This is a genomic window from Halanaerobium sehlinense, from assembly GCF_055379485.1.
The window spans coordinates 1787814-1903156 of sequence record NZ_AP042442.1; the positions used below are offsets into that span (position 1 = coordinate 1787814).

The following is a 115343-nucleotide window of genomic DNA, read 5'->3' on the forward strand; positions in this document are numbered from 1 at the left end:
CTAACATAATAAGCTAAACTTCTTTTTTCTCTTATTTCTCTAAATAATTTAGAATGCGTTGAGCCTCCGATTAAGCTATTGAAAACTAAGAGTGAGTAGTAATCCTGATCTTTTCTGGTAATTCCAGTCCGAAACCCCATAGATAATCTTGCCTGATTGACTTTCATCTCTTGTTCATAAAAATCAACTTCTTTATCCTGGTAAATTACTTCAGTATTCTCATCAAAAATATCCGATCCAGCACCAAGTTTAGTTCTAGCCAATGCCTGCTCAACAAAAGCACTTTTGAAATTACCAATTAGAAACAGTGATCTTTTTGCCTGATTAATAATTTTTTGATAATGATTATAAAGTTCCTGATTTGTTATTTCTGCTAAAGCAGAAACTGAACCCATTTTATAAATTCTATATTTTTCATCTCTGCACATTTTCCGCAGGCAGTTTTCAACTGTAAAACTATACTTATCATTGATCAATGATAAAATATCCTGTTTTAAAATTTCTTTTTCCTGTTCAAAATAATTTTGTTTAAACTTCCCAGCTTCGAGCAGTGGATTAAAAATCACGTCATTTAAAAGCTCAAAAGCATTTTCAGTTAAATTGCTCTTATGAGTTAAAAACTTTTCGTTAACCATCTCTAAAGAAAATCTTAGAATTTGATTTTCTCCTCTTTTTAAAATATTAGAGCCCATATTGGATCCATATAAATTCTCCAGCTCAGTTTTTATTAGCCTATTGTCCTTATAATTTTGGGAACCTCTCTCTAAAATTGATGGAATCAAAGCATTCATGGCTGCCTCTTTTTCATTTTCAAGAGGCAGCATAAAATATATTTGAATGAGATTTGTTTTGAATTTATCTGTTGCTAAATGATGTGTATTGAATTTGTTTTCATATACTTTAAACTCTAAGTCATTCATAGACATTTACTCTCCTATTCTACTCAATTGATTTATTACTTCTCCTAAGTCTGTTATTATTTCACCGTAAGCTGCAAAATCACCATTTTGAAGAGCTTCTTCAGCCTGATCATAAAGGTTCTTTGCTTCACTAATCAATTCTTCTCTGCTGGCAGACATTAAATCTGCAGCTTCCTGATCAGCTTGCTGCTGTCCGTCGGTCTGTCCAGCTCTCTCCTGATCTGCAGCGTCAGGAGTTACACCTGTTTCTTCCTCCAGTTCTTCTACATCTTCTTCTGGAACTGCTAAACCGGCATCTTCTTCAAACATTGCCCTTAATGCTTCTTCCAGGTTTTCTCGCATTATTATTTGATTTTTATAAGCCACAATTACTCTTCTTAATTCTGGAATACCGCTTGTATCAGCCTGCAGGAATATTGGTTCAACATATAAAACGCTGTTATTGACAGGAATAACTAATAGGTTTCCTCTAATAACACTTGAACCCTGCTGACTCCAAAGAGTTAAGAGTTGTGAGATTTCTGATTCCTGATCAATTCTAGACTCAATTTGATTAGGTCCATATACCAGCTGATCTTTAGGGAACCTGTAGGCAAATAATTCTCCATAATGTTCTTCATCATTACGGGCAGCCATCCAGGCAATCATATTATTTCTATTAGATGGTGTAAATGGCGTCATTAAAATAAATTCGGCCTCTTCTTCACCAGGTAATTGATTCATTATATAATATGGCTCAACTGGAATTGTGGATCCTCGATAATTTTCCTGAGGAATAGACCAAACATCTTCTCGATTATAATAAACAACCGGATCCTGCATATGATAGGTGCTGTAAATTTGAGACTGAATTTTAAACAGATCCTGAGGATAGCGAATATGTCTTCTAATTGAATCTGGCATCTCTGATGCTGGTTTAAATAAATCATCAAAGATCTTAGAATAAGTTTGAGCAATTGGATCACTTTCATCAACAATATAGTAATCTAAAGTACCGTTATAAGCATCTACAACAACCTTAATTGAATTACGAACATAGTTATCACTATTATTATTAAACGGCTGTGAATATGGATAAAGATTTGTGGTTGTATAAGCATCATAAATCCAGAACAACCTTCCTTCTGCATTTACAATATAGGGATCACTATCGTATCTCAAAAATGGTGCTGCTTTTCTAACTCGCTGGTGAATGTTACGATCATACATAATTTGACTCTGATCATTAATATCACTGGATAATAAAATTTTCATTGTATTAAAACGAAGTGCATAGATTGACTTTCTAATCAGATTAGAAAGTTCTACCCCACCAGTTCCTTCATATTGGGTATAAACATTTTCGGATCCCATTGGATAGTGGAATTCAGTTTCATCAGTGTTAACAATTACATAATTATCTGTTTTTTCTCCATAATAAATTGAACTATTATCTAAATTTAAATTTTGATTAGTAGTTCTAGGAGGAATATCCTGAATTAAAAATTCAGGCTGACCATTTCCACTAACTTTACCCGCAGGACTCATTGTTACTCCCAGTCCATGAGTATACTTTAAAGTTTTATTTACCCAGGTTTGAGCCTGTGAAGCAAGAGCATTTTGGTCTAATTCTCTAGCACCAAGCATTACTTGAGTATAATCATCGCCAATTTGGTAACGGTCTATATCAATATCTTCAAAAGTATAGTACTGTCTTAAAGCCTGCAGCTGATTATAGGTGTCCTGAAGTGGTCTGTGATCCCAGAGTCTAATGTTATTAACCACTGTCTCATATTCCATCAGCTCATCATAGCTTAATTCATCATCTGAGAGTTCAAAGTCTTTAGTCTCAACATCATCTAAATCGTAAGCATTTAAAGTCATTTGAATATTGTTTGCTATATATTCTTCTTCCAAATTAATTTCATTAGGTTCTACTCTATACTGCTGAATAAAAGCAGGGTAAACTCCTGTAAAAATTATTGAAAGTACAACCCAGGCTCCAATTCCATAAACAAGTGGTTTATAATTATTTTTAAATAAACTGTAAAGTACAGCCAGAGCCACAAAAATAACTGTTACAAATAAAATTCTGTAACCTAGTAAGTCAGCATTCACATTTGTATAACCAGCTCCAAAGACTACTCCAGTGGGAGAAAATAAAATATCGTACATCTGAAGTCTGTAGTCCCAGGCTTTAAAAAGCAAAAAGACAAAAATTAAAACTGACATGTGTTTTTTTGCCCTGGAGCTCAACTTATTTGAAATTTCGCTAACTGAATGAATCCCTGTAAAAATAATATAGATAGCTCCAATCAAGATTAGAGAAATAATTACTACTACCGTTCCCATTTCACGTAAAAATGAATAAAAAGGAAGTGTAAAAACATAAAATGAAATATCATTATTGAAAATAGGATCAAAAGTATTGAAATCAGTTTTATTGAAAAACTTTAAAACCATCTTCCAGCTTTCACTGGAAATTGAAGAAAATAAAAATCCAAAGACCAAACTGGAAATCAAGTAGATTAAATTTAAGCGTTTTTTGTTTAACCATTTAAAAATTTGATTACGCTCTTCCCCAAAAAGATTTTCGACTCGGTCATTAGATTTGATATTTATAAATTTGTTTATAGGTTTTTTAGTAAAATGCAAGTTTAAATAAATTACAGATGCAAAAATTGCACCAACCAAAAGTCTTAAAATAAAGTTTGATAAAAACATAATTGTAAATGTTTTTTCAAAATTTAGTTCTTTAAACCAGAGCCAGTCCGTATAAATATTAGCTCCTGTCGATAGAAAAAAGATTAATACAACTGCTGTTATAACAAAAATGGAGAGAAAAAATCTAATTGTTTTACTCATAATTTTCTCCTTTCAAATTTTAAATTTAATTACACTATTTAACTAAAATTCTCTGCAATTTTCAAAGCTCTTTTTTCTGCCTCAAAATATATTCTTTCCTGATCAACTGTTTTGAGTTCTGAACTTTCCATTACTACTTTACCATTTATTATTACTGTGTCAACACTACGGCTGTCTGCTGCATAAAATAAATTCGATAAATTATTATGATGGGGATAGAAAAAACTATCCTTTTTAGTATCAATTAATAGTAAATCAGCTTTATAATTTTCTTCAATCAGCCCAAGTTTTTTAATACCCAGTGCCTCGGCTCCATTAATGGTTAAAAGCTTTAACATTGATTTTGTATCAAGAGCTGTTGGATCATGATACTTTAGCTTCTGAAGATAAGAAGCCATTTTTGCTTCTTTGAGCATGGCTAATGAATTATTACTAGAAACACCATCAGTACCTAAAGCAACATTAATTTTATTACTTAAATATTCTCTAACGGGAGCAATTCCATTTGCAAGTTTAGCATTACTCATTGGATTATGTGCTATATGAATATTATTTCCCTTTAAAATTTCTAAATCACCAGCTTCTAAATGAACACAGTGAGCTGCCAGTACATGATTATCATCAAAAAAACCTAAATCAAACAAATATTTAATCGGAGACTTTTGATACTGCTTTAGAAAATCATTTACTTCTTTTTTGCTCTCAGAAAGGTGAATATGCAGTCCCAAATTATTTTTTTGAGCCAGCTCTTTAATCTGCATCAGATAGTCCTGACCACAGGTATAAGGTGCATGTGGAGCCATCATCGTTTTAATCCTACCCTGAGCACCATCATTATATTTCAAAGCATAATCTAATGCTTTTTCTAAACCTGTCTGGCCATCATTAGCTTCAATCAAACCTTCAGCTAAAACGGCCCTCATTCCACTTTGATCGACAATTTCAGCAATTTTGTCAACTGCAAAATACATATCTGAAAAAGTAGTTGTTCCTGTTTTTATCATTTCAACAACTGCTAAGGCTGTTCCCCAATATATATCATCTGCTTTTATTTTGCTTTCAAAAGGCCAAATTTTATTTTGGAGCCACTGATCAAGAGGCATGTCATCAGCATAAGCCCTCATCAAAGTCATAGCAGCATGAGTGTGAGTGTTGATAAATCCAGGCAGAGCTATCATCCCACGAGCATCAATTATCCGATCACAAGCAGCTATTTCATCTACTTCATCCATTTTAGCTATTTTTTTAATTTTATTATTTTCAATTAAAATAAATTGTCCCTGTCTAACTTTAGTTTCAGGGCTGTATATTTCATCAATATTTTCTATTAAAATTCTCAAATTGTACATCCTTTCAAAATTAATCAAAATTTATTTAAAAATTCTTTTATAAGCTTTAATTGAATAATCTACAGCTGAAAAAATATTAATTGGTATTACAATATAAAATAACAGATTACCAAAATAATTTATATTTAATAATTTTAAAGCTATTGCCAGATATAAAAGAGCAATAGAAGATTTGCCAATAAAACTTGGATTAATAAAGTTAAGACCATAAATATAAGTTATGATTCCAGATAATAATATAAAAATTTCTCTTGCTAATATTATATAAGAAAGTACTCTTGGTATAATATTTAAATAAATTAAAACCAATAAAATACTAACAATTGTCAGCTTATCAGCCAATGGGTCTAACAGTCTTCCTACTTTTGACTCTTGATTATATTTGCGAGCAATAAAACCATCAATAAAGTCTGTAACTGCTGAAATGGCAAAAAAGAGAGCTGCCGCTGCTAAATTCCCCTGAATAAAATAATACAAATAAACTGGAATTAATACTATTCTGGCAAGGGTAATGTAGTTTGGTAGATTATGCAAGAGTATCACTCCAGGAATTAATTATTTTCAAATTCTTTTTTAGTTATAATCTTCCCCTGATCAACTTCCTGATGAATAATATTATAATGCTTGTCAAACTCTAAATGAAGATCAATTTTATTATAACAATTATCACAGACAACAACCTTTTTTACTTCATAAGCAGCTTCCCTATTATCTTCATAAACTTTTTGGATATCATAGCTTTTTCTGAAAATAAGCTTCATCTGCTTCCCACATTTATCATCTTCAATATAAATATCAATTAAATTAGATTGACCGCCTGCATTACCATTAAAAATAGATTTTATTTTATCAAATAAGCTCATTTAAAAACCTCCATCATAATTAATAGATAGAGATATGCCTTGTTTGATAGACATATCTCTATATTATTAATTGCTATATTTAAATATTAATTACTCTGCACTTCCTTCTGCAGTAGCTGCTTTCTTTCTTTCAGAAAGTTTATCATCCATCATAAATAATCCCTGTGTAGAATCTCCGACTAATTTTAGCTTATCTACAATTTCCCCCACAGAGTCTTCTTCTTCAACCTGTTCATCAACAAACCACTGTAAAAAAGAATGTGTTGCATAATCTTTTTCTTCAGCAGCTAAGGAAACTAAATCATTAATCAGAGCAGTAACTTTTTGTTCGTGGGCTAGAGAATCTTCAAAAACTTCTAGATTGGAATTCCACTCATTTTTAGGTTTTTCAATCCCATCTAAGATAACTCTGCCTCCTCTTTCATTTACAAAATCATAAATTTTTCGTGCATGAGCCATCTCTTCTTCAGCCTGTCGATCCATCCACTGCGCAAAACCAGCAAGACTTTTGTCTTCAAAATAAGCTGCCATAGACTGGTATAGATAAGCTGAATATAGTTCTGCATTTATCTGTTCGTTTAATGCTTTCTCAATTTTTTCTTTTAACATAAATAAAACCTCCTAGATTCTTTACACAAAATATACATCTTTACTATTATATTTATTCAACAATGACTACTAATATCCTGCTTTTAAGCAGTATTAAAATTTAATTAAGCTCTCTGTTTAAACATTTTCAAGTTCAAGCTTATTTATTTTTTTTAGATATTTTTCCATCTCAAATTTTCTTTCCAGACCATTTGCATTCATATATCTAACTTTACCAAATATGGATCTCTCCTGCCAGGCTCGATCATGTTTGCCAAATATCCAGGCTACTCCTGCATAGCTGTTTGGATCACGTCCATCAAGGGAATATTTATTATTTAATTTTAAGGCCCATTTATAAGCTGTTTCTGGATCTGAAGTCCATTCTAAAATTTTTTTACCCCAGTACATCCTCATGTAATTGTGCATTTTACCAGTTATCAGCATCTCTTTTTGAGCAGCGTTCCAGTATTTATCATGAGTCTCAGCCTGTTCAAGAACCTCAAAATCATACTCATATTCTCTAGGATCAGATTGATGTTCTTTTAATGTTTTATAGGCCCAATCACTTAAAACGTTTTTTAAAGTTCCGTCATAATTTTGATTATAATAGACAAAGTTAAAAGCAAGTTCTCGTCTAACAACTAACTCTTCTAAAAAATCATCTGAATCATGCTCGGATTTTAGAGCTCTAAGAGCAACTTCCTGGGCTGAAATCTGACCGAAATGTAAATATGGACTTAAATCAGACTGAAAGTTAAGATGTGGCACATTTCTTTTTTCAGCATAAGCTTTCATTTTATGCTGAATAAAGTCATCTAATTTAGCTCTAGCTTTTTCATAACCTCCAATAAAATATTTTTCATAACTAATTTTATTTTTAGATTTAATTTCCTCTAGAAAATGATCCAAGTTATTAATGATTTCCAATTTTGAATTCTCAAGTACAATATTTTTCTTATTTTTTAGTTCTTCTCTTTTATATTCAGTTAAATATTGATCTCTAATCTTATTGATCTTTTTCCGAATAGTATAAGCTGCATATTCTTCTTTTTCACTTACTTCTTCAATAGGACAGATCAAATTACTTTCAACTAAATAAAATGGAATTGAAAGCATCTCGGCTGCTTTTTCTTTCCATTTCTTTAGATGTTTTAAATATACTTTTTCAGTAACAAGTAGTGATGCAGACTCAGTTATCTGCTTTAGATCCTCAATTTGATTGTATTTTAAAACATAAAAGTTAATTTTCTCTGCTGCTGTCTTCTTTTTTAGTTCTTTTAATCCCTGCAGCATAAACTTAAAATGACCATATTCTGCCTCTGGAAACTCAACATTGATTAAGAAAAAAATCAAAAGAGGCTGATTTAGTTGATTTGCCTGCTCAACAGCATATCCCAGAGCCTGATTATATTCCAGGCGCTGAGATGACTGCATCCAATAAGCAACAAAATCTCCGTCTTTTAAATCAGCCTCATTGATTTTTTTTATTCTATTTTTCTTAACTAACAAATTTTTGTTCCTTCATCAAAATGAACATCAAGCTGAGGATAAGGTATACCAATACCTGCTTCATCAAAGGCGTCTTTAACATCTTCATGCATATCAAAGTATACGTCCCAGTAATCAGGTCCCTTGACCCAAACTTTACAGGCAATATTTACTGAACTACCGGCATGTTCTGTAACCCTAATGATTGGCTCAGGTTTATCTAATATAAGCTCGTGTTTGTCAGCCAGATCTTTTAATAATGCAATTGCTTCGTGAAAATCATCATCATAACCAATACCAAATGTTAAATCAACTCTTCTAGTATCCATGGCTGAATAATTTGTAATACTGTCAGTTGCTACCCCACCATTAGGAATGAAGATTTTCTTATTATCAAATGTGGTTAGGATTGTATAAAGAATTTGAATTTCCTGAACCTTGCCTTTATAACCTGAAACTTCAATAGTATCTCCAGCAGAAAAAGGTCTAAAAATTAAAAGCATAACCCCACCGGCAAAGTTAGATAAACTTCCCTGTAAAGCAAAACCTACAGCAAAAGAAGCTGCACCTAAAACCGCAACAAATGAAGCAACCTCAATTCCCATTGTAGAGGCAATAGAAATAAATAATAGGATAAAAAGTACTGCTCTGGTAATTGACATTAAAAAACTGGTCAGTGTCCTGTCAAATTTCCCCTGTACATTTTTTTCAACTAATTTTACTACAAATTTGATCACCCATAAACCTACTAATAATAAAACAATAGCTAACAAAAGTTTCATTCCATAATTAGCAATAATTGATTGTAAACCACCTGTGATTTCACCCATAAATTATTTACCTCCCTGTTTAATTTAATTAAATATTTTTTAAACTTATACTATTTACTAAGCTTATACTGCTTACTATATTAATTTCTAGTTAATTCTTTACATTCCTGCAAATCATTAAAAGTTTTTTTAGCTTTTATCTTTAGATAACAACTTATTTTAGATAAAAGTTGTTTTCTAAAGATAAAAAAAGAAGAACCGGATGTTCCGGTTCCCCAATAAGTAAAAAAATATTAAACGTCAACTGTTTCTTTAAAGGATTTACCACTTCTAAATACAGGCACCTTACGTGCTGGAATCTGAATTTCTTCTCCAGTTTGAGGGTTACGTCCTTTTCTAGCACTTCTATCTTTAACTTCAAAAGTACCAAAACCTATTAATTGAACATTATCACGCTTATCTTCAGCTTTTTTAGCTTCAGACTTCAAGTGATTCATGATTGTATCAATAGCTTCATTAACAACTTCCCCTGTATCCTTTTTTGTGACACCAGTTTTTTCTGCAACGGCATCAATAAGTTCGTTCTTAGTCATAAAATTCACCCCCTTTTATAACTTTAACTTTTACTGTCATTATTTATTATTCTCGCTATAACAGTGATTTCCTGCTTATTCATAGAAAAAATTTATAATTTTTCTAGATATTCCATAAAGAATTATCAACGACTGATTCCATTTCATGCTTTTTGCTTCTTAACATTAATTCTTCCACAGCCTGTTCGGGATCTTTATCCTCAAATAATACCTGGTAAACCTCTCTGGTTATAGGCATTTCTAGCTCTCTGTTTTTGAAATTAAGCCATTTATAAATTGCATTAGCAGTTTTAACTCCTTCTACAACCTGTTTCACTTTGTCTTTAGCTTCAGTTAGAGTTTTACCTTTACCAATTTCAATGCCAAAACGCCTATTTCTGCTGTGCATACTAGTACAGGTAACAACAAGGTCTCCCATTCCTGACAAACCTGACAAAGTCATTGTTTTAGCTCCATGATAATTTATAAAATGACTCATTTCATTTAAAGCCCTTGTTATTAAAGCAGCTCTTGTATTATCACCATAATTCAAGCCATCACAAATGCCGCTTGCTACAGCAATAACATTTTTCAAGGCACCTCCAAGTTCAACCCCTTTAACATCTGGATTCGTATAAACCCTAAAGTATTTAGACATAAATAAATCCTGCACTTTCTCTGCATTTTCTTTACTCTCTGCAGCAGAAACTATAGCAGTTGGTAATTTGTCCATAACTTCTTCAGCATGGGTTGGTCCTGATAAAACTACTACGTTTTTAAAACCTAATCCTCTGATCATTTCAGAATTAGTTTTAAAAGACTTTTCATCTATTCCTTTAGCTGTAGAAACAATAATTGTGTCTTCTTTAATTAAAGATCCTACTTCATTTAAAACTGATTTAAGAGCTGAGGTCGGTACTGAAATAACAATTACTTCAATGTTTTCCAAACAGCTTTTCAAATTATTTGAAGCCTCTAAATTCTTATTCAACTTATGTTCTGGAAAGTATTTGGAATTACAGTGCTGCTTGTTTATTGAATCAACAACTTCAGTATCTCTAGCATATATTTTAACCTGATTACCATTTTCAGCTAATAAATTTGCCAGAGCTGTACCCCAACTACCAGCTCCAATTACTGAAATTTTTGCTGCCATTACTTCTTACCACTCTTTCCTAAATTTTCTGGATCCATTCGATTTTCTTCGCCATTAAGCAGTCTCTGGATATTTGCTCGATGAGTGTACATCACAAATAATGATAATAAGGCGGCAAAAATCACATGCCTGGTAGCAAATGAAGTAAAATAGAGTGTTAAAGGTAATGACATTGAGCCAATGATTGATCCCAAAGAAACATATCGTGTTGTTAAAACAAGTGCCAACCAGATTAAAGCATAAATTAGAAAGGCTAAGGGATAAAGTCTTAAAATAACACCAAAAGTTGTGGCAACTCCTTTACCACCAGAAAAGCCTAAAAAGATAGACCAATCATGACCTGCAATAGCAGCAATAGCCACAAATAAAATAGCCGTACTTAAATTGTCACCCAATATTGCCTGACCAACCATAACACCAAGATAACCCTTCAAAATATCAAATGCGGCGACCAAAACACCTGATTTTAACCCCATTACTCTGGCCACATTAGTGGCTCCAATGTTTCCACTTCCATACTGTCTAACATCTTTTTTCATAACGTACTTGGTTAAAAGAAAACCAGATGGTATTGAACCGATCAAATAACTGATTAGAATAGCAATAAATATCTGCATAATAACCCCCTAATTGCGCTGTTTTAGTTTGAATTTCATAGGATTCCCAACATAACCAAAAGCTTCTCGAAGGACATTTTCTAAATACCTCTGATAAGCAAAGTGCATTAAGTTTGGATCGTTAACGAAAAAGACAAATGTTGGCGCTTTGATTCCTACCTGACTTGCATAATAGATCTTGAGTCTTTTACCTTTTCGACTAGGCGGCTCACGCAGCTGAACAGCTTCTGTGATTACCTCGTTTAAAATACCTGTTTTTATTCTAAGAGTACTTTGGTCAACGACAAATTCTAATAATGATAAAAGTTCATCAATTCTTTCTCCCGTTAACGCTGAAATATAGGTTACAGGAACATAATTTAAAAACTTAAGCTGATAGTATACTTCATCAGTGTATCTTTCCATTGTCTTTGAATCTTTCTCCATTAAATCCCATTTGTTAATGGCAATGACCATAGCCTTACCTTCATCATGAGCATAACCAGCTATTTTTTTATCCTGTTCTGTAACACCATGCTGGGCATCAATCATCATTAAAACAGCATCTGCTCTATCAACTGATCTTAAAGCTCTTAAGTTACTATAATATTCTACATCTTCTTTTACCTTAGACTTCCTTCTTAGACCAGCTGTATCAATAAAATTAAACTTAATGTCTTTCCACTCAATTAATGTATCAACTGCATCTCTAGTTGTACCTGGCATATCACTTACAATAACTCTTTCCTTACCCAATAAGTGATTAATCAAACTTGATTTACCGACATTAGGTTTACCGATTACTGCAATATTAATTTTATCATCGTTTTCCTCAGTTTCTTCCTCTGCCGGAAGTTTTGCTGTAACTTGGTCCAATAACTCTCCTGTGTTTTTACCATGTTCAGCTGAAATAAGAATTGGATCCCCAAAACCAAGTGAATAAAACTCCCAGCCTATTTCTTCCTGATTAGAAAAGTCTTCAACCTTATTTACTACTAAAATTACCTCTTTATTAGTTCGATACAGCAGCTGAGCAATATCCTGATCTACCCCAGTCATTCCAGTCCTTGAATCGACTACAAATAATATTATATCAGCTTCTTCCATTGCTACTTCAGCCTGATACTTTATTTGATTTTTAATCTTATCATTGTCATGAAGAACAATTCCTCCAGTATCAATAACATTGAATTTTCTGTTTAGCCATTCAGTTTCTCCATATATTCTATCTCTTGTTACATTTGGCTCACCTTCGACTATAGCTCTGCGGCCGCCAACCAGCCTATTAAAAAGTGTAGACTTACCTACATTTGGTCTTCCTACAATTGCAACAGTAGATTTAGCCATTTTCTATCACCTCCATTAGTTCTTTTAAATCACATACAAATTTTAGCTTATAATCAGATAAATCAGCAATAAATTCCTCTTTAGTTAGTTCATCTAGAAATTTATTCTGGTCATTTAAGACAATTTCTGGTATAAAAATATGATCATACTTTTTTGGATTTATTTCTTTGATACTCTTTTTCAAATCTTGAGCAGTCAAAAGACCTGTAACTGTAACAGTGTCACCAAAGAATTCATTTTCAACTACCTGGATATCAAGCTTAAGTTTATTAATCTTTTTTATTTTATCTACAAAATCATTTAATGATTTCTCTCCTAAAACTGAAGTCATAACAGCAACACTGTGTTCTTTATTTAAAGATTCAGGAAGCACAAGCTCTGCTAATTGTTGCTTCATTAAAGCTGTAAGTCCAATTCCATTTTCCAGCTGTGGAAAATCATTATACTCTAGATAATCAGGAAGTTTAGAGTCAGTATTTAAATAAAATTCATCAGCAGCATAAATAATATTTTCACCATACTTTTCTTCAGCTTTTTGCTGCCAGTACTTTATTTGTTCTAAAGATTTTTCCATCTCTGCTGGAGTTAAAGTCCTAAGATCTGCCAGTCCATCTCGATATTTAGTAAGTCCAACTGGAACTATACCAATTGACAACAGCTGAGGATAATATGCTAAAAGATCTTTTAAAGTTCTGTCTAGCTCTTTTTGATCATTATATTCCGGACAGAGTACAATTTGAGTATGAAATTGGATATTGTTTTTCTGAAAAAGCTTTAGTAGTCGATTAATGTCTGCTGCCTTGGGATTTTTCATCATTTCAACCCTAAGTTCAGGGTTAGTTGTATGCACAGAAATATTTATTGGACTTAAATTTTTATCAATAATTCTTTGAATTTCTTTGGTTTCAAGATTAGTTAAGGTAACAAAACTTCCCTGTAAAAAAGAAAAACGATAATCATCATCCATTTGATTTAAACTTGCTCTCATATTTTCGGGCTGCTGTTTAACAAAACAAAATATACAGTTATTTTTACACTGTTTAAGCCCATCAAAAACAATTTCTTTAAATTCTATGCCCAATTCTTCTCCAAGTTTTCTTTCTAACTCTATTGTTTTAATTTTATTATCTTTTGTTTTTAATTCTAAACTAATAATTGGTTCTGAAATTTGATATAAATAATCAATATAATCATTAATTTTCTGACCATTAATAGAAATTATTTTATCCTCTGAATTCAAACCAGCTTTTGCAGCGGTAGAATTTGGAATTACATTTTCAATTTTAACCATCTTCCATCTACCTCCTGTAAGCTTGATAATATCATATTTAATAAAACTAAGCAATAATCTCCATTAAGCATAAAAAAACCCGCCGCCCAGATTTTGGACAGCGGGTGCTTTTTTAATTATTCACCCTGGTCAAAAATATCTCCAACAATTTCTCTAATAGTAGCTCCTCCAGATGATGAACTATCATCACTGTCACTGCTGCTCTTAGATTTAGAGCTGCTGCTTTTACTTGAGCTTTTAGAACTAGAGCTGCTGGATTCCTGCTTAGGTTCAGGCTTCTCTTCTAACTCTTTTAAGCTTAAACCTACTCTTTCCTGATCAGCATCAATATTAATGATTTTAGCTTCTTTTACATCACCAACATTAACTACTTCATCAGCAGTTTTAACATGACGATGTGATAATTGAGAAATGTGAATTAGTCCCTCAATACCTTTTTCAACTTCCATAAAGGCACCAAAATCAACTAACTTTGTAATCTTACCTTCAATAACTTCACCTTCATAATGCTTGTCAGCAAATTCTTCCCAAGGATCAGGTAGAAGCTGCTTTAAGCCAAGAGAAATTCTTTCCTCTTCTTTATTAACCCCAAGAACCTTAACTTCGACTTTCTCACCTTCAGAAAGCACTTCAGAAGGGCTCTCAATTCTTCCCCATGACATTTCAGAAATATGAAGCAGGCCTTCAATGCCACCAAGGTCAATAAATGCACCAAAATCAACTAATTTAGTAACTGTACCTTCTACTGTTTGTCCTTCTTCTAAAGCTGCTAAAGTTTCTTCTTTTTTAGCTGCTCTTTCTTTTTCCAGGACTTTTTTAGCAGAAAGAACTACATTGTTGTTATCTCTTTCAACTTCGATAACTTTTAGACGAAGAGTTTCTCCAACATAGTCGCTTAAATTATCAACATAACCAATTGCTACATGAGAAGCAGGAATAAATCCTCTAACTCCTACATCTACAACAAGGCCACCTTTAACTTCTTTTGTAACTTCAGCTTCAAGAATTTCATCATTTTCATATGCTTCAACAATCTTTTCCCAGGCTTGCTCATAATCTGCCTGCTTTTTGGATAAAATCATATTACCTTCATCATCTTCTAAAGTTAAGATAACTACTTCAATTTCATCATCCATACTTACAATATCATGAGCATCCTCAACAGGACGATGACTTAAATGGCGAAGTGGAATAAATCCATCTGTTTTATAATTAACATCTACATAAACACCATTGTCATTAATTTCAACTACAGTACCAGTTACTTTCTGTCCTTTTCTTAAATCAGCAATGTCATTATCGCTATATTTAAATTCAGCTTCTTCTTCAGTTTCTTCAGCTTCTGCTGATTCTTCACTGTCATCAGCTTCTTTTTCCTCTGTAGTTTCTTCAGCAACTTCTTCTTCAGCTACCTCATCTACCTGCTCTTCTACCTCCTCTACTACCTGCTCTTCTTTTTCCTCATTGTTCTCTGTTGACTCAACATTTACTTCTTTGTTTTCTTCGTTCATTAACTGAACAACCTCCCTTATTAACCAGTCTGGAGTCGATGCTCCAGCTGTAATTCCAACTTTATTTTTTCCAGACAACCACTCTTTTTTTATTTCAGCGGCTGTTTCTATATGATAAGTAGGGGTGTTTGTGGCTGCACAAATTTCTGCGAGCCTTGTAGTATTAGCACTATTGTGACCCCCAATTACAAACATTATATCTACATCTTCTGCTAATTTTTTAGCTGAAGATTGACGTACATCTGTAGTATTACAAATAGTGTTAAAAACTTTTAGTTCTTTTACTTTAGTTGCTACTAAATTGATAATTTCCCGAAAAGACTCAGGAGATTTCGTTGTTTGAGCTACAAATCCAATTCTTGATTTTAACTCAACAGACTTTAAATCATCTCTGTCTCTAATTATAATTGCTTTTCTGTCACTTGCCCCATAAATACCCTGAACTTCAGGATGATCTTCATCACCATAAATAAATGTTTGATATCCTTCATCTACCAATTGTTTGGCATATTTTTGAGCATTTTTAACGAACGGACAGGTAGCATCTATAATTTTTAGATTCTTCTCTCTTGCTTCTGCTATAACTTCTGGTGCTACTCCATGAGAACGGATAATAACAATGCCAGAATCAATTTCTGCAAGTGAAGAGGCAACTTTAACATTTTTTTCTTCTAATTTTTCAACAACCTGTGGATTATGGATTAGCGGCCCCAGCGTATAAACTTCAAGATTTTCATTTTCACCAGCGGCTTCCAGAACCATTTCAATGGCCCTTTCAACACCAAAACAAAATCCAGCCTCTTCTGCTGTAATAACCTCCAGAACCTTCACCTCCTTCCAGCACGACACCAACAAGTTCAATCTACCCTAAATAAACCAGGGTACCTCTTAAACTTTTTTCTCTATCAATGTTAAAAATCCTGCTTGAAATCGAAAAAAATTTAAAAAAGATTGATAAATCAATACTATTAGTAACTATTATTTATAATAATAACTCTTTTTGAATTTTACCTTTGATAAATTTAGAGGCCTTTTTTCTTTCTTCTTTGGATAATCTTCTTTTAGAAAACTTCTCCATAGTAAAAGGTTCCCCAATATTAATAGTAATTATTCCATCTTTTTTAACATTTTTTATTCCAACTGGTACAATCGGAGCTCCACTTTTGATGGCCAGCATAACTGAACCTGATTTAGGAGTGCCTAATTTCCCTTCAGGCCTTCTTGTTCCTTCTGGAAAAATTCCTAATACCTCACCCTTTTTGATAACTGACAGGGCATTTTTAACTGCAGTTATATCATTTTTACTGCGGTCAACTGGAAAAGCATCTGCTAAATATAAAACAAATCTCATAATAGGATTTTCAAACAATTCTTTTTTAGCCATAAATCTCACCGGTCTAGAAAATATAGCTGCTAATAGTGGTGGATCATAAGCGCTAATATGATTTGACATCAAAACAACTCCACCTTCAGCAGGCAAATTTTCTTTACCCCGAACTTTGATTCCAAAAAATATTTTAAAAACAGCTAAAAGAAATAACCTAATACATTGATAGATAAATTTTTTCACTGGGATTCACCCTTAATAAGTGATATCATTTTTTTAAGAACCTCATCTATTGTAAGGTTAGTAGTATCAATTAAAACAGCATCTCCAGCCTGCTTTAAAGGAGAATATTCCCGCTCACTATCAAGTTTGTCTCTGCGGGCAATACTTGCTTTAACTTCCTCAAAATTGGCCTTTTTCCCTTTTGACTTCACTTCCTCATAACGCCTTTTTGCTCTCTCGTCTAAAGAAGCAGTTAAAAAGAATTTGTGGTCAGCCTCTGGTAAAACAACAGTTGTGATATCTCGCCCATCCATTACAACCTTATTAGCACGGGCTAACTGCTGCTGTTTTTCTACCAAAACTTCCCGAACACCTTTTACAGCTGCTGTTTGAGAAACATATTTATTAACTTCCTGGCTTCTTATTTCCTCACTAACATTTCTACCATTAAGATAGATTTCACCTTTTTCGTCAAAATCAATGCTGATATCTTCAGCAAGTTTAATTAGATCTTTTTCCTGACTAAAATTAAGATTTCTTTTCAAAGCAGCCAGAGTAACAGCTCTATACATCGCACCTGTATCAAGATGAAGATAATTTAATTTTTTGGCCAAAAGTTTTGCAATAGTACTTTTGCCAGCTCCACCCGGGCCATCAATTGCTACAACATTTTTCATCAACTTTGTCTCACCTTTTAATATATATTTATTCAACTTGTTTAGCTAAATCAGGTCTTAATTTCCTAGCTTTTTTCAAATATTGATGTTTTACATCTGGTTTAGCTTTAGTTCCTTCAACATACACTAATAATCTTATCATTTTTTCACTACTATTTTCAACCTTCATTTCCTGCATACATAAAATTGGAGTTAAATTATAGCCCAGCTCTCGAATAGCCTTACCAGGATAGACCTTATCCAAATCAGAGGTTGCAGTTGTTATAATACTTACTAAATCTTCTTCTATCAGTTTATTTTCCTGCATTAAAGATTTTGTTAATTCTTTCGTAGCCTCTACGATATATTTTTCTTCATTTGCTTTAACACTAATTGCGCCTCTAATTGCATACATTCTCTAAGCCTCCAATTTACTAATCTAATTTATTCAATTTATCTAAAGCAACTTTTGCTGCTTCCTGTTCAGCTTCCTTTTTGCTTGATCCCTGTCCAGAACCAAGACTATCTTTATTTAATTTCACAGCTACTACAAAGGTTTTATTATGATCCGGACCATCTTCGTCTACAACTTCATATTCTGGTCGATCACTACCATTTTCTTGAATTACTTCCTGCAGCATTGTCTTATAATCCTGAATATGATTACCTTCTGCTACATTTATAATATCTACTTTAAGTAAATCCAGAATGAAATCTGCCGCTGCTGTAAAACCCTGATCAAGATATAAAGCACCAAAAATTGCTTCCATCGTATCTGCCAGTATAGAATCTCTTTCTCTACCACCTGTCATTTCTTCTCCCTTACCTAAGAAAACATATTTTCCTAAGTTAATTCTTTTAGCAGCATCTGCTAAAATAGGTGCACTAACAATAACTGCTCTCATTTTTGCTAATTCACCTTCTGGAAAATCTGAAAACTTGTTGAAAATATAGGTGCTGACAGAAAGACTTAGGACAGAATCACCTAAAAACTCTAATCTTTCATTATCCTTTAAATTTAAGTTTCTGTTTTCATTTGGAAATGATTTGTGGGTCAGAGCTCTTTGAACTAAAATTTTATCATTAAAATTCAAGTCTAAAGCATCCTCAAATTCATTGATTATCCTTTGATTAAACAACTTATTCATTTTTTATATCACCATCCATAAAAATAATAAAAAGGGATGAAAACTCCACAGTGGGAGCCTCATCCGTCATTATTTATTAAAGAATATCTTCTAAATAACTTACAGCATCCTCAACTGTGCGAATGTCTTCAGCATCTTCATCAGGAATTTCTACATCAAATTCTTCTTCAAATGCCATAACTAATTCTACAACATCTAATGAATCTGCTCCAAGATCTTCTATAAATGAAGAGTCTTCAGTAACTTCATCTCTGTCAACTGCTAATTCTTCTGCTACAATATCAATAACTTTATCTAAGATATTATCCACTCCATTCACCTCCTTCCCAGGCATCGAGCCCGTCAAGCTGAGCTTTCCTTCATCTTATTAAGAATGGTCGGCTCTGCATTTGCCCTTCGAGGGCATCGCACTCTATATATTTTAAAACATTTATAAACAAAGGGATAGTTCAGCACCTAAAAATCAAATCAGTGCTTAGGCTCCCATACCACCATCAATTTTTATTACTTCTCCGTTTATGTAATTTGCATTATCAGAAGCTAAAAATGCTGTTAAATCAGCAACTTCTTCTGCCTGACCCAGTCGAGCTAATGGCACTTGAGAAATTATATCAGTTTTAACTTTATCACTTAGTTCTTCAGTCATATCAGTATCAATAAATCCTGGTGCAATTGCATTAGAACATACACCTTTAGAAGCAAGCTCTTTAGCCATTGTTTTAGTAAATCCAATTATACCAGCCTTAGCTGCCGAATAATTAGCCTGACCTGCATTACCATTAACACCAACTACAGATGATAAATTAATTAATTTCCCATTTTCAGCTTTAAGTAAATATCTAACTGCATTTTTGCTGCAGTTAAAAACTCCTTTTAAATTGATATCCAAAACTCTATCCCAGTCATCTTCCTTCATTCTCAAAAGAAGCTTATCTCTAGTGATTCCAGCATTGTTAACCAATACATTCAAACCACTCATTTTTTTATATGCAGTTTTTACAAGCTCAGCTGCCTGATCAAAATCACTTACATCAGCTTGAACTAAATGAGCTGTACCCCCTGCTGCTTCAATTTCTTTTTTAACTGCCTCAGCTCGTTCCTTAGAATGAGCATAATTTAAAGTTACTTCAGCACCTAAAGCAGCCATTTTTTTAGCTATTTCTGCTCCAATACCACGAGAACTTCCAGTTATTAAAACTTTCTTATTCTTAAGGTCTATCAAATTAGACACCTCTTTAGTTAATATTAAAATCCAATCTTTAAATCAAATATATAATTTGAAATATAATAATCAAAATCCAGATATTATAATTCTGATTTAAATTAATTTAGTAAATTATAATTGCTTTTAATTGTATTTTCTGTTTCTAATAATATTTCTTCGATTATTTTTTGGACAGATTTAATTTCAGAAATCATGCCCGAAATTTGTCCGGCCATTACACTGCCTTCCTTGACATCTCCATCAATTACAGCATCTCTTAGTTTACCAGATCCAATCTCTTCAATCTTTTTGGGATCTACTCCCTGCCTTTCTAATTTGTCCATTTCCTTAGTCAGTTTATTTTTTAAATTTCTAACTGGATGACCAGTGCTGCGGCCGGTAACGACTGCATCTCTGTCTCTTGAACCAACAATTGCCTTTTTAAATTCTAAAGAAGCAGTACATTCTTCAGAACAAACAAATCTAGTTCCAATCTGAACTCCACTGGCTCCTAAGGCTAAAACAGCTGCTAAACCTCTGCCATCACCAACACCTCCTGCTGCAATAACCGGAATATCCACAGCATCAACTACCTGTGGTACAAGAGCCATGGTTGTCAATTCTCCAATATGACCTCCAGCCTCAGTTCCTTCCGCAATCACTGCATCAACATCCAATCTTGCCATTCTTTTAGCAAGAGCAACTGAAGGAACAACAGGAATCACTTTGGATCCAATTTCCTGAAATCTTTTTACATATTTTCCCGGGTTACCTGCACCTGTAGTAATAACAGGAACCTTTTTTTCAACAGCTAAATCAATTATATCTTCTGCAAAGGGAGAAAGTAACATAATATTTAAACCAAATGGTTTATCAGTCAATTCCCTTACCTTTTCAATCTCTTTTTCAATTACATCAGCTGGTGCACTTCCAGCACCAATTACACCCAGGCCCCCTGCAGTAGATACTGCAGCTGCCAGTTCACCTGTAGCAACCCAGGCCATACCTCCTTGAATAATTGGCTTTTCAATCTCTAATAAATCACAAAGTTCTGTTTTCAATGCCATTTATTCCAACTCCTCATTCTTCTCTAACTCAGCTTTAATCAATTTTACTATATCTTCATTTACAGTCTTTTTAGCAGCCTTGACCGCATTATAAATAGCTGTGCTGTCAGAACTGCCGTGACTAATAATTACAACACCGTTTACTCCCAATAAAGGTGCTCCTCCATACTGTCTATAATCAATTTTTTTCAAAACTTTTTTTAAATATGGTTTTATTAAAAAAGCAGCAATTTTAGAACGTAAATTTGTTTTAAAACTCTCTTTAATTAAATCAAGAAAAAATGAAGCTGCTCCTTCTGTTGTTTTAAGAACTACATTTCCAACAAAGCCATCTGTTACAACAACATCAACTTTGTCACTAAAGATATCTCTACCTTCAACATTACCAATGAAATTTTTTATTCTTTGATCATCACTTAAAACTTGATAACTTTCTTTACTTAAGTTATTACCCTTTGTTTTCTCTTCTCCAATATTTAAAAGAGCTACCTTTGGGTTTTCTATTTTCATTACATTTTCTGCATAAAGCTGTCCCATTAAAGCAAATTGCTGTAAATTTTCAGGACTACAGTCTGTATTAGCACCATTATCTAAAACTAAAGTGCTTCCTTTAGCAGCAGGAAATTGGATTGCAATAGGTGGTCTGGAAACCCCTTTAATCCTTCCAACTCGTAATAAGCCAGCTGCCATTACTGAACCTGTATTACCTGGAGATATAAAAGCATCAACTTCTGCTTTTTTTAAAAGAGCTGACCCAACATTTACTGTGGCATTCTTTTTTTTGCGCAGAGCTTTAATTGGTGATTCGTCCATAGTAATAATCTGATCAGCATTTTCAATTTTAAGCCTTTTCGAATCATAGTCAGTTTTTGCTAACTCTTCGCTTATAATATCATATTCACCAATCAGGGTCAATTCTATTTCTTTATCTTCTTTAAAAGCCTTTAAAGCTCCCTTAATTAATTCGGATGGGGCTTTTTCTCCACTCATTACATCTACAGCTATTCTATACAATATTGCCGCCTCCCAGAGTCCAAAAAAACAAAAATTTATATCTTTATCATTTGCAAAACATTATATCTCAACCGTCGGTCAAATGCAAGTTTATGGCAAGAAAAAAACAGAGAATCTCCAGTTCAGAGATCTCTGTTTATCTAAAATGATTTAATTTCCGCTCACCTTTTTTCCATCATAATGTCCACATTCTGGACATACATGATGAGGTAAAATTTTCTCATGGCAGTTTGAACATTCTACAAGACTAGGAGCACTCAATTTTTTATGAGTACGTCTTTTTCGCTTACGTGTTTTAGAAGTCCGTTTCTTAGGTACAGCCATTCTATACACCTCCTTTAATTATTCTTCATCATTATAAAATTCTTTAAGTTTTGCCAGACGAGGATCTACTGTCTCTATCTCACAATCACATTCTCCCTGATTTAAATCCTGACCACATTGAGGACAAATGCCTTTACAATCTTCAGAACAGAGAGGTTTCATTGGTAAGGATAGAATTATATTATCCACAATTATATCGTCTAAATATAGTTCTTCCTCATCTTCCATTTCACTTTTTATTACATCTTCAGAAATATCCAATTTTATTGGAGAACTATACTTTTGCAAACAACGACTGCAGCTTAAAATTAGTTCAGCTTCTAAAGTTCCCTGAACAAGAAAAGAATCCTCGGTATTATAAATTTCAAGTTCAAGCTGAACCTTATCTTTTATTTCAATTTCACGATCGACAAATTCTAAATTGTGAAATTCAAGCTCCAGTGAGACATTTTTTCTGCCTCCGATTTCTTTTAAATCACTGAGGTTAATATACAATTTATTTGATCACCCCTGTAAATAGCCACGTTTTATTATATAAAAAGTAGCCTGAACTGTCAAGCAAAAATTTACTGATTTATTAATTCCATTGTATCTTTTGCAATTACTAATTCCTCATTTGTTGGAACAACCATCGCTTTAACTTTAGAATCAGCGGTAGAAATAAAGACTTCTTTTCCGCGGCAGTCATTAGCCTCCTGATCGAGCTCAACACCTAAGTATTCTAGCCCTTCTAAAATCCCTGCACGAGTATCGATTGAATTTTCTCCAATACCTGCAGTAAAGACAATTGCATCAACACCACCCATTGCAGCTGAATAAGCGCCGATGTATTTTTTAACTCTATAATTAAATAATTCTATTGCAATTTCTGCCTGATGGTTACCTGCAGCTGCTGCATCTTCTACATCACGTGAGTCACTGCTGACTCCAGAGACTCCCAGCAGACCACTTTTCTTATTTAAAATATCGTCCATCTCAGAAGCAGAAATGTTTTCTTTATCCATAATGAATGGAATAATCGCTGGATCAATATCTCCACAGCGGGTTCCCATAACTAATCCTTCAAGTGGAGTTAGGCCCATACTTGTGTCAACAGATTTTCCATTTTTAACTGCAGCTACACTGGCTCCATTACCAAGGTGACAGGTTATAATTTTTAGTTCAGATAAATCTCGCTCCATCATTTTGGCAGCTCTTTTAGCTACATAACCATGAGATGTTCCATGAAAACCATATCTTCTGACTCCATATTCCTCATAATATTCGTAAGGAAGAGCATAAATATATGCTTTTTCCGGCATACTCTGATGAAAAGCTGTATCAAAAACACCAACCTGTGGTTTGTCAGGCATCAATTCTTTGCAAACCTTAACTCCCATAATATTAGGTGGGTTATGCAGAGGTGCTAAGTCAGAAACAGCCTCCAATTTTTTTATTGTTTCTTCATCAATGATTGTTGATTCTGCAAAAGCTTCTCCACCATGAACAATTCGGTGTCCAATTGCTTCAACTTCGTCCATGTTTTCTAAAACTCCGTGATCTTCTGATAAAAGGGTTTCAATTAACAATTCGATTCCTACTTTATGGTTAGGAATATCTTTTTCAATTACAATTTCATCTCCACTACCATTTTCATATTCTAAATATGAATCAGCAATTCCAATTCTCTGAATAAGTCCTTTTGCCAACACACTTTCCGTTTCCATATTGAATAATTGATACTTTAGAGATGAACTGCCGCTATTAATTACAAGTATTTTCATTCTTTTCCTCCTAGAGTTTATAATATTACTTAATTATTCATTTTGAGCTTGAACTGCTGTAATTGCAGTTAAGTTAATAACATCTTCAACAGAACAACCTCGAGAAAGATCGTTAATCGGTGCTGCAAGGCCCTGCAAAATTGGTCCGACTGCATCTGCACCTGCCAGTCTCTGAACTAATTTATAGCCAATATTACCTGACTGTAAGTCTGGGAAAATTAATACATTTGCTTTACCTGCTATTTCACTACCAGGAGCTTTTCTGGCACCAACACTTTCAACCAGTGCTGCATCAGCCTGCATTTCCCCATCAATTTTCAAGTGGGGAGCATTTTCATGCGCAATTTTAACTGCATTTCGAACATTGTCTACATTCTCATGTTTGGCACTACCCATTGTTGAAAACGAAAGCATAGCCACTCTTGGTTCAAAATCTAACAGTCTTTTTGTTGTATCTGCTGTAGTAATTGCGATTTCTGCCAGCTGTTCTGAATTTGGAGTTGGGTTTACTGCACAATCTGATACAACTAAAACTCCATCTTCACCAAATGATTTATCCTTTAGAACCATTATTATAGCACTTGAAACTGTTGAAATACCTTCAGCAGTTTTAACAATTTGAAAAGCAGGTCTTAATACATTTCCAGTAGCATTGGCTGCTCCAGCAACCATTCCATCTGCTTTATTGGTATAAATCATCATGGTAGCGAAGTATAAAGGATCTTTTACTATATTTTCAGCCTCTTCTTTTGTAATTCCCTTATGTTTTCTTAATTCATAAAACTCATCTGTAAATTCTGCTATGTAATCAGATTTTTCGGGATCAATAATTTCAATCCCACTTAAATCAACTCCGTAATCTGAAGCCTGTTTTTGGATAGAATCCTGCTCAGCTAAAATTATTATTTTAGCAAATTTTTCTGATTCCACCTCGGCTGCAGCTCTAATTATTCTTTCATCATCACCTTCAGCAAAAACAATTGTCTGCAAATTAGAAGCAGCTTTTTCTTTGAAATCTTTTAATACGTCCATTTAAATTTCCTCCCCCGTGGTTTTAAAAATAAGTTATTTGTTCTTTTTTTATATATTTGCTATTATATATATAATACTATATTAAAGTTTCAAACCCTTTTTTATTAAAAGAAGTTCGAAAAGTAAAACTTTTGTCTAAATTTAAACAATACATTTAAAATATTAAATTAATAATTTGGAGTGTTTCTAATGAAAGCAACTGCCTTAATAGTTGAATATAATCCTTTCCATAATGGTCATCAATATCATCTTCAAAAAAGTAGAGAGATTACTCAAAATGATGATTTGATTGTTATCATGAGTGGTAATTTTTCACAGCGTGGCGATGCAGCAATTCTCGACAAATGGGCCAGAACTAAACAAGCTTTAAGCTGTGGTGCTGATCTAGTTTTAGAGTTGCCTTTTATTTATGATATCCGAAGCGCAGAATATTTTGCCCATTACTCTATTTTAAGCCTGGAAAAAACTAATCTTGTTGACTCAATCGTTTTTGGTAGTGAAGCTGGTGAAATTGATCTTCTCTCTGCTGTCGCAGAAGCCTTAACTAAAGAAAGTACTGCCTTCAAAAATTCACTACAATTTTTTTTAAAAAATGGTTTGGATTTTCCAACTGCCAGGGCCAGGGCATTACTTACCAATTATAAGGACTATAATAATCTATCAGAATTTAAAGCAAAAAAAATAAAAGAAGTTTTAGCAGCACCAAATAATATCCTAGCAATAGAATATTTAAAATCATTAATTAAATTAAAATCTAAGATAAGTGCATATACTATCAAAAGAATTGGAACTGATTATCACAGTCAAGAAATAAATAAAAATTATGCCAGTGCCTCTTTAATTAGAAATTTATTTAATAATCGCGAAAAAAAAGAAGCTCTAAAAGCAGTTAAAAAATTAATGCCAGATTCAGCCTGGGCTATCTTAAAAAATGAAGTTGAAATAGGGAGATATGTCAAAAATAATTCTAAAAAACAAATAATATTAAAAACTATAGATCAAATCAGACGTCTCCAGGCTTCAGATTTAAAAAAATACAAAGGTATCAGTAATGGCTTGGAAAACCGCTTTATCGATATAGCTGCAGTAGAATCTAACGCTGAGTCATTTCTAGAAGCTTTAAAATCTAAAAATCTAACAGAAAGCAAAATCAAAAGAAAAATTCTACAAATTTACTTTTCATTAGATGCTTCAAAAATTACAGCAGCAGAGAATAATGCTCCACATTACCTACGAGTTCTGGGTGTAAAAAAAGGTAAAGAATATCTGCTTTCTAAACTGCAGGCTGAAGCAAGGACTGAAGTTATCATCAATCCTGCCGAAAAAATAAATAGAATCAACCTGGGAGCTTCAGATCCTCTCGAGCTTTCATTAAGCTATGATCTAGTAGCAGGTGATCTTTATGCACTTTTATATGAAAATCAGGAACACAGTCAGGCACGCAGAGATTTTTACCAGCGGTTAATCAAAATATGATAAGGTTATAGTTTAAGATCCTCTTCTAAATAATTAATAATATCAGAAATTGTTTTCACCTTTAATAATTCTAAACCATCAGCATATTCAACAGCAGTATCATAGTTATCTTCCGGCACAATAAATAAATCGACACCAACTTCTTTGGCTGCCATAATTTTATATTTAACCCCATCAATTCTACCTATTTCACCATCTAAACTTATTGTTCCGGTTCCGGCTATTTTGCGGCCGCCTGTAATATCTTCTGGAATCAGCTGGTTATAAATTTCCATTGTAAAAACACTACCAGCTGAAGGACCGATTATATTATCTGTCTCAAAGCTAACTTCACCTGGTATATCATATTCTAAACCTCTGGAACTAATTAAAACTCCAATTGAAGGGTTGCCTTCATTACCTTCCAATTCTACAGTTTCTAAATTGAAGACCAACTCTTTCTCATCTCTGATAACTTTAATTTCAACTGTATCACCAATATTTCTATTTTTTATTATATTAACAGCATCTGCAGCCATTTCCACCTTTTTACCATCAACAGCAGTTATTAAATCGTCTTTTTTGAGGTTATTATATGCTGAGCCCTCTTTCATAACTTCTACTACTTCTGCCCCTTCTCCGGATACCTGAACCTCATAGCCAGCCTGCCTAAAAGCAACTGCTTGAGCCTGAAGCTTACTCTCTTCCATAAGTTCAGCCATTAAATTGATATATTCACTCATTTCCATATCTTCAGGCAGCTGATCAGCAATTGAAGTTAACTCTTTATCATCAGGTGAAAAAAGGCTTAGATAAAAATAATCCCAGGCCATTGCCCTTCTGCTGCTAACTGCCGTTAATAAAAACTCTCCCTGATTATCATAACCATCTTTAACTTTTATCATTGGTGATAATTCTGCTGCTATTCCGGGTTCCATAACCTGGTAAGGAACAGGAACAAAATTACTTATTACAAATAATATTAAAATTATTCCAATTAAGCGTGAATAAAACTTATTTATATATTTCTTTTTCATATCTATCTTCCTCTTTAGATAATTTTTTAATGTTAAATTTGCAAAAACCAGCACTACTATTATATATGATAAATACTTCTAAATGCAAAATTTTTTTGTAGATTCCTTGACATCGATTATTTGCTAAGTTATAATCGTTATAAATTGAATATCTGAGATTTGATTAGCAGTTTAACTAATCATAAAATACCTCATTTTTTGATGAGGTAGAGGTGCGGAAAAAATTATTAACTTTTATATTTATCCTGAACCAGGATCATAAATTAAAAGTGAAAGGTTTTTCTGCCGAAGTGGGTTTTTATGGTTCTAAAAATCTACTGGGTCTGTGTATAAGATATACAGAACTGTCATAATAATTTATTTATTATGTTGTGCTATCTCAAGTAACAATCAAGAAAATGAGGCGATTTTTGCTATTAACCCGGCATATCGCTGGGTATTTTTTATGCCTTTAAAATTAATTGCTAATTAAAACAAAAAACAAGGAGGATCTATTATGGAAAGTTATGGAATTATTTCTTTACTGCCGCCACTGCTGGCAATTATTTTAGCCTGGTGGAGTAAGCAGGTTGTATTATCATTATTTTTAGGAGTTTTTGCAGGTGCATTAATTACAAATGCATATAATCCACTTTTTGCTTTTATGCATACTTTGGATAATTATATTTTAGCATCTCTTGCAGATTCCTGGAATGCTGGAATCATATTATTTTTATTAGCTATGGGTGGAATGATTGGAATCATAAACAAATCAGGTGGAATTATTGCAATTGGTGAATACGTTGCTGAAAGAGCAAATTCAGTTGTTAAAACACAGTTTGCCGCCTGGGTAATGGGTGTACTTATCTTCTTTGATGACTATGCAAACACCTTGATTGTAGGAAATACAATGCGTCCAATTACAGATAAAATGAAAATTTCAAGAGAAAAATTAGCTTTTATAGTCGATTTAACTGCTGCTGCAGTTTCTAGTATTGTTCCAATTTCAACCTGGATTGCTTTTGAAGTTGGTGTTATTAGAGATGGCTTTGACTCTTTAGGATTAGAAATGAGTGCTTATGGAACTTTTGTGCAGACAATACCTTATCGCTTTTATAGTATTTTTGCCCTTGGTTTTGCTTTAATTATTATTTTTACAGCCAAAGACTTTGGCCCAATGTTAAAAGCTGAAAAAAGAGCCCGCTCTACAGGAGAAACTTTAAGACCTGGATCAACACCAATGGTTTCACAGGAAATGGAAGAAATCGAACAGCCTGAAGGTGAAAGTTTTACTTTTACAAATTCATTTTTACCTATTATTGGTGTTATTTTAGTTACCCTAATCGGTCTCTGGTATAATGGAGGCGGTTTAGAAGCTGGAACTTCAATCAGAGATGCTTTTGGAAATGCAGATGCCAGTATTGTTCTTTTATGGGCAGCAATTAGTGGTAGTTTTATTGCTGGAATTCTTGCTTTTGCAAAAGGTATTTTGACAATTAGTGAAACTGTTGATGGTTGGATTGATGGTGCAAAATCAATGTTTATTGCCTGTTTAATTCTTGTTTTAGCCTGGTCAATTGGAAGTATTACTGATGACTTAGGTACTGCAAATTTTTTAGTTTCTATTTTAGAAGGTAATATAATACCTGAAATTGTACCTGTAATGATTTTTGTTTTCTCTGCTTTTATTGCCTTTACAATTGGAAGTTCCTGGGGTACAGTTGCAATAGTAATGCCGCTGGCAATTCCTTTAGCTAACTCAATTGGAATTCCAATGCTGCCTACAATTGCAGCAGTTTTAACTGCAAGTGTTATGGGTGACCACTGCTCACCTATTTCAGACACAACTATCATGTCTTCTACTGCTTCTGCTGTAGATCATATGGACCATGTTACTACCCAGATGCCATATGCCTTAACAGTTGGTTTAGTTGCTGCCCTATTTGGTTTCTTACCAGCGGGTTTTGGGATTTCAGCCCTTTATTCATTACCAATAGGTTTAATCGCTTTATATGTTATAGTAAGTGTGATTGGTAAAAAAGCAGATGAACTAGTTTAGTAAGTAGAGATTACAAAACCGCTGTTAATTAACAGCGGTTTTTTTAATGCTATAATTTTTTTCAATTTCAGCTGCTGACATTGGCTTAGCAAAATAATAACCCTGCACATAGTCATTCTCCAATTTGTTAAGTTTATTAAGCTGGGATTCTGTTTCTACACCCTCTGCAATAGTTTTTAAATTAAGCAGATGAGCAATATTAACTATTGATTCCACGATATTCTGGCTGTCTTGGTTTGTGTTCATGTTTCTTATAAAAGAAATATCAATCTTTAAATAATCAATAGGGAATTTTTGCAAATAGCTAAAAGAAGAATAGCCCGTTCCAAAATCATCAATCGCAATTGAATGTCCATTTTCCTTCATCTCATTCATTACTTTTAAACTGTAGTCAACCTCACTCATTGCAATAGATTCGGTAATTTCAAAATTTATCAAAGCAGGATCAATATCAGCTGCATCAATAATTTTATAAATATCTTTAAGATGTTCACTATCTTCCAGCTGTTTAGCGGATAAATTAATTGATACTGGTACAGGATCATATCCCTTTTTTAACCATGCATTGATAGATTCAACAACCTTTGCAACCACAATTAAACCAACTTTTTTTATTAGTTTAGAACTTTCCAGAATTGGAATAAACTCTGATGGATAGATCATTCCCTCCTGTGGATCCTGCCATCTAAGCAGTGCTTCCATCCCAAATAAGCTTTTATCACTGCCCAGATAATAAGGTTGATAATATATTAAAAAATCATCATTTTTTAGAGCATGATCTAATCTTGCTTCCATTTTATTAAATTCTTTTATTTCATGATCCATCTCATGATTAAAAAAAGCATAATCGTTTTTTTCAATATTTACCAGAGCTATTTCTGAATTCGACAGCAGTTTTTTAGCATTTTTAGAGTCATCCGGATAAATCGAAACTCCAACTCGTGCATTTAACATTAAAGTTTCCTGGTTAAATTCAATTGTGTCGGTAAACAATTCCAAAATTTGCTTTACTATCTTATAGATTTGATTGCTGCTTTCAATATCATCGATAATTAAAGCAAAGTTATCTCCACCTAAATAAGCTAAATTATTATTTTGATCAATTTTTACACATCTTTTTTTATCATTGATCTGTTTATTTATTAGAGCTGCAACTAAATTAATTAAAGTCTTGTTATTTTCTGCTTTATTATAAATATCATTTAAATGTTTAATTTTATTAAACTTAATCACTAAAACTGCAATTTTTTGCTCAAGATTAAGATCTATTAAATCACTAATTTTATTTTCAATAAATCTTCTATTTGGGAGACCAAAAATCATATCATAATTAGATATATACTCTATTTGTTCCCTTAGTTTTTCATTTTGTGTAATATCTTTACCAACAGAAATGAAGTTAATTATTTCATCTTCATAATTTCTAATTGGAGTTATTGTTTGTTCAGAATAAAAATAATCACCATTCTTCTTCTTATTGATAATAACATCGTTAAATACTTTTCCGGCTTTAATCGTTTCCCATAAATTTTTATAGTATTTTTGGTCGTGTTTATTAGACTTAAACAAAGATGGGTTTTCTCCAATTACTTCTTCCCGGCTGTATCCAGTTATTTCTTTAACAGTTGTATTTACATACTCTACAATACCACTCTCATCAGTAATTACTACCCAGTTATCAGTTTCATTAATCGCTTTGATCAACTTAAAAATTTCAATCTCATCTTCAAAATTATTGGTTAACTTTTTAGCTATAGAAATGGTTTCTATTTCATCTTTTTCATTTTTAATTTCAATATTATTCCAGCTGCAGTTAATTATTCTTCCACTTTTTGTAATAACTCTGCTTCTAAAATTTTTAGGAAGTGAGTTTATTTCTCCTCGCTTCCACTTTAACCAGAGCTGCTGATCTGCTTCTGCAATCATGGTTGAAATAAACTGCTGATCAATTATTTCTTCCTTTTTCCAGCCTAAAATTTTAACTGCATATTGATTTAAGTCAGTAATTTTTCCGCTTTCATCCCAGGAAATATAAACCAGGGGTGAGTTTTGATATATTTTATTAATTTTTTCAGTACTGTAATTAAGTTTTTGAATTAAAGACTCATTAATATTTTTCACTTCCATTAGTAACACTATCCTTTTTGCCAGTATTTTTTCATTTTTTTAGTTAGGAGCTGATCATCTAACTTTGACGGCCATAGTTCTTTATTATTTTTTTCCCGCATTGCAGAAACTAAATTAGAGAACAGTAAATTATCCTCAAAATATTTTTGGAAATCTTCCCTAATCTCTGCTCTGACTGTAATGCCGTCATAAGGACAGGAACTTTTAGAAATTGAAATTCCTTTATTTCTCACTTCTTCTGCAATAACATCTTCACGTAGATATATCAGAGGTCGAATTATCTCAATTTTATTTTTACTTAAATATCTTTTAGCCTGAAGAGTTTTTAACTGACCGGAATAAAAAATACTCATCAAATATGTTTCTACAGCATCATCTAAATGATGTCCAAAGGCAAGTTTATTAAAATCATTATCTTTCAAATAATTGATCATAGCTCCTTTACGAAAGTGAGCACATTTAGAACAGGGATTATCAGCTTCTTCATTTTCTATGTAATCGGAAATATTGGTTTTTATAATTTCTATTTTAACGTCCAGACCAGCTGCCAATTTTTTCAATTTAAAAGCTGTTGAATCATCAAAACCTGGATCTACATGGACAGCCTCCAAAATAAAATTATTTTTAAAATGCTGATTAAATAGTTTTAGCATTAAAAGTAGAAACGTACTGTCCTTGCCTCCAGAAAGACCAACTGCAATCTTATCTCCATCATTAATCATTTCATATTCTGCTACTGCTTTAACCACTTTGGCAGTAATACTGCTTTCAAAAGATAGGTTCATAATTATTTTTAAATCTCCTTTAGCCAGCTATTTAATGCTTCTGATTGTGATTTTGCTATTTCAAAAGCTGAATCATAGATGCTTTCCAGCTGTTTAGAATCTTTGCTAAAACGGTCAATTTCAATTGACTCAGGTCTGAAAACAAAAAAATCACCGGCCTCTTCTTTTTGTTTAATATAAGCCAAAGTGTCATTATAAACCTGATACCTCTGTTTTAAATCATCAGCTAAATTTGGATATTTATGCAAAAATAAATCTAATAAAAATTTTGCTTTAACTGGTGATTTCTTATACCCTTCTTCCCTGGTTAAAATAACAACCGCCTTTGGCCAGCCATCCTTTACAGCCTTTTTAACTGGGATTGAATCTCTGATCCCACCATCTAAATACAATTTACCATCAATCTCAACTGGATTGGAAACAAGAGGCAGACTGCTTGAAGCCTTAAAAACTTTATCTATCCTGCTGATACTCTCGAATTCCTGCGGAGAAAAATATCTGATTTCTCCGCTTTGACATTCAGTTGCCGCAACCTTTAAAACAGTATTTGAACTTTTAAAGCTTTGATAATCAAATGGCAAAATTTCATGTGGCAGCTGATGAAAGAGAAAATCCATACCAAAATAATTGCCTTCTTTAAGCAGGTTTTTAAAACCCATATATCTATCATCTTCAACTAACTCAGTAAATATTTTTTTATTGCGAAACCTCTGGCGACTTGTGTAATTAGCCCCATTGTTGGCACCAGCTGAAACACCAATGACATATTCAAAATAAATTTCATTTTTTAATAAATAGTCAATGATTCCAGCTGTAAAAGCCCCTCTCATTCCTCCACCTTCAAGAACCAGTGCACATTTTTGAATCTGCAATTTACAAACACCTCTTAACTACATTTTTCTAATATCTTTACCAAAAGGCATTAATGATAAATAAGCAAGTTTTAAACTCTGCTTTGCAAAAGGGATTCCAATAATTGTAACAGCAAATATTAAAGCTGAAATTAAATTAGCTAGTGCTAATTCCCAACCAAAAACAATTATCCAAATAATGTTAGCTATTAAACCTAAAGATGAATTGTTTTTTTCAACTACCTCTTTGCCAAAGGGGGCTATCTGCATTTTAGCCATTTTAAAACACTGTTTACCTATTGGAATTCCAATAATAGTAATTGAAGATAAAATCCCGGCTGCAAACCAAAAGATAGCTTCAATTAAACCTCCAAAAATAAACCAGATAATATTACCGATTAGTGTCATAATAATCCTCCCCTTTATATTAGAATAGCTAAAATAAGAGTAAATGCTGTTGAATAATTAATAAGCATAAAGTTATTGACTGCTAAGATAAATGTATCTTTTTTTTTCTGTTTTCTTTCAAACTTATTAATATTTTGTTGAACTTTAAAAATTGATAATAATGCCAAAAGAGAAATCAATGGTAAAATATTAAAAACCACTGAAATTAAAATACCTATATAAGATAAGTAGTATAAATACTTAAAAAGTTTAAGGCTGTCATTACGGGATAAATAGATTGGAAGTGTATAGCGTTTATTTGCTAAATCATCTTCTATATCACAAATATTATTTGCCAGCATAATATTTGCAATTCCCAAAATTAGAGGGAGTGAGAAAATAAAAATCTTTAAAATTGCTAAATACTGAAATTTTAACAGTAAATTTTTACCCTCTAAAAAAACAGATATTAATTCACGATTATGAATGTAAACTGCTATAAATGTAATAAAAAAACCCATAGTGAATCCCGAAAAAATTTCTCCCAAAGGAGTTCTAGAGATTGGGACAGGACCTGAGGTATACAAAATACCAATAATAAATGATATGAAACCAACCATTAAAACTATAACATCAGTTTCTAGATAAAGCAGTAAACCAGTTACTACTGCTAATGAAAAAAGAATTAAAATAGTTTTCTTAACAGTTTTTTTGCTTAAATTATAATTTACCACTGCATTATGTTGTTCATAATTATAGCCCTCTTTTTTTTCAGCTTTTAAGTAATCCTGATAGTTATTAACTGCTGTAGTTCCCATATCAACTGAAAGTAGTGAAATGAACATTAAAATAAAATTAGTGATTTTAAAATTAGAATAATGATATAATAAATATAAATTCCCCATTAAAAAGGGAGTAAAACTTGCTATTTTAGTTTGAATCTCTACTAGCTTCAAAAAAGCATTTACCGTCAAAACAGTCACCTCTATTTTTTTGTTGAAAGTTTATCTTTTAGTTTATGGTAAACAAAATCAGGAACTAATTCACTAATATTACCATCAAAATAAGCAGCTTCTTTAATCACACTAGAACTTAAAAAAGCATATTTAGTATCTGTCATTAAAAAGATTGTTTCAATACTATCATCCAAATGTTTGTTCATGGAAGCCATTTGAAACTCACCTTCAAAATCAGATACAGCTCTTAATCCCCTTAAGATTGCCTCCCCCCCAATTGACTTAACATATTTAGTAGTTAAACCAGAAAAAGAGTCTACTTTTACATTATCTAAATCTTTAGCAGCTCTTTCTAACATCTCTACTCTTTCATTCATTGAAAAAACAGGTTCCTTATTTGGATTATGAAAAACTGAAACAATAACTTCATCAAAAATATTTGCTGCCCTCTTAACAATATCAAGATGTCCATTTGTAACTGGATCAAAACTTCCCGGATATACTATTTTTTTCGTCATTCTACCTTCCCCTTATTATTTATTTTAGTTGATAAATTGTAATTATCGAATTACCATATTTTTTGTTTTTTATGATATTTAATTCTGCAAATTCTTCAACCTCTTCTGCTTCAGATCTTTCGCTAATAATCAAAGCTTTTTCTTTTAACAGTTTATTTTCAATTATTAATTTAACCGCCTCAGCACTCATGTTTTTTTCATAAGGAGGATCCATAAAAATAATATCATATTTTTGCCTGCAGCTTTTTAAATATGAATAGACATCCCGCTTAAATAGTTCTGCTGATTCATAAAGCCTTGCTTTTTTTAAATTATCTTCAATAACTTTTAGATGTGCTTTGTTAACTTCCACAAAATCTGCTTTTTTTGCACCACGGCTGAGCGCTTCAATACCCAGACTACCAAAACCAGCAAATAGATCTAAAACTTCTGCTCCTGGTAAATCAAAAGCTATAATATTAAACATTGATTCTTTAACCCTATCTAAAGTAGGTCTTACATCTTTTCCTTTCAAACTTTTCAACTTTAAACCACCAGCTCTGCCGGCAATAATTCTCATTAATAAACTCCTCCAAACATGTTTAAATCTTCATTTCAATTTTTGAAATTATTTCAGCTAAATTTTTATATTTTTGCTGCCAATTTATATTTTTAACTATCATACCAGCTTCATCTCTTGCTTTAACTAAAAGTTTTTGATCATCAATTAAGCTGGCTACTTTTAAATCATCAATTCCGTGCTGTTTAGTACCAAAGAATTCTCCCGGCCCTCTCATTTTCAAATCTTCTTCAGCAATTAAAAAACCATTACCGCTTTTACACATTATTTCTAATCTATGAGCTGAATCATCTCCAGGTGGATCAGATATTAAAATACAATATGATTGATGTTTACCTCGACCAACTCGACCTCTTAATTGGTGGAGCTGAGCCAGTCCAAACCTTTCCGCATTTTCTATAATCATAATACTGGCATTACTGACATCCACTCCAACTTCAATTACTGTAGTTGCAATTAAAATATCTACTGCACCATCTCGAAATTTTTCCATTATTTCTTTTTTTTCATCAGCTGCAACAGAACTGTGCAGTAAAGCCAAATTGTAATCTGTAAAAAAACCTGAACTAAGATCTTCATATAATTCTTCAGCTGAAATTAATTTAGGCATTTCTTCAGATTTTTCAATGAGAGGACACACAATATAAGCCTGTCTTCCTGATTCAATTTTTTCTTTTAAAAATTGATAGATTTGTTTTCTCCGATTTTCTCTCCGCCAAAAAGTTGCAATTTTTTTTCTTCCCGGAGGCATTTCATCAATCACAGACAAATCTAAATCACCATAAATTAACATAGCCATTGACCTGGGAATTGGGGTTGCTGTCATGATCAGCAAGTCCGGGTTATCGCCTTTTTCCTTAAGACTGTGCCTTTGTTCAACTCCAAAACGATGCTGCTCATCAATCACTATTAATCCCGGTTTATTATAGCTTAAACTTTCCTGAAAAAGTGCATGAGTTCCAATTATTAAATCACTACTACCATTTTCAATTTTAGCTTCAATATCTTTACGTTCAGATTGTTTAACACTTCCTGTTAAAAGATCAATGCTGTAGTTAAATTCACTTAAAAGCTCGATAAAATTTAAATAATGCTGTTCTGCTAAAATTTCTGTGGGTGCCATAAAAATACCCTGGTAACCATTAGCCATTGTTTCCAGAAGAGCTAATGCTGCCACCACAGTTTTGCCAGATCCAACATCACCCTGTAATAATCTGGACATCGTCTGAGAAGATTCCATATCTTTTCTAATCTCTGACCAAACTCTACTTTGAGCTGAGGTTAAATTAAAATTAAGTTTGTTTAAAAACTTTTTATTTTTTGCTTCAATAAATTGATGTTTAATTCCTTTTAATTCATTATATTTTTTCTTTTCTTCAAGAGCATAGAGCTGCAGATAGAAAAATTCTTCAAAAGCTAAACGTCTTCGCGAATATTTTTGATGTTTTTCGTTTTTAGGAAAGTGCATACCAAGAATAGAGGTTTTTAAATTAGGAAAATCATATTTTTTGAGAATAGATTGAGGCAGCTGATCTTTGAGTAATGGTGCATGACTTTTAAGAGCATTAGCAATAATCCGACGCAGACGCCTCTGGGTTAAACCTTCAGTCAGTGAATAAACTGGAACTATTCGACCGCTATTTAGAACTGAAGCTTCAGAATCTAACTTTTCATAGACTGGATTATTAATTTCTTTTCTATTATATTTTCTCCAATTTTTCTCACTTATTTTACCACTGATTAAATACTTATCACCTTTATTAAATTGTTCACGAAGATATGATTGATTATACCAAATTCCATTTACAACATCACTACCATCTGAAAAAGTAACTCTTAACAGATCAAGATTATTTCGTATTCTCTGGTAATCTGTCTTTAAAACTTCAACTTTAAAATTTGCTTTTTCGCCGACAGAAGTATACTTAATTTGGCTTATCTGACTGCGGTCTTCATATTCACGAGGGAAATAGTATAAAAGGTCTTTTACAGTTTTTATCTCTAATTTGGAAAGGCGCTCGGCCCATCTGGGCCCAACACCTTTAATAAATTGAACTTCATCTGAAAGTTTTAATTTCATTCTCCCAATAATTCTCCTCTATAAATAACTATTCCATAAACAAGTGGTCCAGTATGCGAACTCAGTACAGTTCCAATTTTATTTTCTAAAATATTATATTTATATTGATTCTGCTGCTGAAGTTCAGCTTCAAATAATTTTTTTAACTGTTGGAAATTATCACTTTCTTTACCATAAATATAGGCAAAATTCACCTGTTCACAATTTTGGGCGGCCTCTAAAGCAAGCTCAATCATTTTTTGATTGGTTTTCTTATAGCCTCTAATTTTTTCTTTTGGTGTTATTTCACCTGTTTCAGCAGAAAGTTCTAGAATTGGATTAAAATTAAAAATACTGCCTAAAAAAGCTTGAGCTTTCCCAATTCTACCACCTTTCTCCAAATAAGTTAACTCATTTACTGTAAAATAGATTGTTAGCTTTTCTCTTTCAGCTTTTAGAGTTTCCTTAATTTCTTCAACGCTTTTTCCTGCCTCTATCATTTCTGCAGCAAGCAAAACTAAAAATCCAAGTCCACTGCTTGTAGATTTAGAATCTATTACTTCAACTTCAATGTCTTCTACCTGCTGAGCAGCCAACCTTGCTGACTCAAGAGTTCCACTTAAGGCAGAAGATATATGAATAGAAATAATCTGATCATATTCAGCAGCTAATTTTTGATATTTTTCTATAAAAAGGCCTACAGATGGCTGCGAAGTTGTAGGCAGCACATCAGCGCTCTCCATCATAGAAAAGAATTCATCACTATCAAGATCAACTTTATCGTAATAGGTGTCTTCTTTAAAATGAACAGTTAATGGTACGATCTCTATTTTATATTTCTCCATAAATTCTGCTGGTAAATCACAGGTGCTGTCAGTCACTAAGGCAACCATATTAACACATCCTATTCTAATGAAATTATAAAGGGATATAGGGGCTGTCCACCAGGGTAAATTTCAATTTCATCAAAATCAAAATTTTCCTCCATAATCTGCTTGATTTCCTCTGCTTCAGCCTCTGTTATTCCCTCACCATAATAGATCGTAACTAATTCTTCATCTTCTGCAACCTTTTCTAATAATTTTTTCACTGTTTCTTTTTTGTTATCTGCACTGACTAAAATATCTCCATCTTTTAAACCAATATAATTATCTTTTTGAATTTCCAAGCCATTAACTTTAGAATCTTTAACCGCTTGAGTAATTTCTAAAGTTTTTACATACTCAATTTCAGCTTCCATTTCATCCTTTAATTCAGCTGGTTCAAGCTGGTCATCAAAAACCATAAGAGCACTTATCGCCTGGGGAATTGATTTTGTTTCAATTATAGATATCTCTTTTTCACTCAGCTCTGATACCTGTTTAGCTGCAGAAATTATATTTTTATTATTCGGCAGTATAATAATTTTAGCTGTATCCATCCGTTCCACAATTTCTAGAAAATCATTAGTCGAAGGATTCATAGATTGTCCACCTTTAATCACATAATCAACACCTAATTCTTTTAGGATATTAATTACTCCTTCACCATTGGCAACTGAGATAATGCCAATATTTTTAGCAACATTAATCACTGAATCATCTGCAGAAGCCTCATTATTGTTGTTTGCCTCCTGCTGACTGTTGTCTTCTAAGTTTTTATTATCAACTTCAACCTCAGCTTCTGTTTCTAGGCTTTCAGCAGAAGAATCTTTATGGTTTGGATGGAACTTAGAATGATCAAAGTCATCCCCATTTTCGCGCTTAACTTTTTCTTCGTTCTGCTTCCGCATATTATCAATTTTAATATCAAAAACTTTTCCCTTTTTTAGTCCATATTCCAATAGTACTCCTGGATGATTGCTGTGAATATGAATTTTAATTACATCATCACTACCAACAACCATAATTGAATCACCGTAACTCTGCATATCTTTTCTAATTTTTTCAATTAGCCTATCGATATTAGATTTTCGAGTGTCAATTTCAATCAACATTTGGGTACAATAAGTGAATTTTATATCCTCTGCAACTTCAGATTTTTTAGCTGGCTTCTCTACAGCAGCTGCAGACTGATATTCTACTTCCTCACCTTTTAATCCTTTTAACATTCCTTCCAGAATAGTTAAATAACCCTGTCCACCTGCATCAACAACTTCTGCTTCTTTTAAGGCATCAAGCAGCTCAGGTGTCCTTTCTAAGGATTCTTCTGCTGCTTTAATTGTGATTTCTAATAATTCTAATATATCCTGGGTAGAGTCCACCTCTGCAGCAGCTTTTTCAGCTGCTTCGCGAGAAACAGTTAAAATAGTACCTTCAACAGGTTTTAAAACACCATGATATGCTACCTCAGAAGCTTTTGTTAAAGCATTAGCTAAATCCTTTGCTTTCATTTTTTTCTTGTTTTTTAATGCCTGAGCAAAGCCTCTAACTAACTGAGATAAAATAACACCCGAATTTCCTCTGGCTCCCATTAAAGCACCTTTAGAAAGCTCAGCAGACAAATCTGAGACACTATTAGATTTATTATCTTCAAGATTTGATACTGCTTCTTTAAAGGTTAAATACATATTCGTTCCCGTATCACCATCAGGTACCGGGAAAACATTTAATGAATCAATAAAAGATTTTTGTTCTTTTAACCAGTATAATGATGTAAACATCATTTTTTTAAATTCTTCTGCATTGACTGCAGTTATTTTCTGATTATTAATTGGCATCGCCAACCCTCACTCCCCTTACATTAACATCTATAGTAACAACTTCAATTCCAACTTTTTTTTCGAGGGTATAGCGAACTCTTTCCATAACATTATGAGCTACTTCATGAATATTAGTTCCGTATTCAACAATAATATTTAAATCAAGATGAACTTTATCCTCACTAATATCAACACCAACACCCTTACTAATATTGTCCCAACCTAAAAGATCTGCAAGACCATCCTGCACACTTCTAGAAGACATTCCAACAAGGCCATAACATTCCATAACAGCAATTCCCGCTGTTTTAGCTATCACCTCTTCGTCAATTACAATTCTACCTAGTTCATTTTTTAATTCTTTTTCCATTCTTTACACCTCTTTTCATACATAATTATTCTATCTTATATAAAGCCTCTATGCAAGAATAAAATTGTTATACATCTTAAAATTATTTACTCATTTATTTATTAATTCAAGATAAATTTATACTTTCCTGCAAATAAAAACTTATATTTTTCTCTAAACAGCACTAATAAACTTGCTAAAGGATGTTTATCTATGTTAAAATATAATCTGACAGAGATTTTATTTTTAGATAGGAGGTGTTTTTCTATGTCCAGAGTCTGCGAGATTTGTGGTAAAGGTGGAAATACAGCCAACAGCATACAAAGACGTGGTAAAGCTAAGAAAAAAGGAGGAGTTGGACGTAATGTTACTAGTTCTACAAAAAGAACTCAGCGTCCAAATCTGAAAAAAGTTAAAGCAATTGTTGATGGATCACCAAAAAGAATTAAGGTGTGTACTCAATGTCTTAAATCAGGTAAAGTTGAAAGAGCTTACTAATTTAGATTTAGATATAAAAAGGGAGCAGAACTTATTAGAAAATAAGTTCTGCTCCCTTTAGTACTTTTATCTTATCCTAATCTTTTATCAATTTTATCTCTAATTTCTTTTTCACTCATTTCCAGACCGGCTAAATTATTTTCAACAGCACTTTTAGCAACTGCAAAAGCAACTGCTGGAACTACTCGCTGATCAAAAGGGTCTGGGATAATATAATCTGATTTAAGTTTATCGCCAACTAAAGCTGCTATAGCTTCAGCGGCAGCAATTTTCATATCTTCACTTATTTCTACCGCTCTTAAATCAAGAGCTCCTCTAAAAATGCCGGGAAATGCCAGTACATTATTAATCTGATTTGGATAATCAGAACGGCCAGTCGCAATAACAGCTGCTCCAGCCTCTAATGCTAACTCTGGTTTAATTTCTGGAGTTGGATTTGCCATTGCAAAAATTAAAGGATCCGCTTTCATTTTCTTTACCATCTCAGCTTTTAAAATATTACCAACAGAAAGACCAATAAATAAATCAGCATCCTCAACAGCTTCAGCCAGACCCCCTGTTATATTTTCAGGATTTGTTCTTTTTATTAGTTCTTTTCTAACCGGATCATACTGGACAATATTTTTTTTGTTTAAAATTCCAATTTTATCATTAATAATTAAATTCTCAGCACCTGCGTCTAAAAGCAGTTTTGAAACAGCTGTAGCTGCAGCTCCCGCACCATTAACTACAATTTTTATTTCTTCTAATTTTTTGTCAACTAACTTCAGAGCATTAATTACTGCTGCCAAAACAACTACAGCAGTTCCGTGCTGATCATCATGAAATACAGCCATTTTGGTTTCTTCTTTTAACCTCTTTTCAATCTCAAAACATTTAGGAGCTGAAATATCTTCTAAATTAATTCCAGCAAAAGTAGGTTCTAATAATTTTGCAAATCTCACTATTTCATCTGTATCTTTGGTTCCAATGCAGAGTGGAAAAGCATCAACATTAGCAAATTCTTTAAATAAAACTGCCTTACCCTCCATAACAGGCAGAGCCGCCTCTGGTCCAATATCTCCCAAACCTAAAACTGCTGTACCGGAAGAAAGAACTGCTACCTGATTTCCTCGAGCGGTGTATTCATAAACCTTTTCTCTGTCTTTTTCTATTTCTCGACAGGGTTCTGCAACTCCTGGAGAATAAGCAAGACTTAACTCTTCTTTATTTCTAACCCGAACTTTAGACTTGACCTCAATTTTACCCTGGTTTTCTTTATGTAATTTTAAAGCTTTTTGATAAATATCCATTATAACCTCCAATTAATTACTGCTCTCTACTCTAAGTTTTCTAAAACATAAAACAATAAACCATTTTCTATAATAATTTCAGCCTGATCTTCTTCAATCAAATTACTGATACCCCTGCTCTCAGATCTTTTTATATCCTGATTTTCCAAATTATATTTACAGCCTTTAATAGTTAACCCTTCAACTTTTTGACTCTGAGGAATTAAAGAAAGTCGATAACCTTTTTTATTCTCAAATTGATGTTTGTTTTTAACTAGAGCAATTTCTATTTTTTCAGAAATTATTTTAGCTTCCAAGTTTATTTCATTGATATACTCTAAAAGATTTAAATTTGCCAGCTGTTGATCAATTCTTCCCCCAAGAGCAGCAAATAAATATATCTTATTTATTCCGTGTGTCAGGCAGTAGTCTACTGCAATTTCACTATCAGTCTGATCTTTTTCTACAGGATATTTTAATAAGTCAATATTCTTTTGGCAGTAATAGTCTATATTTTGCTCAGTTATTGAATCAAGATCTCCCAAAATCAGATCTGGCAAAACTTCTAATTTTCGAATATTATTAGCTCCACCATCGACTGCTATAATTTTATCTATCTGATATTCTTTTATTTTTTCTACAAATTCATCTTTGCCTAAATCCAATACACCATTTAAGATTAAAGCTGCTGTTTTATCAGACATCAGCTGCATTACTCCTCATTTCAGCCAGGGCAGCTGCAGGGTTTTCAGCACCAAAAATTGCTGAGCCAGCAACTATAATATCTGCTCCAGCTTTAACAATTTCTTTCAAATTAAAAGTCTTTATACCTCCATCAACTTCAATTTTACAGTCATAATTATTTTCTTCAATAATTTTATTTAATTTAGCAATTTTTTGAGTCATCTGGGGAATATATGATTGTCCACCAAAACCTGGATTAACAGACATAATTAATACCTGATCCAGTTCGGGTAAAAGATATTCCAGACTTTCAATAGGAGTTGCAGGATTAAGTGAAACTCCAGCTTTAATACCCTTAGCCTTTATCAGCTGAATAACACGATGGATATGATCTGTTGCTTCTAAATGAACTGTTAAAATATCGGAACCAGCATCAGCAAAATCTTTGATATATCTTTCCGGTTTAGTAATCATCAAATGAGTGTCAAATGGAAGCTCAGTGTGCTTTTTTATTGCCTTTATTAAACCTGGGCCAAAAGTGATATTAGGTACATAAACTCCGTCCATTACATCCAGGTGCAGGTAATCAGCATCTTTTATTAATTGAATCTGATCTTTTAACTGGCTGAAATCTGCTGCAAGCAGGGAAGGTGCAAATTGTGTTTTCATTAGTATCTTCTCTCCTTTTTTTCTAATTCATTATATATTTGTTTGTAACTTTCATACCTTCTCTCAGAAATATTTCCGTTTTTTACTTTTTCCTGAACTATACATCCAGGTTCATGCAGATGGCTGCATCGATTAAATTTGCAGTCATTATTATACTTTGCTATCTCAGGAAAATACCAGGATAAATCTTCTGGTTCAATCTCAAAATTCAACTTAGTCATTGAAGAGAATCCAGGAGTATCTGCAACCCAGCCCTGATTTGGCAGCGATAATAATTCTACCATTCTGGTTGTATGAACCCCTTTTTTTAATTTTCTACTTACTGCAGCAGTTCTCAAATCTGCATCCTCAATAACCTTATTTAAAAAAGAAGATTTACCAGCTCCAGAAGGTCCTGTTAAAACATTAATTTTATTATTTAATCGATCAAATAACTTATCTAAGTTTAAATTTTCTTTAACACTTATAAAATGCAGCTCATAACCAGCTGCTTTATATTCTTCAAAATCAGCTTCAAAACCGGATTCAGCCTGGTCAATTTTGTTAATTACAATTAACGGTTCAAAACCAGAACTTTCAACAAGCAGTAAAAATCGATCTAATAAAGATGGAGTGAATTCTGGATCCTTAATAGAATGCATTATTACTACCTGGTCAACATTAGCAACTTTTGGTCTTTTAAGCAGATTATTTCTCGGATAATAATCTTCGAGTATTTTATTTTTGGGGTCAATCTCTACATAATCACCTGGATATATTTTTTCCCTGATCTTACCTCTAATCCTACACTGATAAACTTCTTTAGAACGAGTGGCTACAAAGAAAAAACCTCCAATTGACTTAATTAAAATGCCCTTCATCTAAATTATCATCCCCCAAAACTTTCTGATTTAATTAATTGGTCATCAAAATAAATTCTTAGTTCTGTTTCTCCCTGGCTTTGAATGTCCCTGACAATATTATCTCCGGGCTCATGGACTGCTTGATAAACCTGTTCTTCACCATTATCATCTTCAATCACAATTCTTACCTCTCTCCGCTCAGAACCGGTAACATTAATAGAAATTCGATTTGTATGAAAATTTTCTGAAGAAGAATTTGCAGAGCCTTTACTAATTACAAAATCAACTGCAATTCCTCTCGGTAAATATTCTCCTGCTCTTACACTTTGAGATATAACCTGACCATCTGTAAATCGATTAGAATTTTCAACACTAATTTGACCAACATTTAATCCTTTTTCTCTAATTAAGTTAACAGCCTCTGTTTGTTTTAAACCAGTTAAATCAGGCATTCTAACAGAAATATCCCGTTCACCACGGCTGACAAATAATGTAACTTCGCTACCCTTTTCAACCTCAGCTCCAGCAGCAGGTATCTGATTAATTACAGTTCCCGGTTCTTCTGATAATCTAAAAATATATTGGATATCTCCACTATTTAATGAAAGGTTATCAAGTTCGAGTAAAGCTTCTCTTAAAGAACTACCAACAAAATCAGGAATTCCAATTAGTTGTGGACCTTTGCTTACTGTAATGTTTATAGGTCGACTTTGTTTTATTCTTTCCCCAGGTTGTGGCTGCTGACTGACAATATAATTTTTAGCTAATTCTTCACTAAATACTCGTTCTTCGTTTTCTAATAAGTTTAAACCAACTTCAGAAGCCATATTTCTGGCCTCATCTAAACTTTTCCCTTCAATATCTGGCACCTGAACAATTGGCACATTAGTATATTGGTTAAAGAAAAATAAAACTCCTCCAATTGAAATTAGAAAAAACAATAAAACTCCTGCAGTAATAAATAATGGTTTTTTTAATTTGTTCTTTTCTTTATTTTTTTTCTCTACTTTTTTTTCAGAACCTGATTTTTCAGAATAAGGATTGGGGTCTAACTTTTTATTGTTAGAATCCGAATTTTCTTCTGCTTTATTTTTTTCATTTTTATTTTTATTATTCTGCTGCAGATTATTATTTTTATTATTAGCTGCAGTTTGTTTATCAGTATTACTTTGCTTGTTTTTGGAGTTATTCAGAAAAGAAAAATCGGTTTTTTTCATTACTTTGGTTTCATCAGCATTAAATTTTTCTTTTTTTGCATTACCTTTACTTTTATTTTTAAGATTCTTCAGGCAGTATGTTATCTGCTGTCTCATTTCATAGGCATCCTGATAGCGATCTGGCGGGTCTTTAGCAATTGCTTTCATAATCAGCTTATTTACTTCTTCTGGTATATCACTGTTTATCTGTGAAGGCTCAACTGGTTTTTGTTGGATATGTTTTAAAGCAACTGAGATAGGACTTTCTCCATGAAAAGGCAGTTCACCTGTTGTCATTTCATATAATACTACCCCTAAAGAATAAACATCAGAATATGCTTTAATTTCTCCACCTTTAGCCTGTTCTGGTGAAAAATAATGGGCACTTCCGACTACAGTTTCTGTAACTCTAACAGTTGAGTTACTTACTGCTCTTGCAATCCCAAAATCAGTAACCTTAACTTCCATATCGTCATTTAAGATAATATTGTGTGGTTTAATATCACAATGAACAATTTGGTTACCATGAGCAACTGATAAAGCAGCTGCAATTTGTCTTGCAATCTCTAGTGATTCAGCAATAGAAAGCTTATTTCTTTCTTTTATAATATCTTTTAAGGTCTTTCCCTCAACAATTTCCATTACAAGATAAATTCTTTCATCATCTACTACAATATCATAAATACTGACCACATTAGGATGAGATAATCTTGCTACTGCACGTGCTTCCTGCCTGAATTTATCAATAAATTCAGCGTCTGATTTATATTCTGGACGCAGCATCTTTAGAGCAACTGTTCTTTCCAACAGAGTATCTCGGGCTGAATAGACAATTGCCATTCCACCACGGCCAATTTCTTTTATTATCTTATAACGGTTATTTAAAATCTTACCCTGCATAAATTCACCTCAATTATCATCAAAAAATATTTGTTATTCTTCACTGCAACCAACTACTATCAAAGTGATATTATCAAAGCCACCACTATTTAGAGATTCATTCAGCAGCTCATCAGCTATCGCTTCAGCTTTTCTATTTTCAAAAAAGATTTCTTCAATTTTATTTTTCTTAATCATATCTGACAAACCATCAGTACATAATAATAGGTAGTCATTTTTATTTACTGAAAACTCACCCAGATCTAAATCTAAATCATCATCTAATCCTAAGGCCTGGGTAACAATGTTTTTTTGAGGATGATTGAAAGCCTCAGCTTCCGTAATTTTGTTTTCTCTAAGCAGCCTGCCGACTAATGAATGATCTTTTGATATTTTTTTTAACTCATTACTATTTTGATTATAAAGATAAATTCTGCTATCTCCTAAGTTAACATAATAAACTTTATTATCACTAATTAACACAGCCGCAAAGGTTGTCCCCATCCCCATATACTCTGAATTTGAATTGCTTTTTTTTATAATCTCTTGGTTGATTTCAAAAGTTAAAGTACTTAAACTTTTCAGAGGATTAGATAGATCAAAGTCAAAATCAGCGGCAAAGCTTGCTGCAATCTGACTAGCTACTTCTCCAGCAGCATGTCCTCCCATACCATCAGCAACCATGAAAAAATTGATTTCTTCATTTATATAAAAATTATCTTCATTTGTACTGCGTTTATTTCCTTTATCAGTTAAAGCTTTAAACCGCATCTTTTTCCTCCTTTATATTATTCTTTAATTCTTATTTCTTTTTAATTGACCACAGGCTGCATCGATTTGTGTACCCATTTCTTTTCTTAATGTTACCTGTATTCCATTCCGATCCAAAGTTTCATAGAAACTATCTATTACTTTTTGTACAGGCCTCTTGATACCTAATTCTGGAACTGGGTTAGCAGGAATTAAATTAACATGACAATTTATTCCTCTCAAAAGTTCTGCCAGCTGTACAGATAATTCAGGACTATCATTCACACTATCCATTAAAACATATTCAAAAGTAACTCTTCTACCTGTCTTCTCAATGTATTCAATAACAGCTGTTAAAAGTTGATTTAAATTATATTTTTTGTTAATCGGCATAATCTTATTTCTTAAACGGTCATTAGGTGCATGTAAAGACACAGCAAGTCCTATTTGATCATTAACCTGTGCCAGCTTTTTAATTTCTGGTACCAATCCGGATGTTGAAATAGTCATTTTGCGCATTCCGATATTAAGTCCTTGATCAGCATTAATTATTTCTACTGCTTTCATCAGGTTATCAAAATTTGCAAGAGGTTCACCCATTCCCATAAAAACAACATTGCTTAATCTTGGCTCAGCAAAACTTGAGCCGCTGATATCTTTTTGAATCTTTATTACCTGGTCAACTATCTCACCAGCAGTTAGATTTCTCTGCAGTCCGTCAATTCCTGTTGCACAAAATGAGCATCCAAGCCCACAGCCAACCTGAGTTGAAATACAGGCACTGTGACGCCCTGATTCAGGAAATGGTAGATAAACACCCTCGATATTTTCACCGTCATTTAGTTCCCATAAATATTTAACAGTCCCATCAACTGCTGTACTCCTATTTATTTCTTTTAGATCACTTAACTTATAATTTTCATCTATAAATTTACGCATCTTTTTAGGAATGTTTTTCATTTCTTCTGTAGTAGAAACACCATTTTTATAAAGCCAGTTAAACACCTGTTCCCCTCTATATGAAGGGAATCCAGCCTTTTTAAATTCATCTATTAATTCACTTCGATTAAATTCTTTTAAATCCTTCATCTTAAAATTAATCACTCTCCACTTTTTTTAATAAAGCATAGAAAAAGCCTTCAGAGTCTACTTCTCCTGGTAAAAGCTCTAAATAGTTATTATTATTTTTTAAATCTAAATCACTAACTTTTTCTAATTTTTTATTGATATTTACTAATTCAAAATTATTATTTTCGGTTAAAATTCTATTAATTAAACCCTGATTTTCTTCCTGACTTAAAGTACATGTTGAATAAAGAAATTTACCACCTGGCTTCAGTTTAGATAAATTATTGCTGATAATATCATACTGTAGTGAAGCCATTTTTTTAATAATCAATTCGTTCTTCTCCCATTTAATCTCAGGTTTGGAGGCAATAAGTCCCAATCCTGAACAGGGTAGGTCTGCAAGTATTCTATCATATTTTTTGTTATCTTGATATTCAGCTGCATCTTTCTCTTTTAAAACTACATTTTTTACCCCTAATCGTTCTACATTTTCTCTGATTAAATTGAGCCTACTCTGACTGATATCTAAAGCTGTGATCTGACCTGTGTTCTTCATCAAAGCAGCTAAATGAGTTGTTTTACCTCCTGGAGCAGCAGCTAAATCGAGAACGTTCATTCCAGGTTTAGGATCTAATAACAAAGAAGCAAGGCCAGCAGAAGTCCCCTGAATATAAGCAGCTCCTTTTTTAAAAACCTCAGTTTCAGCCGGATTATCTACCTCTTTTAAGCGATAAAAAGAATCCAAAAAACTCTTTTCATATTTTATACCATCCTGGTTTAATGATTTTTCAAATTCATCTTTTTTCATTTTTAAATGATTAAAACGATATATTACCTCTGCTCTTTTATTTCCTGCTTTTAATATTTTTTCTGTTTTCTCAAAACCATATTGACTCAGAAAACGATTTATAATCCAGATTGGATAAGAGTATTTAACTGATAAATATTTTTTTCTAGACTCAGCTTTAGAGGGGAAAGTTAATTGATCACCTTTTCTATTAATATTTCTCAAAACTCCATTTGTAAATGAAACAGCCCCTTTATTACCAGCGGGAAGTAGTAATTTAACCGCTTCTACACTTTCATAAATTGCTGCTCTTGCTGGGACTCTATCAAGAAAAAAGAGCTGATAAACTCCGACTCTCAGCCCCATTAATACTTCCTTATCCATTTTATGCAGTGGAGTTTTAGAAAAGTTATCAATCACATAATCTAAATATAATTTATTCCTTATCACACCATAAAATATTTCGGTAAAAAGATTTTTGTCTCTATGATCATCAATTTTCTTTAGCTCAGAATCTAATAGAAGGTTAGAGTAACTCCCACCTTCAACACGCAGCAATGCTTTTAAAATTTCAGCCCGTAAATTTTTCAATTAATCATCACCCAAACCGGCTAAAAGCAATATCCTCAACATATTTGCCAGAGCAACAAGTGTTGTGGCAACATAAGTAAAAGCAGCAGCTTTTAAAACTTTTTTGGCACCTTTAATTTCTTGATCTGTTAACAGATTATTACTTTTAAGGTTACTTATTGCCCTATTGCTTGCATTAAATTCTACAGGTAAGGTTACCAAATGAAATAAAAACGCAGCAGAGAAAAGTACAAAACCTGTCATAATTAAGAAATCAGCTCTAATAAAAAAACCAAAAATAGCCAGTGGAAGACCAAAACTAGATCCAATGTTAGCTGCTGGAACAAGTGATGCTCTTAAAGAAAGCGGTCTATAATTTTCTTTATCCTGGATTGCATGTCCAACTTCATGAGCGGCAACCCCTACTGCTGAAATTGAGCTGTTATTATATACATCAGATGATAAATTGAGGGTTTTATTTTTTGGATCATAATGGTCACTCAATCTACCATCAGTTTTCTTAATTTCAACACTGTCTAGATTATTATTCAAAAGTATTTTTCTAGCAGCCTCTGCTCCACTTAAATTGTTATTAACCTGTATTTCATCATATTTATTAAAAGTATTTTTTACCTTGTATTGTGCATAAAAAGCAATCATTAAGGCAGGAATGATCACAATCATTGTTGGATCAAAGAAAAACGGATACATAAATATACCTCCTTAATAATTAATTAGTACCTAATTTCTCTTCAGCATTGAGCTGATGACCATTAAGAAAATCTTCAGCTTCAATTCTTTTTGCGCCTGGAAGCTGCAATTTTTCAATCGCTAATATGCCATCACCTGTTTGAACTAAAATACCATCTTTTATATTTGCTTTAACTATAGTTCCAGGTTCAAAATCTGTATTTTCTAAATCACTAACTTTACTTTTCCAGACCTTTAATCGTTTACTATTCAAAAAAGTATAAGCACCAGGCCAGGGATTAACACCTCTAATCAAATTATGAATATCCCAAGCACTCTGCTGCCAATCAATTTCTCCTAAACTTTTATCAATTTTATAGGCAAATGTTGCTTTAGAGTCATCCTGTTCAATGCGTGGTGCCTGACCTGCTTTTATATCTTTCAGCGTCTTAAGCAGAAGGTCAGCACCAGCTTCAGCTAGTTTATCATGCATCAGACCAACTGTATCCTCTTCGCTAATCTCTAACTCCTGCTGATAAATAATATCGCCGTCATCCCAACCTTCATCCATATACATAGTGGTGTTTCCAGTAACTTTTTTACCATCAATAATTGCTTTATGAATAGGACTAGAACCACGGTATTCAGGCAGTAAAGATGCATGAAGATTTATACATCCATACTTAGGTATTTCTAAAAGTTCTGGACTTAATTTCTGACCAAAAGCTACAACCACAATAAAATCAGGTTTAATTTTCCTTAGTCCATCCAAAAAATCTTTTTGATTAACATTTTTACTCTGCATAACTTCTAAATCGTTTTCTAAAGCTTTTTCTTTAATATCTGAATACTGCACTTTCTGGCCCCGTCCACTTTTTCGGTCAGGTTGAGTTACAACTGCCTTAATTTCAATTTCTTGATCATCATTTAATCTTTGTAATGAGGGTACTGCAAATTCTGGTGTTCCCATAAATACTATTTTCATCAAATCACTCCGCAAGTTTTACAATTTTATCAACAAATAATACTCCATCTAAATGATCCATTTCATGCTGAATTGCTCTGGCTTCAAAACCTTCAGCTTCAATTTCAATTTGATTGCCTTCTCTATTTAAACTTCTTACTTTAATTTTCTGTGATCGTATTACATCTCCAGTTTCTCCTGGAATACTCAAGCAGCCCTCTTCCATTATTGCTTTTCCTTCTTCTTCAATAATTTCCGGATTTATTAAAACTACTTTATTTCCTTCTCTAATGTCAACTACTGCAATTCGTTTTAAAATTCCTACCTGCGGTGCTGCCAGACCAACACCATCTTCTTCATACATGGTATCAAACATATTATCTATTAAATCATTTGTTTTTTTGGTTACTTCATCTATTTTTTTGGCCTTACTTCTTAATACCGGATCACCAATTTTTCTTACCTGTAACAAAGCCATAAATATCTACCTCCTAAATTATATTATAACATTCGATAGGGATCCACATCAATACGAATTTCCACTGAATCATCATTATTTGCATCTATAAATTTTTTTTCGATAAGTTGGATAATATATTCCCGATTCCGAGTCGAATTAAACTTTAAAATAATCTGCCTTCTATACTTTTTTCTAATCTTAGTTAAAGGAGCAGGTGATTCCCCAATTTTTTCTAAATATCTTTCCTGATAGCAATCTAGAAAATTGGATAATTTTTTGCTTTCAGAAGCCGCTTTGCTTTCACTTTTACTGGTGATTATTATATTTAATAGGCGACAAAAGGGAGGATAATTTCTTTTTTTCCTAATCTGACTTTCCTGTTGATAAAAAGATTTATCTGTTTGACTGAGAGCAGCTTTGATACTGTAATGTTCTGGTTGAAAACTCTGCACCAAAAACTTGCTCTGATGACTATTTTTTAGAAGCGATTTTAACTCTTTTAAAATAAAATAATTCATCTCAGCAGATCTAAAATTAGAACTATTAAGTGCTGTATCTGCAGAAATCACAGCGATTAGTTTTAATTCTTTGTAAAATTGTTTTTTCATTAAAATAGAAGTTCCAACTAAAATATCGATTTTATTATTTTTAAAGTCATTAAGCCGTTTTTTTACCTCATTTTCTTTTAGATCACCATCAACTCTGCTGATCCTAGCTTCAGAATATATTTTTTTTAGTTCCTCAATTATTTTTTCAGTTCCAACACCAGCCTGGGAAATAAAAGCACTTCCACATTCAGGACAGTTTTGGGGCATTGGCTTTTTTAAACCACAGTAATGGCAGCGCAGTTCCTGTTCCTGCTGATGGTAATTTAAGGAAATATCACAGTTTTCACATTTAAGAACATGTCCGCATTTTCTACAAATTACATAATTAGACATTCCCAAACGATTTAAAAATAACATAATTTTATTACCTGCAGTAAGCTGTTTATTAATTTCAGCTTTTAATTTATTACTTAAATCACCTAGATTACCCTTTTCAACTTCCTTTTTCATATCTATTATCTCGCTGTTGATTTTATTTTTCGCAGCAGTTAAATAAATTTGCTTATATTCACCTTTATCAGCTAAAATTTTGCTTTCTAAAGATGGGACAGGTGATTCTAAAAGCAAAAGTGATTTACTGTTTTTTAATCTTTTAACAGCAATTTGTCTGGCGTGGTATAAAGGATGCTCCTGTTCTTTGTAGTTTTCATTGTTTTCTTCCATTATGATCACAGCATCTAGGCGGGAAAACGGAGCAAAAATTGCTGATCTGGCCCCAACAGCAATCTGAACTCTACCGTTCCTAATCTGCTGCCACTGATCAAAACGCTCAGCTTGAGAAAGCTGACTGTGCAGAAAAGCAATTTGACCAGGGAAATAATGATCGAGCTGTTCTAAAAATATATAGTCTTTCTCTATTTCTGGAATCAACAAAATAACATTCTTCTGCTGGTCTATTAATTTTTCTAATGTCTTTAAAATAAAATTATATCTTTTTGGGCTGTTTTCTGTTGTTAAAAGATAACTATTTCTTTTAGAATTAAAATCTATAATTTTCTCCAATAATTCTGTATCAGTTTGAGAAATTATAATTTCTTTGTTAATCTTGCTTTCCAAATTGCTCTTAATCTCTATAATTCTATTTTCATAATTAGTATATAAAATTATCAAATCTTTGTCTATTAAACGGTAAACAGTTTGCCGAGAAGTTTCTGCAGCTTCTAAGACTGTTTTTAATTTGTTTTCTTGACTACTTTTTTCTAATAAATAATTTAAAATCAAATATTGTTTTGGTGCTCTTTTTTCTAATTTTTCTAATTCTAATTGGAAATCATTTATCTCCATATTCAATTTTAAATATTCAACTTTTTTCTTCTGGATTTTTTCATCTACTATGCCTGGTGGTAAGGCTGATTTAATAACCTGAGCCAGATAAGCATGATAATAAGCAGCAGTCCAATAAAAAACATCCAGCAGATTTTGATCAAAAAAACTTTCCTGATAAAGAATAGAATCAATTTCTTTGAGCTGTGAAATTTTCAGGTCAGACTTAACATCAATTTTAGTTACAAAGGCAGATATTTTCCTTCTGCCAAATGGAACTTTAACAATTTGACCTATTCTGATTAATTCTTTCATCTTATCTGGAAGCAGATAATCAAATTCTTTATTTAATTTTCTTAAAGGTAAATCTACAACTACTTTTACTATTTGCTGCATAAAAATCCCTTCCAAATAATTATTTCATTAACTTGAATTTCATTTAGTATATATCTAAATATCAAAAGCCGAAGGTAAAAACCTTCGGCAGCATATCAAATAATTATAAATATTATTTATTCTAAACCAGCTTCTTTTCTTAAGCTTTCTACTCTATCAGTTTTCTCCCAGGGGAGGTCTAAATCATGACGACCAAAATGACCATAAGCAGCTACCTGTTTATAAATAGGATTTCTTAAATTTAAATTTTTAATTATTTGAGCTGGCCTTAAATCAAATTCATTTTTAATAATCTTTTCTAACTCATTTTCATCAATAACTGAAGTACCAAAAGTATCAATCATAATAGATAAAGGTTTTGCAACTCCAATAGCATAAGCTATCTGAACCTCACATCTTGCTGCAAGGTCTGCTGCAACAATATTTTTTGCAATATAGCGGGCAGCATATGAAGCAGAACGGTCAACCTTTGTCGGATCTTTACCTGAAAAGGCCCCTCCGCCGTGATGTGCTGTTCCACCATAAGTGTCAACTATAATTTTCCTTCCCGTTAAACCTGTGTCTCCATTTGGCCCTCCAATCACAAAACGACCGGTTGGGTTGACTAAGATTTCAGTATCTTCTCTAAGTAACTCATTATCGATTATTTCCTTAATTACATGTTTAGTAATATCTTCTTTAATTTGTTTTTGAGTAACTTTTGGATGATGTTGAGAAGATATTAAAATTTTATCAACATAAACAGGTTTATCATCTTCATAAGCAATTGTAACTTGAGTTTTACCATCAGGACGAAGATATTTTAAAGGACCATTTTTTCTTACTTCAGCCAATCTTCGGGCCAGTTTATGTGATAACATAATTGGAAGCGGCATTAATTCTTCAGTTTCATTAGAAGCATAGCCAAACATTAAACCCTGATCACCAGCTCCCAAATCTGAACTAGATGCTCCCTCTTTTTCCTCTAAAGAATGATCTACTCCTAATGCAATATCTCCAGATTGTTCATCAATTGCTGTTAAAACAGCACAGGTTTCTCCATCAAAACCATATTTAGCTCTGGTATATCCTATTTCTTTGACTGTTTCTCTTGCAATCTTTTTTAAATCAACATAGCAGGAGGTTGTTATTTCTCCAGCAATTAAAATCAATCCAGTTGTCACCATAGTTTCACAGGCAACTCTCGCTTCCGGATCTTTTGCAAGAATTGCATCTAAAACAGCATCAGAAATTTGATCAGCAACTTTATCGGGATGTCCCTCTGTCACTGATTCCGAGCTAAATAAATATTTACGTGTCATAATATCACCTTTCATCTATCGACATCATCTTATTTTAAAATTAAACTTATTTATTAAACAACTTAATAAATTTAGTTTAGCACATTAAGCTTATACTGTCAATTTACTCTACTTTTTAAGATTACTGTATTTTTTAATATAATAAAGTAGTGCAAAACCAACAATTATCATCAGAACACTAATCAGTTTAGCCACCTGTATTTGACCAGCAATGAGTAAACTATCTGTCCTCTGTTCTTCAATGAAAAATCTAAAAATAGAGTAAAATATTAAATAAAAGGAAAAAATTTCTCCATCATTATTATTTTTAGACTTTAAATAAAATACCAGGATAATAAAAAGAATAAAATTAAGAACTGATTCATAGAGAAAAGTAGCTTCCCGGTAAGCACCATCAATCCACATTTGATTTTTTATAAAGTCAGGAAAAAAATTATAATAACTCTCACTTACAATTTGACCATAAGCTTCCTGATTAACAAAGTTACCCCATCTGCCCAAAGATTGAGCAAAAGCTGTGATCGGAGCTAAATAGTCAAGCGCTTTTAAGAATTTTTTCTCTCTTTTTTGGGTCAGAAAAAAAAGAACTGCAGTCCCCATCAGCAGTCCTCCATGGATTGCAAGTCCACCTTGATTAATAGCTAAAATTTTAAGAGGTTCATCTAAATAATAGTCTAAATTAAAAAGAACGTAATATAATCGGGCAGATATAATACCCAGGGGCAGAGCTAAAATAATAAAATCTAGAAAGAATTCAAAATCAAATTCTTCTTCATTCTTTAATAGATATTTCAATATGATCAAAGAAATAATAATTCCAGAAACTATAATAACACCATACCATCTTATAGTTAGGGAAAACACTTCTATGATTACTGGATCAATAATTTTAATCACCCTGCTTTAAACGTTCTTCATTTTTGGATCTAGAGCATCTCTTAAACCATCACCTAAAAGGTTAAATCCTAAAACACCAAATATTATTGCTAAACCAGGGAAAGTTGCTACCCATGGTGCCCTTTGAAGTGATGACCTTGCATCACTCAGCATTGCTCCCCATTCCGGAGAAGGTGGTTGAGCTCCAAGGCCTAAAAAGCTTAATGCTGCAGCTTCTAAAATAGCTGTAGCAATACTTAATGTAGTTTGAACAATTAATGGTGCCATAGCATTTGGTAATAAATGTTTGAAAATTATTCTAAAATCACCAGCACCTAAGGCCTTTGCTGCACTTATATACTCACTTTCTTTAATTGATAAGACTGAAGATCTTACGATTCTAGCAAATCTAGGTACATTAATAATACCAATTGCCAGCATGGCATTTTTTAGTTGTGGTCCTAAAATTGCAACAATCCCAATTGCAAGTAAGATACTTGGAAAAGCAAGCATAATATCCATAAAACGCATAATCAGCATATCAAGTTTCCCGCCATAAAAGCCAGCTAACAGACCAAAACTAACACCAAAAACTAAGGCAAAACCTACCGAAACTAAACCAACCTGAATCGAAATTCTAGAGCCATAAATAATTCTGCTTAAAATATCTCTTCCCATCTCATCTGTTCCTAGCAAATGCTCTGATGAAGGAGCTTTATATCTAGCTAAAATATTTTGTTCAAAAGGGTCATGTGGTGCCAATACTGGTGCCAGTACTGCTACCATTATTAAAAATATAATAATTCCCAAACCAGCCACACCAATTTTACTTTTTAATAATCTTCGCCAGGCTTCAAGCCAGGGATTAGTATTTTTTTTCATGTTTCTTTTATTTTTACTGTCTGACATCTGCTGCACTCCTCTCCTACTCATATTGAATCCTTGGATCTACTAAAGCATATGATAAATCAACAATTAAATTAACTATAACAAAAACTCCTGCAAAAAATAAAATTCCCCCCTGTACAATCGGAAAGTCTCTAGCATAAATTGCATCTACCAGATATTTCCCAAGACCTGGCCAGGAAAATATTGTTTCGGTCATAACTGCTCCACCTAATAAAACTCCAAACTGAAGTCCAACTACTGTGATAATAGGTACCATTGCATTTTTTAATGCATGTTTAAAGATCACGATTTTTCTTTTTAGACCCTTAGCATATGCTGTTCTAATATAATCTTTTTTCAAAACTTCCAGCATTGAAGAACGGGTCATTCTAGCTATAATTGCCATTGGTATTGTACCTAAAGCCACTGCCGGCAGTACTAAATGGTGTAAGACATCCTTTAAAGCAGCAAAGTTAAACTGCAGGATACTGTCAATAACATATAAATTGGTTATTGGACTAAAGTCTAAACCTACACCGATCCTTGATGAAGGTGGAAACCAGCCCAGTTCTACTGCAAAGAGCCAAATAAACATCAGGCCAAGCCAGAAAATAGGCATTGAAACCCCCATTAAAGCAATCAACATACTCAAATTATCAAACCATGAATTTTGATTTATTGAAGCAAATATTCCAGCTGGTACCCCAACAAAAACTGCAAACATTATTGCAAAAAAAGACAATTCTAAAGTTGCTGGAAATCGCTGAGCTAATTCTGTACTAACAGGATTGTTGCTCATAATTGATCTACCTAAATCTCCACGCAGCAGATCTTTTACATAACGCCAAAATTGCACTGGTAAAGGGTCATTTAGTCCCATTTGTTCTCTTAATCTTTCTAAAGCCTGATCAGTTGCTCTTTCTCCCAACATTGTTTGAGCAGGATCACCTGGTATCAAATGAACAATTAAAAATACAATGACAGCAACCCCAATCAAAATTGGGATTAAAGCCAGTAATCTTTTAATAATATAGTTAAACATTTCCTCATTACATCCTCCTATCCAAAGTTAATCTGCGGCCAAAATTGGCCGCAGATTAATATAATTATTATACTATAGTTACTTTATTCTGCTAACCAAACTCTGTGTAACTTTTCGGTTCCAGTTGGGTTAGGAATATAATTTTCTACATTTGACTTTAAGGCAATTGGTGGTGTTGAGTGAACTAAAGGTACCCATGGAGCATCTCTATGGATAATTTCCTGAGCTTCCATGTAAAGTTCAACTCTTCTATCCTGATCCATAGTCTTCTGTGCCTCAACTAATACTTCATGCAGCTCATCACTTTCATAAGCATTATTACTATTAGTTTTATCTAGAAGTACATATAAGAAGTTATCTGGATCACCATTATCACCAGTCCAACCTAACATATATGTTGGAGCTTCTTGATGTTCTGTTTTATCAAGATAGGTACTCCAGTCATAAGTTACCAGGTTAGCTGTTACACCAATTTCACTTAAATAACTTTGAATAGCCTGACCAATAAATTTACCCTGTGGAATATATGGTCTTGGTACAGGTAAATACCAGAGATCAAATTCAAAACCATCTTCATAACCAGCTTCTGCTAACAATTCTTTAGCTCTTTCTGGATTATATTCATAAGGCTCAATGTTATCATTATAACCCCAGATAGATGGTGGCATTGGGTTCTTGGCTGGTTCTGCTAATCCTGCATAGAAAGCATCAATAATAGCCTGCTTGTCAATTGCATGGTTAAATGCTCTTCTAACTCTAACATCATCAAAAGGCTCAAATTTAAAGTTCATAGCAAAGTAACCAACATTCATACTTGGTCTCAAAGAAAGCTTTAGCTGATCAGAACTTTCTACAGCTTCCACATCTTCAGGACTTACTCCATCCATCATATCAATTGTTCCAGACTGCAGTTCCATAAAACGAGCTGAGTTGTCTGGAATTGAACGGAAAACAATTTCGTCAAGATAAGCTCTTTCTCTCCAATAATTTTCATTTGCTTTTAAAATAACTCTGTCTCCCTGACGCCATTCTTCTAAAACATAAGCACCAGTTCCTACAGGATTTTTAAAGTAATCTTCTCCATGTTCTTTTACAGCCTCTGGACTTGCAATTCCAAAAGGAACCATAGCCAGGTTGTTTAAGAATGGAGCTTGTTTTTCAGAAAGAACGAATTCTACTGTATATTCGTCTACTACATTAACTTCCTGAATAATTCCGGGGAATCCCTGGAACATATAACCATAATAGGTGAATTCTCCACCAATATGATAAGGATGATCTTCTAAACGCCAGCGATCAAAGTTCCATTTTACTGCCTCAGCATTAAAAGGATTTCCATCATGAAATTCTACACCTTCACGTAAACTAAAGGTCCATGTTAGACCATCTTCAGATACTTCCCAGTCTGTTGCCAGAGCTGGTTCTACTTCTGTGGTGCCGGGTGTGTAATCAACAAGGGTATCATAAATCTGCTGAGTAACCTTAAATGATTCACCATCAGTAACTTGTATTGGATCTAAACCTACTGTATCTCCTCCACGGCCAAAAACTAAGGTTCCACCCTGCTCCTGTGCCATAACTCCTGTAACAAACACCGACATAATCACTGCTAAAATAATAAAAGTTGTTAAAGTTATTTTTCTCATACTATACTTCTTCCTCCTCTTTTTTTGTTTGGATTATTTAATTTTCTGTTTTTTTCTAAAATCACCTCCCACAAGTTGAATGAATATTATCAAAAATTTGATTAAACTTATTATAATTATAATTTATTTTTTGTACTAAGTCAATAAAAGTAAATTAATTTATATCAAAATTAGAAATTTTTTATAAATTACCCTTATTTTCTTTGACCACTTAGGATATAATTCAATATTTGATGGGCTAATTTTTCTTTTTCTGCAGTTGGTAATTTCACAGTACTTTCTTCACTTAAAATGCTGACCTGGTTCTTATCACTGGCAAAACCAATACTCTGATTACTAATATCATTAGCAATAATATAATCTGCCTGTTTTTTACTCAACTTCTCCTGAGCATTTTCTAATAAATTTTCAGTTTCAGCAGCAAAGCCAACTAAAAGCTGAGAGTCCTTCTTATTCTTACCAAGTTCAGCTAAAATATCAGTTGTTCTTTCTAATTTTAAGACAAACTCATCATCTGATTTTTTTATTTTTTCAGTCATAATTTCCTTTGGCCTGTAGTCTGAAACTGCAGCTGCCATTATAATAATATCTGCATTTTTATATTCTGCAAAAACCGCTTCTTTCATCTCTTCAGCTGTTTCAATATTGATCAGCTCCACCCCTAAAGGTAGATCTAAGTCACTGGGGCCAGAAATTAGTTTTACATCTGCCCCCCTATATGAAGCAGCTTTAGCCAGAGCATAACCCATTTTACCACTGGAATGATTTGATAAAAATCTTACTGGATCAATAGATTCTCTGGTAGGACCAGCTGTGATTAATACTCTTTTGTTTTTTAAATCTTTTTTTGAAAGCTTCCGCTTAACCTCTTCTACTAATCTATCTGGCTCAGGAAGTCTGCCTTTACCAGTATACCCACAGGCTAAGTAACCGGCATCTGGAGTAATAATATTAAAACCCAAATCATCTAAAGTCTTCATATTTCTCTGAACAATAGGATTTTCAAACATATGAACATTCATAGATGGTGCAATCATAATTGGAGCTTGAGTTGCCAGCAAAACTGTTGTTAAAAGGTCATCTGCAATACCGGCTGCTGCTTTAGCAATAAAATTAGCAGTTGCAGGAGCGATCAAAAACAAATCCGCTTTATCTGCTAACTCTATATGTTTAACCTCTTCGCTGCTGGAAGTGAAAAGATCACTTTCTACCGGTAAATGTGTAATAGAATGGAAGGTTAATGGACTGACAAATTCAGCCGCAGAGTCAGTCATGATAGTATAAACATTATGATTCAATTTAGTTAGATTGCTTGCGATTTGAACACTTTTGTAAGCCGCTATTCCACCTGTTACACCTAAAACAATATTTGCAGACATTTTATTAACCCCTTTATATAATTAGTTATTCCAAATTATGATTTAAATTTAATTTCACTTTGTAGTTTCTGCTCTTTTTTCGTAAGATATCTTATCTTTTTCAATCTCTTCTAAACTTCTAGAAACCAGCTTGTGGCTTCGGTAATTTTCTAATAGTTTGGGCCCATTTTCATTAAGATGTCTTGCCCTTTTTGAAGCCAAAATAATTACTGTAAACAAACTATCAGCCTTATCAACTAATTGTTCTGCAGAAGGTTCTGTAATCATTAAGAATCTCTCCTTTTCTGTTCTTTTATAATAATTTTTTTTATTTCTCTAACTGCATCAGCCAGACTATCATTGATCACTTCATAATCATAATTATGTACTTCTTTGAGTTCCTGTCTGGCATTTTTCAGTCTAATATTTTTGCTTTTACTGTTTTCAGATCCTCTTTTATCAAGTCTGTTTTCCAATTCTTCTAAAGATGGCGGCAGCAAGAAGATATAAACGGCTTCCGGATATTTTTTTCTAACCTGCTCTGCTCCCTGTGTATCAATTTCTAATATTATATCTTCTCCATCTTCTAATTTTTGGTCAACAAACTTTTTGGGGGTTCCATAGTGGTGGCCATGAACAACCGCACTCTCAATAAAGCCATCCTTTTCCTTTATTTGCTGAAATTCGGTTTCAGAAATAAAGAAATAATCCTCTCCCTCAACTTCTCCCGCTCTTTTTTCCCTGGTAGTTGCAGAAACAGAATATGAAACTCCATCAAAATTCTTAAATAGCTCATCCAGAACTGTGTTTTTGCCCACACCTGATGGTCCGGATAATACAAATAATAAACCCTTATTCATTATAAATTACCCCCAATTTTATTTATCATCTTCTAATCGGTGTGAAACAGTCTCTGGTTGAATCGCAGATAATACAACATGGTCACTATCTGTGATTATAACCGCTCTAGTACGACGTCCATAAGTAGCATCTATTAACATACCTCTTTCTCTCGCTTCCTGAATAATTCTCTTTATAGGTGCTGATTCTGGACTTACTACTGCAATCACCCTATTTGCTGCAATAATATTACCAAAACCAATATTAATTAAATTAACATCCATTATTTATACCTCCCAAAATCTTATTTATCTAAAACTAAGTTCGCTCCTTATCTTTATTAATGATACCACAGCAGCACTTTTTTGACAAGGGAAGTAAGCCTTCTTTATCTTAAACAATTATTTAATTAATTGACTCAAAGCCTCGTTTCTTTTATACTTAATTTAGATGAAAAATCCCACAAATAGAGAATGGAGTGATAATTATGGCCTTTGATGGAATAATGTTGGCCGCACTTAAAGATAATTTAAAAAATAAAATTTTGGGTGCCAGAATTGAAAAGGCTTATCAAATAGAAAAAAAACAATTAATAATTCGTTTAAGAAATAATAATCAAAATTTAGAACTTTTAATCTCAACTGACCCTCAGGGAGCTAGAATTAATTTGACAGAACTAGATTTTGAATTCCCTACTTTTCCACCTGATTTTTGTATGATGCTCAGAAAATATTTAAAAAACTCATACATTCAGGAAATAATCCAACCTGATTTTGAAAGAATGGTTAAGATTAATATTGAAAAACGCGGAAAAAAATATAGTCTAATTGCAGAATTAATGGGCAAATACAGTAATGTAATTCTTGTAGATGATAATGAAATTGTTTTAGATGCGATGAAAAGAATCACTGAAAAACAAAATTCTGAAAGGCAGCTATATCCTGGAATTAAATATCAAAAGCCACCGGGACAGGATAAATTAAATCCACTTGATCTTCAGAGTAAAGAAGAATTTAGACAGATTATAGATGAAGAATTTTCACAGGCAGCTTTTAGAGCCGTAATGTATAATTTTAGAGGAATTGGTCCCTATTCAGCTCGTGAAATTGTTTACCGAGCTGGAATTGATCCTGCTGAAAATTATAATAATCTGACTGATTCTGATAAAGACTCAATAGCTGAATCAATTCTTAAACTATTTTCTCAATTCAAAGCCGGAAATTATAGTCCTGTACTTGCGGTAGACAATGGAGAAGTTGATTATATTTCGGCCTTTATCTTAAACCACAGAAGTCCCGAAGATTTAAAAGAATTTTCTGATCTTGACCAAATGATGGATTATTATTTTAAAGAATTTCTGAAAGACAAAGAATTAAAGCGTTCTATTAGAGAATTAAATAAAGTTGTTAATACCTATTTAGATAAAAACATTAAAAAACAGGGGAAGTTAAAAAAACAGTTAGAAGAAAGTAAAGATGCAGATAAATATAAGAAAAAGGGTGAATTAATTACTGCAAACATTTATCAAATCAACCGTGGTGATAAAAAAGCTTTAGTAAGAGATTATTATAGTGATGATCAGCAGAATATTGAAATCAAACTTGATCCTTCAAAGTCACCATCAGAAAATGCCCAAAAATATTTCAAAAAATATAATAAATTGAAGAAAAGTGTAAAACATTTGAAAAGAGAAATTGCCAAGCTCAGACATGAAGAAAAATATTTAAAACAGGTTAGTATGAATATTGAACAGGCTGAAACACTTGCTGATTTAGAAGAAATAAAGGAAGAGTTAAAAGAAGAAAATTATATTAAGAAGCAAAAACAGAACAAGAGAAATAAAAACGGAAAAAAATTACCTCCACGTAAATTTATTTCAAGTGATGGTTATCAAATTTTGGTTGGAAGAAATAATAAACAAAACGATCGTTTAACCAAAAAAATAGCTAATGATGGTGATATCTGGCTGCATACTAAGGTAATAGCAGGTTCACATGTGATTATCAAAAGAGATACAGATGCTGAAATTCCTGAGCAAACTCTAATTGAAGCAGCTGCTGTTGCTGCTTATTTTAGCAAAGCCAGAGAATCAACAAATGTGCCAGTAGACTATACTCCTGTTGAAAATGTAAATAAACCTAAGGGAGCAAAGCCTGGTCTTGTCTACTACGACAAGTATCAAACAATCTATATTGATCCTGCCAAAAAAGAATTATTAAAAAAAATAGCAGCAGATTAATTTCTGCTGCTTAGTTCTTTTCTCAGCTTAATCATAATTTTTATAAAAACAATTATAACGAAGAAAATTAAAATTATATTTATTATTTTAGTTGGATTTTTTTGATAATAACTCTGTCCCTGGTAAAGATTTAAATTAAAGGACTTTAGGTCATTTTCTAATTTCTCTTTTACTATGATTTTACCCTGATAATCAACTGCAGCACTATAGCCTCCACTCACAGCCCTAATTAAGGCGGTGCTGCTCTCAGCTGCTCTATAGACTGCTGCTGCAAGAGTTAAATTATTATACACTTTAGAATCAATTTCCCCTTCTGCAGCTGCATTAATTATTAGGTTTGCATTATCTGGATAATTATTACTTCTGCTGACTGTTGGAATAAATATTTCTTCTTCAGTTAGATTCACAAATCTCAGCTCATCTACCTCAATAACTTTAGTACTTCCAGCTTTTGTAAGCATATCCTGGTTAAAATTTAAATAAGAAGCAAAGAAATCAACTATTTTTGCCTTGTTTTTTAAATTAACTCCAGCTAAATAATTGAGCTGCTGATTACTGCGATTAATTATTTCTAGATTCTCAGACAGTAAAAATAAAGAGTTCAAAATTTTGGAATTATAATTAGCAGAAGCTGCTGCTTTACTCCCCAGCTGTAAATATGAGCCATTAAGCTCAGACTCTATATTTGAAAAAAATTTTTCTCGATAGTAACTATTGCGAACTAAATCAAAATTTAAACTATCTTCAGCTGTAAAAATATATTTACTCTGTTTTTTAGATAATAAAGAGGTAAAATTTTCAATTTCATTTTCAATATTTTCAAAAACACTGCTTTTAACTTGAGTCTTATTAATTAATAAATCAAAACCAATTTGCTTAAATGCTATCTCTGACTGTGAAACAGTAACGAGAGGGGTAATAGTCAAAATAATCAAAATAATTGCTAAGGGTACTGCCTTTTTCCAGTTGGGTTCAAAAAATAATTTTACCAAATATGAAGCAATCAACACTGAAATAAAAGAAACCAGGAATATTCCTCCATAAGCAGCATAACGAGCAATAAAATTAAACGAACTCTGTGTATAGGCAAAATAATTAAATGGGTTTAAATTTAAAAACTCAAAACGCAGATATTCCAAAACACACCAACTTAAAGCAGCTATTAAAGGACTATATGACTCTTCAGGCTGCAGAAACTTATTTATAAGCACCCAAAGTCCTAAGGGAAAAGCTGAAAATAAAAAATAAAGAAATAAAATAAATATATTAAATGAAAATGGCATTTTAAGAGCAGAATTCAATGGATGATAGAGCCAGTAAAGTGAAAAAGTAGAATTTAAAAACCCAACTAAAACTGCAATTATAAATGAATGACTGTAATCATAATCTCTAATTAAATAGATTAAAGGTATAAAAGCAAACCAGCTCAAGAAAAATAAAGCTGGAAAATAAGTGGGTAATGTAAATAATAATGATGATAAAATTATAAAAATAAATTCCATATTCCTGCCTCCAGAATTTATTATATAATATAAACTGGAAAAAGGCCAGCTTTAGCTGGCCCTTTTACTTACTCAATCATCTTAACTTTGAGATTAATAATTTTAGCTTAAGCACTTTCATTATTAACTCTTTCTATTATTTTTTCGCTAATATCAGATGGGACTTTATCATAGTGTGAGAATTCCATATCAAATGAACCGTAACCACCTGTAATTGATTTCAGTTCAACAGCATAATTAAACATTTCTGCCTGTGGAACTTTAGCTTTAATTATTTGTTTTCCGTTTGTCGGATCCATACCTTCTATTCTTCCACGTCTGGAGTTAAAATCTCCCATGATATCCCCCATGAAATCTTGAGGAACTGTAACCTTAACAGACATAATTGGTTCAAGTAAAACAGATTTAGCCTGAGTTAAAGCCCTTCTAAAAGCTTTAGAAGCTGCAATTTTAAATGCCATTTCTGATGAATCAACATCATGATAAGATCCATCATAAAGAACAACTTTAAAATCAACAACAGGATAACCAGCAAGTGCGCCTGCTTCTTTTGCTTCAACTATTCCTTTCTCAACTGCAGGTATATACTGACCTGGAATTGCTCCACCAAAGATTTCTTCTTCAAATTCAAAACCTTTTCCTCTAGGAAGTGGTTCTACTTTCATCAGCACGTGACCATACTGACCTCGCCCTCCAGATTGTTTTTTATATTTTTCTTCAACATCTGTTTTCCGCTGAATTGTTTCTCTATAAGCAACTTTTGGTTCTTGAGTTGTAAAATCAACATCATACTTGCGCTGACATTCTTCTTTAATCATTATAAAGTGAATTGTACCCATTCCATCACAAATTAATTCCTTTGTCACCTTATTGTAGTTAACTTTAAATGTTGGATCTGAATCACTGTAGCGCTGTAAAGCTGATGCCATTTTTTCTTCATCGATGCCGTCAGCAGGATAGGCAGCTCTGCTGTACATTGGTTTTGGGAACTCCAATTCATGGTAATAAATATCTGTTTCTGGATCCCTCATAGTAAATGAGGTTTCTAACTCATCTAATTTTGCAACTGCTCCAATTTCGCCAGCTGTTAAATTATCAACATTTTTCTGATCTTTACCATTTAACTTATATAACTTTGTGACCTTTATTTCTTCTTCTATATTTGGAATATAAACTAAATCATCTCTTTCTAATTTACCGGAAAAAACTCTAAAAATAGATAATTTACCGATATAAGGGTCAACCATTGTTTTACAAACCTGAGCGCTAAATCTGCTTTCTGGTTCAGGTTTTAAAACGCCGCCTGACTCAACCAAATGATTAGAATGTACTTCTGCCGCAGAAGGAAAAATCTTAGTTAAGTCATCTAAAAACTTACCTACTCCACAGTTCTCTAAAGCTGAACCTGCAAAAACAGGCACTAATTCTTCTCCAGCAACCTCTTCTTCAAAAGCTTTTGTAAGCTCTTTGATAGTTATCTTTTCTCCATCAAGATATTTTATCATTAAATCTTCTTTTAATTCAACGATTTCTTCAGTCAGTTTTAATTCGTAATCTTCTACTCTTTCTTTTTCTGAGTCAGGAATAGGATATGCTTCCGGTTTTCCATCAGCAGATTTATAAAGCTTTTCATCAAGTAGATCGATAATTCCGACAAATTTACCATCTTCATAATAAGGAATAGTTACAATTGCAAAGCTATCATCATATGTAGCTCGAAGTTCATCTACAACTTTATCAAAATCAGCTTCTTCTTTATCAATTTTATTAATAAATACTGCCTTAGCCAGGTCATTTTTCTTTGCTAATTCCCAGACATAGCCAGTATTAACCTCTATACCAGCTGTTGCATCAACCAGCAGCACTGCACTTTCTACCATTCTTAATGCACTAATTACTTCACTGCGGAAATCTGCATAGCCAGGTGTATCAATAAAATGAAATAATTTATTATGCCATTCAAAGTTAAAATAACTATTGTGAACTGAATGTTTATGTTCTTTTTCTACAGCACTGAAATCAGACTGAGAATTTCCTTTATCAACACTGCCCGGTTGCTCTATAACACCTGCATTATAAAGCAGCATCTCAGTCAGTGTTGATTTACCCGCACCTCCATGTGATATAAAGCAAAAATTTCTAATGTCTTTACTAGTAATTTTACTCAATTTTTCCACCAGCCTTTCATTTTATTAATGTTTATTTTTTTATGTCAGCATAAATCAAATTACTGACATTATTCTTAAAATTTTCTGTATATTATTACTTCTACAATAGTTATTTAAATTCCTTTAATTTTTTGAATATTATTTAAAAAAATTAATCTACTCACTTTAACTTTCTAGTTAACTATTATAAATCAAGCAAAAGTGAGTAGATATTTTTATCAGCAAATAATTTATTATTAATTATTTACAATTTTCTTTAACCTGTTCCGCAACATTTTTTCCTAATTTATAACATTTCTCTAAAATATCGCCACCAGGAGCAAACTGTGATTCAATCTTTGGCTCAACAAGGCTGCAGCTAACTGTTTCACTAAATTCTTCTAATCTATCTAAAGCTCCGCCACTCCAGCTATAAGAACCAAAAATACCGAGTACTCTATCTCTTAAGTTTCTACTTTCTAAACTTTTTAATAAATATTCCATTGGTGGGAAAATCTCAGTATTATAAGTACAGCTTCCTAAAACAATTCCTTTATATTTCCAAATATCATTAATAATAAATGATATATCTTTACGAGAAACATCAAATAATTTAATCTGCTCAATTCCATTTTCAGATAAGGAACGAGCTACTGCTTCAGCCATAACCTTAGTGTTTCCATACATCGAACCATAAACAACAACTACACCCTCTTCTGTCTGCTGCTGGCTCCACTTATCATATTCCTGAACAATATGAGCTGGATCCTGACGCCAGACTAAACCATGAGTTGCTGCAATCATTTCTATTTCCTCAATCTGATCATTCAATTTAGAAATTGTACGGTGAACTACAGGTCCATACTTACCTATAATATTAGAAAAATACCTTCTTATTTCATCTTCAAAATGATCAATATTAACTTCATCATCAAATAGATAACCATTTAAAGAACCAAAACCACCGAAAGCATCTCCAGCAAATAATATCTTTTCTTTTTGATCAAAAGTCATCATAGTCTCTGGCCAGTGAACCATTGGGGTTAAATAAAATTTTAAAGTTCTAGAACCCAAATCCAGTTCATCTCCATCTTTGACAACTCTTGTTCCCTCAGTAATACCATAGAAACCTTCTAAAAAGTTCATAGTTTTTGCATTACCCACAATTTCCATTTCTGGAAAAGCCTCGCGCATTGATTTAATTGAACCAGAGTGATCAGGTTCCATATGATTAATAATTAAATAATCAACTTTTTTATTACCTATGACATCTTTTACTTTTTCTAAATATGTATCTGTATAATTGATTTTAACTGTATCAATCAGGGCAACTTTCTCATCATTAATGACATAAGAGTTGTAGGCTATTCCTTCCGGTAAAGGCCATAATGACTCAAATAAATCTGTTTCTTTATCATTTACTCCTACCCAATGAACATCTTCAGTTAATTTGATTGAATTATACAAAATAATCTCCTCCTAATAATTTTTTATTATTTTAGATTTTTTGTTCTCTGAGTTTATTTAAAATTTCTTTAAAATCATTTTTTAGTTCTGCTTCAAAGATCATTTTTTTTCCTGTGATCGGATGTTTAACAATTAGTTTCTTTGCATGTAAAAGCTGTCTTTGAGCATCCAGATAATTTTTAGATCCATATTTTTGATCTCCTACTACAGGATGACCTAAATAAGAAAAATGAACTCTAATTTGATGAGTCCTACCGGTTTCAATTTTAACTTGAACTAAGGTATGGTTTTTAAACTCTTCAATTATTTTAAACCGGCTAACAGCTCTTTTGCTTCTGCGCTTTCTAACTGCCATTTTCTTGCGGTTATTAGGATCTCTTCCAATTGGAGCATCTATTTTACCCTTTTCATAAGCTAGTTTCCCTTCAACTAAAGCATAATAATATTTTTCTACAGATCGATTTTTAAACTGCTGTGCCAGATTCTTATGGCTTTTATCATTTTTAGCAGCAATTAATAAGCCAGAAGTATCCTTGTCTAATCTGTGAACAATGCCTGGTCTTTTAACACCATTAATTGCAGACAAATTGTCAACATGAGACAGCAGTGCATTAACAATAGTATCATTTTGATGTCCCGGTGCTGGGTGAACAACTCGATCAGCTTCCTTATTAATCACAATTATATCCTGATCTTCATAAACAATATCTAAGTCCATTGCAACAGCTTTAATTTCACTTTCTCTTTCTTCAATAATAATTTTTATAAAATCATTCTCTGATATTTTATAACTCTTATCAACTATTTTGCTATTAACTGTAATTTTATTTTCCTCAATTAAAGTTTGGATAAAAGAACGGGATAAATCATGATATTCAGAAGCTAAAAATTTATCAATTCTAATTCCCTCATCTTTTGCTTTCACTTTAAGACTATGCTCTTCCATTTAAACACCTCTATCTGATAAAAAAAGTAATTGATAAATCAAAATCACAACACCAAAAAATATAAATATATCTGCAATGTTGATTACCGGCAATTTATAAAAATCTAGTAAATCAAAAGCAATAAAATCTGTAACATAATGAAATATTACCCTGTCAATAAGGTTTGCAATACTTCCTCCAAGTAAAAAAATTATTGAAATTTTTGTTCTGACAGTTTGAGGAAGTTCTTTTTGATAAAGATAAATTATAAAAATCAAAAAAATAATAGTAATAATAATGAAAAAACTGCGCTGGCCTTTTAAAATTCCAAATGCAGCACCCCTATTTTTAACAAAACTTAAGTACAAGTAATCACCAAAGATTGATATCTTTTCAAATTGAGCTAAACTGTTTCTAATTAAATATTTACTCAGCTGATCAATTAAAATAATTATTATTGTAAATAAAGCTATATACATTGTCTCAACTCCATATATAATTCTAACATATTGAAATAACTTAGACAATTAATAATTGAGCTTTTATATTATTTTATTTTATGCTAATATAGGAAGAGATGATTAATTAAATTGTCTTTCAAATCCCAATATAAAGATAAAGGATGAAAATTATGGAATTAGAATTAACTAAAAATACTTACCAAAGAACAAAAAATATTTTTCTGCTTGCTCTACCAGCAATGCTCGAAATGTCATTAAATACATTAGTTGGAATGGCCGATACTATTATGATCAGCCGCTTTATTGGAAAAGAAGCGCTGGCTGCAGTAGGTTTTGCCAATCAGATAATATTCACCTTAATTTTTGTATTCTCGGCTTTTAATGCTGGTGCCACCGCTATGGTATCCAGAAGTTATGGTGAGGGTAATAAAAAGAGAATGAATAAAATAATGAATGAAAATCTAACTTTAAACTTTATTTTAGGAATAATAATTACTCTTTTTACTTTCTTTTTTGCAGATAAGGTACTAAATGTTTATGATATTACAGCAGTTGTCAGAAATTATGGAACTACTTACTTAAAATATATTGCTGTTGGTCAGCTTTTCATGTTTATTTCCTTTGCCTCTGCTGCTTCACTTAGAGGAGCTGGTGATACTAAAACTCCAATGTACATTACAGGGCTGGCAAATATCTTAAATATAATCGGAAACTATGTCTTAATAACCGGCTTCTGGTTTTTTCCAGAGTTGGGAATTGCCGGTGCTGCAATTTCAACAGCCTTTGCTCGTTTTATTGCCGCTGCTTTATATTTAAGTCTTTTTATCAGCCGCCGAGGTATGCTTAGATTAGATCCAAGCTGGTTAAAGATAACATCTAAAATCTTTAACCCCCTTATAAAATTAAGCTATGCTGCTGGCTTAGAACAATTTTTTATGCAGCTTGCCTTTTTTGTCAATGGTATCTTTATTTCACAGCTAGATACGACAGCAGAAGCTTCTTTTAGAATTCTACTGAATATAGAATCGCTTTCTTTTATGCCTGCAATAGGAATTGCTATTGCTGCCACAACTTTAGTTGGCAAACATTTAGGAGAAGATAATGCAGAAGAATCCCTCAAAAGTGGACTAACAGCTGCAGTAATGGGAACATTAATTGGTGTTCTTTTATCTTTGTTATACTTTTTCTTCCCTGTTTTTGCCTTAAGAATATTTACAAATGAAACACAGGTAATTAATTATTCTGTTTCTATTTTAAAAATTGTTGCTTTAAATCAGGCGTTTTTAGCTTTTGTCGTAATTATGACAGGTGCCTTAAGAGGAGCAGGAGACACTAAAGGAGCATTGTACATCACTATCATCAGGCTCTGGCTGCTTTTTGTACCGTTATCTTACTACTTTATTGTAGTTTCTAATTATGGTGTTACTGGTGTTTGGATGGCTGAAATCACGTCATTGTTTGTAGTTGCCTTAATTACTACCAGAAGATTCTTGAAAATGAAGTGGGCAGAAATTGAGTTTTTTTAAAATATCTTTTGTTAAACAACTAATATTAATAATCTTATGACCAAAAAAGGCAGCCAATTATTGGCTGCCTTTTTTATATTAAATCAATTTTATTTTTCGGATTCTATTACATCTGCACAGCGTTCACAAATATCTTCATGTGCATCAATTTCACCAACTGTTTCATCATACTTCCAACAGCGGTCACATTTATCTCCTTTAGCTTCTCTAACTCTAACTAAAACAGAACTTTCTTCACCCTGGTGAACATTCTTTGGATTTAAGTCACTGTTTAATTCAGCTTGAGAAACAATAAATAAGTCAGCTAACTGTGCTATTTCAGATTCTAATAACTGCTGCTGATCAGCATCAGCACCTTTTAGCTCGACCATTGCCTCTAAAGAATTACCGATTTTTTTATCCGCTCTTGCTAATTCCAGTGCTTTAGAAACATCTTTTCTAACAGCCAGCAGTTTATCCCACTTAGCTGTTAATTCCTGGTCATAATAATTTTCTTTTACCTCAGGCCAGTCTGTTAGGAAAACACTCTCTTCAGCTTTCATTTTTTCTGGTAAGAACTGCCATACTTCTTCAGAAGTGTGTGGAGTTATAGGAGCCAGAGTTACTACTAAAGCCATCATAATATCATATAAAGTACTTTGAGCTGCTCGGCGGCTTAAAGAATCTGTTCCATCTGTATATAAACGATCTTTAGTTATATCCATATATAAGGAACTCATCTCAACAGTACAGAAATTATGAACATCATGATAAACACGGTGATATTCATATTTTTCAAAAGCAGAAGTCACTTTTTCAATCAATTCCTGGAGTCTAATCATAATCCAGCGATCTAATTCTTTGCGGTCCTGATATTCAACATAATTTTCTTCACTATCAAAGTCACTAATATTACCCAAGATGAAGCGATAAGTATTTCTAATTCTTCTATATGCTTCCGAGCTCTGCTTGAGAATATCGTCTGAGACTCTAACATCATTTTTAAAGTCAGAAGAAGCAACCCACAATCTTAAAATATCAGCTCCATACTGATCTATTACTTTATGAGGAGAGACTACATTACCTTTTGACTTAGACATCTTATTCCCTTTTTTATCAACAGTAAAGCCATTTGTAATGACTTCTTTATAAGGAGCTCTGCCTTCAGTTGCAACTGCAGTTAAAAGAGAAGAATTAAACCAACCGCGGTACTGGTCTGTACCCTCAAGATAAACCTGAGCTGGCCAGCTTAGATAGTCACGTGCTTCTAAAACAGCTTTATGACTTGAACCAGAATCAAACCAAACATCCATTATATCCTCTTCTTTTGTAAAGTGTTTTCCACCACAGTGAGGACAGCTGTAATTTTCTGGCAACAATTCTTCCGCAGATTTCTCATACCAGGAAGCCGATCCTTCTTCTGCAAAAATAGTCTTGACTGAATCTAAGGTATCATCATTGATAACTGCTTCTCCACAATCATCACAGAAGAAAATAGGAATTGGAACCCCCCATTTTTTCTGACGAGAAATACACCAGTCTGAACGTTCAGAAATCATGTTGCTCATTCTTTCTTCTCCCCAGGCTGGGTACCAATCCACATCTGCAATTGCAGCTAGAGTTTCTTCTTTAATTGCGTCAATAGAGGCAAACCACTGATCAGTAGCTCTAAAAATAAGGTTGCTTTTACAGCGCCAGCAGTGAGGATAACGGTGATCAATAAAGCTTAGATCCATCAGCAGATTTTTTTCCTTTAATTTATCAGTAACCATAATATTTGCTTCGTCATAATGTTTCCCTGCAAAGTCGCCAGCTTCTTCAGTAAAGTAACCTTTGTTATCCATTGGAGCGTACACTTCTAAATCATATTCCTGGCCAACAACAAAGTCATCATGACCATGACCTGGTGCAGTGTGAACACAACCAGACCCCTGATCTAAAGTTGCATGATCTCCAAGTATTAAAAGGGATTCTCTATCAAAAAATGGATGTTGTGCCCGTTTATTTTCAAGTTCTTTTGCACTAAACTCTTCACTAATAATCTCATAATGTTCAATCCCAGTCTGATCCATTACTGAATCAACTAGTTCCGCAGCCATTACCAATTTTTCTCCTTCTACCTCTACAACAACATAGGGGTGATCCGGGTGAAAGGTTATAGCCATATTTGAAGGAATAGTCCAGGGGGTTGTTGTCCAAATAACTATAAAGCTGTCTTCACTGCTTAGAGTAACTCCTCCAACTTCAACTTCATCCAGCATTGGAAATTTAACAAAAATAGATGGAGCACGGTCATCAGCATACTCTACTTCTGCTTCTGCTAGTGCAGTTTCGCAGTGCGGACACCAATGAACTGGTTTTTTACCTCTATAAAATAAATCTTTTTTAGCCATTTCACCAAATACTTCAATCTGCTTTACTTCATAATTGGTGTTTAAAGTTAAATAAGGGTTATCCCATTCTCCCCAAACTCCAAGTCTCTTAAATTGATCACGCTGACGATCAATATATTTTAAAGCATAATTAGTACATTTTTCTCTTAACTCACTAACTGTAAGTTCAGCTCTTTCTTCATCACTCATCTGACTTGTAACCTGATGTTCGATTGGTAAACCATGTGTATCCCAACCTGGTACATAAGGGGAATAATAACCTTTAAGTGTTGAAAAACGAGTAATAAAATCTTTTAAAACTTTATTTAGTGCATGACCAATATGAATATCACCATTAGCATATGGTGGTCCATCATGCAAAATAAATGCTTCATTTCCTTCTCTATTTTCAACTGCTTTTTCATAGATTTCATTTTCTTCCCAAAATTTTTCAAAATCAACTTCTCTTTCACTTAAATTTGCCCTCATTGGAAAATCTGTATTAGGCAAATTGATTGTCTCTTTATAGCTCATTTACTTTTATAACCTCCTAAAAATATATTAAAAATAAAAAAAGCCTCCTGTCCTGAAAGGGACGAGAGACCGCGGTACCACCCTAATTAAAATTAGCAAAATAAAACTAATCTTATCTTAGCATCTTTAACGCAGAAATACGGGTATACTAATTAATTCATATACCAACTCCAGGGTGATTTTTTCAATTTCTTGTTTGCCGGCTTCCACCAGACCCGGTTCGCTATAAACTATTAAAAATTGATACTGTCCCCTTCAACATCATTTTTTCATATAACATTTTTCTCAATTATAAACCATCATTTAATATAAGTCAAGTTTTATCCTGACCTACTAAACTATATCCATTTTGACTTTAATTATTTTTGATCATCTTCATTTTTTTTAGAAAATTCACTTTCAAATTCATAATCACCTTCTGTTTTCTCATTTAAATCAAAATCAGAAGTATCATTAAAATCATCTAAATCAGTATCTAAATACTGCTGCTCATTTTCTTTTAACATTTCTAAGTGGCTTTCTAAAAGAGTTTGAAAACGAATTTTGAAGAAGTTTCTTTGTTCTCTCAGCTGTTCTACTTTCCTTTTTTCTGAAAGAACTTCATCCTGAGCATTCTTTTTTATTTTTTCCGCTTTCATTCTTGCTTCTTTAACAATCATTCTTGCTTCATTTTCAGCCTGATCAACTCTATCAGATATAGTATTCTGCATCGAATTCAAAGTGTTCTGCAGTTGATCTTCCATTGCTTCAAAATCATCAATTTTTTCTTTTAAGGCTCTATTTTCCTCCTGCAGGTTATTTAGGTCTTTAAGCAGTCTTTCATAAGCAACACCAACATCATCTAGGAATTCGTCTACCTGAGTTGTATTATAACCAAAAGTAGATTTTTTGAACTCTTTATTATAAATATCTAATGGGTTTAATTTCAAAGTATCCCTCCTTTTAGCTTAGGTTAATCTCTTTAGGGTTAACTTGATCCTACCTTTATTTGAAATACCTCGCTGTGATTCAACTTTGACTCGGCCTCGACCTCTAACAGAAATTAAATCACCAATTTCTATTTCTGCTGCAGGATTAGATTCTATTTTCCAGTTTAACTTAACTTTTTCACTCTCAATATCTCTTGTCATTTTACTGCGAGAATCACCAAAACCAGAACTTGCTACTGAATCCAATCTCATCGATGCCACAGTTGTTAATATTTCTTTTTCATGCTGAACAGGTTTTACCAAATCAGATTCCTCAATTTCTTTAACTTCAACTGGAACCTGATGTACCTGGTCCAGCTTTAATTCAATAATATCCTTAATTTCAGCTGCTGTAATTATTTGAGCAAAATCTGAGTGAACAATAATGTCACCAATCATTTTCCTCTGCAGACCTAGTCCCATTAAAGCCCCCAAAAAATCTCTGTGGGTTAATTTCTGAAAAGCAAAGTTACCATCGAGCTGATAGATTTTAATTTGCTTTTCTACCAAATCAGGAAAAAGATATTCTGGAAAAATGACCAATCTTTTTCTTTCTGCTCCTGGATAACCACCTTCTTTTTTAAAATTGATTTCTGCAATTTGTTTAATCAAAGGAACAGCAATTTCAATCTGGTAGGGATTTAAAAAATCTGTAGCTTGAGTTTTATGATATTTTAATACCTGTTCACATTTATCTAAAACATGTGAACCCAGGATCCTATCCTCTTCTCGATGCAAATGGTTTAATAATTTTTCTTCATCAAACATAAATTCCCACCTTAAATTACAATATTAATTAAAAAGTTTCTAATAATTGATAAAGCAAACAGGGCAATTAACGGTGAAAGATCCAATCCCAAAATTCCACCACTTGGTAAAAGCTCTCTGATTGGCCCTAAAATTGGTTCTGTTACATCATATATAAACTTTATTACCTTCCGCCAACGCATATCTCCCGGATTAGGTCTAACCCATGAAATTATAACTCTGGCAATGATTAATAAATTTAAAATTTCAAAAATAGCGCTAATCGTTCTTGCTAAAATAAACATTAAATTTCCTCCAAATAATTAGTATTCTCTCTCTCCAAAAATTGCTGTTCCAACCCGTACAATAGTTGCACCTTCTTCTACAGCTATTTGATAGTCATTTGTCATTCCCATAGAAAGCTCATTTAACGAAATCACTGTCGTTGAAATTTTATCATACAATTTTTTCATATCTTTGAAATAAGAACGAAGTTTTTCTGAATCATCTAAATATGGCAAGATTGTCATTAATCCTTCTATCTGTAGAAAATCCAGGTTAATAATTTTCTTAATAAATTCTTCGGCTTTAGCTGGTTTTATACCAAATTTATTTTCATCTCCTGAAATATTAATTTCCACTAAAATTGGTATTTTTCTATTATTCTTTTTTGCTCTTTTATTAACTTCCTTTGCCAACCTTAAACTATCAATAGACTGGATCATCCGACAATTTTCCATTCTCATTAAATATTTTACTTTATTTCTCTGTAAATGTCCAATAAAATGCCAGTCAAGCTCTATCCCTTCGGAAAGTAATTTTTCATTCTTATCTTCCAGTTCTTGAACTCGATTTTCCCCAAAAAATTTAACACCAGCTTGATTAAGAATTTTTATTTCATCAATGCTATGTTTTTTACTAACAGCAAGTAGTTTTACCTTTTGGTAATCTCTATCTGCTTTTGCTGCAGCCTCTTTTATGTTCTTTTGTACTTCTTTTAAATTAGAAATAAGTTTTTCTTTTTGCATTAAAACTATGCCTCCCTGCCATAATCAAAGTCTTCTGGGTTTGTAATAATTTCTTCACCAATTTCTAAACCACTGACTATTACATAATCTTCATTCCCATTTAAAATTAAAACTTCTTGAAATTCATACTTATTATATCCAGTTACCTTAAGCACTCCCTGACCTGAAAGCTGATTAAATACTGCTTTACGAGGGATTTTAATTCCACGATAAATATTTTTTATAATATTTAATTCAATTCTTCTTCTGTTAATCCACTGAGGAATAAACTGTTCAACCTCTATTTGAAAAAATGTTTTCACTAAATTATGTCTAATATTTGTAATTCTTGCTTCATATAATTTTTCTGTATTCTTTTCCTCTAAAAATATCAGCTCACCAATATTAAATCTATCAGATTGAGAATTTGGAACTTCTACCATCAAATATAACTTAAAATTATTAATAATTCGGTATAAAGCATCCCCTTTTTTTATTCTATCACCAGAAAGAAGGTGTCTATAATCACCCTGCAGCTCAGAAAAATTATTTAAATTAATTTGATCTAAGTTATTAGGATTAAGCTTAGATTCTAAACCATCAACAGCAAAGCTTACTATTCCTGCCTTTTTATTATATATTTTTTGTTCTTGAGCAGCAGATTTGATTACTGCTAATTTTTTACCTGAAGCAAGTCGGTCACCTTCACCTGCTAATAATTCAACCCTTCCCTTTAAGGGAGATCTTATCACCGTTTCATCTCTAATAATCAATACATCTGACCAAAACCCATCTACCACTTCTCCTTGAGCAGCCAAAATGCTTTCAAACCTCGCCGCTCCAAAAATCTGAATTCCTATAATCAGAGCAATCAAAAAAATAAAAATTATTACAAAAGGCTTAAAACTGATGTTTTTCTTTTTTGACATTCAAATCACCTTCAAAAGAAAAGGATAATTTAAATCCTGATGTAATTACATCAGGATTTAATTATTATTATCCTTTTTTATTTCTTAAAAAAGCTGGTATATCAAGATCATCACCAGAAAAACTTTCCATTTCAAATTCTTCTTCCGGCATTTCATTTTCTGTATTTTTAGCTGCAGCTTTCTTCTTCGGGGTAGAATCAAAACCTGTAGCTATAACTGTAACTTTAACTTCCTTCTCTAAACTCTCATCAATTACAGCACCAAGGATAATATTTGCATCCGGATCAGCAACTTCTTGAATTACTCGAGCAGCTTCATTTGCTTCATGAATTCCCAAATCCATTCCACCGGTAATATTTAATAAAACACCCCGAGCACCATCAATAGAAGCTTCTAACAATGGTGAGGCAATTGCAAATTTAGCAGCTTCAGTTGCTCTATTTTCACCATCAGCAGTACCGATTCCCATTAAAGCTGAACCTGCATCGGTCATAATAGTTTTAACATCAGCAAAGTCAAGATTAATAATACCAGTTATAGTAATTAAATCAGATATCCCCTGTACTCCCTGCCTTAAAACATTATCTGCAATTTTAAAAGCATCCATTAAGCTAGTCTGCTTTTCAGCAACCTCTAATAAACGATCATTTGGAATTACAATTAGGGTATCCACTTTATTTTTTAACTCTTCAATACCATTTATGGCATTGTTCATTCTTTTCTTACCTTCCACCGTTAAGGGTTTAGTTACAACTCCAACGGTTAAAGCACCCTGCTTTTTTGCCGCTTCCGCTACTACTGGAGCTGCACCAGTTCCAGTGCCTCCACCCATTCCAGCGGTAATAAACACCATATCAGCACCATCAATTGCCTGAGCAATTTCTTCTTTATTCTCATCTGCTGCCTGATAACCAATTTCTGGATCAGAACCAGCACCAAGACCTCTGGTTATTTTTTCACCAATTCTAATTGTTACTCCAGCATTTGAAGCCATTAAAGCCTGAGCATCAGTATTAATAGCAACAAACTCAACTCCATCAAGGCCTTCCTCAATCATTCTATTGACGGCGTTATTACCACCACCACCAACACCAACTACTTTTATATTTGCAAATTGTTCAATTTCTGTTCCAATATCAAACACTAATTTTCCCTCCCCGTTAAGGATATTATGTAAGCATCAATTTTTTAGAAAAATTCACTAAACCAATTCTTTAATTTATTAAAAAATCCACTTACAATTTCTTTACTATTATTACTGCTGTTACTACTAACATTACTATTTTTGGCATCTCCATTTTCTATAGCAAATTCGATTAAACCAACTGCTGTAGAAAAGATTGCCCTTGGTATAGTATCACCCTTTTTTATATATACGGGATTATCTATAACATTTGACAGTCCACTGACATAATCCGGTTCTCCAATTCTTACTGGTAATTCAGTTATATCAGAAGCAAGTTTTTCTGACCCCTCTAACAATGAGGCTCCACCAGTTAATATTAAACCAGCAGGAGTTAAATCCAATGAGCCAGTACTATCAAGTTCTTTTTTAACGAGATTAAACATTTCATTCATTCTTGGTTCAATTACCTGACATAACATTTTACGAGAGAGCTTTTTTCTTTCTTTCCCACTCGCAGCTAATACCTCAATCTTTTCAGATTCATCAATTTCAGCCGGAAGAACAGAACCATGCATGATTTTAATTTTTTCAGCTTCAGAAACAGGTGTTCTTAAACCTACAGCAATATCATTACTTACATGATTACCTCCAACAGGTAAAACTGAAGTATGAGCTATACTTCCCTCATGAAAAACTATTACATCTGTTGTTCCTCCACCAATATCAACTAAAACAGCTCCTAGCTCTTTTTCATCCTCAGATAAAACTGCCTGACTGGAAGCAAGTGGCTCCAAAACAACCTCATCTACACTTAAACCAGCTCTCAATACACTCTTAACTAAATTTTGAATTGATGTTGATGCACCTTTAATTATATGAGTTTCAACTTCAAGCCTAACTCCTGACATACCAAGTGGATCTTGAATTCCTGGACTACCGTCAACAATAAATTCTCTTGGAAGAACATGTAAAATATCCTCCTCAGCTGATACAGGAATAATTCTTGCTGCATCAATAACTCTTTTTATATCACTTTCCTTAATTTCCTTCTCATCTCCAGTAACTGCAACAACTCCATGACTGTTGATAGACTTAATATGCGATCCAGCAATACCAACATAAGCAGAATCAACCTTTTGGCCGGCCATTCTTTCTGCTTTTTGAATAGCGCTTTTTATTGCATGACTGGTTTTATCTATATCAACAACAATACCTTTGCGGAGGCCGTTAGATGGGGCTAAACCAATACCAATAATTTCAATATTGTTTTCTCCACCTATCTCTGCTATTAAAGCGCAAATCTTGGTAGTACCAATATCAAGTCCAGTAACTATCTTTCTTTTTTTCACAACAGTCTACCTCCTTTCTAATCAAATATTTATTAATTTCATTTAAATAATCAATACTTTAGGCTTACATAAATTAATTCAATATAAATACTTATTTCCCTTCATCTCTGTGAAAATAATTTTATTTAAACTTAACTACAGGATGTTTTACAACCTGCAGATTAATATAGTCAATTTCTGTATCCTGATTATTATCTAAAATTGAATTCAAAATAGCAAATTTATCTGCCAGCTGCTCATTTCTGCCAAAATTCACTCCAATACCTGATTTTAAATATAATTTATAAATATTATTTTGAAATAATATTTTATTGATTTCAGCTAGAAATTCAGCTTCCAAATTATTTAAAACCTTTAACATTTCATCACTCACTGCTGGCAAAACAATTTTATCCTGGTTGAAATAATATGGAAAACCTTCAATTTGTGGTGATTTAAGCTCAGTCTCTAAACTTTTTTCGTTTAAAATAATTCCATCAGCTGAAAAAATAAGTTTTTGATTATTATTTTTTAGCCAGGCTACCGCTCTTCTTTCCTCAATAACTACATGAACCGTTGAAGGAAAAGCTTTTTCAATTTTAACTGAAGATATTAGATTGTGTTCTAACAAATTGTTCCTTAAATCATCTTCATTTAAAAACAACAAATTATCTCCATAAAATTGATTAATATTTTTTCTTAGCTCATTCTTGTTAATTTCATTTCTAGAATGAAAAACAAAGTCTCTAATGTGAAAAAAAGGAGAAAAGAGGAATGATAAAAAAGTTAAAAATATAAAAAACAAAATCATTAATACAATTTGATATTTTTTCTCCATTAATTATCCCTCACATATCTGAGCTTGTAAATAATCACCTGGGCTCTAATAAAAGTTTAGAAAACTCAGTAATATTTCCAGCACCTACAGTTAAGATTATATCCCCTGCTTCTACCTCAGATAATAATTTTTCTGCTATTTTATTGAAATCTGAAATATAATCACATTTCACTGCAGAATTTTTTGCAATCTTTTCTGCAAAATTGCTAACAGAAATATTATAATTATTTTTTTCAGAAGCAGAAAAGATATCTGTTAAATAAACTTGATCTGCGTTAACAAAAGAATAACTAAAGTCTTCTAAAAATGTTTTAGTTCTACTGTATCTATGTGGCTGAAATACAACTCTGATTTTATTATAATCCATATTTTTTACAGTTTTTAAGAGTTCTTTAATCTCAGTTGGATGATGAGCATAGTCATCAACAATATCTACTTTTGAATTTAAAATTTTACCTTTAAAATCAAATCTGCGTCCAACTCCACTAAATTTTTTTAAAGCGGTTTTAATATATTTTGTTTCAATATTTAATTTATAGGCCGCTGCAGAAGCAGCTAATGCATTGTATAAATTATATTCTCCTGGAACAGAAAGTTTAATTTGAGCCTCAGATTTTTCCTGATGATAAAAATCAAAACTACTTTCAAAATTGTTATATTTTATGTTTCTAGCTGTATACTCTCCCTTATTTAGAGAAAATATACTAGTTTTAACCCTGTTTTCAAACAAAGAATTTAGGTTCACATTGTCTTTATTATATAATAGAATAGCTTCTTTGTCATTCTTATCTGCAAATCTTTTAAAAATATTCATAAATTCATTCAAATCCTGGTAAAAATCAGGATGATCTAACTCTAAATTGTTTAATAAAAGTAAATAAGGATCAAAATATAAAAAAGAGCCATCACTTTCATCTGCTTCAGTTATGAAATATTCACCAGCTCCATCTGCTATATTTCCGTTCAATTCTTTTAAATACCCACCAACCATAACTGCAGGATCTTTTTTAGCTTCTTTAAATATTGCTGCTAACATAGCTGTTACTGTTGTTTTGCCATGAGTTCCTGCAACAGCAATAGTTTTTTTATCTCTCATTAAATATGAAAGCATTTCTGCTCTTTTTAAAATTTTAATATTTTTTTGTCTGGCTGCTTTAAGCTCTGGATTATCATCAGGAATAGCACTGGTCTTAACTACTATATCAGCCCCACTAATATTATCAGCATCATGACCAATAAAAACTTTTATCTTATATTTTTTTAATAAATCAAGATACTTACTTTTATTTAAGTCAGAACCACTTACTTTGTATCCTCTTTCAGCAAGTATTTCTGCTATCCCACTCATTGAAACTCCACCAATACCAATTAAGTGTATATGAGAATTTTTCTTTAACAATCTGATCACCCTAAATTTTTAATATTTATCACATAATTTAATTATTTTTTATTTAATCTTTCCACAACTTCAATAATGTTTTTAAGAGCATTTTTTTGTGACATTGACTCTGCCGCTGCGGCCATTGACTTCAATTTTTGCTCATCCTCAATAATATCTATAACTCTTTTTAACAAAAGACCTGCATTTAGTTCTGATTCTTTAATTACCACTGCTGCTCCTCTTTTAGCAAGTGTTTCAGCATTTACTGCCTGATGGTTTTCAGCAGCCGCAGCAAAAGGAATTAAAATAGAAGGTTTGGCACAGGTAGTTATTTCAGCTAAAGCAGTTGCTCCTGCCCTGGAAATTATTAAATCAGCTGCAGCAAGCGCGAATTCCATTTCATCTAAATAATCAATTACTTTAATTAATGGATCTTCTAGATTCAAATTATTACTTTTCAAATTATTTTTCAATTCTTTATAATTTTTTCTACCAGTTAAATGTAGAATCTGAACTTTATTTTTTAAGGCATATTTATAAAGCTCTAATATATTCTGATTTATTACTTCGGCTCCTAAACTTCCCCCTGTAATTAATATTGTTTTTAATTTGGGATTTAGATCAAGATTTTGATAAGCTTTTTGACGATTTGTATTGATAATTTTAGGCCGTACTGGATTACCAGTTATTTCAATTTTTTGATTATCAACTTTTAAATAACCAGCAGATTCAGCAAAATTTAAACAAATTTTATCAACAAAACGAGACAGCAATTTATTGGTTATTCCGGGATATGCATTTTGCTCATGAATTAATGTTTTCTTTCCCAGAACTACTCCAGCTAAAACAACAGGGCCAGCAACAAAGCCTCCTGTCCCAATAACAAAGTCAGCCTTAAACTCCTTTATTATTCTCAATGAATTCAAAAAAGATTTTAGATTATAAAATAAAGAAGTAATTAATTTAAAAGAAATGCTGCGAGGTAAGGGTCTAACAGAAAGCCCCTTAAAATCAAAGCCTGTTTTAGGTACAATATCAGCTTCCATTCGCTGTTTAGATCCTAAATATAAAATTTCCCAACCTCTTTTTTTTAATTCTTCTGCTATGGCTAAAGCTGGATAAATATGTCCTCCAGTTCCTCCACCTGTAATTACTGCTCTCATAAATTTATCATCCTTCAACATAACAAGAAATATTAAGTAATAAAGCTAATGCTGTTAAATTAATAACCAAGGAAGATCCTCCATAACTAATTAACGGTAAAGTGATTCCTGTTACTGGCATTAATGAAGTAACTACAGCCATATTAATTAAAGCCTGGATAACAATCATTGAAGTTATTCCAACTGCCAGCATTGAAGCAAATGGATCATCAACTCGAGCTGCAATTCGCAACCCCCTCCAACTGAGCAAGAAATAAAGACTAATTATAAAAAGAGTACCAATCAGCCCAAACTCTTCTCCCAGGACAGCAAAGATAAAGTCTGTACCTGGTTCTGGTAAATACAAAAATTTCTGATGACTGTTTCCAGCTCCAACTCCAAAAAGCCCTCCCGAACCAAGTGCAAGTAGTGATTGAATAATATGGTAACCGCTATCTAAAGGGTCCTGCCATGGATTTAAAAAAGTTAATAACCGCTCCCGACGATATGGTTCAGAAATTATTGCTCCAAAAGACAGCAGAATAGCTGCAGAACCTAAAACAAAGAATAATGATATCTTAATCCCTCCAACAAAAATCATAGCTGCTGCAACTGTAGATAAAGTAACAGCTGTCCCTAAATCAGGTTCCATTAAAATTAAAAATGCCATTAGTCCAATCACAGTTATTGGAGGTAAGATTCCTTCTTTGAATTTTTTCATTTTTTCTTTATTTCTATCAATATATGCAGCCAGATAAATAACCAGAGTGAATTTGGCCAGCTCAGACGGTTGAAAACTAACCGGCCCCAGAGGAAGCCACCTCCTTGATCCACCAGCCATTCTTCCAATCCCAGGTATTAAAACTAAGATTAAAAAGCCTAGAGCAATTAAGAGAAAATACGGTGCCAAAATTTTTAGCTTTTCATATTTAAGTTTGTAGATAACTAATGAAATAACAACAGCAACAACTAAATATTTAAGCTGATTATTAAAAAAATAATAGCTGTTAGAAAAGAGCTGTTCCGCTTTAATAGAACTGGCAGATAAAATCATAATTAAGCCGCTCAAAACTAAAGCTAATATTGTAAATAACAAGATAAAATCAGGCCGCTTTTTGCGCATAATTACTCCTTAATCAATATATTTTAAAACTGTTTTTCTGAAAATTTCTCCACGTTCCTTGTAACTACTGAACATATCCCAGCTAGGACAGGCTGGAGACAATAACAATGCTCTATCCTGCTCTAATTTGTTAGATCCTAACTCAGCAGCAGCTTCCATACTTTCTACTTTAAATATTTCTAGATCACTGTTTTTAAACAAAGAAGCAATTTTGTCAGCTGTTTCACCAAGCAAAATTAGAATTTTTACCTTTTTGTTAATAATATCTTTCAATTTAGTAAAATCAGCATTTCTATCCTGGCCACCTGCAATCAGGATAATATCTTTATCAATACTGGCCAGTGCTTTCAAAGTTGAATCTGGATTGGTGGCTTTAGAATCATCAATAATTAAATAATTATAGCTGTTATTTATAATTTCCATTCGATGTGACTGAAGCTCATAATTCTCAGCTGCCTGCTGAATTTTTTGAACACTTTGTCCCAAAAGGTAAGCAGCAAGTGCAGCAAAAGCAGCATTTTTTTGATTATGTTCTCCTGGTAAGCTAATTTTATCAAAATCTAGTAAATTTATTTTATCTTTTTTATAATAAGCCTGATTATTTTTAATAATTAAATCTGCATCCTGATGTTTAAAACTCAGTCCGATGACATTTGCCTGCAGCTGCCCTTTTAATTGCTTAAGATAAGTATCATCAAAATTCAGTAGAGCATAATCAGTTGTGTTTTGGTTGCTAAAAATCTTTCTTTTAGCTTTTTTATAATTCAACTCAGTCTGATGCCGATCCAGATGATCTGGACTGTAATTTAAATAAATTGCAATTTTTGCTTTAAATTCTCTAACTGCTTCTAATTGAAATGAACTTAGTTCAAGAATAACTTTTTCGCCCTCTTTTAAATCTTTGATGATAGATATAAAAGGCAAACCAATATTCCCAGCAGCCTTAATTTTTTTGCCATTTAAGTCAGATAACATAGCTGCCAGCAGTTCAGTTGTTGTTGTTTTTCCATTTGTTCCAGTTACTGCAATTATTTCTGCCTTAGATTGTCTGAAAGCAAATTCAATTTCACTAATAGTTTCGATGCCCTGCTGCCTTGCTTTTTTTAGAATATCTAAGTCATAAGGAACTCCTGGACTCAGAATTATTAGCTCACTATCCAAAATTTTGCTGCCTTTTGAACCGAGATCATATATAATATTTTCATCATCCAATTGAGCTATTAAATTTTCTAACTCCGCTTTAGGCTTTGCATCAGAAACTATAATATTTAAGTCAAAGTTTAGCAAATATTTTACAACTTCTAAACCAGTTCTTGGGCTAAAACCCAAAACTGCTATCGTTTTATAATCTAAAGTCAATTAAATCTAACTCCTTTAATTTAGTTGTTAATATACAGAACAGTTAGACAAGAGAAATTAAGGCAAATAAAGATAACAAAATAGTTATTATTGAAAATCTAAATACAATTTTGTTTTCTGCCAGACCACTCAATTCAAAATGATGATGAATTGGAGTCATCTTAAAAACTCTTTTACCTCCTGTAATTTTATAATAAGGAACCTGTATCATAACCGATAAAGTTTCTAAAACATATATTCCTCCAATGATCAATAAATAAATTTCAGTAGCAGTTAAAACTGATGCTGCTCCCAGAAAAGCTCCTATTGCAAGTGAACCAACATCACCCATGAAAACTGAAGCTGGATTTGCATTAAACCACAAAAAAGCAGTGCTGCTGCCTGCCATAATTAGCATCAGTAGGGAGTATTCTGGAACTGAAAGCAGATAAAATAGAGCTGCAAATGCCAGGGTAACAACAGCAGTTATTCCAGCAGCTAAACCATCTAAACCATCAGTTAGATTAACAGCATTAGAACTTCCAATTACAACAATAAAAGCTAAAATGAATTTAGCTATAAATCCTATTTGATATTCTCCCCAAAACGGAATTATTAAACTCTGCTGTTCTAAAATATAAACCGCAATTACAGCAGTAACTCCAGCTGCAGCTATCTGCATAACAATTTTCTGCCAGGCTTTTAAACCTAATGATCTTTTTAATTTAATCTTTAAATAATCATCTAAAAAACCGGTTAACGCCATTATTATTGTGGTAAATAAAATTGTAATAATTTCAATCTCTAATGGCAGCATTATTAAAGATACAATTATAAAAACTGAAATTATCAATAAACCACCCATAGTTGGGATACCAGCTTTTTCTAGATGACTTTCTGGTCCATAATCTCTAACCTGCTGGCCAAAATTTAACCTTTTTATGTAATTAATGAAATAATTTCCACTTAAAATAATAATTATTAAAGGGAAAGTATAAGCCATAATATACTGCATTATAATGCTCCTCAATTATTCTCCACCTTTAGTTCAGCAGCTATTTCTTCTAATCTATTTGCACGCGAACCTTTTATCAGTATTAAATCTCCTTTTTTCATTTCCTGTCTCAAAAATCTTATGCATTCAGTATTATCATCAAAACCAAAAATTTTATTACTGTCCATGATAGTTTCCGCTCCAGCAGAAATTGCTGCTGCTTTTTGCCCAATTGTTATTAAAATATCCAAACCTTTTGCTGCAGCATACTCACCAATCTCACGATGTTTTTCTACACTACTTGAACCTAACTCCAGCATTGAAGATAAAACAGCTATTTTTCTTTCTGCCCTTTTTTCAATTAGAACATCAACTGCTGCTCTAACCGCTAAAGGATTTGCATTATAGCTATCATTAATTATTTCCACACCATTATCAAGTTTTATAAATTCCATCCTTAATGATGAAATTTCAGCTTTTAATAAGCCTGCTTGTATTTCAGAGATTTTAAGACCTAAATTAAAAGCAATTAAAATAGCAGCCATGGCATTATAAACATTATGCTTACCTGCTTTATTTAATTTAAAATTATATTTATTTTTTTGATAAGTTAAACTAAAACTTGTTACTTCAGAATCCTCATCATAAGAATATGATAATGCCTGCAGATCAGAACCTCTTTCAAAGCCAAAATAAAGTTGTTCTGCCAAACTCTCTTTTCCCATTTTTCGGGTATATAAATTATCATAATTTAAAATCGCTGTATCAGATTCAGTTAGGTTATCTATTAATTCTTTTTTGGCCTCTGCAATATTTTCCAAACTACCCAACTGTTTTAAATGAGCAGCAGCAACATTTGTTACAACTCCAAAATCAGGTGCTGCAATCTTACTCAATAAATCAATTTCACCAAAGCCACTCATTCCCATCTCTACAACCGCAATTTCTTCAGAATCAGTTAATCTCAATAAAGTAAGTGGCAGACCAATATGATTATTATAGTTACCCTCAGTTTTTAAACAGTTATATTTTTGTGATAAAACAGAATAAATTAAATCTTTAGTAGTAGTTTTACCAGCACTACCAGTAACTGCTATTAACTTCAGATCTTTAAAACTCATTCGATAATTATGAGCGATAAGCTGCAGTGCTTCTGTAGTATCTTTTACTTTTAAGACAGCAGCATTGCTTTTAGCAATAAAATTATTTTTTAGCTCACGATCTACTATTAAAGCTGATGCTCCATTTTTAACAGCATCCTCAAGATATTGATGGCCATCCTGATTTTCACCAATTATTGCAATAAATAAGTAATTATCTTTTACCTTTCTACTGTCAATTACTATTTCTTCGATAATTAAATTTTCACTCCCCTGAACAATTTCAGCTTCTGAAAAGTTAATTATCTCTTTTAATTTTAAATTTTGCATTTATTTTCCCTTCATTTTTTCAGCTGCTTGAAAAGCAACCTTTCTATCATCAAGTTCAATTTTTCCATCTTTTAAAACCTGATACTTTTCATGTCCTCTTCCAAGCAGCATAACCAGGTCATCTTTTTCAGCAATCTGAACAGCCTTTTCAATAGCTTTTTTGCGATCAGCTATAATTTCATAATCACTAAAACTTTCAGAAAAACCTTTCTTTATTTCAGAAAATATTTGTTCTGGATCCTCACTTCTGGGGTTATCATTACTCACAATTGTATAATCCGCATATTTTTCAGCCAGTTCAGCCATTGCAGGTCTCTTGCTGCGGTCTCTATCTCCACCACAACCAAATAAAACAATTAACTTATTTTTTTCCATAGCTGCAGCAGTTTCCAAAACATTTTTCATTCCATCTGGTGTATGTGCATAATCAACTACTATTTGGAAATCCTGACCAGCATTAATGATCTCAAACCTTCCAGGTACAGAATTAATTTTAGTTAATGCTTTTTTGATAACTTTTTCGTTAATACCTAATAGATTAGCTGTTAAAATAGCTGCGAGTGAATTATAGATATTAAAAATACCACCTAAATTCAGCTCAAATTTAGATTTTAGTTTGCCACCAGTCCTATATTCCATTCCTTGCGAATGAAGTTTAAATTGGGTTGTATAAAGATCTGCTGTTTCGGAGTCCAGACTATAGGTATAATTATCCCCTTGAGATTTAGATTTTATATAATCACTGTTTTGATCATCATTATTTATGACAGCATAATTATTACTTTTTAACTGTGAGAATAATTTTGATTTTACTTCTCTATAATTTTCTAGATTTTTATGATAATCGAGATGCTCTGGGCTAATATTAGTAAAAACTGCAGCTTTAAAATTCATACCATAAACACGATATAGATCTAAAGCATGAGAAGAAACTTCCATTACCCCATATTTAATGTTTTGCTCTCTCATTTGAGCAAAATATCTATAAAGATCAACCGACTCAGATGTAGTCCTTTTTGAACTCAGCTCCTGCTCTCCTATTATATTTTTAATAGTCCCAAATAAAGCCGCCTTATTTTTATATTCTTTTAAAATATTATATAAAAGATAGGAAGTTGTTGTTTTACCATTAGTCCCGGTAATTCCAATCAAATTTATATCTTTAAGTGGATCACTAAAAAAATTTTTAGCAGCTTCAGCCATTATTTTGCGGCTGTTTTTCACTTTTATATAAGTTACACCATCTTTATATTTTGCTATTTCTTTGTCAAAAATTACTGCTGATGCACCTTTTGCTGCAGCCTGAGATATATATTGATGTCCATCAGTTTCAAAACCACTAATTGCTATAAATAAATTACCTTTTTCAATCTCTCTCGAATCATACTTTATTTCTGTAATGTTTTTAGCTAAATTTCCTGACTTCAGTTCATAATTTATATTATTTAATATTTTATTTAACTTCACTTTTAATTAACCTCCAGCATCTTAAAAAATGATTAATTTTAATAATTTAACGAAGTTTTAAATTGATTTTCTTAGAACTTCTTATTCTTTTTCCAGGGTAAACAGATTGTCCAATAACCTTACCGGATCCATCTAAAATTAAGTCCAGACCTTTTTGTTTGGCTAATTTTAAAGCCTCTGCAGCTTCCATCCCTCTAAAGTCTGGAACTACTAACAATAATTCTTCTTTATAATTCTCATCACTAAATAACCAAACTGTTGAATTATAGTTTGTTACTGTTCCAGAGTCTGGAAGTTGTGCTTCAATTAATTCTCCGTCTCCAATTAGTTTAACATTAAATCCCTGATCTCTCAAATTACTTTCAGCCTCTAAAAAATTTTTCCCAATTAAATTTGGGACTACAGCCTCATTCTCATTTGTATTATAACCTTTTTCTAAACTAGTATCTGGTTTAACATTTAAATAATTTAAAATGTTCGAAGTTAAATTTCTAAAAACAGGTGCTGCAGTTTGACTTCCATAATAGGTTTCACCTTTGATATCATATAAAATTGTTAAAACTACTAAATTTCTCTCATCAGCTTCCACAATCCCAATAAATGAAGAATCATATATATCCTCATTGTAATGTTTTGCAGTCCCTGTTTTACCACCTATTTTATATCCCTCAATTGCTGCTTGTGTCCCTGTTCCTGTTTCAACAACCTGTTTTAATAATTCTTTTGTTTTATCTGCTGTACTTTTTGATATCACCTGTCTTACCATTTCTGGGTCATTAATGATATTCTCAGAGCTATTTCCGGTATCAACTTTTTTAACAAGCCTGGGGCGCATCAGTTTGCCACCATTAGCAACCGCAGAAATAGCAGTCGCCAACTGAATAGGAGTTACAGATAAACCATGACCAAAAGAAAAAGTTGCTAATTCAACTGGGCCAATTCGATCATATTCTGGAATAATCCCCCTGGCTTCAGCAGGTAACCTGATTCCCGTTTGTTCTCCAAAACCAAAGGCTTTAATATATGAATAAAAAGTTTCTTTACTCATTTTAAGTCCAACCTCAACAAAACCCGGATTACAGGAATTTTTTATAACCTCAGCAAAGCTCTGTTTACCGTGACCATACCTGCTCCAACAGTTTATTTCTTCTCCTGCTACATAGATATGAGCAGGATCAGTTAAAATATCATTTTCAGTAATAACCCCTTCTTCTAAAGCAGAAGCAGCAGTTATTATTTTAAAGGTAGAACCAGGCTCAAAAACATCATTAATTGCTCTATTTCTCCAATTTTGATCTGGATATTCTCCAAATTCATTTGGGTTAAATGTTGGAGTATTAGCCATCGCTAAAATATCGCCATTTGAAGAATCCATAACAATAATTGACCCACCAGAAAAATCAAATTCCTCTTCCGCATTTTCCAGCTCTTTTTCAGCCATATACTGGATAACTTCATCTATTGTTAAATGAACATTATATCCATCTCTCCCTGGTACAGTCTCTCTGATTCCGTTTGGAATTGTTTTGCCCTCTGCATCTCTTTCTACAATCATCTTACCTGACTTGCCGCTCAAATGATTATTGTATGAAAGTTCAAGACCATTTAAACCATTATTATCTATTCCAGTAAAACCAATGATATGAGAAGCTAGCTCTCCTTCTGGATAATATCTTTTACTTTCTTCTGTAAAGGTAATTCCTTTTAAATTCTTTGCCTCAATTTTTTGATACAATTCATCTTCAATTTTACGCTGCAGGAATATTGCAGCAGCATCAGAGGTTATCCTGCGATAAATTGTATTATAACTAATACTTAATAAAGGAGCCAGTTCAGATGCTGTTTTTTGGGGATTAATAACATTATCCGGCAGAGCAACTACAGTCTTAGCCGGTAAGCTGACTGCAAGTTTCCTGCCGGTATTGTCATAAATCATTCCTCTTTCTGAATCAATTACAAATTCTTTTACACGCTGGCTTAGTGCTTTATGTTCGTATTCTGCACTATTAATAACTTGAATCCAAACAAGTCTTAGTGCTAGTATTATAAATAAAAAAAATAAAACTGCAAAATAAAACATTACTCTATTTTTTACATGTTCATTAAAGTCCCGCAAATTTAATCCTCCTATTCAAGTGATTCCGCCTGAACAGTAACTACTTCTTTAATTATTTTATCATAAATTTGCGCTAAGAAAAACTTTTCTTTTGGAATATCCGCCATATATATTTCTTCTTTTCTAAATTGATTATTATAAACCAATGTTTCTTTTGATTTAGCTTCAATCATATTTAATTCTTCTTTTGCAATTTTTTCTATTTCTGCCAGAGAAGTTTTACTTGCCAACTTAACTTCCAATCTTTCATTTTTTGCCTGAATAGTCTCCAATTTTTTTTCTAAATTTAATAACTTTGCACTTTGTTTGTTAATATTTAAAACTTGAGAAACATATAATAAAATTGAAATACTAATAAAAACCAACATAAATATATATATAATGGTAAATGCCTGTTTTTTTACATTAGTAAAATTATAAGATGATTCATTTAAAAAATTACTTTGCGTATCTAGATTAGCATAATTTTGACTATGATGCATCTCTGTCCCCCCTTAAGAAATCAGATCTTCTCGGCTACTCTCATTTTGGCACTTTTAGATCGTGGATTAAATTTTTTTTCCGAATCAGAAGCCTGAATTGGACTTCTGGTTATTACTTTAACTTCTGCCTTTTTGTCACATACACAAATAGGAAAGTCAGGTGGGCAGGTACAATCTTTAGCTAAATCCCTAAATTTATGTTTTACAATCCGATCCTCTAATGAATGAAAAGTAATTATTACAAGTCTGCCACCTGGATTTAAAAAAGAAACTGCTTTATCTATTAAATTCTTTAACTGCTCTAATTCATTATTCGTTTCAATTCTCAACGCTTGAAAAGTTCGTCTAGCTGGATGACCACCACTTCTTCTGACAGCTTTTGGAATAGCTGCCTTAATAACTTCCACCAGTTCACCTGTTGTCTCAATTTCTTTTTCTTTTCTCATCTTCACAATAAATTCTGCAATTCGAGCTGACCAATTTTCCTCTCCATACTCACTAATAATTCTTTCCAGTTCAGCTTGAGAATAATTATTTACTATATCCTTTGCTGTTAATTTTTGTGCTGGATTCATTCTCATATCTAATGGACCATCATTTTGATAGCTAAAACCTCTTTCAGGATTATCCAATTGGGGCGAAGAAACCCCTAAATCAAAGAGCATTCCATCAACCTTTTCAATACCCAACTTTGCCAGAACCAGATCAATTTCCTGAAAATTTGCATGCTCTAAAATTAAAGACTCATTATCTGGGAATTTATTCCTCACTGCTTTTATTGCAGCAGTGTCACGATCAACTGCAATTAATTTGCCTGCAGCTGACAATTTATTTAAAATCTCTGAACTATGCCCTGCTCTACCTAAAGTACCATCTAAATATATGCCGTCTTCTTTAATGTTTAAATATTCTATTGCTTCTTTTAACAAAACTGATTGATGTTTGTATTCCATTATAATCCTTTCTAGATTCCTAATTCTTCCATTGCATCCGCAAAATCTTCATAGGAATCTTCTACATTATCCATGTAGGTGTCCCAATTTTCTTTGGCCCACAATTCAATTCTATTTGCTAGACCAATTATTACAATTTCATGTTCAAAATCTGCATAATCTCTCAAATTTATTGGTAAGGAAACTCTTCCCTGTTTATCTAATTCACATTCATTAGCACCTGAGAAAAAAAAGCGGACAAAATTACGGGCATTTTTACTTGTCATTGGTAAGGAAGTTAATTTTTTTTCTAACTCTTTCCACTCATCCATTGGATATAAAAACAAGCAGTTATCAAGACCTCGAGTAATCACAAACTCTTCGCTAAGTTCTTCTCGAAGCTTTGAAGGTATGATTAAACGGCCTTTTTTATCCATATTATGAGTATATTCTCCCATAAACATAATATCACTTCCCACTTTCCACCCTTTTTCTCCACTTTCCACCACTTAATAATTTTATTCTACATATAATGGAAAAGTCCTTTATATTTTAGAAAAAAATTATTATTTTTTAAAAATAAATTCTAAAGATCAAAAAAATAAAAGCCCACCTCTAAAGGTGGGCACAATTTCAATCATCATCTAAATATAATTTTCTAGCTCTTGAAATTTTATTAAATCCATATTTTCTTTTCAATTTGTCAATAGTTTGATCAAGTTGATCATCTGACTCTGCAAATAAGTTTAACTGCTCTTTCCCTTCTTGACAAAGATTAGAAACTCCAACTCCCAGCAAGCGTAGAGGCCTTTTTAATAAATTATCATCAGCTAAAAGTTTTTTTGCGATTTGATAAATTTCTTCACTGCTGTTAACTGCAGTTTTTAAAGATTTTTGCCTGCTGTAAGTACTAAAGTCTGCATAACGAACTTTAATAAAAATTGTCATCCCTTTTAAAGAATTGCTGTGAAGACGAAAAGAAACTTTTTCACTCATTTTAAATAGGTAAGCATATAATTTATCCTGATCACTAATATTATCAATAAAAGTTTCTTCGTGGCTTACGGATTTTATTTCATTCTGGCTTTTTACTTTCCGATTATCCATTCCACGAGAAAGAAAAAACAATTTCACTCCGGCCTTTCCAAACTTATCTTTAAGTTCTTCTAGAGAATAAGACCAGACATCTCCAGCTTTATAAACTCCTTCTTCTGCTAACTTAGCAGCAAAGACTTCTCCCACACCCCAGATTTTATTAATATCTAAGTTGTACATGAATGATTTAATTTTATCTTCCCTAATGACTGTTAAGCCATCTGGTTTTTCAAAGTCAGAAGCTAATTTAGCCAGAAATTTATTGACTGAAACTCCAACAGAGATTGTTAGTTTTGTTTTAATTTTAACTTCATTTTTTATTTGATTAGCAATTTCAACTGCATCTCCATATAATTTTTCACAACCATTGACATCTAAAAAAGCTTCATCAATTGACAATTTTTCTACCAAAGGTGTATATTTATTTAAGATCTTAAAAACTTCTTTTGAAGCTTCTTTATATAAATTATGTCTGGCAGGTAAATAAATACCCTTGGGACACAGTTTTTTCGCTTGAGCAATTGGCATTGCAGAGTGAACTCCAAATTTTCTTGCTTCATAAGAAGCAGTTGAAACAACACCTCTATTGCTCAGGCTAACCCCACCAACAATTACAGCTTTCCCCTTCAATTGAGGATTTTCCCGCTGTTCAACTGCTGAAAAAAAGGCATCCATATCTGCATGTAAAATATGAAGTTTAGCCATTATTAATTACACTCTGCTAAAGCAATTTCAACTAATTTATCCAGGAGTTCCATATAAGAAATCCCGACTTCTTTAAATAAAAGTGGATACATACTAAACTTTGTAAATCCCGGCATAGTATTAATTTCATTAATTAATATAATATTTTCTTTTTCATTAACAAAAAAATCTAACCTTGAAATACCAGCTGCTCCTATTGCTCTAAAAGCTCTGACCGATAAATCTCTGATTTTTTTTCTGCTTGCTTCAGAAATTTCTGCAGGAATTATTAACTCTGTATTCTGATCCTCATATTTGGCCTGGTAATCATAGAAGTCGTGGGTAGATATAATTTCGCCAGCTGCAGAAACCTCAATTTGATCTCCAGAGCCAAGAACTGCAGACTCAATTTCTCTAGCCTCAACATTGCTTTCGATAATTAACTTATTATCATATTTAAATGCCTCATCTAAAGCCTTTTTAAAAGAATTTAATTCTTTAACTTTACTGATTCCAATACTGGAACCCATATTAGCAGGCTTAATGAAAAAAGGAGTTTCTAAATCATCAGCTAATTTTTGAAAAAGATTTGGAAGCTCCTGCTTATATAAATCCTCTTTTTTTAATATTTTAAACTTGCTTTGAGGAATATTATTGTAAGCAAATATCTCTTTCATTAATGCTTTATCCATACCAACTGCAGAAGAAATTAGATCACAACCAATATATTTAATATTTAAGGTATCTAAAAAACCCTGTATTTTACCGTCTTCTCCGTAAGGACCATGTAAAACTGGAAAAACTAAATCTATTTTATTTTCTAGGATGTTTAATACTTCATGGTCTAAAATATTTTCTCTATTTACATCAGGAACTTTTTTCTGTTCTCCAAACAAAATAACTTCTGACTCTACAGGAGAAAGAAAAAATCCCTGTTTAGAAATTGCAATTGGATAAATTCTATATTTTTCTTTACTAAAAGCATTGTAGATAGAGCGTGCTGATAAGATAGACACCTCATGTTCTGCTGAACGACCACCAAAAAACAGGGCAATATTAATCTTTGAATTAGACAATAGAATCCCTCTTTCCAATCTTAATTATTAAAATAATTTATTTTCATTACTTTTCTAACTTTTTTCATTGTTTCTGCTGCTTCTTCTCTTGCCTTAGCAGTACCTTCCATTAATATTTGATCAACCAATTCTGGATTTTCAAGATATTTTTTTCTTCTCTCACGCATTGGATCTAAAAATGAATTTAATTTTTCGGTAAGACACTTTTTACAAGCAACACAGCCAATTGTACCCGCTCTACATTTTTCTGCAATCTCAGCTGACTCTTCTGAATTAAATGCTTTATGGTAATGAAATACCGTGCATACTTCAGGGTGACCCGGGTCATCTTTATGAATTCTGGCTGGATCAGTTTTTGCCTGCATTATCTTTTTAGCAACCTCATCTCTGCTGTCACTTAAATAAATAGCATTTTTTAAACTTTTACTCATCTTATTTTTACCATCAAGCCCCATTAACCTAGGGAAATCACTAATCAAGGCTTCTGGCTCTGGGAAAATCTCTCCGTACATATTATTGAATTTACGCACAATTTTTCTTGTCTGTTCTATATGTGGAATTTGATCTTCCCCAACTGGAACTAGATTTGCTCGACAAAAAGTAATATCCGCTGCCTGACTAACTGGATAACCAAGAAACCCATATGACATCTCTTTATATCCGTACTGTTCAGCCTCTGATTTAATAGTAGGGTTATGGCGCAGCTGATTAACTGTAACAATCATTGAATAGAAAATTGTTAATTCTGCTATTTCTGGTACAAGTGATTGCACAAAAATTGTAGTTTTTTCTGGATCTATACCAGCAGCAAGATAATCTCTGGCAACCTGTCTAACATCTTCACTTAGCTTTTCTGGTTTTTCAAAATTAGTTGTTAAAGCCTGAACATCAGCAATTATTAAAAAAGTATCATATTCATCCTGAAGTTCAACTCTGTTTTGTAAACTACCAACATAATGTCCAAGATGTAGTTTACCAGTTGGCCTATCACCTGTTAAAATTCTTTTTTCTTTTTTCTTTGACAAAATCATCACCCTTTTTCTTATATAATAGATTATACTTGAATATCTAAATAATTTCTGCTAAAATTAAATTAGAAACAATAATGATTATTAATTAGTTAGGAGGATTAAAATGGCTAAAAAGACTAGAATGACTAAACAGCGCAAGGCAATTTTAAGAGTTTTAAGGAGTACTAAATCTCATCCGACCGCTGATTGGATATATGAAAGAGTTAGAGAAGAAATACCAAATATTAGTCTTGGAACTGTTTACCGCAACTTAAATGTTTTAGCCGAACATGGTAAAATTAATGTTTTAGATTATGGAAGCAACCACAGCCGATATGATGGTGATCCAGATCATCATTACCATTTTCGCTGTGTAAAATGTGGTGGGGTTTTTGATTTAAATATTGACTTAACCGCAGATTTAAATACAAAAATAAATAATGAGACTGAATTTATTGTTCACTCACACCGATTAGAATTCAGTGGTGTTTGTCCAAATTGCCAGCAGAAAAATTAAATTTTTTCTGCTTCTTTTTTTGCTAAATTATCTACTTCTTCATTATAAAAATCCCCACTATGACCTCTTACTTTTTGATAGCTTAAATCAAAATCAGAGGTTAAATCGTCTAGTTCCTGCCATAAATCCTGGTTAGCTACTTCTTTTTTGGAAGAAGTTTTCCAACCATTCCTTTTCCACCCTTCTATCCAACTAGAAAGTCCATTTAGAACATAGCTGGAATCACTGTACAGCTCTATCTTACTATTTTGAGGAATAATTTTCAAAGCCTCAATTACAGCTTTTAATTCCATTCTATTGTTTGTTGAGTTTTTTTCGGATCCTACAACTGTTTTTAATTTTTCAGAAGCAGAATTTAAAATTACAGCTGCATAACCACCTGGACCAGGATTACCAAGACAGGCTCCATCAGTATAAATTTTAAATTCAGTATATTCTTCAATATTCTTTTCTGATTCTTTAAAACATTTATCAGTATCTTCCTGCTCTAACTCTTCTAAAATTTCAGCTGCTCTTCTCATATGTGGAATTACTATTGAACCGCCAACAATTAAAGCTACATTCATTGCTTCATAAATTTCTTCTTTAGTCCACCCAGACTTATGAGCTTCTAAGATATGATATGTAATACAGTCATCACATCTTAGTACCATAGAAGAAACAAGACCTAACAGTTCTTTAGTTTTAGCTGGCAGTTTGCCATCTTTATATATATTAGTATCTAAATTAAAAAACCTTTTTGTATTTAGATTTCCTTCTTCCAAAATTATGTCATTCATTTTTTGACGAAATTTATTAAATTCTTCTTTTTTTTCGCTCATAAAAACACTCCCATTCAAAATCTTTTCCTGGTCTCAAAATTCAAAAGAAACCGGACAGCAAAAAGCCGTCCGGATATCTTTTAGTATTTATATTTTTATAAATTATCTATTTTTTGATTTTATTTAAATACCCTTTTACTTCAGCAGCTGTTCCTAATTCTAAGACTTTTTTGCTTTCTGCCTGAGCTTCAGCTAAAGTCCATTTAGTCAGCGCTTCTTTAATTTTTAAGATTGAAACAGCACTCATGCTGAATTCATTTAAGCCAGCACCTAATAAGAATGGAAGCAGTAGTTCTTCTCCGGCTGCTTCTCCACACATACCAACCCAAATATCTGCTGCATGACCTGCATCGATGGTCTTTTTAATCAGTCTTAATACTGCTGGATGATATGGTGTATGCATTTCTGCAATTGTTTCGTTCATCCTATCTACAGCAACTGTATATTGAATCAGGTCATTAGTACCTATGCTAAAGAAGTCTACTTCCTCTGCCAATTGATCTGCTATCATTACTGCAGAAGGAACTTCGATCATCATTCCAACATCGATATCTTCATTATATTCTACTCCCTCTTCTTTAAGCTCAGCTTTTACTTCTTCTATCTTAGCTTTAGCCGCTAATAATTCATCTAAAGAAGAAATCATAGGGAACATGATTTTTATATTACCATAAACACCGGCTCTTAATAGGGCTCGAAGCTGTGGTTTGAAAATGTCATCTCTTTCTAGACAGACTCTAATAGCCCTGTAGCCTAAAAATGGATTCATTTCTTCTGGAAAGTCTAAATAAGGAAGTTCTTTATCTCCTCCAACATCCAGAGTTCTAATAACTAAAGGTTTTTCGCCCATTTTTTCAGTAGCCTTTTTATATACTTCAAATTGCTCTTCTTCTGTTGGTAATTCACTGCGATCCATATACAAAAATTCGCTGCGGAAAAGACCAACACCTTCACCACCATTAGCTAATATTGGGTCAACATCTTTTAAGTTACCCATATTACCTGCAACTTCTACCTGGTGGCCGTCTTTGGTTTGAGCTTTTTTATCTTTAAAAGCTAGTAATCTTTCTTGTTCAGCTTTATATTCTTTCAGTTTCTCTTCATATTCTTTTAAAGTAGCTTGGTCTGGGTCAAAAAACACTTTACCCTGGTTACCATCTACAATAATAGTTGAGTTATTTTCTGCCTTTTCAATTAATTCACTACCTAAACCAACTACAGATGGGATACCCAGCGAACGAGCCATAATGGCTGAATGAGAAGTTCTGGAACCATCTCTGGTTACAAAGGCAAGCACTTTATCAGTATCAAGTTGAGCAGTATCTGATGGAGTCAAGTCCTCTGCTACAATTATTACATCATTTTCCATCTTGTCTGAAATATCTTCGATACCAAGTAAATTTTTGATAACTCTCATACCAACATCTTTAATATCTGAACCGCGTTCTCTTAAATATTCATCATCCATAGCAGCAAACATAGCTGCAAATTCATCAATTACTTCTTTTACTGCAGCAGCTGCATTCAGCTTATTATCTTTTATCTTATTTTCGAATGCAGGGATAACTTCAGGATCATCTAAAATCATTAGATGAGCAGCAAAGATTTCTGCTTTTTCCTCCCCAAGTTTTTCAGCAGTTTCTTCTTTTAATTCCTCTAAAGATTTTTTTGATTCTTCTAAAGCAGAATGTAATTTTTCAATTTCCTCATCTACTTCAGCTTCTGAAATATTTTTTTTATCAATTTCAATTTCTTTTTCTTTTTTCAATAATGATTTACCAATAGCAATACCAGGAGAAGCAGCGATTCCCTCAATAAAAACCACTATTCATCCTCCTTTTTCATTTCAACCTCAATGAAGTCAACAAGTTCTTCTACTGCTGAGTCTGCATCATCACCATCTGCTCTTATAATAATTTCATTTCCTCTTCCTACTCCCAGGCTCATGACACCCATAATGCTTTTGGCATTAACTTCTTTTTCTTCAAAAAGTATCTCAATTTTTGAATCATATTTACCTGCTTTCTGAACGAATTGGGCTGCAGGGCGGGCGTGCAGACCGGTCTTATTAGTGATCATAACCTTCTTTTCTTTTACCAATCTGATCATCCTTTCAAATATTTTTTTATATCATTACTCATCTATATATTTTAACATAAATGTTACACTAATTTCATCCTTTTTCAGAAATTTTTTTATTATTTTTTTATATTTTAGTTTAAATAGCCTTCAATAAAGCTTTTAATCATTAAATAAGAAGAAGTAGCGCCTGGATCCTGATGGCCAATACTTCTATCACCTAAGTAACTTGCTCTGCCTTTAGTAGCTTTCATTTCCACAGTATTTTCCATACCATTTTCAGCTGCTTGCAAACAATTTTTTAGGGCTTCCTCCAAAGCAGTTTCGCTTAACTTACTTTTCTTTAGTGATTCAATAGCCGGAATAATAGTGTCCAATATAGTTTTTTCTCCTGCTTCAGCCTTTCCCCGCTTCTGAATTCCTGCAGCCGCTTCTTCTGCAATTTCAATTAAATCATCCAGTTCCAGCTTTTTATCTGGGATCACATTAGAAATATTTAAAAATGCTGTTCCATAAAGTGGACCGGAAGCTCCACCAACATTTGATATTAAAGTCATTGCAGCAGCTTTAAAAACTTCTTTTCTACTTTTATAACTTTTTTCTTCCAATTTCTCCTGTAATACTTTAAATCCTCTACTTAAATTAATGCCGTGATCTCCATCCCCAATGGCGGCATCTAGTTCAGTTAAATACTTTTTATTTGCAATTATAACTTCTGCAGCATCTAAAAAAAGTTGTTTGGTATCCTTACTCATATTTTATCCCCCAATGCTTATTTAGAATCATTAAAAATCTAATTATATTTCCATAACTGATGATCACTTGTTGAAACAGCAAAAACATTTTGAGCTTTTAAATTATCAACTTGATTTTTGCTCTTAATTAGCCCTCCAGCGATTACTGGGTATTTATGTTTACTGTTATTCTGCCTATTAATAAAATAAGGTGCTGCCAAACCAGGTAAGATTTCTACAGCATCAACACTGTTTGAATTAAATGATTTTTCAGCACTGATTAAAGAAGCAGAATCAAGTAAAAACACCCGCTGAATTGTCATTAAATCATTATTTGATGCTTCTTTTATCAAATAACCCTTAGTCGAAATAATTCCATCACATAGATCTTTTTCAGCCAAATATCTAATTCCTTCTTTATCATGAGCAATTCCTTTAACTAGATCAATATTAACCATTAATATTTTATCATATTTATGTGCTAATTCCATAGCTTCTTCTAAATCAAAAATAGATCCAGTTAACATAAAAATTAAAACTGCTTGCTCAATCTTCATAGCCTTTTCTAAATTCCTAATATCTCTAACAGCAGGAATGATTGGATAACTGTTAAAGTAACCTGCTAAATGTTTCAAATTTCCTCCCCCTTTTTTATTAAACTATCAGCCAGTAATGACTGGCATTTAATAAAATATTTGTTCTGATTATTATATCATAATTTAATATAATATTTTGCCCTTATTAATATATACTTTTATTTAGATAGTTAAAATCCTGCATATATCTTAAAAAATTATTATAAAGCAGAAAAATACCAGAAGATTGTGCAACCTCCTGGTATTTGTAAATTAATGTGATTTTGTAGTTGTGTTAAAATTATTGTTCCTTTTTTAGTATTTCTCGAGTTGTTACAATATTAACACCTGTGTCTAAGATATTTTCTATTACAATATCACCTAATTTTATAGGTGCCTCTAATTCGACTTTTGCTATCTCTGTCATAGCCTCTTTTAATAATCCTTTAGGAAGTGGATCTTTACTCTTCACTGGTACTAAAGGTAGAACACCATTCTTAACTCTAGCTGTAGTTGGTAATATTCTTGTCGGATTATAATACTCATTTTTTACATATTTTTCTCCTGCTTTACAATTGTTGCCTTCCATACATTCAATTTGGTTATTATCATCTATCTCTAACTCTACATCACAACCCATTGGACAGCTTATACAGGTTATTTCTACTTTTTTTCCCATTATTCTTCCTCCTTAACAATATCAACTTTTAAACTGCTTATATCATTTGAAGAGATCATCTTTTCTGGCACAGGGAAAGTTATCATTTCTCCCGGTTCAACTCGACGAGCTTTCTTATCCAATAACTTTTTATCTCCTGCATATAAATTAATTTTAACATCTGCCATTGGCTGCTTAGCTCTCATATATAAATTAACTAATTTTCGATCATCTACTTTATTTGTAATTTTATGAGGTACTATATAACCCACATTTTCCCCTGGATTTACATCTATTGCTTTTGATCTCTTAGTTATACCTCCCTGTAAATAATCTGCTGCTGTCTTTCCTGCAATTAAACTTTCTTCAGTAACCCAATCTACAAGATCATGAACATGGAGTACATTACCACAGGCAAAAATTCCTTCTATATTTGTTTCTCTGCCTTCATTTACAATAGCTCCTCCTGTAACACCACTCATCTCTACTCCTGCTTCTTCTGATAATTCATTTTCTGGAATCAAACCTACTGATAATAATAAGGTATCACACTCAATTTCATATTCTGTACCCTCTATTGGTTTGAAATTATCATCAACTTCAGCTACTACCACACTTTCAAGTCTATCCTGGCCTTTGATCTCAACTACTGTCTGCTGCATTCTCAGTGGTATATCAAAATCTTCTAAGCACTGAACAATATTTCTTGTCAGTCCACCAGAAAAAGGAAGTAATTCTAAAACTGCTTCTACTTCCGCACCTTCTAAATGCATTCTTCTAGCCATAATTAAACCAATGTCTCCTGAACCTAAAATAACTACTTTTTCTCCAGGGATCCACTGCTCCATGTTAATATATCTTTGGGCAGTCCCAGCACTATAAACACCAGCAGGTCTTGAACCAGGAATATCAATTGCCTCTCTTGTTCTTTCGCGGCAGCCCATAGCTAAAATAACTGCCCCTGCATCAATTTCTATCATTCCTTCATCAGAGTTAATTGCATATACCTTTTTTTCGGGTGTTACTTCTAAAACCATTGTATCTAACTTGATATCTATACCGCGTTCTCTAATATTTTCGATAAACTGATGTGCATATTCAGGACCGGTTAATTCTTCTCCAAAATAATGAAGTCCAAAACCATTATGAATACACTGCTGTAAAATACCGCCTAACTCAAAATCTCTTTCTATAATTAAAATATCTCTAATTCCTTGATCATAAGCCTCTTGTGCTGCTGCTAATCCAGCTGGACCTCCACCAACTACAACTAATTCATATTTTTGTTTATTCATTATTTTCCCACCTCTTCCAATAATGGTGCTTTAGTCTTTTCAGTTAAAAGTTTAGATTTGGCACTCTCTAAACAGACTTCGTTTTCCTCAATTCCCAATTCTTCTGCTAAGATGCTCACCACTTTAGGTTCACAAAATCCACCCTGGCATCTTCCAGCACCCGGTCTGGCTCTTCTCTTAACCGCATTAACTGTTTTAGCACCTACTGGTTCACGAATTACATCTAAAATTTCACCCTTAGTTACCGTTTCACAGCGACATATAATCTGACCATAATCCGGATTTTCTTCAACTAATTTAGCCTGTTCTTCATGAGTCATGTGTCTAAACTTTGGTGGGCCCTGGTAATTAGGGTCAAAATCAGACTTTTCTTTTAGATCTCCTAATTCTTCTTTTACTATACCTACAACCATTTCTGCAATTGCTGGTGATGATGCTAAACCTGGAGATTGAATACCTGCAACATTGATAAATCCTGGAACTTGATCACTAGCTTCTATTAAAAAATCACCTGTTTCTTTTATAGCAGGTCTTAAGCCTACAAATTGCCTAATGATCCCTTTTTTGCTTAAACCAGGTACTGTCTTGTTTGCCCCTTCCATTACTTCATCTAAACCGTCTCGAGTAGTTGATTTATTTTCTACATTATCTATTTCTTCTGCATTTGGCCCGATCAATACATTTCTTTCATCTGTTGGAGTTACTACAATTCCCTTACTTACCTCTGTAGGCACAGGGAAGATTGTTTTTTGTAAATTTAATTCCATTTTTTTATCATATAAATAATATTCTCCACGTCTTGGAGTGATTTTAAATTTATCAATACCTACCATATTTGCAATTTTATCAGCATATAAGCCGGCAGCATTAATAACTAATCCAGCTTCCATTTCTCCTTTAGCTGTTGTAACTAATTTGTGGTCACCTTTGTCTTCTATATCTTCTACTCCAGCCTCTAAAAATACGTCTACTCCGTTTTTGGCAGCATTATTAGCCAAAGCTACAGTTAATTCAAAAGGATTTACTATTCCAGCTGTAGGAGCATATAAAGCTGCAACCGCATCTTCACTTAAATGAGGCTCTAATTCATATAATCTTTCCCCTTTTACAATTTCTAAATCAGGCACTTCATTTTTTTGTCCATTTTCTAAAATAGATTCCAATTTCGGAATATCAGCTTCATCCTCTGCTACTACCATTGCTCCCAGCCATTCGATTGGAACATCTAATTCATGCTGTACTTTTTCATGATATAATTTGTTGCCCCTTACATTTAATCTACCTTTTAGCTTATTAGAATCGGCATTAAAACCAGCATGGATTAAAGCAGTATTAGCTTTACTGGTACCTGTACAGACATCAGGTTCTTTTTCTAATAAAGCAATATCTAAATCATAACGTGATAATTCACGAGCAATGAAACATCCTGTTACTCCGCCACCAATTATAATTACATCATATTTTTTGTTCAATTATTTTTCCTCCTATGAGTATTCAAGATATATAATTTTTGAATGATAAAAAACCAATATTATTAGATAATTCTTCAAGATAACCCCATAAAATAAAAGTCTGCCCACTTAATGCATAGTAATTTAAATTTAAAAATTCCCCCTTTTTTTTTTACTTAAATAGTATTAATTTTAATTAAATAAAAATTAATTTTAAGTTTTAAAATACAAAAAAACCTTATTGTGATTTAGAAATTGGACATAGTAGTCCCTCTAAATTACAATAAGGTTTTCTCTTCAGCTCAACCTAATATTTTATTATTTAAATAGAGTATAGCATTGATAATTTGAATTGTCAACTAGTTAACAAAAAAAATTAAGCTAATTTGTAATAGTTTAAATTTAGATTTTTTTCTGATAATTTATATTTTAAAAAAAGGACCGGCAGCGACCTACTCTCCCACATCGTTACCAATGCAGTACCATAGGCGCTGGAGGACTTAACTTTTGTGTTCGAGATGGGAACAAGTGTTGCCCCTCCGCTATTACCACCGGAAATCTATAAAATTTTCATTTAATCTGCTCTATTCATTTGATCTTTAAGAAAACAGTTCACAGATTTATGTTGTCTAAATTTCAGAACCTTGATTAATTTAGCTTTTCATTGCTTTTTTGAAGGTTTAAAAAGAAAGCTGTTTGAGCACAGCGAGTTCTTTCTTTTACTGAAAAAAAGTAATTAAAAGCGTTAATAATTAATCGGTGATTGAAATTTAGATAACTATACAATCAAAGATACATATAGGAAATAATGATTAAGCCCTCGATCTATTAGTACCAGTTAGCTTAATGTATTACTACACTTACACCTCTGGCCTATCTACCTTATCATCTTTAAGGGATCTTACCTTCTTAACAAAGTGAGATACCTAATCTTGAAGTCTGTTTCACGCTTAGATGCTTTCAGCGCTTATCTTTTCCACACTTAGCTACTCAGCTATGCTCCTGGTGGAACAACTGATTCACCATCGGTGTGTCCATCCCGGTCCTCTCGTACTGGGGACAGCTCTTCTCAAGTATCTTTCGCCTGCGACGGATAGGGACCGAACTGTCTCACGACGTTCTGAACCCAGCTCGCGTACCGCTTTAATTGGCGAACAGCCAAACCCTTGGAACCTGCTTCAGCTCCAGGATGCGATGAGCCGACATCGAGGTGCCAAACCTCCCCGTCGATGTGAACTCTTGGGGGAGATAAGCCTGTTATCCCCGGGGTAACTTTTATCCGTTGAGCGACGGCAATTCCACACTATACCGCCGGATCACTAAGTCCTACTTTCGTACCTGCTCGACTTGTCTGTCTTGCAGTTAAGCTCCCTTCTGCCTTTACACTCTTCGTGCGATTTCCATCCGCACTGAGGGAACCTTTGAGCGCCTCCGTTACTGTTTGGGAGGCGACCGCCCCAGTCAAACTGCCCGCCTGACAATGTCCTGTGACCAGTTTATGGCCTCCAGTTAGAATTCCGCTGTAGAAAGGGTGGTATCCCACCAGCGACTCCACTGACATTGGCATGCCAGTTTCAAAGTCTCCCACCTATCCTGTACATTCTACATCAAAACCCAATATCAGGCTGCAGTAAAGCTCCACGGGGTCTTTCCGTCCTGTCGCAGGTAGCCTGCATCTTCACAGGCAATTTAATTTCACCGAGTCCCTTGTTGAGACAGCATCCAAGTCGTTACGCCATTCGTGCAGGTCGGAACTTACCCGACAAGGAATTTCGCTACCTTAGGACCGTTATAGTTACGGCCGCCGTTTACTGGGGCTTAGGTTCAGACCTTCGTGCTAATGCACTAAGCCTTCTCCTTGACCTTCCAGCACCGGGCAGGCGTCAGCCCCTATACTTCGTCTTACGACTTAGCAGAGACCTGTGTTTTTGATAAACAGTCGCTTGGATCTTTTCACTGCGACCCACTAGCTAACACTAATGGGTACCCCTTCTCCCGAAGTTACGGGGTCATTTTGCCGAGTTCCTTAACAAGGGTTCTCTCGCGCGCCTTAGAATTCTCTTCCCGTCTACCTGTGTCGGTTTGCGGTACGGGCACTATAAATCTCGTTAGTGGTTTTTCTTGGCGACTCATTAAGTGGCTTCACCTCTTTTGGCTCCACATCACTAAAAGTTATTAGCGGGTAAAGGGATTTGCCTCCTTACCCTAACTCCTTAGCTTATACGTGCTCTTCCAGTCACACGCTCCACTCTCTTTGCCGCGTCCCCACTTCACTCAATCAATTTACAGTGGTATCTGAATCTTTACAGATTTTCCATCACCTACGCCTTTCGGCCTCAGCTTAGGTCCCGACTAACCCTGAGAGGACGAGCCTTCCTCAGGAATCCTTAGACTTTCGGCGAAGGAGATTCTCACTCCTTTTTTCGTTACTCATACCGGCATTCTCTCTTCTGTACAGTCCACTGCTCCTTACGGTACAGCTTCTCTCCGTACACAATGCTCCTCTACCACTTACAATCATATAAATATAACCATAAATCCACAGCTTCGGTGATATGCTTTAGCCCCGTTACATTTTCGGCGCAAAACCGCTTAACCAGTGAGCTATTACGCACTCTTTAAATGAGTGGCTGCTTCTAAGCCAACATCCTGGTTGTCTGTGCGATCTCACTTCCTTTTCCACTTAGCATATACTTTGGGACCTTATCTGGTGGTCTGGGCTCTTTCCCTTTCGACTATGAAGCTTATCCCACATAGTCTGACTCCCGATGAACACTAAACGGCATTCGGAGTTTGAATGGATTTGGTAACCTTGTTGGGCCCCTTGTCCAATCAGTGCTCTACAACCATTTAACTTTTACATCGAGGCTAGCCCTAAAGCTATTTCGAGGAGAACCAGCTATCTCCGAGTTCGATTGGCCTTTCACCCCTATCCACAACTCATCCCCTCATTTTTCAACATAAGTGGGTTCGGGCCTCCACAAGCTCTTACACTCGCTTCACCCTGGTCATGGATAGATCACTCGGTTTCGGGTCTACTAATCATAACTTCCGCCCTTATCAGACTCGCTTTCGCTCTGGCTTCATCTCTATGACTTAACCTTTCGCTACGATTAGTAACTCGCCGGTCCGTGATACAAAAAGTACGCAGTCAGGCTTTCTAATAGCCCTCCTACTTATTGTAAGCTTATGGTTTCAGTTTCTATTTCACTCCCCTCCCGGGGTTCTTTTCACCTTTCCCTCACGGTACTTGTTCACTATCGGTCATTCAGGAGTATTTAGTCTTGGAAGGTGGTCCTCCCTTATTCTCACAGGGTTTCTCGTGGCCCGTGATACTCTGGATAAATCTCTGACTTCTTCTACCTTTCGTCTACAGGACTATTACCTCCTACGGTTGAGCTTTCCAGCTCATTTGACTGGGTAAAAAATTTAAGTCAGCTAAAGGCTGTAGCCTTTAGTAAAGTCTATCCCACACCCACATTAAGCAACGTCTACAGACTTACACTTAATGTGTTTGGACTCTTCCCCTTTCGCTCGCCGCTACTAAGGGAATCTCGTTTTGATTTCTTTTCCTCAGGGTACTAAGATGTTTCAGTTCTCCTGCTTGTTCTTACATGGCTACTTCTTTCACCACATAATACCAGTGCTCCACACTGGTGGGTTGCCCCATTCGGATACCCGCGGATCTACGCTTATTTAGCAGCTCCCCACGGCTTTTCGCAGCCGGTCGCGTCCTTCTTCAACTCTGAATGCCAAGGCATCCACCATAAGCTCTTTCTAGCTTAATCAATTTATTTCCTATATGCATTTTTCAATGTACAGTTTTGACGGCCTCAATGGCCTAATATTAATAAAATCTTGAATGGTGGAGGTAAGCGGATTCGAACCGCTGACCTCCTGCTTGCAAGGCAGGCGCTCTCCCAGCTGAGCTATACCCCCATATCTCCCAATTGCTATCCATGCATGTGTTAAAAGGATAGAAAATGGTGGGCCTAAGTAGATTTGAACTACTGACCTCACGCTTATCAGGCGTGCGCTCTGACCAACTGAGCTATAGGCCCATTCGCTTTTTAAATAAATATAAACCCCAACTGTTCAGGATTTATTTTATTTTCATATTATTTTATTAAGTATATTATTTATAGAAGGTATGATGACGGGCTCAATGCCCGAATGCTAAATTATCCTTTTTGTATATTAAAGAAAATTTAGTGAAAAACCTTCAAAATTAAACAGCAAGCTCACGTTCTCTCCTTAGAAAGGAGGTGATCCAGCCGCACCTTCCGGTACGGCTACCTTGTTACGACTTCACCCCTCTTACCGGACACACCTTTGGCATCCGCAGATGACTTCTGGTGCATCCAACTCGATTGGTGTGACGGGCGGTGTGTACAAGGCCCGGGAACGTATTCACCGCAGTATGCTGACCTGCGATTACTAGCGATTCCAACTTCATACAGGCGAGTTGCAGCCTGCAATCCGAACTGGGACTGATTTTAAAGGATTTGCTCCACTTCGCAGCTTTGCTCCCCTCTGTATCAGCCATTGTAGCACGTGTGTAGCCCGAGATATAAAGGGCATGAGGACTTGACGTCATCCCCACCTTCCTCCGACTTTCACCGGCAGTCTTCTTAGAGTCCCCGACATTACTCGCTGGCAACTAAGAACAGGGGTTGCGCTCGTTGCGGGACTTAACCCAACATCTCACGACACGAGCTGACGACAGCCATGCACCACCTGTCTCCGTGTAGCACAAAGTGCTATACTCTACTCTCATAGATGGTCACGGGATGTCAATTCTCGGTAAGGTTCTTCGCGTTGCTTCGAATTAAACCACATGCTCCACCGCTTGTGCGGGCCCCCGTCAATTCCTTTGAGTTTCAATCTTGCGATCGTAATCCCCAGGCGGGATACTTAATGCGTTAACTCCGGCACTGAAGGATTCGAACCTCCAACACCTAGTATCCATCGTTTACGGCTGGGACTACCGGGGTATCTAATCCCGTTCGCTCCCCCAGCTTTCGTACCTCAGCGTCAGTGTTAACCCAGAGAGTCGCCTTCGCCACTGGTGTTCTTCCTAATATCTACGTATTTCACCACTACACTAGGAATTCCACTCTCCTCTGTTACACTCAAGATAATCAGTTTCAAACGCAGTCTGTCGGTTAAGCCGACACCTTTCACGCTTGACTTGATTATCCGCCTGCGTACCCTTTACGCCCAATAATTCCGGACAACGCTTGCACTCTACGTATTACCGCGGCTGCTGGCACGTAGTTAGCCAGTGCTTCCTCCAAAGGTACCGTCAGGTGGATGTCATTAACTACATCCACGGTTCTTCCCTAAGGACAGAGCTTTACAATCCTAAGACCTTCTTCACTCACGCGGCGTTGCTCCATCAGGCTTTCGCCCATTGTGGAAGATTCCCCACTGCTGCCTCCCGTAGGAGTCTGGACCGTGTCTCAGTTCCAGTGTGACTGATCGTCCTCTCAGACCAGCTATAGATTGTTGCCCTGGTGAGCCGTTACCTCACCAGCTAGCTAATCTACCGCGAACTCCTCCTCAAACGATGCCAAAGCACCTTTTCTGATTGTGTGATGCCACACTCTCAGCTTACCTCGGATTAGCCCGACTTTCGCCAGGTTATCCCAGACTTGAGGACAGATTATTCACGTGTTACTCACCCGTCCGCCACTATCTAGATCTCGTCTTCAACCCGAAGGTTTCTGTCGAGGTAGACCGTTCGACTTGCATGTGTTAAGCACGCCGCCAGCGTTCGTCCTGAGCCAGGATCAAACTCTCCGTATAAAGAATTTGAATTTGGCTCATATTATTTAATATAAGCTTTAAACTAATAATTACTTTTAAGTTTTAACACTCAAAGTATATTAACGTTGGCTTGCTGTTTAATTTTCAAGGTTCACAAAATCTTCTTTCCATAACGCATTGTCGATTTTGCGTTAGCAGATCGACTGCGTCACCTGCACCTTCTTCCATAAACAAAATGGATGGTGCCTTGCTCGGGGATTGACCCCTTCGCACAAAATCTCTTTTATAGAACAAATTGATATTTTCGGACTTGCCCATTGAGGGCGGCGCCGATATTATATTTATTCTTATTTAGAGATAATGTTTTCTTCTATATTTCCTGCCGCGTTTTTTATCAGCGACATTTAATATCTTATCAACTGTGCCTCACTTTGTCAAGAACTTTTTAGAAAAAATTTTGAAAGCCTTGATTTTTTCAGCTCTAGAAAAGAACTTACTTTCTGTGCGACGTTTATTATCTTATCAAGGCTTTTTAACTTTGTCAAGAGATTTTAAAACTTTTTTTGATAATTCCTCCACCAAGAACCAGATCCCCAAGATAAAAAACAACTGACTGTCCTGGTGTAACAGCTCTTTGGGACTCTTCAAATTTAACTTTCAAATTATTTTCATCTATTTTTTCAATATAAGCTTTGACTGGATAGCTATTATATCTGATCTGGGCTTCCACTTCCATACGACCATCAATATCTTCAAAAGGAATAAAATTAATATCTTCAGCAATCAAACCATCACTAAATACGGCATCATCTTTGCCTACTATTACAGCATTATTTTCATAATCCAGTTCTGTAACATAGATGGGATAACCCATTGAAATACCCAAACCTCTTCTCTGCCCAATTGTATAATGAGATAAACCATCATGAGTTCCTACCTGATTACCATCACTATCTAGAATAGGTCCTTCTTTTGAAATTTCAGGATAATTAGTATCTAAAAACCTTACATAATCATCATCTGGTACAAAGCAGATTTCCTGGCTTTCTGCCTTATCGTGAATTTCAAATCCTAATTCCTTTGCCTTTGCTCTAATCTCATCTTTTGTATATTCACTTAAAGGAAAAAGAGTCTGACTTAGCTGTTCTTGATTTAAAACATAAAGCATATAGCTTTGATCTTTATTCTCATCTAAACCTTTTTCAAGAATATAACGACCGTTTTTCTTTTTGATCTTTGCATAATGACCACTGGCAATATAATCACAACCAATTTCTATTGCTTTCCTATGCAGAGCTTCAAATTTTATTTCTTTATTACACATCACACAAGGATTTGGTGTTCTACCTCTACTGTATTCATCAACAAAGTAGTCAATAACCTTGTCCTGAAACTCTTCCTGCAAATTAAACACAAAATGAGGAATATCTAGCTTTTGGGCTACTCTTTTTGCATCTCTAACCGCAGAATAAGAACAGCAGTGATCTTCACGATCAGTAGCCTCTTCATAGTCAGGAAAAATATGCATAGTTCCACCTATTACTTCATAACCTTCTTCTTTTAATAATGCAGCGGCAACAGAACTATCAACACCACCACTCATTGCAATCATTACTTTTTTCATTAATTTACACCCTTATAAAATTTATTCTTATTGTAGTGACTTCAATCTTTCAATAATTTCTTTTAATTTTTGGACAACATAATCAATCTCTTCTTTGCTATTGGAAATCCCGAATGAAAATCTAATAGCACTTTTAGCATATTCTTTTTTTAATCCAATCGCCTTTAATACATGTGAAACACTTAAAGAACCAGATGCACAGGCTGAACCTGTTGCTGCAGCAATATTATTTAAACTTAAATTAAACAATATTGATTCTGCATCTAAGTTTTTAAAAGATATATTTACATTTGACGGCAGGCGCTGCTTACGAGGACCATTTAATTTTATATCATTGAAATTAGAAAATAGCTCTTTAATAAAATAATCTTGGAGTGAAGATAGTTTAGCTATTTTTTTATCTAAATTACTAGAAACAATCTCAGCTGCCTTACCCATACCAACAGCAGCAGTTAAATTAGCTGTCCCAGCGCGTCTTTTTCTTTCCTGGCTCCCCCCAGAAATTTGAGGTACTAATTCTATTCCTTTACGTACAAAAAGAGCCCCAATACCTTTTGGCCCATTAAATTTATGTGCTGAAAGAGAGAGCAAATCCACACCCAAATCATTTACCTCTATATTTAACTGACCAGGTACTTGTACAGCATCTGTATGAAAAATAATATTATTTTCTTTAGCAACAGCAGCTAATTCCTTTATCGGCTGTATTGTACCTATCTCATTATTAGCTGACATCACAGAAATTAAAATTGTATCATCTCTAATATTATCCTTTAATTTCTGTGGGGCGACAAAACCTTCCTGATCAACATCAAGATAAGTTATTTCAAATCCTAAATGCTTTTCTAAATATTCACAGCTTTTTAAAACAGCATGATGTTCGACTGCAGAAGTTATAATATGCTTTCCTTTTTCAAGATTAGCCATTGCTATACCTTTTAAAGCAAGATTATCTGCCTCTGTCCCTCCAGCAGTAAAAACAATTTCCTCAGCTTTTTTAGCTCCGATTAACTCAGCAACTGATTCTCTAGCATCCTCTAGGGCTGCAGCTG

At 33.3% G+C, this 115343-nt stretch carries 103 protein-coding genes, 2 tRNA genes, 3 rRNA genes, 1 pseudogene, 1 riboswitch and 1 other annotated feature (2 of these 111 cut by a window edge); of the genes and pseudogenes, 6 read left to right on the top strand and 103 right to left on the bottom strand.

Translation table 11 applies throughout. The annotated features are described in order from the left end of the window. The 26 genes from yfmF to pta all read right to left on the bottom strand — a co-directional run. Window positions 1-926: the 5' portion of an EF-P 5-aminopentanol modification-associated protein YfmF gene (gene yfmF, locus ACZ446_RS08780; protein ID WP_464392197.1), read on the bottom strand. The gene continues 352 nt to the left of window position 1, outside the view; 926 of the gene's 1278 nt are visible here — the first part of the coding sequence; the start codon lies at window positions 924-926; its stop codon lies beyond the left edge, outside the window. After that, complete coding sequence (locus ACZ446_RS08785; protein ID WP_464392198.1) at window positions 927-3764, bottom strand: UPF0182 family membrane protein; 2838 nt, start codon at window positions 3762-3764, stop codon at window positions 927-929. A gap of 38 nt (window positions 3765-3802) precedes the next feature. Continuing rightward, window positions 3803-5104 carry an amidohydrolase gene (locus ACZ446_RS08790; RefSeq protein WP_464392199.1) on the bottom strand — a complete coding sequence of 434 codons (1302 nt, stop codon included), beginning with the start codon at window positions 5102-5104 and terminating at the stop codon, window positions 3803-3805. Between the two features lie 30 nt (window positions 5105-5134). Continuing rightward, entirely contained in the window at window positions 5135-5656 is a 522-nt protein-coding gene (locus ACZ446_RS08795) for a CDP-alcohol phosphatidyltransferase family protein (RefSeq protein WP_464392200.1), read from the bottom strand. Between the two features lie 8 nt (window positions 5657-5664). Next, complete coding sequence (locus ACZ446_RS08800; protein ID WP_464392201.1) at window positions 5665-5976, bottom strand: hypothetical protein; 312 nt, start codon at window positions 5974-5976, stop codon at window positions 5665-5667. Between the two features lie 90 nt (window positions 5977-6066). After that, the gene (locus ACZ446_RS08805) at window positions 6067-6585 is read right to left on the bottom strand and encodes a ferritin (protein ID WP_464392202.1); all 519 of its coding nucleotides are present in this window, start codon (window positions 6583-6585) and stop codon (window positions 6067-6069) included. Window positions 6586-6702: 117 nt separating this feature from the next. Next, window positions 6703-8076, bottom strand: coding sequence for a deoxyribodipyrimidine photo-lyase (locus ACZ446_RS08810; protein WP_464392203.1), 1374 nt, complete (start codon window positions 8074-8076; stop codon window positions 6703-6705). Continuing rightward, window positions 8070-8885 carry a mechanosensitive ion channel family protein gene (locus tag ACZ446_RS08815; RefSeq protein WP_464392204.1) on the bottom strand — a complete coding sequence of 272 codons (816 nt, stop codon included), beginning with the start codon at window positions 8883-8885 and terminating at the stop codon, window positions 8070-8072. The genes ACZ446_RS08810 and ACZ446_RS08815 overlap by 7 nt, the downstream gene beginning before the upstream one ends. Before the next feature lie 233 nt (window positions 8886-9118). Then, window positions 9119-9418 (bottom strand): HU family DNA-binding protein, encoded by a 300-nt coding sequence (locus ACZ446_RS08820; protein WP_073156043.1) that lies wholly within the window; start codon window positions 9416-9418, stop codon window positions 9119-9121. Between the two features lie 103 nt (window positions 9419-9521). After that, the gene (locus tag ACZ446_RS08825) at window positions 9522-10553 is read right to left on the bottom strand and encodes an NAD(P)H-dependent glycerol-3-phosphate dehydrogenase (protein WP_464392205.1); all 1032 of its coding nucleotides are present in this window, start codon (window positions 10551-10553) and stop codon (window positions 9522-9524) included. Next, the gene (gene plsY, locus ACZ446_RS08830; protein ID WP_464392206.1) at window positions 10553-11170 is read right to left on the bottom strand and encodes a glycerol-3-phosphate 1-O-acyltransferase PlsY; all 618 of its coding nucleotides are present in this window, start codon (window positions 11168-11170) and stop codon (window positions 10553-10555) included. The genes ACZ446_RS08825 and plsY overlap by 1 nt, the downstream gene beginning before the upstream one ends. 9 nt (window positions 11171-11179) lie before the next feature. Beyond that, window positions 11180-12496 (bottom strand): ribosome biogenesis GTPase Der, encoded by a 1317-nt coding sequence (gene der / locus ACZ446_RS08835; protein WP_464392207.1) that lies wholly within the window; start codon window positions 12494-12496, stop codon window positions 11180-11182. After that, window positions 12489-13787: a DUF512 domain-containing protein gene (locus tag ACZ446_RS08840; protein WP_464392208.1), complete on the bottom strand. Its 1299-nt coding sequence runs from the start codon at window positions 13785-13787 to the stop codon at window positions 12489-12491. Before ACZ446_RS08840 ends, der begins: the two co-directional genes overlap by 8 nt. 116 nt (window positions 13788-13903) lie before the next feature. Beyond that, on the bottom strand, window positions 13904-16129 hold the full coding sequence (locus tag ACZ446_RS08845; RefSeq protein WP_464392209.1) for a bifunctional 4-hydroxy-3-methylbut-2-enyl diphosphate reductase/30S ribosomal protein S1: 2226 nt from the start codon (window positions 16127-16129) through the stop codon (window positions 13904-13906). 151 nt (window positions 16130-16280) lie between these two features. Continuing rightward, window positions 16281-16868 carry a lysophospholipid acyltransferase family protein gene (locus ACZ446_RS08850; RefSeq protein WP_464392210.1) on the bottom strand — a complete coding sequence of 196 codons (588 nt, stop codon included), beginning with the start codon at window positions 16866-16868 and terminating at the stop codon, window positions 16281-16283. Then, window positions 16865-17524 (bottom strand): (d)CMP kinase, encoded by a 660-nt coding sequence (gene cmk, locus ACZ446_RS08855; RefSeq protein WP_464394388.1) that lies wholly within the window; start codon window positions 17522-17524, stop codon window positions 16865-16867. Before cmk ends, ACZ446_RS08850 begins: the two co-directional genes overlap by 4 nt. 28 nt (window positions 17525-17552) lie before the next feature. Continuing rightward, window positions 17553-17918, bottom strand: a complete 366-nt coding sequence (aroH, locus tag ACZ446_RS08860) for a chorismate mutase (protein ID WP_464392211.1) — start codon at window positions 17916-17918, stop codon at window positions 17553-17555. A gap of 19 nt (window positions 17919-17937) precedes the next feature. Beyond that, entirely contained in the window at window positions 17938-18651 is a 714-nt protein-coding gene (gene rnc / locus ACZ446_RS08865; RefSeq protein ID WP_464392212.1) for a ribonuclease III, read from the bottom strand. A gap of 76 nt (window positions 18652-18727) precedes the next feature. Further along, entirely contained in the window at window positions 18728-18961 is a 234-nt protein-coding gene (locus ACZ446_RS08870) for an acyl carrier protein (RefSeq protein WP_133530785.1), read from the bottom strand. 165 nt (window positions 18962-19126) lie between these two features. Continuing rightward, a complete protein-coding gene (gene fabG, locus ACZ446_RS08875) occupies window positions 19127-19873 on the bottom strand; it encodes a 3-oxoacyl-[acyl-carrier-protein] reductase (protein WP_464392213.1) in 747 nt (248 codons plus the stop codon). 101 nt (window positions 19874-19974) lie between these two features. Further along, window positions 19975-20922, bottom strand: coding sequence for an enoyl-[acyl-carrier-protein] reductase FabK (fabK, locus tag ACZ446_RS08880; RefSeq protein ID WP_464392214.1), 948 nt, complete (start codon window positions 20920-20922; stop codon window positions 19975-19977). Then, window positions 20923-21936 (bottom strand): phosphate acyltransferase PlsX, encoded by a 1014-nt coding sequence (gene plsX, locus ACZ446_RS08885; protein ID WP_464392215.1) that lies wholly within the window; start codon window positions 21934-21936, stop codon window positions 20923-20925. 150 nt (window positions 21937-22086) lie between these two features. Next, window positions 22087-22260 carry a 50S ribosomal protein L32 gene (gene rpmF, locus ACZ446_RS08890; RefSeq protein WP_108139692.1) on the bottom strand — a complete coding sequence of 58 codons (174 nt, stop codon included), beginning with the start codon at window positions 22258-22260 and terminating at the stop codon, window positions 22087-22089. A gap of 18 nt (window positions 22261-22278) precedes the next feature. Then, window positions 22279-22755: a YceD family protein gene (locus ACZ446_RS08895; RefSeq protein ID WP_464392216.1), complete on the bottom strand. Its 477-nt coding sequence runs from the start codon at window positions 22753-22755 to the stop codon at window positions 22279-22281. A gap of 71 nt (window positions 22756-22826) precedes the next feature. Further along, window positions 22827-24023, bottom strand: a complete 1197-nt coding sequence (locus ACZ446_RS08900; protein ID WP_464392217.1) for an acetate/propionate family kinase — start codon at window positions 24021-24023, stop codon at window positions 22827-22829. Window positions 24024-24056: 33 nt separating this feature from the next. Beyond that, window positions 24057-25055 carry a phosphate acetyltransferase gene (gene pta / locus ACZ446_RS08905; RefSeq protein ID WP_464392218.1) on the bottom strand — a complete coding sequence of 333 codons (999 nt, stop codon included), beginning with the start codon at window positions 25053-25055 and terminating at the stop codon, window positions 24057-24059. Window positions 25056-25244: 189 nt separating this feature from the next. Here pta and ACZ446_RS08910 point away from each other — a divergent pair, with 189 nt between their 5' ends. Continuing rightward, entirely contained in the window at window positions 25245-26531 is a 1287-nt protein-coding gene (locus tag ACZ446_RS08910; protein ID WP_464392219.1) for a tRNA(Met) cytidine acetate ligase, read from the top strand. A 5-nt stretch (window positions 26532-26536) separates the two neighbouring features. Here ACZ446_RS08910 and ACZ446_RS08915 read toward each other — a convergent pair whose 3' ends face one another. Then, window positions 26537-27547 (bottom strand): YlbL family protein, encoded by a 1011-nt coding sequence (locus ACZ446_RS08915; RefSeq protein ID WP_464392220.1) that lies wholly within the window; start codon window positions 27545-27547, stop codon window positions 26537-26539. A gap of 199 nt (window positions 27548-27746) precedes the next feature. Further along, window positions 27747-27932: riboswitch (Lysine riboswitch) on the top strand. Between the two features lie 111 nt (window positions 27933-28043). Between ACZ446_RS08915 and ACZ446_RS08920 the strand changes: the two genes are divergently transcribed. After that, window positions 28044-29585 carry a Na+/H+ antiporter NhaC family protein gene (locus ACZ446_RS08920; protein WP_464392221.1) on the top strand — a complete coding sequence of 514 codons (1542 nt, stop codon included), beginning with the start codon at window positions 28044-28046 and terminating at the stop codon, window positions 29583-29585. 24 nt (window positions 29586-29609) lie between these two features. On the opposite strand, the gene ACZ446_RS08925 is transcribed toward ACZ446_RS08920, so the two are convergent. The 11 genes from ACZ446_RS08925 to ACZ446_RS08975 are packed head-to-tail and all read right to left on the bottom strand — an operon-like array spanning window position 29610 to window position 40877. After that, complete coding sequence (locus ACZ446_RS08925; RefSeq protein ID WP_464392222.1) at window positions 29610-31712, bottom strand: EAL domain-containing protein; 2103 nt, start codon at window positions 31710-31712, stop codon at window positions 29610-29612. An 8-nt stretch (window positions 31713-31720) separates the two neighbouring features. Next, window positions 31721-32497 carry a tRNA lysidine(34) synthetase gene (locus tag ACZ446_RS08930; protein WP_464392223.1) on the bottom strand — a complete coding sequence of 259 codons (777 nt, stop codon included), beginning with the start codon at window positions 32495-32497 and terminating at the stop codon, window positions 31721-31723. A gap of 8 nt (window positions 32498-32505) precedes the next feature. Continuing rightward, window positions 32506-33369, bottom strand: coding sequence for a patatin-like phospholipase family protein (locus tag ACZ446_RS08935; RefSeq protein WP_464392224.1), 864 nt, complete (start codon window positions 33367-33369; stop codon window positions 32506-32508). A gap of 18 nt (window positions 33370-33387) precedes the next feature. Further along, entirely contained in the window at window positions 33388-33756 is a 369-nt protein-coding gene (locus ACZ446_RS08940; RefSeq protein WP_464392225.1) for a YccF domain-containing protein, read from the bottom strand. Between the two features lie 14 nt (window positions 33757-33770). Next, window positions 33771-34709 carry a 1,4-dihydroxy-2-naphthoate polyprenyltransferase gene (menA, locus tag ACZ446_RS08945; protein ID WP_464392226.1) on the bottom strand — a complete coding sequence of 313 codons (939 nt, stop codon included), beginning with the start codon at window positions 34707-34709 and terminating at the stop codon, window positions 33771-33773. Between the two features lie 11 nt (window positions 34710-34720). Next, window positions 34721-35209, bottom strand: coding sequence for a pantetheine-phosphate adenylyltransferase (coaD, locus tag ACZ446_RS08950; protein ID WP_464392227.1), 489 nt, complete (start codon window positions 35207-35209; stop codon window positions 34721-34723). A gap of 19 nt (window positions 35210-35228) precedes the next feature. After that, window positions 35229-35768 carry a 16S rRNA (guanine(966)-N(2))-methyltransferase RsmD gene (gene rsmD, locus ACZ446_RS08955; RefSeq protein ID WP_464392228.1) on the bottom strand — a complete coding sequence of 180 codons (540 nt, stop codon included), beginning with the start codon at window positions 35766-35768 and terminating at the stop codon, window positions 35229-35231. A gap of 22 nt (window positions 35769-35790) precedes the next feature. Beyond that, window positions 35791-37848 (bottom strand): ATP-dependent DNA helicase RecG, encoded by a 2058-nt coding sequence (recG, locus tag ACZ446_RS08960; RefSeq protein ID WP_464392229.1) that lies wholly within the window; start codon window positions 37846-37848, stop codon window positions 35791-35793. Then, on the bottom strand, window positions 37845-38720 hold the full coding sequence (locus ACZ446_RS08965) for a DegV family protein (RefSeq protein ID WP_464392230.1): 876 nt from the start codon (window positions 38718-38720) through the stop codon (window positions 37845-37847). The genes recG and ACZ446_RS08965 overlap by 4 nt, the downstream gene beginning before the upstream one ends. Window positions 38721-38731: 11 nt before the next feature. After that, entirely contained in the window at window positions 38732-40525 is a 1794-nt protein-coding gene (locus ACZ446_RS08970; protein ID WP_464394389.1) for a DAK2 domain-containing protein, read from the bottom strand. After that, complete coding sequence (locus tag ACZ446_RS08975) at window positions 40515-40877, bottom strand: Asp23/Gls24 family envelope stress response protein (RefSeq protein ID WP_464392231.1); 363 nt, start codon at window positions 40875-40877, stop codon at window positions 40515-40517. Before ACZ446_RS08975 ends, ACZ446_RS08970 begins: the two co-directional genes overlap by 11 nt. 246 nt (window positions 40878-41123) lie before the next feature. On the opposite strand from ACZ446_RS08975, the gene rpmB reads away from it, so the two are divergent. Further along, complete coding sequence (gene rpmB / locus ACZ446_RS08980; RefSeq protein WP_464392232.1) at window positions 41124-41354, top strand: 50S ribosomal protein L28; 231 nt, start codon at window positions 41124-41126, stop codon at window positions 41352-41354. A 71-nt stretch (window positions 41355-41425) separates the two neighbouring features. Here the strand turns inward: rpmB and ACZ446_RS08985 are convergent, their stop codons facing one another. From ACZ446_RS08985 to remA, 21 genes are all read right to left on the bottom strand, one after another. After that, window positions 41426-42646 carry an NAD(P)-dependent malic enzyme gene (locus ACZ446_RS08985; protein ID WP_464392233.1) on the bottom strand — a complete coding sequence of 407 codons (1221 nt, stop codon included), beginning with the start codon at window positions 42644-42646 and terminating at the stop codon, window positions 41426-41428. Window positions 42647-42672: 26 nt separating this feature from the next. Then, window positions 42673-43329, bottom strand: a complete 657-nt coding sequence (locus ACZ446_RS08990) for a thiamine diphosphokinase (protein ID WP_464392234.1) — start codon at window positions 43327-43329, stop codon at window positions 42673-42675. Continuing rightward, window positions 43322-43978 carry a ribulose-phosphate 3-epimerase gene (gene rpe, locus ACZ446_RS08995; RefSeq protein ID WP_464392235.1) on the bottom strand — a complete coding sequence of 219 codons (657 nt, stop codon included), beginning with the start codon at window positions 43976-43978 and terminating at the stop codon, window positions 43322-43324. The genes ACZ446_RS08990 and rpe overlap by 8 nt, the downstream gene beginning before the upstream one ends. Next, window positions 43978-44838, bottom strand: a complete 861-nt coding sequence (rsgA, locus tag ACZ446_RS09000; RefSeq protein WP_464392236.1) for a ribosome small subunit-dependent GTPase A — start codon at window positions 44836-44838, stop codon at window positions 43978-43980. The genes rpe and rsgA overlap by 1 nt, the downstream gene beginning before the upstream one ends. 8 nt (window positions 44839-44846) lie before the next feature. Then, window positions 44847-46916 carry a Stk1 family PASTA domain-containing Ser/Thr kinase gene (pknB, locus tag ACZ446_RS09005; RefSeq protein ID WP_464392237.1) on the bottom strand — a complete coding sequence of 690 codons (2070 nt, stop codon included), beginning with the start codon at window positions 46914-46916 and terminating at the stop codon, window positions 44847-44849. Between the two features lie 33 nt (window positions 46917-46949). Then, on the bottom strand, window positions 46950-47666 hold the full coding sequence (locus ACZ446_RS09010) for a Stp1/IreP family PP2C-type Ser/Thr phosphatase (protein ID WP_464392238.1): 717 nt from the start codon (window positions 47664-47666) through the stop codon (window positions 46950-46952). A gap of 24 nt (window positions 47667-47690) precedes the next feature. Then, complete coding sequence (rlmN, locus tag ACZ446_RS09015) at window positions 47691-48734, bottom strand: dual-specificity RNA methyltransferase RlmN (RefSeq protein ID WP_464392239.1); 1044 nt, start codon at window positions 48732-48734, stop codon at window positions 47691-47693. A gap of 7 nt (window positions 48735-48741) precedes the next feature. After that, window positions 48742-50091 carry a 16S rRNA (cytosine(967)-C(5))-methyltransferase RsmB gene (gene rsmB / locus ACZ446_RS09020; protein WP_464392240.1) on the bottom strand — a complete coding sequence of 450 codons (1350 nt, stop codon included), beginning with the start codon at window positions 50089-50091 and terminating at the stop codon, window positions 48742-48744. Beyond that, window positions 50092-50781: a zinc metallopeptidase gene (locus tag ACZ446_RS09025; protein WP_464392241.1), complete on the bottom strand. Its 690-nt coding sequence runs from the start codon at window positions 50779-50781 to the stop codon at window positions 50092-50094. 19 nt (window positions 50782-50800) lie between these two features. Then, on the bottom strand, window positions 50801-51745 hold the full coding sequence (fmt, locus tag ACZ446_RS09030; protein WP_464392242.1) for a methionyl-tRNA formyltransferase: 945 nt from the start codon (window positions 51743-51745) through the stop codon (window positions 50801-50803). Between the two features lie 4 nt (window positions 51746-51749). Continuing rightward, the gene (gene def / locus ACZ446_RS09035; protein ID WP_464392243.1) at window positions 51750-52202 is read right to left on the bottom strand and encodes a peptide deformylase; all 453 of its coding nucleotides are present in this window, start codon (window positions 52200-52202) and stop codon (window positions 51750-51752) included. Between the two features lie 23 nt (window positions 52203-52225). Next, complete coding sequence (gene priA, locus ACZ446_RS09040) at window positions 52226-54451, bottom strand: replication restart helicase PriA (RefSeq protein ID WP_464392244.1); 2226 nt, start codon at window positions 54449-54451, stop codon at window positions 52226-52228. Window positions 54452-54567: 116 nt separating this feature from the next. Then, window positions 54568-55752, bottom strand: a complete 1185-nt coding sequence (metK, locus tag ACZ446_RS09045) for a methionine adenosyltransferase (RefSeq protein WP_464394390.1) — start codon at window positions 55750-55752, stop codon at window positions 54568-54570. A 108-nt stretch (window positions 55753-55860) separates the two neighbouring features. Beyond that, window positions 55861-56649 (bottom strand): prolipoprotein diacylglyceryl transferase, encoded by a 789-nt coding sequence (gene lgt, locus ACZ446_RS09050; protein ID WP_464392245.1) that lies wholly within the window; start codon window positions 56647-56649, stop codon window positions 55861-55863. 6 nt (window positions 56650-56655) lie between these two features. Continuing rightward, window positions 56656-57537, bottom strand: coding sequence for a nickel transporter permease (gene nikC / locus ACZ446_RS09055; RefSeq protein ID WP_464392246.1), 882 nt, complete (start codon window positions 57535-57537; stop codon window positions 56656-56658). A gap of 16 nt (window positions 57538-57553) precedes the next feature. Then, window positions 57554-58558 carry an ABC transporter permease gene (locus ACZ446_RS09060; RefSeq protein ID WP_464392247.1) on the bottom strand — a complete coding sequence of 335 codons (1005 nt, stop codon included), beginning with the start codon at window positions 58556-58558 and terminating at the stop codon, window positions 57554-57556. An 83-nt stretch (window positions 58559-58641) separates the two neighbouring features. Then, window positions 58642-60204, bottom strand: a complete 1563-nt coding sequence (locus tag ACZ446_RS09065; RefSeq protein WP_464392248.1) for an ABC transporter substrate-binding protein — start codon at window positions 60202-60204, stop codon at window positions 58642-58644. A 194-nt stretch (window positions 60205-60398) separates the two neighbouring features. Next, window positions 60399-61583 (bottom strand): bifunctional phosphopantothenoylcysteine decarboxylase/phosphopantothenate--cysteine ligase CoaBC, encoded by a 1185-nt coding sequence (gene coaBC / locus ACZ446_RS09070; protein ID WP_464392249.1) that lies wholly within the window; start codon window positions 61581-61583, stop codon window positions 60399-60401. A 54-nt stretch (window positions 61584-61637) separates the two neighbouring features. Further along, window positions 61638-61850 carry a DNA-directed RNA polymerase subunit omega gene (rpoZ, locus tag ACZ446_RS09075; RefSeq protein WP_464392250.1) on the bottom strand — a complete coding sequence of 71 codons (213 nt, stop codon included), beginning with the start codon at window positions 61848-61850 and terminating at the stop codon, window positions 61638-61640. Then, a complete protein-coding gene (gene gmk, locus ACZ446_RS09080; protein WP_464392251.1) occupies window positions 61850-62422 on the bottom strand; it encodes a guanylate kinase in 573 nt (190 codons plus the stop codon). Before gmk ends, rpoZ begins: the two co-directional genes overlap by 1 nt. An 18-nt stretch (window positions 62423-62440) precedes the next feature. Beyond that, a complete protein-coding gene (gene remA / locus ACZ446_RS09085; RefSeq protein WP_073156162.1) occupies window positions 62441-62686 on the bottom strand; it encodes an extracellular matrix/biofilm regulator RemA in 246 nt (81 codons plus the stop codon). Window positions 62687-62889: 203 nt separating this feature from the next. Between remA and ACZ446_RS09090 the strand changes: the two genes are divergently transcribed. Beyond that, a complete protein-coding gene (locus ACZ446_RS09090; RefSeq protein ID WP_464392252.1) occupies window positions 62890-64641 on the top strand; it encodes an Rqc2 family fibronectin-binding protein in 1752 nt (583 codons plus the stop codon). Here the strand turns inward: ACZ446_RS09090 and ACZ446_RS09095 are convergent. The 5 genes from ACZ446_RS09095 to lspA form a co-directional block, all read right to left on the bottom strand. After that, window positions 64638-66143 (bottom strand): copper homeostasis protein CutE, encoded by a 1506-nt coding sequence (locus tag ACZ446_RS09095; protein WP_464392253.1) that lies wholly within the window; start codon window positions 66141-66143, stop codon window positions 64638-64640. The genes ACZ446_RS09090 and ACZ446_RS09095 overlap by 4 nt on opposite strands. A gap of 107 nt (window positions 66144-66250) precedes the next feature. Continuing rightward, window positions 66251-68311 carry an elongation factor G gene (gene fusA, locus ACZ446_RS09100; protein WP_464392254.1) on the bottom strand — a complete coding sequence of 687 codons (2061 nt, stop codon included), beginning with the start codon at window positions 68309-68311 and terminating at the stop codon, window positions 66251-66253. A 240-nt stretch (window positions 68312-68551) separates the two neighbouring features. After that, on the bottom strand, window positions 68552-69757 hold the full coding sequence (locus tag ACZ446_RS09105; RefSeq protein WP_464392255.1) for an FprA family A-type flavoprotein: 1206 nt from the start codon (window positions 69755-69757) through the stop codon (window positions 68552-68554). A 31-nt stretch (window positions 69758-69788) separates the two neighbouring features. Next, window positions 69789-70703: an RluA family pseudouridine synthase gene (locus ACZ446_RS09110; RefSeq protein WP_464392256.1), complete on the bottom strand. Its 915-nt coding sequence runs from the start codon at window positions 70701-70703 to the stop codon at window positions 69789-69791. Beyond that, the gene (gene lspA / locus ACZ446_RS09115) at window positions 70704-71162 is read right to left on the bottom strand and encodes a signal peptidase II (RefSeq protein ID WP_464392257.1); all 459 of its coding nucleotides are present in this window, start codon (window positions 71160-71162) and stop codon (window positions 70704-70706) included. It abuts the gene before it with no gap. A 152-nt stretch (window positions 71163-71314) separates the two neighbouring features. Between lspA and ACZ446_RS09120 the strand changes: the two genes are divergently transcribed. After that, complete coding sequence (locus ACZ446_RS09120; protein ID WP_464392258.1) at window positions 71315-72670, top strand: MATE family efflux transporter; 1356 nt, start codon at window positions 71315-71317, stop codon at window positions 72668-72670. A gap of 89 nt (window positions 72671-72759) precedes the next feature. Here ACZ446_RS09120 and ileS read toward each other — a convergent pair whose 3' ends face one another. The 23 genes from ileS to trpS form a co-directional block, all read right to left on the bottom strand. Then, window positions 72760-75555 (bottom strand): isoleucine--tRNA ligase, encoded by a 2796-nt coding sequence (gene ileS / locus ACZ446_RS09125; protein ID WP_464392259.1) that lies wholly within the window; start codon window positions 75553-75555, stop codon window positions 72760-72762. A gap of 54 nt (window positions 75556-75609) precedes the next feature. Then, window positions 75610-75823, bottom strand: a binding site (T-box leader). A gap of 91 nt (window positions 75824-75914) precedes the next feature. After that, the gene (locus ACZ446_RS09130) at window positions 75915-76484 is read right to left on the bottom strand and encodes a DivIVA domain-containing protein (protein WP_464392260.1); all 570 of its coding nucleotides are present in this window, start codon (window positions 76482-76484) and stop codon (window positions 75915-75917) included. Window positions 76485-76502: 18 nt separating this feature from the next. Beyond that, a complete protein-coding gene (locus tag ACZ446_RS09135) occupies window positions 76503-77291 on the bottom strand; it encodes a YlmH family RNA-binding protein (RefSeq protein WP_464392261.1) in 789 nt (262 codons plus the stop codon). Window positions 77292-77302: 11 nt separating this feature from the next. Beyond that, window positions 77303-77575, bottom strand: a complete 273-nt coding sequence (locus ACZ446_RS09140) for a YggT family protein (RefSeq protein WP_464392262.1) — start codon at window positions 77573-77575, stop codon at window positions 77303-77305. Between the two features lie 18 nt (window positions 77576-77593). After that, window positions 77594-78298: a YggS family pyridoxal phosphate-dependent enzyme gene (locus ACZ446_RS09145; RefSeq protein WP_464392263.1), complete on the bottom strand. Its 705-nt coding sequence runs from the start codon at window positions 78296-78298 to the stop codon at window positions 77594-77596. A gap of 5 nt (window positions 78299-78303) precedes the next feature. Further along, a complete protein-coding gene (locus ACZ446_RS09150; RefSeq protein WP_464392264.1) occupies window positions 78304-79206 on the bottom strand; it encodes a biotin/lipoyl attachment domain-containing protein in 903 nt (300 codons plus the stop codon). Window positions 79207-79273: 67 nt separating this feature from the next. Next, on the bottom strand, window positions 79274-80350 hold the full coding sequence (gene ftsZ, locus ACZ446_RS09155; protein ID WP_464392265.1) for a cell division protein FtsZ: 1077 nt from the start codon (window positions 80348-80350) through the stop codon (window positions 79274-79276). 44 nt (window positions 80351-80394) lie between these two features. Beyond that, window positions 80395-81681 (bottom strand): cell division protein FtsA, encoded by a 1287-nt coding sequence (gene ftsA / locus ACZ446_RS09160; RefSeq protein ID WP_464392266.1) that lies wholly within the window; start codon window positions 81679-81681, stop codon window positions 80395-80397. A 121-nt stretch (window positions 81682-81802) separates the two neighbouring features. After that, window positions 81803-82498 (bottom strand): cell division protein FtsQ/DivIB, encoded by a 696-nt coding sequence (locus ACZ446_RS09165; RefSeq protein ID WP_464392267.1) that lies wholly within the window; start codon window positions 82496-82498, stop codon window positions 81803-81805. Window positions 82499-82532: 34 nt separating this feature from the next. Next, a complete protein-coding gene (gene murC, locus ACZ446_RS09170) occupies window positions 82533-83897 on the bottom strand; it encodes a UDP-N-acetylmuramate--L-alanine ligase (protein ID WP_464392268.1) in 1365 nt (454 codons plus the stop codon). A 41-nt stretch (window positions 83898-83938) separates the two neighbouring features. Beyond that, window positions 83939-85042 carry an undecaprenyldiphospho-muramoylpentapeptide beta-N-acetylglucosaminyltransferase gene (gene murG / locus ACZ446_RS09175; protein WP_464392269.1) on the bottom strand — a complete coding sequence of 368 codons (1104 nt, stop codon included), beginning with the start codon at window positions 85040-85042 and terminating at the stop codon, window positions 83939-83941. A 7-nt stretch (window positions 85043-85049) separates the two neighbouring features. After that, on the bottom strand, window positions 85050-86144 hold the full coding sequence (ftsW, locus tag ACZ446_RS09180; RefSeq protein ID WP_464392270.1) for a putative lipid II flippase FtsW: 1095 nt from the start codon (window positions 86142-86144) through the stop codon (window positions 85050-85052). Window positions 86145-86153: 9 nt separating this feature from the next. Beyond that, window positions 86154-87503 carry a UDP-N-acetylmuramoyl-L-alanine--D-glutamate ligase gene (gene murD, locus ACZ446_RS09185; protein WP_464392271.1) on the bottom strand — a complete coding sequence of 450 codons (1350 nt, stop codon included), beginning with the start codon at window positions 87501-87503 and terminating at the stop codon, window positions 86154-86156. 43 nt (window positions 87504-87546) lie between these two features. Then, window positions 87547-88497 carry a phospho-N-acetylmuramoyl-pentapeptide-transferase gene (gene mraY, locus ACZ446_RS09190; protein WP_464392272.1) on the bottom strand — a complete coding sequence of 317 codons (951 nt, stop codon included), beginning with the start codon at window positions 88495-88497 and terminating at the stop codon, window positions 87547-87549. A gap of 11 nt (window positions 88498-88508) precedes the next feature. Next, on the bottom strand, window positions 88509-89906 hold the full coding sequence (locus tag ACZ446_RS09195; RefSeq protein ID WP_464392273.1) for a UDP-N-acetylmuramoyl-tripeptide--D-alanyl-D-alanine ligase: 1398 nt from the start codon (window positions 89904-89906) through the stop codon (window positions 88509-88511). Beyond that, the gene (locus ACZ446_RS09200; protein WP_464392274.1) at window positions 89907-91373 is read right to left on the bottom strand and encodes a UDP-N-acetylmuramoyl-L-alanyl-D-glutamate--2,6-diaminopimelate ligase; all 1467 of its coding nucleotides are present in this window, start codon (window positions 91371-91373) and stop codon (window positions 89907-89909) included. It abuts the gene before it with no gap. A 46-nt stretch (window positions 91374-91419) separates the two neighbouring features. Further along, window positions 91420-93489: a penicillin-binding transpeptidase domain-containing protein gene (locus ACZ446_RS09205; RefSeq protein WP_464392275.1), complete on the bottom strand. Its 2070-nt coding sequence runs from the start codon at window positions 93487-93489 to the stop codon at window positions 91420-91422. Between the two features lie 11 nt (window positions 93490-93500). Beyond that, window positions 93501-93971 (bottom strand): FtsB family cell division protein, encoded by a 471-nt coding sequence (locus ACZ446_RS09210; protein WP_464392276.1) that lies wholly within the window; start codon window positions 93969-93971, stop codon window positions 93501-93503. 20 nt (window positions 93972-93991) lie between these two features. Further along, window positions 93992-94924 (bottom strand): 16S rRNA (cytosine(1402)-N(4))-methyltransferase RsmH, encoded by a 933-nt coding sequence (gene rsmH / locus ACZ446_RS09215; RefSeq protein ID WP_464392277.1) that lies wholly within the window; start codon window positions 94922-94924, stop codon window positions 93992-93994. A gap of 11 nt (window positions 94925-94935) precedes the next feature. Further along, window positions 94936-95367, bottom strand: a complete 432-nt coding sequence (gene mraZ / locus ACZ446_RS09220; RefSeq protein ID WP_464392278.1) for a division/cell wall cluster transcriptional repressor MraZ — start codon at window positions 95365-95367, stop codon at window positions 94936-94938. Between the two features lie 169 nt (window positions 95368-95536). Further along, a complete protein-coding gene (locus tag ACZ446_RS09225) occupies window positions 95537-96703 on the bottom strand; it encodes a DNA polymerase IV (protein WP_464392279.1) in 1167 nt (388 codons plus the stop codon). A gap of 2 nt (window positions 96704-96705) precedes the next feature. Beyond that, window positions 96706-97758, bottom strand: a complete 1053-nt coding sequence (locus ACZ446_RS09230; protein ID WP_464392280.1) for a D-alanine--D-alanine ligase family protein — start codon at window positions 97756-97758, stop codon at window positions 96706-96708. Between the two features lie 20 nt (window positions 97759-97778). After that, window positions 97779-98783, bottom strand: a complete 1005-nt coding sequence (trpS, locus tag ACZ446_RS09235) for a tryptophan--tRNA ligase (RefSeq protein WP_464392281.1) — start codon at window positions 98781-98783, stop codon at window positions 97779-97781. A gap of 109 nt (window positions 98784-98892) precedes the next feature. On the opposite strand from trpS, the gene ACZ446_RS09240 reads away from it, so the two are divergent. Further along, on the top strand, window positions 98893-99285 hold the full coding sequence (locus ACZ446_RS09240) for a Fur family transcriptional regulator (protein ID WP_464392282.1): 393 nt from the start codon (window positions 98893-98895) through the stop codon (window positions 99283-99285). Here the strand turns inward: ACZ446_RS09240 and rnhA are convergent. The 16 genes and pseudogenes from rnhA to ACZ446_RS09320 form a co-directional block, all read right to left on the bottom strand. Continuing rightward, a complete protein-coding gene (rnhA, locus tag ACZ446_RS09245; RefSeq protein WP_464394391.1) occupies window positions 99282-99728 on the bottom strand; it encodes a ribonuclease HI in 447 nt (148 codons plus the stop codon). The genes ACZ446_RS09240 and rnhA overlap by 4 nt on opposite strands. Before the next feature lie 120 nt (window positions 99729-99848). Beyond that, window positions 99849-100106, bottom strand: a pseudogene (locus tag ACZ446_RS09250) (carboxymuconolactone decarboxylase family protein); the annotation flags it as partial. Window positions 100107-100212: 106 nt separating this feature from the next. Beyond that, window positions 100213-101931 (bottom strand): phosphoenolpyruvate--protein phosphotransferase, encoded by a 1719-nt coding sequence (ptsP, locus tag ACZ446_RS09255; RefSeq protein ID WP_464392283.1) that lies wholly within the window; start codon window positions 101929-101931, stop codon window positions 100213-100215. Then, window positions 101931-102215 carry an HPr family phosphocarrier protein gene (locus tag ACZ446_RS09260; protein WP_464392284.1) on the bottom strand — a complete coding sequence of 95 codons (285 nt, stop codon included), beginning with the start codon at window positions 102213-102215 and terminating at the stop codon, window positions 101931-101933. The genes ptsP and ACZ446_RS09260 overlap by 1 nt, the downstream gene beginning before the upstream one ends. A 104-nt stretch (window positions 102216-102319) precedes the next feature. Further along, window positions 102320-102940: a dihydroxyacetone kinase subunit DhaL gene (dhaL, locus tag ACZ446_RS09265; RefSeq protein WP_464392285.1), complete on the bottom strand. Its 621-nt coding sequence runs from the start codon at window positions 102938-102940 to the stop codon at window positions 102320-102322. Between the two features lie 38 nt (window positions 102941-102978). Continuing rightward, window positions 102979-103554 carry a glycerol-3-phosphate responsive antiterminator gene (locus ACZ446_RS09270; protein WP_464392286.1) on the bottom strand — a complete coding sequence of 192 codons (576 nt, stop codon included), beginning with the start codon at window positions 103552-103554 and terminating at the stop codon, window positions 102979-102981. A 241-nt stretch (window positions 103555-103795) separates the two neighbouring features. After that, complete coding sequence (locus tag ACZ446_RS09275; RefSeq protein ID WP_464392287.1) at window positions 103796-104173, bottom strand: DUF1667 domain-containing protein; 378 nt, start codon at window positions 104171-104173, stop codon at window positions 103796-103798. Next, a complete protein-coding gene (locus ACZ446_RS09280) occupies window positions 104173-105447 on the bottom strand; it encodes an NAD(P)/FAD-dependent oxidoreductase (protein ID WP_464392288.1) in 1275 nt (424 codons plus the stop codon). The genes ACZ446_RS09275 and ACZ446_RS09280 overlap by 1 nt, the downstream gene beginning before the upstream one ends. Further along, window positions 105447-106919, bottom strand: a complete 1473-nt coding sequence (locus tag ACZ446_RS09285; RefSeq protein ID WP_464392289.1) for an FAD-dependent oxidoreductase — start codon at window positions 106917-106919, stop codon at window positions 105447-105449. The genes ACZ446_RS09280 and ACZ446_RS09285 overlap by 1 nt, the downstream gene beginning before the upstream one ends. Before the next feature lie 418 nt (window positions 106920-107337). Further along, window positions 107338-107454 (bottom strand): 5S ribosomal RNA (gene rrf / locus ACZ446_RS09290). A 252-nt stretch (window positions 107455-107706) separates the two neighbouring features. Next, a 23S ribosomal RNA gene (locus tag ACZ446_RS09295) occupies window positions 107707-110686 on the bottom strand. Between the two features lie 75 nt (window positions 110687-110761). Continuing rightward, window positions 110762-110837, bottom strand: a tRNA-Ala gene (locus ACZ446_RS09300). A 45-nt stretch (window positions 110838-110882) separates the two neighbouring features. Next, window positions 110883-110959, bottom strand: a tRNA-Ile gene (locus tag ACZ446_RS09305). A gap of 197 nt (window positions 110960-111156) precedes the next feature. Next, a 16S ribosomal RNA gene (locus ACZ446_RS09310) occupies window positions 111157-112706 on the bottom strand. The 16S, 23S and 5S rRNA genes sit together here with 2 tRNA genes alongside, the layout of an rRNA operon. A gap of 502 nt (window positions 112707-113208) precedes the next feature. Continuing rightward, window positions 113209-114291, bottom strand: a complete 1083-nt coding sequence (gene mnmA / locus ACZ446_RS09315) for a tRNA 2-thiouridine(34) synthase MnmA (protein WP_464392290.1) — start codon at window positions 114289-114291, stop codon at window positions 113209-113211. A gap of 27 nt (window positions 114292-114318) precedes the next feature. Beyond that, window positions 114319-115343, bottom strand: the 3' portion of a protein-coding gene (locus ACZ446_RS09320) for a cysteine desulfurase family protein (RefSeq protein ID WP_464392291.1). 127 nt of this gene lie beyond the right edge of the window; only the last 1025 of its 1152 coding nucleotides appear in the window; its start codon lies off the right edge, out of view; it ends in the stop codon at window positions 114319-114321.

What these genes read in the sequence shown, in the direction of transcription:
- ACZ446_RS08785 (WP_464392198.1), bottom strand. Translation starts at nt 3,764, where the DNA reads ATGAGTAAAACAATTAGATTTTTTCTCTCCATTTTTGTTATAACAGCA.
- ACZ446_RS08800 (WP_464392201.1), bottom strand. Translation starts at nt 5,976, where the DNA reads ATGAGCTTATTTGATAAAATAAAATCTATTTTTAATGGTAATGCAGGC.
- ACZ446_RS08805 (WP_464392202.1), bottom strand. Translation starts at nt 6,585, where the DNA reads ATGTTAAAAGAAAAAATTGAGAAAGCATTAAACGAACAGATAAATGCA.
- ACZ446_RS08815 (WP_464392204.1), bottom strand. Translation starts at nt 8,885, where the DNA reads ATGGGTGAAATCACAGGTGGTTTACAATCAATTATTGCTAATTATGGA.
- ACZ446_RS08820 (WP_073156043.1), bottom strand. Translation starts at nt 9,418, where the DNA reads ATGACTAAGAACGAACTTATTGATGCCGTTGCAGAAAAAACTGGTGTC.
- ACZ446_RS08825 (WP_464392205.1), bottom strand. Translation starts at nt 10,553, where the DNA reads ATGGCAGCAAAAATTTCAGTAATTGGAGCTGGTAGTTGGGGTACAGCT.
- plsY (WP_464392206.1), bottom strand. Translation starts at nt 11,170, where the DNA reads ATGCAGATATTTATTGCTATTCTAATCAGTTATTTGATCGGTTCAATA.
- der (WP_464392207.1), bottom strand. Translation starts at nt 12,496, where the DNA reads ATGGCTAAATCTACTGTTGCAATTGTAGGAAGACCAAATGTAGGTAAG.
- ACZ446_RS08840 (WP_464392208.1), bottom strand. Translation starts at nt 13,787, where the DNA reads ATGGTTAAAATTGAAAATGTAATTCCAAATTCTACCGCTGCAAAAGCT.
- cmk (WP_464394388.1), bottom strand. Translation starts at nt 17,524, where the DNA reads ATGAAAAATGTTGTAGCAATTGATGGCCCGGGTGGAGCTGGCAAAAGT.
- aroH (WP_464392211.1), bottom strand. Translation starts at nt 17,918, where the DNA reads ATGTATGCAATTAGAGGCGCAATTAGTGTTAAAGCAAATGAAGAAAAA.
- rnc (WP_464392212.1), bottom strand. Translation starts at nt 18,651, where the DNA reads ATGAATAAGTTGTTTAATCAAAGGATAATCAATGAATTTGAGGATGCT.
- fabK (WP_464392214.1), bottom strand. Translation starts at nt 20,922, where the DNA reads ATGGCATTGAAAACAGAACTTTGTGATTTATTAGAGATTGAAAAGCCA.
- rpmF (WP_108139692.1), bottom strand. Translation starts at nt 22,260, where the DNA reads ATGGCTGTACCTAAGAAACGGACTTCTAAAACACGTAAGCGAAAAAGA.
- ACZ446_RS08900 (WP_464392217.1), bottom strand. Translation starts at nt 24,023, where the DNA reads ATGAAAATACTTGTAATTAATAGCGGCAGTTCATCTCTAAAGTATCAA.
- pta (WP_464392218.1), bottom strand. Translation starts at nt 25,055, where the DNA reads ATGGACGTATTAAAAGATTTCAAAGAAAAAGCTGCTTCTAATTTGCAG.
- ACZ446_RS08910 (WP_464392219.1), top strand. Translation starts at nt 25,245, where the DNA reads ATGAAAGCAACTGCCTTAATAGTTGAATATAATCCTTTCCATAATGGT.
- ACZ446_RS08915 (WP_464392220.1), bottom strand. Translation starts at nt 27,547, where the DNA reads ATGAAAAAGAAATATATAAATAAGTTTTATTCACGCTTAATTGGAATA.
- ACZ446_RS08920 (WP_464392221.1), top strand. Translation starts at nt 28,044, where the DNA reads ATGGAAAGTTATGGAATTATTTCTTTACTGCCGCCACTGCTGGCAATT.
- ACZ446_RS08925 (WP_464392222.1), bottom strand. Translation starts at nt 31,712, where the DNA reads ATGGAAGTGAAAAATATTAATGAGTCTTTAATTCAAAAACTTAATTAC.
- ACZ446_RS08930 (WP_464392223.1), bottom strand. Translation starts at nt 32,497, where the DNA reads ATGAACCTATCTTTTGAAAGCAGTATTACTGCCAAAGTGGTTAAAGCA.
- ACZ446_RS08940 (WP_464392225.1), bottom strand. Translation starts at nt 33,756, where the DNA reads ATGACACTAATCGGTAATATTATCTGGTTTATTTTTGGAGGTTTAATT.
- coaD (WP_464392227.1), bottom strand. Translation starts at nt 35,209, where the DNA reads ATGACGAAAAAAATAGTATATCCGGGAAGTTTTGATCCAGTTACAAAT.
- rsmD (WP_464392228.1), bottom strand. Translation starts at nt 35,768, where the DNA reads ATGAGAATTATTGCCGGCAGAGCTGGTGGTTTAAAGTTGAAAAGTTTG.
- recG (WP_464392229.1), bottom strand. Translation starts at nt 37,848, where the DNA reads ATGAAATTAAAACTTTCAGATGAAGTTCAATTTATTAAAGGTGTTGGG.
- ACZ446_RS08965 (WP_464392230.1), bottom strand. Translation starts at nt 38,720, where the DNA reads ATGGTTGCCTTAGTGACTGACAGCACCTGTGATTTACCAGCAGAATTT.
- ACZ446_RS08970 (WP_464394389.1), bottom strand. Translation starts at nt 40,525, where the DNA reads ATGCCAATTAATAATCAGAAAATAACTGCAGTCAATGCAGAAGAATTT.
- ACZ446_RS08975 (WP_464392231.1), bottom strand. Translation starts at nt 40,877, where the DNA reads ATGGAAAAAGAATTAAAAAATGAACTAGGTAGAATTGTAATTGACGAA.
- rpmB (WP_464392232.1), top strand. Translation starts at nt 41,124, where the DNA reads ATGTCCAGAGTCTGCGAGATTTGTGGTAAAGGTGGAAATACAGCCAAC.
- ACZ446_RS08985 (WP_464392233.1), bottom strand. Translation starts at nt 42,646, where the DNA reads ATGGATATTTATCAAAAAGCTTTAAAATTACATAAAGAAAACCAGGGT.
- ACZ446_RS08990 (WP_464392234.1), bottom strand. Translation starts at nt 43,329, where the DNA reads ATGTCTGATAAAACAGCAGCTTTAATCTTAAATGGTGTATTGGATTTA.
- rpe (WP_464392235.1), bottom strand. Translation starts at nt 43,978, where the DNA reads ATGAAAACACAATTTGCACCTTCCCTGCTTGCAGCAGATTTCAGCCAG.
- rsgA (WP_464392236.1), bottom strand. Translation starts at nt 44,838, where the DNA reads ATGAAGGGCATTTTAATTAAGTCAATTGGAGGTTTTTTCTTTGTAGCC.
- pknB (WP_464392237.1), bottom strand. Translation starts at nt 46,916, where the DNA reads ATGCAGGGTAAGATTTTAAATAACCGTTATAAGATAATAAAAGAAATT.
- ACZ446_RS09010 (WP_464392238.1), bottom strand. Translation starts at nt 47,666, where the DNA reads ATGCGGTTTAAAGCTTTAACTGATAAAGGAAATAAACGCAGTACAAAT.
- rlmN (WP_464392239.1), bottom strand. Translation starts at nt 48,734, where the DNA reads ATGAAGGATTTAAAAGAATTTAATCGAAGTGAATTAATAGATGAATTT.
- ACZ446_RS09025 (WP_464392241.1), bottom strand. Translation starts at nt 50,781, where the DNA reads ATGTATCCGTTTTTCTTTGATCCAACAATGATTGTGATCATTCCTGCC.
- fmt (WP_464392242.1), bottom strand. Translation starts at nt 51,745, where the DNA reads ATGAAAATAGTATTTATGGGAACACCAGAATTTGCAGTACCCTCATTA.
- def (WP_464392243.1), bottom strand. Translation starts at nt 52,202, where the DNA reads ATGGCTTTGTTACAGGTAAGAAAAATTGGTGATCCGGTATTAAGAAGT.
- priA (WP_464392244.1), bottom strand. Translation starts at nt 54,451, where the DNA reads ATGCAGCAAATAGTAAAAGTAGTTGTAGATTTACCTTTAAGAAAATTA.
- metK (WP_464394390.1), bottom strand. Translation starts at nt 55,752, where the DNA reads ATGACACGTAAATATTTATTTAGCTCGGAATCAGTGACAGAGGGACAT.
- nikC (WP_464392246.1), bottom strand. Translation starts at nt 57,537, where the DNA reads ATGTCAGACAGTAAAAATAAAAGAAACATGAAAAAAAATACTAATCCC.
- ACZ446_RS09060 (WP_464392247.1), bottom strand. Translation starts at nt 58,558, where the DNA reads ATGTTTAACTATATTATTAAAAGATTACTGGCTTTAATCCCAATTTTG.
- ACZ446_RS09065 (WP_464392248.1), bottom strand. Translation starts at nt 60,204, where the DNA reads ATGAGAAAAATAACTTTAACAACTTTTATTATTTTAGCAGTGATTATG.
- coaBC (WP_464392249.1), bottom strand. Translation starts at nt 61,583, where the DNA reads ATGTCTGCAAATATTGTTTTAGGTGTAACAGGTGGAATAGCGGCTTAC.
- rpoZ (WP_464392250.1), bottom strand. Translation starts at nt 61,850, where the DNA reads ATGATTACAGAACCTTCTGCAGAACAATTAGTTGATAAGGCTGATAGT.
- gmk (WP_464392251.1), bottom strand. Translation starts at nt 62,422, where the DNA reads ATGAATAAGGGTTTATTATTTGTATTATCCGGACCATCAGGTGTGGGC.
- remA (WP_073156162.1), bottom strand. Translation starts at nt 62,686, where the DNA reads ATGGATGTTAATTTAATTAATATTGGTTTTGGTAATATTATTGCAGCA.
- ACZ446_RS09090 (WP_464392252.1), top strand. Translation starts at nt 62,890, where the DNA reads ATGGCCTTTGATGGAATAATGTTGGCCGCACTTAAAGATAATTTAAAA.
- ACZ446_RS09095 (WP_464392253.1), bottom strand. Translation starts at nt 66,143, where the DNA reads ATGGAATTTATTTTTATAATTTTATCATCATTATTATTTACATTACCC.
- ACZ446_RS09110 (WP_464392256.1), bottom strand. Translation starts at nt 70,703, where the DNA reads ATGGAAGAGCATAGTCTTAAAGTGAAAGCAAAAGATGAGGGAATTAGA.
- lspA (WP_464392257.1), bottom strand. Translation starts at nt 71,162, where the DNA reads ATGTATATAGCTTTATTTACAATAATAATTATTTTAATTGATCAGCTG.
- ACZ446_RS09120 (WP_464392258.1), top strand. Translation starts at nt 71,315, where the DNA reads ATGGAATTAGAATTAACTAAAAATACTTACCAAAGAACAAAAAATATT.
- ileS (WP_464392259.1), bottom strand. Translation starts at nt 75,555, where the DNA reads ATGAGCTATAAAGAGACAATCAATTTGCCTAATACAGATTTTCCAATG.
- ACZ446_RS09135 (WP_464392261.1), bottom strand. Translation starts at nt 77,291, where the DNA reads ATGTTTGATGAAGAAAAATTATTAAACCATTTGCATCGAGAAGAGGAT.
- ACZ446_RS09140 (WP_464392262.1), bottom strand. Translation starts at nt 77,575, where the DNA reads ATGTTTATTTTAGCAAGAACGATTAGCGCTATTTTTGAAATTTTAAAT.
- ACZ446_RS09145 (WP_464392263.1), bottom strand. Translation starts at nt 78,298, where the DNA reads ATGCAAAAAGAAAAACTTATTTCTAATTTAAAAGAAGTACAAAAGAAC.
- ACZ446_RS09150 (WP_464392264.1), bottom strand. Translation starts at nt 79,206, where the DNA reads ATGTCAAAAAAGAAAAACATCAGTTTTAAGCCTTTTGTAATAATTTTT.
- ACZ446_RS09165 (WP_464392267.1), bottom strand. Translation starts at nt 82,498, where the DNA reads ATGGAGAAAAAATATCAAATTGTATTAATGATTTTGTTTTTTATATTT.
- murG (WP_464392269.1), bottom strand. Translation starts at nt 85,042, where the DNA reads ATGAGAGCAGTAATTACAGGTGGAGGAACTGGAGGACATATTTATCCA.
- ftsW (WP_464392270.1), bottom strand. Translation starts at nt 86,144, where the DNA reads ATGCGCAAAAAGCGGCCTGATTTTATCTTGTTATTTACAATATTAGCT.
- mraY (WP_464392272.1), bottom strand. Translation starts at nt 88,497, where the DNA reads ATGCAGTATATTATGGCTTATACTTTCCCTTTAATAATTATTATTTTA.
- ACZ446_RS09195 (WP_464392273.1), bottom strand. Translation starts at nt 89,906, where the DNA reads ATGCAAAATTTAAAATTAAAAGAGATAATTAACTTTTCAGAAGCTGAA.
- ACZ446_RS09210 (WP_464392276.1), bottom strand. Translation starts at nt 93,971, where the DNA reads ATGCATCATAGTCAAAATTATGCTAATCTAGATACGCAAAGTAATTTT.
- rsmH (WP_464392277.1), bottom strand. Translation starts at nt 94,924, where the DNA reads ATGGAATACAAACATCAATCAGTTTTGTTAAAAGAAGCAATAGAATAT.
- mraZ (WP_464392278.1), bottom strand. Translation starts at nt 95,367, where the DNA reads ATGTTTATGGGAGAATATACTCATAATATGGATAAAAAAGGCCGTTTA.
- ACZ446_RS09225 (WP_464392279.1), bottom strand. Translation starts at nt 96,703, where the DNA reads ATGGCTAAACTTCATATTTTACATGCAGATATGGATGCCTTTTTTTCA.
- ACZ446_RS09240 (WP_464392282.1), top strand. Translation starts at nt 98,893, where the DNA reads ATGGCTAAAAAGACTAGAATGACTAAACAGCGCAAGGCAATTTTAAGA.
- ACZ446_RS09260 (WP_464392284.1), bottom strand. Translation starts at nt 102,215, where the DNA reads ATGATCAGATTGGTAAAAGAAAAGAAGGTTATGATCACTAATAAGACC.
- dhaL (WP_464392285.1), bottom strand. Translation starts at nt 102,940, where the DNA reads ATGAGTAAGGATACCAAACAACTTTTTTTAGATGCTGCAGAAGTTATA.
- ACZ446_RS09275 (WP_464392287.1), bottom strand. Translation starts at nt 104,173, where the DNA reads ATGGGAAAAAAAGTAGAAATAACCTGTATAAGCTGTCCAATGGGTTGT.
- ACZ446_RS09280 (WP_464392288.1), bottom strand. Translation starts at nt 105,447, where the DNA reads ATGAATAAACAAAAATATGAATTAGTTGTAGTTGGTGGAGGTCCAGCT.
- mnmA (WP_464392290.1), bottom strand. Translation starts at nt 114,291, where the DNA reads ATGAAAAAAGTAATGATTGCAATGAGTGGTGGTGTTGATAGTTCTGTT.